Here is a 112,796-nt window from a genome sequence, read left to right as displayed (position 1 = left end):
CGAGTCGGGCGTCGATCGCGGTGAGGCGGTCCTCGAGCAAGGCGACCTTGGCAGCGAGCTCGTCCTTCTCCGCCCGCACCTGGTCGAGGGTGGTCTGGAGCGCCTGGTTGTGGCGGACAAGCAGTGCGGTGATCCGGTCGTAGTCCACGGACTCGGGGATCGGGCCGGCACCGTCGTCGTAGTCGCAGTAGGACACGAACTCCGGCGCGACCTCGGCCATCTCCTCGGCGATGAACCCGGTGTAGCGGCGGGGGTCCTGCTCCTCGCCGGGCTGCTTCTTGCTGACCCACGTGCGAGGCCGCAGACCCATCACCGCGAGCGGGTTTTGGCCATAGTCCTGGACGTACTTCTTGTACCGGCGCGAGGACGTAGACCGGTAGACGCGGCCGGCCGGGTTGGTCGCAATCAGCATGTTCGCCGCCGCCGACGTCGTCGGCGCGTTGCGCATCCACAGGTCAGCGTTGGCGTACAGGTTCGAGTTGACCTGCACGGACTTGGTGCTGTCGATCGCCGACATCGTCAGGTCCTGGCCGTACGGGGCGGCCAACGACTTCGCGTACAGGCCGACGAACGTCGCGAACCCGTTCGCCGGCAGCGTCCAGGCCTGGCCACCGAGGTCGAATCCGTCGTTGATGAACGTGTTGCCGTCGAAATAGATCGAGCCGTTCGGCGTGGTGCGCTTCTGCGGGCGGATGGTGATGTTCTGCGACGACGGATCCGTGAAGAGGGCCGCCTCCGTGCCGGCCGTCGACCCGGTGGGCGAGAACCACAACCCCGCACCACCGTCCGCGGTAGGGGTCAGGATCATGCCGGGCTTGCCGTCCGGGGCGGTCGAGAACCGGCCGACCACCTTGTTGTCCGACCCGTTCAGCCGGACCGTCTGCACGCCGTTCGCGTCATAGGCGTACATGCCCTGACTGGTGATCTTCACGCCGGTCGTGGTCTTGGCCGTCTGGATGGTGGCGCCCGTGATCGTCATGCCGTCGATCGCGGTCGCCGCGAGCTGCGTCGTCGTCACGCTGTTCGCGGCGAGCATGTCGGTGCTGATCTTCCGCGACTTCACGACGTCGGCGTAGAGCTGGTCGATCACCGCCTGCGCCATCGTGCCCGTGCCGGCCGTCAGATTCGCGACGTCAGCCTTCTGGAAGGTCGCTGTGGACGCGGCGATCTTCTGCGCCACCACGTCCACGATGACCGCGGTGCCGGCGGTGAGCTTGCCGACGTCCAGGTTGCTGATCGCCGACGAGGAGATCGCCGTCGCCTGCCACGCGCCGTCCTTCGTCCAGTACCACTCGGCGATCACGTTGCTCGAGGCATCGACCTGGCGCCACAGGTCACCGGTCGCGGTGCCGGACCCCGACGGGGCCGACGTCGAGTAGAACACCCGGCCCTTGGACCCGGCCATCGTCAGCGCGCTATCCGCCGTCGACTGGGCGCTGCCGGCCGCCGCCTGGGCCGCCGACGCGGCGGACCCGGCCGACGCGGCAGAGTCGAGTGCCACCTTCGCTTCCGTCACATCCACGACGAGCATGTCGTCGACGTGGAAGACGTTGCTCCCGGCCGCGACCCAGGGCGCGAAGCGGACCGCGACGACATCGGCCGTGGCCACCGAGGCCGTGGCCGTGAGCTTCGTCCACCCGGCCGTGCCGACCGCCATCGCTGCGACCTGCCCGACCACCGTATTGCTCGTCCCGCCAGCCGCGGTCTTCGCCTGGATGAGGAACCCCACCCCGGGCGAGACCGCCTCCGTGCCGGAGCGCTGCACCCACGCCTCGAGGTACCACGTCCGACCACTCGAGGCCGGCACCAGGTCCGAGACTGGGTAGACGTCGCCGCCCGGGTTCGGGCCGATCCGCAGCGAGCGGCCACCCGAGCGGGACACGCCAACCTCGACGGCGCTCGAGGCGCCGGCCTGCCACCCGTCCTGCCCGGCCTCGAAGTCACCGTTGCGCACCAGCGAGATCCCGCGTGCGATGACCTGCGCCACCTGGGCGTTCGCCGCTGCGAGCGCGGCGTCCGCCTTCGTCTGGGCGTCCGCCGCTGCGGCGGCGATCGCCGCCGACCGGGCGGCGTCGATGTCGCCCGGGATTGCGGCGACCTGACCGAACACGTCGTCCAGGCGAGCCTCGTCGTCGTCGAGCCGGGTGCTCGCGGCGGCGAGGTCCTCGGCTGCCTTCGCCAGCTGGGCGTCGACCTCGGCGACGTCGACGAGGTCCTGGACCTGCACCTGTATGGCGGGTGAGGCGGCCGACGCCTTCCCGGACTGGGAGCGGGCGACGAGCTTGACGTACCAGGTGCCGGGGGCGCGGAGCGTGGTCACGTCCGCGCCGCGCGGGGTCTCGATCGTGCCGAGGAGCGTGTCAGCGAACAGGGCGGTGAAGTCGGGTTCCTGCGATGCGTGCGCCTCGACGCGGGCGAAGTCGGAGGGGACGTAGACGAGCTCGTCCGGGTCGCCGGCGTCGTTGAGGAACAGTCCATCCCAGCGGGCCTTGATCGTGCCCTGACCGCCCGCGCACGTCGGCGCGGTGGGGCGGGGCGGGGTCGGGCCGTTGACCGACGCGACGGTGTGCGTGCCGTCTGGCTGGGTGCCGACCATGCCGCGCAGGGTGCCGGTCGTGTCGTAGTCCTCGATGCGGCCACCCTCGATCGAGGAGTACGCCAAGCCGGGCTTGTTGGCCAAGTTCGTGACCCGCTCGTCGAGGTCGCGCAGCTGTGTGGCGAGCGCGCGCGCCTGTGCCTGCACTCGATCCGTCACACCGCCTCCTCCACTTTCAGCTCGATGCTCCCGGCGTCGCAGTTGACGGTGAGCTCGGTGATCCGCATCCACAGGTCGAGGTCGCCCCAACCGGGGTCGCCCTGCACGCGGATCTGGTCGCCGGGCCCGAAGGACCCGGCCGGGGCCATGGGGTGATCGACGACGGTCAGGGAGTCGATCGTGGCCGCGCCGGAGACCTGGGCCAGGATCGGGCGGGCCGCGTCCGTCGCCGCCTTGCGCGAGGTGAAGGCCTTCTCGGTGGCCACATGCACCCGACGCAACCGGCCCGTCGACGCCGTCAGACGATCAGAGCGGATCTTCGTGCGCCCCTCACCGGACCCGTACAACAGCACCTCGGACGCGTACTCGCTGGCCGAGACCGCGGGGACCACGGTGACGTTGACCCCGATCTCGAAGAGCAACCCGTCGCGCCGCGCACCGATGCCCGGGTAGCCGAGCTCGAGGCGGTGGACGATGTCCTCCCCATCCCACGCTGACCGCTCCGCGTACCCGAACGGGGTGGAGGCGGCCAGGTCGGTGATCGTCTTGCCGACGTCGTCGGTCTGCCACCACGCCAACCGGAACGGGCCGGCGTCGAAGGAGACGTCCTCACCGGCGCTGGTCGTGAAGTTCACGTTCCGCTCCGGGGTGCCCACCCGCACCGGCGAGCGCAGGGAGTCGACGGTGACGCCGAGATCCCCGCCGGGGTAGGACTGCACCTCGTCCCAGACCATGCGGACGACGTCGAGGGGGTCGACGCCGATGCCGGCGTAGTCCGCGGCCAGCCAAGGGATTCCGGTCGGGTACATGGTGAACCCGCCGGCCTCGACCCGGACCTGCCCGCCGTCGAGGCTGACGTGGTCGACGATGCCGAACACGGGGGGCCGGCCCTCCTGCTCTGCGATCACCGCGCACCCCCACTCCCGGACGCTGGTGAGCGCGGGGTACCCGAGGGAGAGGGCACCGCTGATCGACGCCGGCGCGTTGACTGCCGTCGTGACCGTCCCGCCCATGAGGGGCAGGTCACGGTCCAGCCACCGGCCCGAGGGCATCTCCTGCAGGTGGAACCGCCACGGCGCGGCGTCGGTCACTGGGCGCCCTCGGAGAACTCCCAGTCGATGACGATGGACGACTGGGAGTCGGCGTACCAGTACCCGTTGCCGGCCGAGCGGGAGCCCTGCAGGTTGATGCGCTGGTCGGTGCCCCGCAGCGTGGCGTCGACCAGGTGGGTACCGATCACCGTGTAGTGGTACCGGCCGTCCGCGTCCTCCGCGTCCTGGACGAGGATCCCGTTCTGGCCCGGCGTCGTGTTCGCGAAGCCGGTGCGCACGCCGGCGACCGTGTCTGCCGGGGAGTTGCTGCGACGGTAGATGACCCCGGACAGGTGCGCGACGATGTCGAGGCGGGTCGCCCACTCCGGGACCGCGACCACGGGCCGCTGATCCGGGGTGATCGGCCAGGACGTGTACGCCCCCGTGGGCATCGCCTGCGCCGTCCCAGCCCGGAAGTTCCCGGTCGGGAACACCGTCACCATGGCTCGTTCCCGCCGCGGGTTCGCCACCCGCCGCAGGTCCGTGATCATGCCGGGAGTGATCGTGCCCGTCGACGCCGGGATGGTGATGCGCGCGAGGGCGACCGCCGGGTATCCGAGGCCGAGCTCCTTCGCGGTCTTCGTGCCGGCCGGCACGCCCTGGATGATCTGCAGGCGCGCGTAGGAGAACGTCACCGGGTTAGCCGGCGCGCTGCCCTCGTACTGGGGGTCGAGGACGCGGGCGATCACCAGGTCCGTCCGTCCGCCACCGGAGCCCGTCGCGACGACAGGGACGTCCGTGGACGTCGGGTTGCGCAGGACGTAGGTCTGCTGACCGCCGCCGGCGTACCGGTTCAGCAGGAGGCAGGAGCCCGGGCGCACCCTGACCGTCCCGTTCGGGATGGGCTGCGCCTCGACCATCAGATCACCGACACCGACGATGCCCTCTGACCCACGGGAGGTAGCGAACGCGAGCAGCCGGGCCACCTCGGGGGAGTGCTGAGCGCCGCCACCGACGAACCAGGGGGTCGAATCCAGCATGGTGCCTTCTCCTTCAGATCAGATCGAGTAGTGGGCGTTGCGCCACGAGAGGACCGCCCGCGCTGTCCCGGTCGGGTCAGTGCCGCCGAACGTGAGCTCGTTAACGCCCGGCGCGAGCTCGGTACCCGAGAGGCGAGTCGCCCGAGTCAGCATCCCCAGTGCCGGCGCCCCGTCCTGGCGGGTCACCGTGCCCGCCAGCGGGTCCACCGTCACTGCCTGGTCGTAGGCCAGGGACCCGGTCAGTCCAACCTCCCACCCGGCCGCTGCCCGCACCCACGGGTCCGTGACTGGCCCGTAGAACGTCACGCCCAGTGGCGACGGTGCGTCCCCGGTGTTGACCACCAGGCCAGCGCGCGGGGCCGAGGAGCGGACCGTCGACAACGGGGCCACCAGCGGTGCCTCGAGGCCACCGGTGGACGCCGGCACGATCGTCAGCGTCACCGAGGACAGGTCGTCGTCGAAGGACAGCGGGTTGGTCACCCGGAAGTCTGCTGTGACCGACCCTCCGCCCTGCAGCGCCCGCACGGTACCGGTCGGGCCCACGAACTTGCCTGGCCGCCCGTAGACGCGCCGCCACCGGCCATCCATCTCGTACGACAGCGGGACCGCCGCCAACGGCGACAGCCGGACCTTCCGGTCCTTCCACGCCGCCTCCAGTGCCGCGGCCGCCGCGAGCGCGGTACCCAGCGTCCTGGTGTTCGTGATGATGTCGAACGCCCACGTCGCTCCGCCGAGGTAGTCGCGGCCGGTGAGCACCCCGTCCCGTTGGGGTCGGGGTGCGTCACCGTCGCGGACATCCGCAGCGCCCGGGTCGAATCCGGTGACGAGCAGGGAGCTGAGGCCGCCGAAGTCGACCCCGCCGAAGCGGAACCTCATCGCCGTGCACCCCCTCTCGCCGCTACCCGCTGCTGGAAGCCGAGCGCGTCGACCAGGTCATCGACCGACGCCCGCTGCGGCAGCATCACCTGGTCGATGTGCACCCCGGCGGCCCTCTGCCGAGCACCCCGGGCGGCGAGCTGCTGCAGCGCCTCAGACTGGCCGGCCGTGAAGATGTGCTCCGGCTTCCGGGTCAGGTTCACCACCTGGGACAGGCCCGGAGACAGCACCCCGCCTTGGTCGTACTTGAACGGGGCATCCGCCAGCGACCCGCGCGGCTGTGCCGGGCGGGCCCGGGTGGCTCCGAGAAGGCTGCCGACGATGCCGCCGACGGCGTACCCGCCGGGCAGGTTCCACCCCGCCTGCAGCGACCCGTAGCGGGCCCGGGTGTAGTTGATGCTGGCGAGGATGTTGTCCACCGGGTCGAGCACGTTGCCGTGCCCGGGCTCCATGTACTGCCGGAAGGTGGCGCCGATGACCTGCATCAGGCCGCGGGACGGGTCGCCGTTCTTGGCGTTGACGTCCCAGCCGTTGACCGCGTTGGGGTTGCCTCCGGACTCCTTGAACGCCCGGTTGACGCCGGAGATCAGGTTGGCCGGGTTGAGCTCGCCCTTCTTGATGAGCGCCTCGGTCATCCAGGCGGTGACCTTCGCCCGGTCCACCGCGCCGGTGATGACCTGCTGTGCGCCACCGACGACGGACCCGAGCCGATCGCCAACCCAGTCCCGTGCGGTGTCGATCAGCTTCTTGCCCGTGCCGATCGCGACGTCGGCGAGCATCCCGCCGGCGGGGAAGGCCGCCCGGAATTTCGCCTCCATCAGGCTGGCCAGGGCCGTGAGCGGGTTGAACATGCCGCCAGCGTCGATGCCAACCTCGGACGCCGAGTACCGCTTCACGCCGTCTCCGGGGTTACCCCAGATGCTGCGCAGCGTCGAGTAGTCCCCGGGGTGCGGCCAGTTGCCGCCCCGCTGCATCGGGTTCATCACCGACGACGTGTCCGCGAGCGCCGTGTGCGCGAGGGAGAGGGCGTGCCCCATCTCGTGCACCAGCACACCGAGCTTGTCGCCGGACGACTTCGGGCCACCGGGCTGCATCCAGATGGTGTCGCCGGAGTAGTAGCCCCACCCGCCCGGGCCGCCGGGCACGTACTGCTTGATGCCCGGGTTGCCGTCGCCGACGCGGACGTCGAGAGCGGACTGGCCCATCCACGCCTTCGCGGCCTTCTCGGTGTCGACACCGAGGAAGGACCGCTTCGGGAAGTAGATGTGGCCGGCCGCGCTGGCCGCCTGCTGCAGCGCCGACCAGATGCCCCCGGACGGACCGCCCGGGGGACCTGCAGCGAACGCTCCATCTGCGTGTCCGTGTGAAGCGAAGGACTCGCGGGCGGCCGCAGCGGACCGGCCCTTCCGCGCTTCGGCGTTCATGTGCAGCAGGCGAGCCCGCTCGTACGGGTCTGCGAGCACCTCGGTCATGGTGATGCCCTCGCCGCGGCGAGCCTGGATGAGCTGGTCATCGCCCTGTCGCCACGTCGACCGTCCGGGCAGGATGCCGCCACGGGCGAACCCGTCGGGCAGCTTGACCCGGTCGAGCTTCTTCACGCCTGGCAGGAAGCCCGCCACGGTGTTGAAGGCGCCGATCAGTCCGTCGTTGATGACGGTATTGACCACGAAGCGGATGGGGGCCTTCGCGATGTCCTGCAGCCCGTCCCACCACTTCTTCACCGCGGCGACACCGGTCTGGAAGGCGTTCGGGATCGTCTTGGTGATGGCGTCGTGCAGGAGGTTGAAGGCGGGGGAGATGATGTGCTCCCACACCCACGAGATCGCGCCGCCGGCGCCACGGAAGCCGGGCTCGATGACGTTGTGCCACAGCCACCCGACCGCCGGGGCGATCACGTTGCGCATGAAGCCGACCAGGGCCGAGAACGCGGGCCGGATGATCGAGGTCCACACCCACGAGATCACTGCGCCGATGCCTCGGAAGGTTGGCTCGACGGCGTTGTGCCACAGCCAGCCCAGTGCCGGGGCGATGACGTTGCGGACGAAGCCGACCAGGGCCGAGAACGCGGGCCGGATGATCGAGGTCCACACCCACGAGATGACCGCGCCGATGCCCCGGAACACGGGCACCACGACGTTGTTCCAGAGCCACGTGTAGACCGGGGCCAGGATGTTGCGGACGTACCAGACCACGGCGGAGAACACCGGGGTGACGACGCTGCGCCACCACCACGAGATCACCGCGCCGATCCCACGGAACACCGGCTGGATGACGTTCTCGTTGAGCCAGGTGAACGCCCGGCCGAGGATCTGCAGGCCGACCTGCAGGACCGGCATCACCGTGGTCTGCCACCAGGACACGACCGCACCGATCGCGACCTGGATGCCCGCCCACGCGGCGGCCACGATGTTCCGGCCCCACTCCGTCTCGGTGAAGAACCACACCAGGGCACCGACGAGCAGCCCGACCGCGGTCACCACCAGGCCAACCGGGTTGTCCTTGAGCGCCTGGTTCAGGAGCTTCTGGGCCCCGGTGGCGAGGGTCGTCGCCACCGTCCAGGCGTTCATGATGCCGCCGACGACCTTCAGGCCGACCACCGTCGCGGACAGGGCAGCGACGGCACCGATCATCAGGCCGATGGCCACCGGGCTGCCCGCGATCAGCTTGAGGGTCGGCTGCAGCACCGTGAGGATCCCGCCGACCGCGGTGGCGATCCCGGTAAACACCTCGACCAGGGTCGGACCGAGCTGCGCTACGATCGGGCCGAGCACGGTCAGGATCCGGCCGAACGCGTCGGACAGGCCGGGCATCAGCGGGGCCACGGCCTCCGCGCCGTGCTGCAGGTCGACCATGAAGCCGGTCAGGCCTGCACCGAACGACGGGTCCGACAGGGCCGTGAAGACCCCGCCGACGAAGGTGCCGGCGATCTCCCCGCCGAGGCGGAGGAACTCGGCCATGGCCCGGGCTCCACGCTCGAACGCGGCGCCGATCGGACCGAGGGCCTTCAGGAGCCCGTCGGCGCCCTGCTGCGCGCCGGCGAAGATCGTGGACATCGTCGTCTGGAAGTCCGAGCCGCTCATCGCCGCGTCCAGATCCCGCATCCCGGCGGCCAGGCCACCGAGGGTGGCGACGGCGCCGCCGGTCGCGGCCGCCCGGGACAGGTCGTTGAAGATCCCGATCACGGAACCCGCGATCGACCACAGGTCCTGCAGCCCCTGGATCCCAGCGTCGATCCAGCCCACCAGCCGCCCATCGGCGGCCGTGTCCTGGATCCAGTTGTTGAAGCGGGCCGCGACGTCCGCCACCCACTGCGCCAGCAGCGGCATGTAGCGCATGCCGACCACGCCGAGGGTCACGAAGGACTGCACGATCGGGTCGATCGCCCGGTTCAGGATCGTGACGCTCGTGGCCACGCCCTGCAGCAGCTGGTTCAGGACCCCACCGCCGAGAGCGGAATCCACCGAGGTCAGCAGCTGCTTCGCGGACCCGTTGAAGGCCGTGGCGATCGCGCCGACCCCGGTCTTCAGCTGCGGCAGCAGCGTGGTCACCAGGTTCGTGGCCCCCGCGGAGAGCCCCGTGAAGAAGTTCTCCTGCGCGATACGGCGGACCCCGTCGAGGGTGTCTCGCAGGGTCAGGAGGGTGCGCACCGCTTCCTGTGCCGACGGGGTGAGCTTGTCCATCGCCTGCGCGGCCTTCGACCCGGCCTGAGCCGCCGAGTCGGCCTGCTGCAGCTGGACCCGCTCCAGGTTCCGGTACGCCTGATCCACCGCCCGGGCCGCGTCCATCTGCGACTGCTCGGCGTCCCGAGTCGCGTCGGTCACGGCCTGCTGGGCGTCAGCGACCCGGCGGGCGCCGTCGGTCCCGGCCTTGACCGCTTCGGCGCGGGCATCCCGCTCCGCCGCGACGGCATCGGTGACCGACTGCTGCGCGTCCGCGACCCGCCGGGCGCCGTCTTCGGCAGCCCTCACCGCGGCCGCCTGGGCGCCCCGCTGGGCGTCCACGGCGTCGGTGACGGACTGCTGCGCGTCGGCGACCCGGCGGGCGGACTGCTCCGCGCTGGTCCCCGCGTCGGTCTGCGCGGCCTTCTGCGCCTTCACCGCGTCGGCGACGGTCTCCTGGGCGGTGGCGACCTGGCGGGCGCCGTCGCGCTGCTGGCGGACGACCTTCTGCTGGGCGTCCTGCCGGTCCTGGACCGCGTTGGTCTGAGACTGCTGGGCGTCGGCGAGACGCTGCTCGGCATCGAGAACGGCGGCGCCGCCGGTCTTGGCGTCGGCGAGCGCCTTGGCCTGCTCCTTGCGCAGGTCCACGACGGACTGCTGGGCGCGGACGTTCGCGACCCGCGCCTTCTCGGCGTTGTTCTGCAGCTGGGCGAGCTGACCGGCTCCCGCGCCCGGGTCGAGCTGGGCGTTGTTGTACGCGGCCATGGCGCCCTGGTACGCGAGCGCCGAGTCCGTGGCCGCCAGGTTCGCGTCCTGCAAGCGCTGCTCGACGACGGAGACCTGCGCGGCCGCGGCCGCGCGGGCCTGCGTGAGCTCCGTCTGGGCCTTGGTGACGTCGCGGGCGGTGGACGCTTCCTGCTGTTCGGCGCGTTGCACCGCGCGGGCCGCGGCCTTCTGGGCGTCGGCGACGGACTCGATGGTGCTCTGCAGGTCGAGCTTCGCGTCGCGGACCCGGCGGGTCGCCTCGACGATCGCGTCGGAGGAGTCCTGCTCAGCACGTGCGGCGGCCTTCACTGCATCGGTCAGGTTGCGCTGGGCATCCTGGACCCGGCGGGCGGCCTGCTCCGACGCCTTCGCCGCGTCCTGCTGGGCGCGGGCTGCGGCGTCAACGGCGTCCTGCAGCGACTGCTGCGCTTCGCTCACCCGGCGCGCGGCCTGCTCCGACGTCTTCGCCGCGTCCTGCTCGGCCTGAGCGGCGCCGGCGATCGCATCCTGCAGGGACCGCTTCGCGTCGGAGACGCGGCGCGACGAGTCGACCTGGACGCGAGTGGCGTTCTGCTCGGCCACGGTGATCGCCTGGGTCGCGTCCTGCACGGCCATCGCTGCGATCCGCGGGTTGGCCACGAACACGGACTGCTGGTCGTTGACAGCCTTCAGTGCGTCACCGACGCCGAGGAACGCCGTCGCCAGCACCCCGGCCCCCGCGCCGACGGAGATCAGGCCGGCCGGGATCAGGGCGGCGACCCCGCCCAGGGACGTGAGGGACGACGCCAAGGTCAGCGCGTTGCCCGCTCCGGCGATCAGACCTGCGCCGGCGGCGCCGACGGCCGGACCCACGGCCGTGAGGCCAGCGGTCATCAGCCCGGCGGCCCGAGCCACAGCCTTCCCGCCGCCGTTGCCGAACAGGGACGCCTGCTGCGCCATCCGCGTCAGGTCGTTGCTGATGCGGTCCGAGTCGCGGTGCATGCTCGTCGACAGGCCGGAGAACGGGTTGAGCGCGGAGATCCGGGAGAGTGCCGCGCCGAGGCGGGTCACGTTCCGCTCCGTCGTCGCGGACTCGTTGCCGACGTTGCGCAGGTGCGTCTCGAGGTTCTGGGACGCCGCGGTGGAGCGCTTCTGCACCGAGTCCAGCTCGGCGTGAGCCTTCGTCAGTGCCCGCTCGGCGGTCTCCCGCTTCGACGTTGCAGCCGACACCCGGTCACGGGTCGTCTTCACCCGCTCCTCGGCCGTAGCGACCGCAGATGCCTTCGCCGAGGACGAGTCCCGCGCCTCCTGCAGTCGCAGCTCCGCCACCCGCAGATCACCGAGGGCCTTCGACTCCGCGGCCGACGCCGCCGTGAGCTTCGTCTTGCCCGCCGCGACCCGGTCCTGCGACTTCGTGACCGCGGTCTCCAGGCGAGCGACCTCGGCTTCGAAGCCCTTCGTCTCGTCCTTGAAGCCGTCGGCCAGGCCGGTGCCCATGCGGGCGCCGGCCGACCGGCCAGCGGTGGACGCCGAGCGGTCGATCTCCTTGGAGATCTTCGCCTGGGCGCCGGTGAACACGGGGGTGACCAGGACCTCGGCGAGACCGACAACAGGCATGGGCCACCCCCCGTCATGTGATTCAGTTGTGATCGCTGGTCAGAGGTCCGATTCGTCGAACCCGAACAGGGCGGCGAACTCGACCGCCCACTGGCGATCGAGCTCCTCCTTCAGCTTCAGCAGGAGCGGGTGCGGGCGAGCCGACGGCTCCGGCCGGTCCGGCTTCTCACCCGCTGCGGCGATGGTCGTGGCGGTGAGAACCTTCACGGCATCGAGGACATCCGTCAGGAGCTTGGCGGTCAGATCGAACTCTGCGACCCGCGGGGCCCACGGCTCAGTGGGCTCCGGCAACTTCGCCAACTCCGCGGCGATCTCCGGATCGTTGACGACCGCGTCGTTGTAGTGGGAGGCGGCAGGCAGCCTGTCGATCAGCTCGAGCAGACCAGCCCACCGCCTGCCCACGTACCACTCCGCGAGGTCAACACCGCACTTGGTGTGCAGGTCATACCGGAGATCGCCGCGGAACCGGCCGATCAGCGCGCGGAGCCGGGCCCTTCCCCCGCGTCAGCGAGGCCGCCCTCGTAGTAGCGGACGACGCTCTGCAGGAGGTGGCGCTGCTGCCGGTAGTTCAGCTTCTGCGCGCGGATCGCCTCGACGTCCTCGGCCGGCAGCCACTTGGCCAGCACGTAGCTGGGCTTCCGTGTCTGCAGCTCCTCAATGAAGATCTCGGCCTCGTCGGGATCCATCGCGAGGGGGTCCGGGAACGTGACGACCTTGCTGTCGGACAGCGAGATCTTGAACGGGTCCGGGTCACCCGCCTCGGCAGCGAGAGACTTCAGGGTCGCGGTGATGTTGCTCGGCTTGTCAGCCATGGTGTTTCCTCCGGGTGGTGGTGGAACGGATGGATGGAGTGGGTCAGCTGTCGCTGGTGCCCGACGACGTCGACGACGTGCGCGACGTACGCGAGGAGTCCGACGACGCGGAGGCGCCCGACGTCGACGGTGCGTTGGTCTTCGTGCCGGTGTCGACGGTGAAGCCGTTCGCCTTCAGCTCGGCGACCTCGCCGGGGATGGTGGTCTCGACGGTGACGTCGCCCTTGGACAGGCTGACCTTCGTCGGGCCGGCGTCCTGCTCGGTGGATTTCTTCGCCATGGGGGTTCCTCCCTCGGTGACCGGGCGGTGATGGGAACGGCACGCACAGCGGCGTGCCGGTGGGCCGCCTCCCCCCACCCGGAAAGGAAGACGGCCCACCAGTCGGTGACGCCGGCCGGTCAGGCGCCGGCGGCGGCGAGCTTGAAGCCGAGAGCGTCCTTCTGCTTCAGCGCACCGGTGCCGCCCAGGTAGTGGCGGGTCGGGGTGCCGGTCAGCTCGTCGTTGAAGATGTCCCAGGTGATGGCGTTCTGCAGGGGGTCGGACTTGCCCCACGAGACGTCGTCGGTGGAGGCGACCTTGGCCGCGCCGTAGCCGCGGCCGACCAGCCACTGGTTGTCGGCCGGGCCGTCGACGCCGAGGATGACGAGCTTGTACTCCTTGTCGACGGGCAGGTCCTGCTCGTCGAAGACGATCTCGCCGGTCACGGGATCCTGCTCGACATCGGACAGGTCCGTGCCCAAGGCGATCTCGAGCATGTGCCGGCGCCCGTGCTCGAGGAACGTCGAGGACACCGTGCGGGCCACCGCGGTGGTGTCCGAACGCACCGGGGACGCGTAGCCGAGGGCGTCGACGTCCTCCTTGGAGACGTCGCGGCCGAACGTCCAGCCGTCGGCGGTGACGATGCCGAGGGACTTGTAGTTGGCCTCCTTCAGGTCCACCAGCGAGGTGGCGGTCTCGAAGAGGGTCTCGGGCAGGACGGCGTCGTCGCCGCCGACGAAGGCCATCGCCTTCTTGATCTTGCGGATCAGCGAGCGGTTGTCGGCCGACTGCTGCAGCTCAGCGGGAGTGGGCATGGCGAAGTACCCCTTTCAAGGGTCTCGGGGAGGTGCTGGTGGTGGTGGTCCCGGGCGGGATCAGAGGGGCCGGACGGTGACCTCGTAGGTCGCCACGGCGTGGTTGAGCGTGTCGGAGGCGTACTGGCTGGGCGTATCCACCGGGGTGGAGAGCACGCCGACCTCGTCGAGGTAGGTGCCGTCCTCCGTCTCGATGCCGTCACCGACGATGACGCCGGTGATCGACTCCAGGGTGTTGACCGCGTCCTCGCCCGGCGCGTACACCTCGAGCGTGATCCGGTCGACGCGGTCGTAGTCGCCCTGGGTGCCGGGCAGGGCCGTGACCACAGCGAGCGGGTACGGGCCCTCCAGCTGGCCGTAGTCGTTGGTCGGCAGCCACCACACCGCGGTGACCTTCTCGCCGAGGTGGATCGTGCCGTTGATCAGGTCGGTGATCGCGGCGCGAGTGTTCGGGAAGACGAGGACGTCGGCGGGCACTACTTCCTCCTTGCCATCAGGTTGGTGACTTCGATCAGGCGCCTGTCGAGGGAGTCCTTGACGTGGTGCGTCTTCTCGCGCACCACGGCGCCGGCGCGGGCCTCGTTCTTCCAGCCGGTCCGGACCTTCTCCGCAGCGGCCTCGTACGTGGACCGGCCGGACTCGTTGGCCGAGCTCGCGATCTGCTTCGCGATGTCCAGGCACACGGCCTGCATCTGACTGGAGCGGGCGACACGGCTCAGGCCGGCATTGTCGGGACGGTAGGCCTTGGCCATCAGGTCGACCCCGCTTCCTTCTTCAGCGTGAGCTCGACCGAGTTCGGCCAGAGCTTCGGCGCCCCATCGACCGCCCAGACACCCGGCACGAGCGCGCTGTCCGGAATCTCGATCCGGTCCGTCGGCACGAACGCGAACGACGACGAGCGGCGCCGGTACAGCACCGCGGTGCCCGTGGACACGTCCGTCCGGTCGACCAGGTCGCCTGACCCCGTCCACCGCACCAGGCACCTGTCTACCGGGATCCGCTGCGCGGGCCGTGGGTTGCCGCGCGCGTCGCGGCCGCCGGAGCGGACCACGACGACGGACGTCAGCCACTTCGGTGGGAACCGCTCGATCAGCTCGAACTCGACGTGATCGAGCACGCCGGAGCCGAACACCGCCGGCGGGCCGTTGACCTCGTAGACGGTCCCGCGGTGCACGACCGTGGCTCCGTCGATCACGGCGTCCGTTGACGGCCCTGAGACGCGCACACGGGTCGCAGCGACCGACTCCACGCCGACCGCCGTTGCCCCGCCGGCGCTGACCTGCTGGACGTTGTAGCCGAACACCTCGCGGTCCGGTCCGCCGTCGCCGACGACCGTCAGGCCCTCGGTGTGCAGACCCCACCAGGTCACAGCCCGCCCTCCGGCCACTCACGAAAGATCCGCTCGTACCGGCCCGACGGCGGCATGGAGAACAGCGGCACCACCGGCGAGCGCGCCGGGTCGAGGATGTCGAGCATCCAGTCGACGATCTCCATCCGGTTCGGGTCGCCGCCGGCGGCGGCGAGGGTGACCTGCCGGGATTCGGTGCCGGAGCTGATCTGCCACGAGCGGGCGCCCATCACGGGGGTCAGCTCGATTGCCTGCAGGACCATGCCGACGACGACGTCGCGGACGTCCTCGCTGTCGAGGCGGCCGTCGGCGAGCCGGTCGTCGAGATCCCGCCAGCGCCGGCGCAGCTGCCGGGAGGCGAAGCCGGCCAGGTAGTCCGCGCGGGCCTGCTCGGCCGGGGTGAGGGGACGCCACGCGTTCGCGACGTTGTCGGCCGTGGCCAGTGCGGCGCGTTCCGCCATGACGCCCCCTCCCGTTACTTGCCGGCGGCCTTGGCGGCCGCGGCGTCGGCAGCCGCCTTCTCGGCCGCCACCTTCTCGGCCGCCACCTTGTCCGCCGCGGCCTGGTCGGCCTCCGCCTTCTCCGCGGCGAGGCGCGCCTTCCTCTCGGCGGCCGTCTCCGGGGCGTTCTGCCCGTCGGACGTGGTCGAGGGGTCGGATTCCTCGAGCACGGCGGTCACGATGTCGACCTCCTCGATCAGGCCGAGCTCCGTGAACCGCTTCAGGTCCGCGGCCTTCACGCCGTCGGGCAGGATCGCCCCACGGTAGAGGTACCGCTCGGACCCGCCGACCGGGACCACGGCGCACGCCGCCTTCACTCGATGCTGCTTCGTCGTCGCCACGATCAGACCCCCGTTCCGGTGATGCGGACACCCGCGCGGCCCTCGAGGACCACGGGCACGGTGACGCGGCGGGCGCGCAGCTTCCAGCCGTCGATGTCATCGTCGCGGATGGACTTGACCTCGACCCCGACCCCGCCGCGGGAGCGGGTGTAGCCCGGCGACTGCAGGTCCTCGTCGGCCATGCCGCCGAGCTGCATGTTGTCCACGAGCAGCGGGTCCGAGACCGGCGAGTGCGTGGTGGTCGTCCACGTCAGCCCGAGGTAGTTCGGGAACTGGCCGCTGTTGAGCGGGTTCGCCGCCTCGCGGGGCAGGAGGCCGTCGACGATCAGCTTCGCCATCACCTTGGCGTACTGGGTCGGCTTGAGGACGACCACGCTGAGGTCGAAGCCCTCACCGACGTTGTCCTCCTCGACCTTCGCCTTCGCGCCGAGCACGTCGTCGATGATCGCCTCCGCAGACGTCCAGCCCGACCCGGTGTAGGTCTGCGTGAGCTTGGAGGCGATGACGCCGAGCGCGACCGAGTCGACGTACCGGACGTTGCCGTTGGCCAGCTTCGTCAGTGCCCGCTCGACGGGGTTCATCTGCATCCGTGCGATCGACTCGTCGGACACCTCGGTGTCGCGGCCCCACTTGACGGTCTTCGCCGCGGCGAGCTCGCCGGCGGACATGACCGTCTTCGGGTAGTCGCCCAGCGGGGCGATCGCCTCGGGGTCGTCGTCGGGGAAGATCGACTCGCCCGTCTCGTACAGGATCGCTCCGCCGACGGCCTGGAAGCGGGCCGGCAGCAGGAAGTCCGCGATGTACTTCTGCGCGAGCAGGGTCTGCAGACGCCGGCTGATCAGCGTGGGCGTCCGCAGGAACTGGTGCGTCTCGACGGCGGTGCCACCCTGGGTGACGGTCGCCGGAGGCGCGGGGTAGGTGTATGCCACAGGATCCTCCTCAGCGGTCCATCTGGATGGGGGCGAGGGCACCGTCGGCGGCCGCGGCGAGCGCGGTGCCGATCTTGTTGGTGCCCGTGGTGGAGACCTTGCCGTCGGCCGCGGCGGCGACCCGGTCGCCGGCGGCGATCGCGCCGGATGCGGTCAGGCGCTGGACGCCGCCGCGGAACACGGCCACGCGCTCACCGAGCGGGGTATCGGCGCTGGCGACGCCGACGACCTTCGCCGAGTCGGCGGTCGCGGGGCCGACGACGCGGTCGCCGGTGACCTCGACCAGCTGGCCGCCGGTCACGGCGGCCGAGACGGCGTGCGTGGGGCTCTCCCCGGCACGGAACAGGGGCAGGTAGTCCGCCATGGCTCAGGCCTCCTTCTTGTCGTCGCCGTAGATCTTCGAGTACAGGCGGTCGTCGTCCGAGGACTCGTCCACGCCGCCGGTGTACCCGTGGGAGTTGAGCGGCAGCGCGCCGCCCTTCTCGAAGCTGCCGAGCACGTCGGCCGCGCCCGGATCTGCCTCGAGCTGGTTCCGCCAGTAGTCGGCCCGAGCCCGCGGGATCCGCCCGTCTCGGACGGCCTGGTCGACGATGGCGTTGCGCTGGTCGGCGGCCTGCTGCTGGCGGGCTTCGCGGCCCTCCTGGGCAGCGGCGCGCAGGTCGGCGTACTCGGCCTGGTCCACGAGGACGGCGCCCTCGGGGACCGTGGTGCGGGCGGTGGGCTGGTCTCCGGCCCGCTCGTCGAGGGCTTCGTCGACGGCGGCGAGCAGCTGCTCGTCCGTCAGGTCGGCGTCGGCCGAGATGCCGAGCCGATCGCGGAGCCCCTGGGTGATGTCCGGCATGGCACCGGTTCCTTCCTGGTTGGGGGTGGTGATGTCCGCCGGCTCGGCCGGAGGCGTGAGGGCTGCGCGCACGGAGGCGGGCAGCGGCGGCAAGATGCCGCCCTTGGCGTTCCCACTGGGCCGGTGGCGCGCCGCGATCCGCGGGGCGGGCGCGTCGGCGCGGCCGGCGTGGGCGAAGATCGACAGGTCGAAGCGGTTCGTCGGCGCCGGCTCGGTGCCGGCGGCAGCGTCATCGCCGGTGTCGACGCGGTCGGCGAGGCCGGCCGCGACGGCTTCTTCGGCGGTGAACCAGGTCTCGGCGAGCATGACGTCCCGCCAGTCCTTGATCTCGCCGCCGGCGCGCTCGGCGTAGATCGAGGCGATGTTGTCGGAGAGCTTGTCGAGGACGCCGGCCATCTGATGCATATCGCCGGCGTTGCCGATGACGAGACCCGAGGCGTCGTGGACCATCAGCTGCGTGTTGCGGCCCATGACGACCTCGTCCGCGCCGGCGGCGAGGAACGAGGCCGCGGAGGCCGCCAGGCCGTCGACGACGGCGACGACGCGCGCCGGGTGCGCACGGAGCTGGTTGAGCATGGTGACGGCCTCGAACACCTCGCCGCCGGGCGAGTTCAGGTGCAGGCGGATCTCGGTGGTGGTGTCCGGCAGGGCCGCGAGCGCCGCGGTGAACTCCTTCGCCGAGACGCCCCAGTCGCCGCCCCAGCTGTCGATCGGGTCGTAGATCGCCAGGGTTGCGGTGCCGTCCTCGTTTGGGGACGCGAGGATGGAGGCGCGCAGGCCGGCTGCGGGCCGGACGCCGCCGCGGAAGCGGTATCGGGGCTCAGTCATCGTTCCCTCCGTGGGGGCTCGTTCGTGCTCGGCGCTGGCGGGTTGCTGCTGGCCGGAGGCTCCCGACGCGTTTCCAGATCGGCGGCCGGCATGCCGAACGTCCCGCGCGACCACTGCTCGAGCTTCTCGTCGGGGGTGATCGCGCCGCAGTCGACGAGTGCCTTGATCGCCTCGGCGGTGGCGGGGTGCCGGGACCCGATCTCGTCGAATACGACACGCGGGGCCGGTTCCTGTTCGCCCCAGTTCTGGTCGACCAGGTCCTCGACGACGTGCTGCGTGGTGGTGTCCGCGATCTCCATGGCCACCGTCTGCAGCGACAGGGTGAAGAAGTCCGCGAACGTGGAACCCAGCGCCCAGGACCCGGTCTCGGTGCCGAGGTTCAGGAAGTGGGCGAGGACGGCGCGGGCGATCTGCTCGTCGTAGTAGCGGATCGGCTTCTCGGCGTCGGGCAGGTTGCCCTCGACGCCCTTCAGCGTCAGCTTCGCGCCGTTCGGGATGGCGGCGCCGGCGTTGTCCCCGGACCGGAAGCCCTGGGCCAGCCGCTTGCCCTCCCGCAGCTCGTCCTTCTGGCGCTCGATCTGCTTCTCCGGCTCAAGTTCCTTCGGCTGCTCGGCGGACTCGTAGACGGGCACGCCCATGCCGTTGCGGTCCACGGTCTGCGCCTGGATCCGCAACAGCCGGTCCTTCAGCAACCAGAACTTGTACGCCGGCCGCAGCAGGGATGCACCCAGCCAGTTGCCGCCCTCGCGGTCGTTGACGTGGGCGACGAGCCGGTCAACATCCATGCGAGCGTCGGCGCCGACGCCGACGCCGTGCTGCTCGATCGCGACCAGGCCGCCGTCGGCGGCGACGTCGACCTTGCTGATGGTCCGTGGTGGCCGCCATCCGAGCTTCCGCAGTCGCGCGTAGCCCTGCTCGTCGATGCGGTACACCTGCTCGAAGAACGAGTGCCCGAACGTGAGCTTGAGCAACGAGAGCCGCAGGTAGTCCGGCCACGAGAAGCGGTCCCGGGTGCGGAGCACCTGCTCCTCGCCCTGGCCCACGACCGGCAGCCCGAGGTCGTGCGCCACTAGAGCGACCACCTCGTCGCGAGCGCCGTTCGGGTCGATCCGCCACGCGGTGCGCCGGATCGGCAGGGTGACGGCCCGCATGACGGACATGACCTGGGCGTCCTGGCGGCGCATCCGGTCGTAGACCTCGACGTTGTGGGGCCACCGGAGTTCCGGGGTCTCCTCCTCGTCTGGGGCGGCCCACCATGCCGATGCACCCGAGGAGTAGCCCTTCTCCGAGGTCGAATCCGCCACGGCGCACCCCCGTCCGTCTGAGTCAGAAGCCCATGGTCATCAGGTCCGCGGTGCCGTACTCGTCGTCGTCGTCATCGGTGGTGACCGCCATGGGCGGGGCGGATGCGGGCGGTGGCGGGGGCTTGTACTTCAGGAGCAGCCACAGCGCGCCCTCGAACGCCACCAGCGGGGCGATGTCGGTCGGCGAGTGCTGCCGGTCCAGGGCCTTGCCGTCACCGAGCGCCTTGGTGACCGCGACCTTCGCCGCGGCGTCGAGCGGGCCCTGCGGGTTGTGCTTGACCTTCACGTCCCGGACGGCGTCGAACAGGTCGCCGAAGGCGCCCATGATGTCCGAGCCCGCCCACTCCCGGACCGGGATCGTGAAAGCGACGTCCTCGGCCATGTTCGACATCAGCGACGAGACCGGCGCGCCGCGGGTCTGGCCCGTGACGGCCTTGATGCGGCCGCGGCGCTTGTCGTCCATCAGCCAGGCCTTGACCCAGTCCTGGCCGTAGCGGCCGGCGACGACCTCGACCTGGGCGGCTCCGTCGGCGCGGCGGCCGGCGAACGCGATGTAGGTCTGCTCCCGGTCGTGCGCGGTGTCCACGCACGCCCATACGTCGCCGACGATGCGGTCCGCGTCGTTCTTCAGCACCAGCTTGTCGTCTGGGCCCTCGGTCGTCTCGTTGACGCCCTTCTCCCACGACCCCGGAGGGAACGGCCCGTCGACGACGCCGTCGGACCACTGGCACAGCACCTCGGTGCGGAACACCCACTCGGGGTCGATCCGGCAGTCTGAGGCGATCTTGCGCTCCTTGATGCGGTAGCCGAGCGCGGGGTTGCCCTGCGCCCAGCCGTCCCGGTCCCACTTGCTCAGGCCGGGAGCGGCGGACCACTCGAACACGGCCAGCGACTCGCCGTCCTGCGCCCAGTCGTCGGCGGAGTCGCCCTCGTCGCCGTCGTCCTCGAGGTCGAGCTGCGTCGGTCCGAGGTCGTCGTCGTCCTTGCAGATCCCGTCCGGGTCGCCGATCGCCTTGTGCGCCATCTTGCGCAGGTAGCGCAGCACCACGGACGTCAGGTCACCGGCGTTCGACAGGGCCAGGATCAGGGAGAACACCTGAGCCTGCGTGGTCTTCGTGATCGCGCCCCACGCGAGCCAGTTCTGGTGCTCGCGAAGCTCGTCGAGCAGCACGAGGTTGCCCGAGAACCCTCGGCCGGCGCGCCGGTTCGCGGCCTTCACCTTGTACCGGGTGCCGTTGGTCAGGATTAGCGACTTCTTGCCGTTGACCTTCACCACACGCGAGATGAGATCCGCGAGGGAATCATCGTCGTCGTCCTCGTCGTCGCTGTCCTCGAGGAGGCTGACCGCTCCCTCCCAGACCTCCTCGGCCGTCTCCAGGTCCTGCGCCGTCCCCAGCACCAGCGGCCAGCCGGCCACGAGCATGAACCACAGCGCGAGCACCTGGGAGAGCGTGCTCTTCCCGTTCTGCCGGGCCACGAGCACGACGACCGTCGCGAACCGGAGCCCGCCATCTGGCCGGAGCTCAAGCATGCGGATCAGCAGGGCCCGCTGCCACGGCATCAGCGTGACGCGCAGGATGTTCGTGGCGAACTCGATGACCGAGAACCCCATCGACGTCTCCGGCGTCAGCGGCCGCAGCGGCGGCGTGCTCAACCGCGGCTCGGCGCAGCCGTACCGTGTCCCGGTGTCGGTCAGCGCGACGTCGCCGTCGTGGACGGTCTCGTAGTACAGGGTGCCGGGGCCGGTATCCACGAGCATCGCCGTGGTCACCGGTCAGGCCCCCGTGCTCGCGCCGGCGACGCCGACCGCGCCGCCCTGCATCGCCTGCAGGTGGCCACGGCGGCCGCCGGTACCCCCGGACTTGGGCTTGCCCTTGCCGGTGGCTCCCACGGCGTCTGCGACGGACGCCGGCGTGATCTGCAGCTCGGCGCACACCTTCAGGTAGGAAGGCACGATGCCGGACGTCGAGGACGCCTTCATCAGCGCGTCCATGCTCGTCCGCTGCGCCTCGTCGATCAGCCACGCCAACGTCTTCGCCGCGGCGACCGCGCCGGCGAACTTCTTGCCCGACTCATCCTGCAGGTGCTTCGCCCCGGCGATCGCCGAGGCTGTGGCGTCGGCCATGTACCCGCGGCGGCGGACCGGCTTGACCAGGGGAGCGAACCGGTCGCCCCAGGCGCGGATCTGCTCCGCGGTCTGCCGCTCGACGAGCAGCGCCGGGTGCGGGACGGTCCGGCCGCGGGAGTCCTCGACGATGAGGCCCTCCTCGGCGACCCGGTCCCGTGCCTCGCGCATGCGGGCGACCAGGGTGGCGAACGCCTCGAGCGCGGCACGGTCCACCCGGCCGGCCAGGTCGTTCGACGCGACGATCTCCCGCCACACCCCGGCGACGTCGGCTGGCATCCCCTCGGGCGGCTCAACCGGCTGCGGTGGCTCCTGCACGCGCTTGGCCACAGCGAACCACCTTCCCTGCCTGCAGCGTCCCCACTGCGACCAGGCGGCCGCGGCGCAGCGACGACATCGGGCGAGCGCGCAGCGCCCGGCCCTCCGTGTACTCGGGGCGGATCCTCGCCACCAGCACGGCCAGCGCCCGGTAGGAGCGATCCCAGCCGATCAGGACGGCGACGTCCGACGTCTTCATGTGCGGGTAGTCGGCGAGGACGTCACGGACGCCAGGCTCGGCGTCCTCCGTCGCCGATGGCCGCCAGTACCGCTCCCGCGCGCCGGTGACGAGCGCCCGGCGCACCGCGTTGCGCGACGCCTCTCGAGTCCGCGCGATCCCGCGGATCGTGCCGCCCTCGGCGTGCTCGCTGCGGATCGCTCGACGGTCGTGCATGGCACCCCCGGGTCCGTTTTCGCGGCAACTCTGCATAGCTATGCAGCGTTTCGGCACGTCAGCGCCGGGGGGAGAGGTCGGTGGCGGCGCGGAGAGGCCGGCCGGTCGCCGAGCTGGATTTTTTCCGGCTAACACCTCGACGAGCACGGTCGCCCCTAATCTGTCAGATTAAGGATTTCCCAGCTTCCTCACAGGTTCGGGTCACCAGTCGTCCGACGTCACCCCGAGGCCGGCGGGCGCGACGTCGGATGCCTCACCCGCGCCGGCCGACTTGTTGCACGAAATGTGAGCCGGCGCCCAGTTGCTGCGGTCCCACGTCAGCGCAGGGAACAGGAACCGCGACTTGAGGTGCTGCACCGAGCACGACCACGGGTCCGGGTACTCCAGGCTGTAGTCGATGGGCTGGTCGCAGATGCAGCACGGCGCGTTGGTGCGCCGGCCGATCGCCTTGACCAGGCGCAACGCCTCGGCGCGGCGTCGTCCCGACCAGGCCGGGATCGTCAGACCGTTGTCCACGACGACCACCTCCGGAGCACCTACATCGCACTCGCCTCCTCGGCCTCTGGAGAGCAGCACACACAGCGAAGGCCGGGCGCATCAGCGTCCGGCCTTCCCTCGGGTGCACTACACCACCATCAGTCTCAGACCTTAGCGCACTGTCCCGTACTTCGCGAGCAGGTGTCGCTTGACGGCCTCTGTGCGGCGTGTCGCGGCCATCTCCTGGCCGAATGTGGCGACCACGTCGGCGGACGCGTACCGCACCGTCCGAGATCGCTCACGCCGCCACCCGTGCTTCGACGCCGCGAAGTACACCGCAGACACGGACCGGCCCGTCAGCTTCGCCACCTCAGCTGCCGTCAGCCACCCTGCCGAAGCGCTCACGCTGGCTTCCTCGTCGTCGTCGTGGGCAGCGGCGTCCTGTGGCCGGCGTCGCACCTCAGCTCCAGCTGCACGTCGTCGGCCTCGCACCCCGGGTGCACGAAGTACAGCGGGAGCCGGCAGTGCACGCGCGCACCGTCGCCGAGCTCATCGACGGTGGAGACGATCTCGGCGCACGGTCGGCCGACCCACTCGCGGCGTCGGCCAGTCGCCTCGGTCACCCGGCGCACCTGCGCGGCACGCTCCTGCACCTCTGTCGGCAGCGCCTCGGCCAGCGACGCCTCCGGGTGCGTCGCGACGTAGAGCACATGCCACCACGCGAACCACTGCGCCAGCGACCCGCCCGACCGGTCATCCGGCAGCTGCGCCTTCGGACGGTCCTCGAGCAGGTGGGCCGCCTGGTCCCGCATCCACTGCTCGACGTCGACCAGGACGTCGACGACGGACACGTCCAGCGGCGCCGGCGAACCGGTCACCGTCGCGCGGCCACCCTCCCGCTTCTCGCCGGTCCCGGTGAACACCAGCTCCTGCAGCTGAGGCCATGCGTCAGCGATCTCCCGGAACCACCCGCGCACCCGATCCGTGCACGTCGTGCACCACCACGTGCCCCGCTCGGCCTCGGGCGGCTCGCCGCGGTGCAGGCCCGACCGGCACGCGCCCCGCGGCACGAGCAGCGCCTTCTTCGCCAGGGTGTACGGCAGCCGCCGCACCCGCCCGTCGACGACGACGGTGTACAGCCGCTCGCCCGGCACTGGCTTCTTCTCCTCGACCATCACCTTGCCGCCTCCCGCAGCTCGTTCTGAATCCGTCCACTCACCCAGTCCCGCGGCCGCCACACCCCGACGTCGTACCCGCACGCCCGGAACTGCTCGATGATCACTGCCTGCTCGTCGGACAGTCGGCCCCGCTCGGTCTTCAACTCCCGGAACAGCCCGACTGGGTGCCGGCAGTTCGGGAACCACACGTGCAGGTCGGGGTAGCCCGGAACGCTGCGACGGCTGTCGTAGACGTGGAAGTACCGGCCCCGCAGCGCCTTGACCAGCGCGACCACGTTCGACTGCAACTCCGCCTCCGGCCAGGCCAGCACCGCCCGCTCGAGCGGGTTCGGCCCGCTCACGGGTCCACCCGGCAGCGCCGGCACGGCAGGTGCTCGCCGTGCTCGCCGCAGCGCGCATCGTCAGGGTCGTCGACCCGGCGGTGCTGCCCGTGGAACGGTGACCCGAACCGGCCGTCGACCGGGACGGGTGGGGCAGACCCAGCCCGGCCGGGTTCACGGGCTGGGCCCTGTTCCTGGCTCACCACCTGCTCACTCACCTGGCTGGACTCACCACGAGCACGACGGCGGCGACGACGCTTCCGACCAGACGATGAGGTGGGCTGGGTCGGGCTGACCTTGCCCGACCCAGCCGGTACCTCAACGGAACCTTCCCCTGCCCTGCCCTGCCCTGCCGCCCGCGTACGTGCGCCCGGGATAGCTCCCGAGGCGTGGTCCGGGGTGTGATCGGGGGTGGTTCCGGGTGTGATCGGGGGTGGTTCCCGGTCTGGTCCGGTGCGATCGCCGGCGTGCTCGGCAGCAGGAGACGGCTTCTCCGCCGCGCCCGACGGCTCGTGCGAACTCCTCTGCCGACCAGCAACGCTGAGCGGTGATCGAGGCGAGGGTTCAGCGGACGAGCCGCGGGGGGCAGGTAGCAGCGTCATCCCAGCTGCCTCCGGGGTCCGGTTGCCCTTCGCCCGGTTGCACGTGTGGCACGCGACCACGATGTTCGACGGCCCGCACACCACCAGGGGGTCCACGTGGTCCAGCTCGGGGCGGCTCTCACTGCGGCCGTCCTTCTGCTTCACCAGGGTCCCGCAGTACCGGCAGTGCGCCGACGTCGGGTTGGCGGCGTCCACGGCGTCTCTGGCCCACACCGCTGCGCGCACAGCAGGGTCCTTCAACTCCGCGGCCTTCCGCCGCTTCAGCTTCACCGCGGCGCCCTGGTCGTAGCCCATCGCATACCAGTCGTGGAACCGCCACGCCCCGTCGGGCACGACGTCACACCGGTCGCAGGAATGACCAGGCGCATGCCACAGGCCGGCGGCCACCAGCTTGCCCGCGAGCGCGAGGGCGACGTCGTGATTCAGGAGGATCGAGACGAGATCCTCGACTGTGACGACGCCGTCGGTGAGCTTCGCTTGGCAGAGGGAGCCGGCCATCGTCCACACTCCGAGGGCGGCGAGTCCGTCGATGCTCTTCATCATCGCTTCGCGTGCCAGGTGTTGCGCCTTGGCGTTCACCTGAAACTGGTCGTCGACTTGGAAGAACACGAGGTCTCTCCTCCTGGTTGGGTGCGGTAGCGCGATCAGGGGTCGGTGCGCGTGGGCGGGCCGCGCGGCTGGTGGTCATGGGTCTGGGCAGGCGTCGACGTCTCCGTGCTCGACGAGCGCCGCGTCCAGACCTCCTCTGGTTTGCATGCTGGGCAGCGGTCCGCGGCCCAGCCGATGGACCAGCCGTGGTTCCGTGCCTCAGCCGCGGCGGCGGACCGGTCGGCGGTGTGTGCCGCGTAGCGGCGGTCGCAGCCGTCGCACGTGAACACCAGCCGCGAGCTCACGACCGACCGCCCACGTGCGTCTTGTGGCAGCCGCACGGGCAGCCCTCGTACCGGTCCCGCGTCTCGTTCCATCCGCGGCCGTCGCAGCTGTCGTGCTTGTCGGCTCGGCACTCGGGATTGGTCAGGACGATGTCGCCGCCGACGCGGTCCCAGGCGTCCGTCTTCTCGTCATAGGTCTTGTCCACCTCGTGAGCCCGACGGGGCGGGTCGGCGAGCATCCGGTCCAGCGCCGTTGAGGGCTCGGGGTTCCGGTCCGCGAGCGCGGCACGGACGGACAGCACCATCGGCTGGCCGGCGAGCTGCTCCAGGGCCGCGGCGGCAAGCACGAACTCGGCGGCCCTCTGCTCACAGAACTCACGGTCAGCCGAAGACGTCGACGAAGCGGCCTCCCGCTCCGCGCGGACCGCGGCCGTCTGCAGGTGCAGCACGACGTTGCGGAGGTCAGCCACGGCCGGACCTCCGCTGCTCTTCCCATGCGGTTCGGATGGCGTCCCGTGCCTCCGGGCTGGGGCGGCGACCGGGTAGAACAAGTCGCTTCGTCAGCCGGTAGACGTCGCGCTCCGGGTTGCCGTCGTACTTGAGGAACAGCCCGCATACAGTGCAGGCGTGGCGACCCGGGGCGGGGTTCGGACTGGGTGTCCTACAGCTGCACATCTGGTGTGCATGCTGTGCGCTGCTGCACGCCGAGTGGTACAGCCCCCTCTCCGACTGCCACCAGTGCGCCGGCGAGTGGTCCTCGTCCCAGCCGTGGCCGGTGTTCACGGAATCCCCCTTCGATCCCGGCTCACTGCACCAGGAGCACACCGTGAACAGGCGTCTCTGCAGCCTGTGCGCCATCGGGTAGCGGAGCCGCCAGTGACCCGGGTGCTTCCAGTGATCCCGGTAACGGCACACCTCGCCGGCGTCACGGCCGCCCGGCTCGACGTGCCAGACGTCGATGAGGGCGTGACCGAAGTAGAGCTCGCGGCCGGCCACCCTCACGTAAGGCCAGGACCAGCCCTTGCGGCGCGAAGACCTCTGCAGCGAGGTCATCCGGCACACTCTCGACGGGATCGGCAGGCGCACGCTCCACACCATGGTCATCGGGTCATGCATCGTCGGCCTCCAACTGCAGCATGGGGCGGAGTCGGCCGGTGGCGATCGACGCCTGGACCGCCTCGCCGGCGTGCTGGAACACGGTCTCCCCGGTCGGGAGGACCAAGTGGGCGAGGAACTCCTCGTCGAAGGTGACGATGCCGGCGGCGACCGCTTCGAGCTTCGCCTTCACCACGAGGGCGAGCGCCCGCCACGCCTGCCGGACGGCCTGCTCGTACTCGTTCTCCGCGGCCGACGAGGAGCGGGGCTTGTCCGTCGTCGGGGTGTGCGTGAAGCGGCGCTCCTGCCGGTCCGGCATCGGCAGCACGAATCGCACCCGGCGGCCGTCGATCTCGAACTGGATCACGGCGCGGGTCGGCTCCCACCCGTACGCGAACGACGTCGCCCCGTACCTGGCCAGCGTCTTCTCGATCTCCTGCCGCGAGCGCCCTGAGTCGACGGACGTGCCCTCGGCGTACCGGCCGCCGGCCATCAGAACGCCCTCCCGCCGTGCTTGTGCGAGCGGGTGGCGTTGTACTCGAGCTTCTCGGTGATGGCGGCCTCGAGGTCGATGCCGTTCGCGCCGCAGAAGTCCATGACGCGGATCACGACGTCGGCCATCTCGGCCGGAACGCCCTCGGGTTTGCGGGGCTTGCCGGCGGAGTTGCGCTCCATGAGTTCCTCGGCGCGAGCGACACCCACCTCGGCGACGAGCGAGTCCGGGAGGCACGGCTTCGGATAGTAGATCTCGCTCGGAGCGTGGCCGCTGCGCAGCTCCTCGAGCGCCTCGGACAGCTCGGAGTGGATCAGTGCGATGCGCTGGCCGTTCAGCCAGGCGACCTCACGCGGGTCGGTCGGCTCGTCATCGTGGAAGCCCTTAGCTGCGGACTGCTCGTAGGCGAGCTGCTGTAACTCTCGGATGGTGCTCATGCTGCTGCTCCGTCCTTCTGGGGCTGGCGGAGGCCGCGGGCGGGACCGTCGAGGCGGTCCGGCCAAGCGTCCGCCCACGTGTCGTGCTCGGTCTGCTCGTAGTCGTCGAAGCGGGTCGGGGTGAGGAGGCCGAGGAAGCTCGCCCCGCAGCGGATCAGGATGCTCGTGGTCCGCCCCGTCGGCTCGATCACCAGCGGCTTGCCGTACGCGGCGGCCGCCGACGTGAACGCCTTCAGGAGCTTCCCGTTCGTCGGCACCCGGCCCGGGAGCGCCCGGGGCGCTGCGACGGCGCGGAGGAACGTCAGGGGCAGGTTGAGGACCGTCTCGTAGCTGTTCGTGCCCGGCAGCTTCAGCTCCTTGCCGGGCCACAGGCCCGACACGTCGAGGACGACGAGGTCCTCACCGGTGATCGTGAAGCGCAGCGCGCCGCCCATGTCGTTCTCGTCCCGCTGCGACGACGCGGGGAACAAGCCGAGCAGCTCCCGCGCCGTGCCCGGCATCAGGGTGAACGCGTCGGTCTCCGCGTCCGCGGTCAGCCCGTCCTGGTCGTACACCGACACGGTGGCCATGCCCGCGGACCACCCGTTCGTCGCGCACACCAGCATCTGGTCCGGTGCCGGCAGGAAGTACACCCGGTGGTGGTCCTGCACGTTCTCGTCGGTGCCCGCGTGCGGCAGCACCGCCGTCAGCGCCTGCCGCAGATCCCGGGTGTCCACGTCGATCGTGACGCTCATGCCCGCTCCCCTCTCGTTCCGTTCTCGTTGTTGCTCTGCTCGGCCTCGGCGGCGTGCCGGGCCTCGCACTCGTCCGCGATCGTCTGGATCGCCTTCTGCTCACCGCAGACCGGGCACACGCCCCGCCCGTCCTCCCGCCGCGGGACGCTCACGAGCACCCCGGGCACTCGCCCGTCGCCGGATTGATCGGCTTGCTGCACGACTCGCACAGCACCACCGGCCGGTCATGCCGTTCCCGCAGCGGCCGCGGCCGGCGCGTGCGCTCGTCGTCGCTCACAGGTCGGTCACCTCCCACAGGACGCCGTCGGGCAGCATCAGACGCTCCTCGCACCGCGGACATCCGATCGCAGCCAGGTGGTGCGCCAAGATCAGGTGCTCCATGACGCCCGCGAGCGAGTTCAGGTGGGGCCGGCAGGCGGTGACCAGGCTGCCGGCCGGGTCGCCGCAGCGGTGCAGCCGCACCGAGTAGCCCGGGCGGATCGCACAGGGCTCCGGCTGGCCGGCGCGCAGGGTGATCGCGTCCGCGATCGTGCACACCGGCTCGAGCTCGTCGACCAAAGCGCTCACGGCGTCGAGGCCCGGCATCTCGTCGGCCATCACGACGCCCGCTCCGTCTCGTCGGCGGCCCAGTGCGCCATGGCCTCGCGCTCGATGTCGGTCAGCTGGTAGCCGAGGATGTCGAGCGCCTTCAGCTGGCTATCCAGGACAGCGCAGGGCATCCACTCTCGGTGGTAGCGCAGGCTCGCGAGCTGCAGGTCGGCGATCGCCATCACCGCGAGCGCTCGGGCCGGCTCGGCTTCCGCGAGCGCGGCCAGGACGATGTCGTTGGTGGTGCTGTAGCCGGCATCGTCGGGCAGTGCGACGTCGAGGAGATGGGCCATGCCCCGCTTCTCGTGTGACGCGTAGTCACGCATCCACTCGTGCACCGCGGCGTGGTGGGCGATCTCGGTGGCGAGCTCTGATGTCGCCTTCTTGACGACGTCGAGGAGGAACACCTCGCGGGCTTCGCCTGCGATGGCGAGTCCGGCGTCCAGGTCGGCCTCGCGCTGCGCCCTCCGCTCTTCTTCTTCGCGGGCGCCGCGCTGCTCCTCGGTTTCTTCGTCGTCGACAGCGCCGACTCGGACGGCCCACCAGAGGCGGCCGCCCTTGGTGCGGACTATGAGGCGACCGTCCTTGACGCCCGCCTCGACCGCGGCGAGGTCGGTGCCGACGCTCTCGATGTCGGTCCAGCCGTTCGACCGCAGAGCCCACGCCTCGAGATCGAGGTCGGTGACGCCGGCGTCGAGCTTCACGAGCAGGGCCTCGACGAGGGCCTGGAGCGCGGCTTCCTCCTTCGCCGTCCGGGCACGGCGGATCTCGTATTCGAGGTCCGCCTTCCGGGCGTTGAGGATCCGCTCCTGCGTCTGCTCGTCGCCCTCGAACTCCAGGGACGCGAGCGCGTGCTCGATGGTGAGGGAGCCGGACGCGACGCGGTCCTGGGCGGTGTCGGGGAGCTTGCGGAGCTTGAGGCGGTCGCGGACGAGGGTCTGGGAGCGGCCGGCGGACTTGGCGACGCGCTTGACGTCCCAGTTGAAGTCGAGGAGGGCCTGGTAGCCGTCGGCCTCCTCCATGACGGTCAGGTCGGTGCGCTGCAGGTTCTCGACGAGCATCGCGCTGATCTGCTGGTCCTCGCCAGTGAGGTCACGGCGGATGATGACCGGGATCTCGGTCAGGCCCGCGACCCTGGCCGCGGTGAGGCGACGGTGCCCGGCGATCACGATCCACTCGCCTTCGACGCCGTCGGGGTGCGGGGCCACAGTCAAGGGCTGGAGCACGCCCTGGGAGCGGATCGACTCGGCGAGCTCGCGGACGTCGCCGACGTCGACGCGCACGTTCCGCGGGTGCGGGCGGATCGCCGCGGCCGGCACGTAGTCGAACACCGCCGCGTGCGCTGCGAGCGCGGGCGCGGCCTGGTCAGCCTTCTTGCTTCTCGTCGCCATCGCTGGCCACCTCCATTCGTCTGACGGGCGCCAGGCCGATGATCACGGTCTGCACGTCCTCGTAGTTCGGTTCCCGGATCCCGGGCTTCGGGTAGATCTGCGGGTCGCCGGCCAGCTCCAGGCCGTCGGCGGCGAGCACCAGGGGGAAGTCGGCGGCCGCCATGCCGAGCAGCTGCTTCCGGCCGACGTGCGGGTCCTGCACCTCCCACACGCACCGGTACAGCTGGTCGAGCACGGGGCGGTCAGGCACGGCCGGCCAGAGCTCGCCGTGCCATTCGTCCTTCACGAGGCCCTCCGGCTGTGCGCTTGGCGGGGGCCGCCGCGGAGGTCCTGGGCGTTCTTGAGCGCGGTCACCAGGTCACTCCGGCCCGCGCGGCTCAGGTTCTTCTCGAGCGCGTTCGCGCTCAGCCCCAGGCGTGACTGGACCGTTTCCCAGTTCTCGCCCGCCCGCAGCAGGTCCTCGGCGTCCTCGGCGACGTGGTGGTAACGGGCGGGCCGACCACCGAGCGCCCGGCCGGCGGTCGGAAGCACCGTCACCGACGGCGACGCCTCCGGGTCGTCGATCGCGTCGTCGTCCCACGCCATCGGGGGCAGCCACCCGCGTGCTGCCGCCGCGTTCCGGGTGCGGGTGACCGCGGCCTCCTGCCACCGGTTCTCGGACGGCGCCGGCGTGCACCACAGCTCGTTGTACAGGACGCGCACCTTCCGCTCGGTCCCGGCTGTGACGCCCCGCCGGCCGAACACGAGGTCGCCGAACTTGCTCCGCTGGGCCAGCCCGAGGCGGGCCGCAAGGACCTCCGTCGAGTAGCCCAGGCATGCGAGCGACTGCAGGCGGCGGGTGGTGCCCGTGCCGTCGACCTTCGCGCCGTCGGCGAGGGTGTCGCGGGTGGCCTGGACGGCGAGTACTGCGGTGGCGACGTGGGGCATGGTCCGCTGTTGCGCGCCGCGGCCGCTGCGTCGGTCTCCGTAGAGCATCCGGCCGAAAGTCGCATTCGAGATCCCGGACTGCTTGGAGATGGTTTTCAGCCCCATCCCGTGGGCCAGCAGCATGCGCAGGTGCGCGCGGACGGGCTCGGCGTCGACGTACGTCGTCGTCGGCCGCCCGTACGCCTCACTGCGGGCCCGCACAGCAGCGTCAGCGGCCTGCGCGTCCCGGCATGGCCGGCACCGGCACCGGTCCAGGACGTACGCCGTGCGGGTGCCGTGCTCATGGTGGGCAATCTTGTGCTGGCAGTCGCGGCGCACGCCCGAGCTCGTTCGCCGTGCGGCCGCGCGGGCCGCGGCATCCGCCAGAGCCCGGGTCCGCTCGCACGAGTGCCGGCGGATCCCGTACTCAGCGATCGGCAGGGTGCGCGCCGTCGTCGTGTGTCCGCACTCCTTGCAGGTGATCGAAGCCATCAGCACGGCACCTCCTCTTGCGCCCGCGCCCATGCGGTGATCGCCGTGTAGATCGCGGCGGCCGCTGCGGTGTGCTCGGCCGCGGACTCCCAGTCCCCGTCCTGCTGCGCCGTCAGGCCCAGCGCCAGGTGCAGCTCCGCGTCCGCTTCGAGGCGCGTCTTCTGCAGCTCGTCGACCGGCGCGTCGACGGCGTCGGCGTCGAGCAGGCCGCTCGTCGTGTTGCCCAGGTACTGCTGCTCGCTCACGATGTCGCCCATCAGCCCTGCCTTCCCTGCATGGTCTCGACGCGCTCGGCGGTGGCCTTCTCGATGAGCTCCTGCACGCGGGCGGCGGGCAGGGCGAAGGTGATGGCGAGGCCGTTGACGAGCACGGTGGTCCGGTTGGCCGGCTCCGACTGGTTCGGGTGGAAACCGTCGATCCGGTCGATGCGGGCGGCCGCGCCGCGCCCGTCGCGGATCCACTCGCAGCGCTGCTCCTTGGTCACGATGCTGCGCAGGCTCATCGGTCGCCGACCTTCCCGTCGTCGAGGACGGCGCCGATGCAGCCGACCAGGGCGACGCCGGCCCCGAGGAGCCACGCCCCGTTCGGGGCGAGCATCAGGGCCGACGGCGTCGCGAACAGGGCGACGACGGCGCCGAGCAAGCCGATCGGCAGCCAAAGGACCGTGCGGCGTCGACGGGCGGCGACGGTCGGGGTCGGGCGGATCATCGGGTGCTTCCTCTCTGCATGGTCTGGGTCGTGAAGTGGCCGACGATCTCCGCGGTGCGCGCGTCGGCGATCTGCCCGGTGTCCGGGTCGACGTGCACGTCGGTGCCGAAGTTGCGGCGGGCCGCGTTGCGGATCTGGTCGCGGCGCTCGGGTGCTGAGGTGTAGGAGACGGTGAAGTCCCGGAACGCCTTGCTGCGGCGGCCGGCCGCTGTCGACATCGACACCGTGTCCCAGCGGCGGGCGTGCTTACGCGGGTACGGCATCTCCGCTGCCCTCCTCGTGCTCGTGGGCGGCGTGCACCGTGTCGACGCCGAGGCGGCTGCACACCTGCTCGTGGTGCCGGTCTGCGGCCTCCGCCGCACGCCGGTACAGCAGGTCGTTGATCCGGACGAGCTGGTCCAGCTGCCCACGGATCCGTTCCAGGGACGGGGCGAGCACGCCGGCCCGGTCGTCGACGCCGAGGTCCTGCAACGCGTGCAGGACAGCGCGGGCCGTCTTCTCCGCCTGGATCGACAGCCGGTAACGCTCCGAGGAGAACGCCCGCTGCTTCTCACCCAGCGGGGTCTGCCGACGATCACGGGCGAACGTGTCCAGGTCGCGGGCCTCGAAGAACCAGGACGCCGGCAGATCCTCGGACGGGATCCGCGGGACCGGCACGGACGCGCGCTGATCGTGGGTATCGGTGCTCATTGGTATCCTTCGGTGGTAGGTGGAAGCGGGTCGCCGAGCTCTGACCGGAGAGGTGGCCCGCTTCTTCTGTGCCCGGGCTCAGCCCGGAAGATGCATGCCGCGTGCGGCCCTCCGCACGATCGCCTCGGCCTCAGCTACCGACAACGGCCCCCAGAACGCGACCGTCTCGGAGCGGGCCTTCTCAGCTGCGCGCTGCGCCTCCTGACGCGCTTGGTCGCGGCACTCCCGCCGCCACGCCACCCACACCCAGCCCGCGAGCGCGGCCCCGGCGAGGAAGCCGGCGGCGAGCACGCCGCCACCGACGATGGCCGCGGCGGCGAGGATCTGTCCGGCGCTCATCGGTACAGCGACCTCTGGTCGCCGTCTCTGCGCCACTGCTCCTCGATGGCGTTGACCAAGACCGCCTTATCGAAGTGCATGGACGCCGGGCCGAGCTGACCGGTCCAGTGGACGTGGACGCGGGGCGACGAGGTCTCGTCGCCGCCCCGCGACCCGTCCGACGCCGCGGATCCGGTGGGGGACCCGTCCGCGGCGCCGTCCGGCTGGGACACGGTTGGGGTCGTGCCCGCGCCGGCGTCCTCGCCCATAGGCTCAGGGGTGCTGAAACCCGCGCCGGCAGACGCCGGCGCACCACCCACAGGAGAGGAAGAACCATGGCCATTGGCCTGCACTACGGCGGCGAACTGCTCGGCTACCTGCCGGACGCCCTCGAGGAAGCGCTTCATCGCGAGATCACCGGAGCGATCGGAGCCGGCGGCCGATTCCTCCACGTCGAGTTGGTCGGCGTGGCCGTCGATCTGTGGGTTGCTCCGGGAGTTCCCCTCGCGCTGAGTAAGAAGAAGCCACTGCCTCACCAGTGACCGCTGCTCAGTCAGGATCGCTTCGAGCAGGCGCTCCTGACGGGGCCGGAGCTCGGCCGGCAGGATCGGGTCAACATCGACACCGCGCATCGGCGCGTCCGCCAAGAAGGGCTTCACGAGGCCGCCGCCCGTACGATCAGGGGCATGCAACCCTCCGATTGGATTGCGATCGCAGCCGCTCTGATCGCCCTCGCCGCCTTGTGGGTGTCGCTCAGGAAAGAACGCGATCGCCAGTACAGCTTTAGCGCCGTCATCTGGTCGCAAGAAGGCGCGACCGGCACCGAAACCGATCGCCTGTGGGTCGTCGAAGTGGACATGGTCGGAGACGGCACGCTGATCATCGACGACGCTTGGATCATCAGCGCCGACGCCCAGATCCGACTCGTGACGCAAGGTGCTGGAGCCCCGAAGTCGAAGCATTCCCGGACACGCTTCCAAGCCGACTGGCGTGCGGTCGGCTTCGAGGGGCAGACGGTAAGGCTTACTTGGCACCCCGTTCGCGGCGTCGGGCGGCTCTGGACGCGCACGACGGACGTCACAGCTCGACCCGACCCTGAGAGAGCAATCTGAACTCCCCGGCAACCCCTCACGAGGCGACCGCCTTTGACGCCGCGGTGTCGGCCTTCAGCTGGTCGACCGATTCGCGGCTGAACTTGTACTGGCCGCCAGGCGTCGTGACCGTCGGGGAGATCGTGCCAGCGCTTACCCAGCGACGAACGGTCGAAGGCAGTACCCCGAACTCGCCAGCCACATCAGATGTGGTGAGATACACGCTTTTTGTTGGCATGGACCAATGACACCATGCGCTGCATGTGGTGTCAAACACCATATGCAGCGCGACGTTGAAGGCCGTCCATCCGCGGGACGGGGGCTGGTCTCGTGACGGTCACCAGTGGCGTGACGTGGGGAAATGCCCCGCACGACACGCTAGGAACACTCTTGCGCGTTATGCGCGACTTGTGCGACTATGACGCGCATGAGTACACAGGTGGCCGAGATGTGGATACCAACGACGGAGACGTTCGCTGCGCGACTTGCCCTGATCCGCTGGCGGATGGGCTGGAACATGAAGGAGGCGGCCCTGGCGTGCGGGTTCCCGCAGCAGGTCTGGCGAGGGTGGGAGCTACACAACCGCAGCCCTCGACACTTCGCCGAGATCGCGCAGCAGATCAGCGAGCGCACCGGCGTTGACGACTACTGGATCATGACGGGCAAGCAGAATGCCCCCCGGCCCGATGGGCCGGAGGGCATTCATGATGGTGTGCGCCCGAAGGGATTCGAACCCCCAACCTTCTGATCCGTAGTCAGATGCTCTATCCGTTGAGCTACGGGCGCGTGGCCCGCCGTGCTGAGGCTCCGGAATCGGAGGTGACAACGGCGAACGGGCCGGATAGAACCATACACCGGGGCCGGGTTCACGCCCAAATCCGGGGGTGGCCGGCGATGGCCGCGGGGTGCGTGATCGGGCGTCACACGTCTATACCGGTCTACGTGACCTGGATCACGACCCACTACGCTCGCCCCAGCGGCGGCGTGTCGGTGGCCCGGTCTCGGTCCACCGACGCTCGTCCGTCGGGGGGAGCACGTGAAGCGTCCCCCTACGATGAGGTCACCCCAGATCCCAACGAAGGGAAACGCCATGGCCGGTACGGTTCAGGACACGAGCACGACGAGTCCGAACGGCGGGAACGCCGCCGTCAGGGACGCGCTCGAGAACGCGCCGACCACGCACGCCCGGCTGCTGGCCTGGGTCCGCGAGGTCGCCGACCTGACGGAGCCGGACGCGGTGGTGTGGGTCGACGGCAGTGAGGCCGAGTGGACCCGGCTGACCGACGGGATGGTCGAGTCCGGCACCTTCGTCCGGCTGGCCGAGGACAAGTTCCCCAACTCCTTCGCGGCGTTCTCCGATCCCGAGGATGTGGCCCGCGTCGAGGAGCAGACGTTCATCTGCTCGAAGGAGGAGCGCGGCTCCGGGCCGACCAACAACTGGATGGACCCCGAGGAGATGAAGGCCACCCTGCGCGGCCTCTACCGGGGCAGCATGCACGGGCGCACCATGTACGTCATCCCCTTCGTGATGGGCAGCCTCGACGCGACGGACCCCAAGTTCGGCGTCGAGCTCACCGACAGCCCCTACGTCGTCTGCTCGATGCGGATCATGGCGACGATCGGCTCCGCGGTCCTGGAGAAGATGACGGCGACGGACGCGTTCTTCGTCGAGGCGCTGCACTCGGTCGGCTTCCCGCTCGACGACGGGCAGACCGACGTCCCGTGGCCCTGCAACGAGACCAAGTACATCGTCCAGTTCCCCGAGGACCGGGCCATCTGGTCCTACGGGTCCGGCTACGGCGGCAACGCGCTGCTGGGCAAGAAGTGCTACGCGCTGCGCATCGCGTCGGCCATCGCGCACGACGAGGGCTGGCTCGCCGAGCACATGCTCGTCCTGAAGATCACCGACCCGCAGCAGCGCGCGCACTACGTGGCCGGCGCCTTCCCGTCCGCCTGCGGCAAGACGAACTTCGCCATGATCGAGCCGACCGTCGAGGGCTGGAAGGCCGAGATGGTGGGCGACGACATCGCCTGGATGCGGTTCGACGACGCCGGCACTCTGCGGGTGGTCAACCCCGAGGCCGGGCTGTTCGGCGTCGCGCCCGGCACCGGTTGGTCGACGAACCCGAACGCGATGCGCGCCGTCGCCAAGGGCAACACGATCTTCACCAACGTGGCTCTGACCGACGACGGCGGCGTCTGGTGGGAGGGCATGACCGACGAGGTGCCCGCACACCTGACCGACTGGCGCGGCCGGTCCTGGACGCCGGGGTCCAAGAACCCCGCGGCGCACCCGAACTCGCGCTTCTGCACGCCGATCAAGCAGGTCGACATCCTCGCGCCCGAGTACGACGACCCGGACGGCGTGCCCCTGTCGGCGATCATCTTCGGTGGCCGGCGCAAGACGACGGTGCCGCTGGTGCACGAGTCCTTCGACTGGGAGCACGGCGTCTTCGAGGGTGCGACGCTCTCCTCCGAGACGACGGCCGCGGCCTCCGGGGCCGTCGGTGTCGTGCGTCGCGACCCGATGGCGATGCTGCCGTTCATCGGCTACAACGCCGGCGACTACCTTGCGCACTGGGTGAAGCTCGGCAAGGCGCATCCGGGCAAGATGCCGAAGATCTTCTACGTCAACTGGTTCCGGCGGGACCGGGACGGGAAGTTCGCATGGCCCGGCTTCGGGGAGAACTCTCGGGTGCTCAAGTGGATCGTCGGCCGGCTCGAAGGAGAGGCCTCGGGTGAGCAGACGCCGATCGGCATCGTGCCCCGGCCCGAGGATCTGGACCTGACCGGCCTGGACATCTCGGAGCAGCAGCTCGGCGATGCGCTGAAGGTCGACGTCGACGAGTGGGTCCGGGAGCTGCCGGGCATCCACCAGTGGTTCAACGTGCTGCACGACACCCTGCCCCCGGAGATGATCCGGCAGTACCACCGCCTGGAGGTCCGCCTGGAGGTGTGACGCCTCACCGGCTCACCGCGGCGGCCTTCCCCTCGGGGAGGCCGCCGCTGTCGTGTCCGGCGTCATCCGCCCCCGTCCGGGGGGCGGCTGGTGCCGGCACGATCGAGGTCGGACGTCGTGCGGTCGCCGCCCATCCAGGATTCTCGGGGCAGCGCCAACGTGAGTCGTGTCGCCGCCGGGACTCCCGGGACGGCGCCGAAGCGACTCGTGTCGCCGCCATCGGGACCGTTGTTGCCGTCGGCGCGGCTTGTTCGCGGCTCAACGGTGACAACGGTCCCGACGGCGAGTGATTCGACGGCGGGTGCCCCGTTCAGCTGACCAGGCGGCGTGTCACGGCTCCCCGGTCCGTGTGCCCGCGGTTGTCCACAGGCTGAGCTGTCCTCTGTCCGCGTGCACTCGGGGACTGGGACAGTGGCGCCATGCGAGAACGCCGGCCGGTCCCTTCTGCGTCCGATCTCGGGCTGCGCTCGTCGAGGTCACTCGAACGGTCGGGCTACTCACCCGGACGAGTGGGGCGGTTGGTGGAGAGCGGGATCCTGCGCCGGGTGCGGCGGGGTTGGTACATCGCCGACGAGCGGTGGCAACGGCTGAGCCCCGAGCACCGCTATCTCGTCCGTGTCTATGCCGTCGGGCTGCCCCTGTCCGAGTCGACGGTGGTCAGCCACGAATCGGCCGCCGTCCTGTCTGGGCTCGACCTCCTGGCCATCCCTCCAGACGTCCATCTCCGGCCCGCAGCCGAACACGGAGGGCGCGGTCCGCGCCGTGGCGTCGTCCACCACCGGAACGCCGTCACGCTGAGTGACGATCGGACCATCCATGGCGTCCGGGTCGCCGGTCTGGAGGACGTGGTGCGCGACGTCGCCGGCACCCTCACCCACCGCGGCGCTCTCGTCATCGCCGACCAGGCGGCCGCGCAGGGCCTGGACACCGACGTCCTCCGGTCCTGGATCGCTGACAACCCGGGGCGGCACGGCGTGCGCCGTCTCGCTCTCGTCATCGATCGGCTGGACCCGGCCGCCGAGTCCGCAGGAGAGACCCTGACCCGGGTACTCCTGCACGAGTGGGCAGTGCCCCTCCCGGTCAGCCAGTGCTGGATCCCGACGGCCATCGGAGCCCACCGGGTGGACTTCGCGTGGCCGGGTCTCCGCGTCGTCCTCGAATTCGACGGGCGCGGGAAGTACTTCGACTACCGGCCGACCGCCAAGGCCCTCTACGAGGAGCGACGTCGGGAGAAGGCCCTGGTCAACGCCGGCTGGCGCGTCATCCGCATTGGCTGGTCGGACGTGACGCGCGACTGCGAAGCGCTGCGCCGGCTGCTGTTCAGCGCGCTGGCGGCTCCCGCGGCCTGACTCGGTCCGACGGCATGTCGCGCTGACGGTGATCGGGACCGATCTTGCTACTGCGCCGGGAACAACCTGCGCCAACGGCAACGACGGTCCCGATGGTGCCGGAGGGGGAGCGGAGGCGGTCGGCGCCTCGTCCGTTGTCGTGGCCGGATCCGTCTGACGACTCGGCTCGACGACGTGTCGCGCGAACGGTGATCGGGACCGCTCTTGCTACTGCGCCGGGAAGAATCTGCGCCAACGGCAACAACGGTCCCGATCACGCCCGAGGGACGGACCGGCACGACCCGCCGGAGGCGGCTACGCCCGGACGAGGGCGAGGACCCGGTCCCGGACCTGCTCCATCAGCGCCCGGTCCGCGGCCTCCCCGTTGTACCGCAGGAACGGCTCGGTGTTCGAGGGCCGCAGGTTGAACCACCAGGAGCCGTCGGCCGCGCTGAACGTGGTGCCGTCGAGCTCGTCGACGGTGACGTCGTCGCCGGCCAGGTCCGCCCGCACCCGGTCCACGGCGCCGGCCTTGTCCTCGACCGTCGAGTTGATCTCCCCGGAGGAGACGTACGGCTCGTACTCGGCGCCGAGCTCGGAGAGCGGCCGGTCCTGCTCGCCCAGCGCCGCCAGGACGTGCATCGCGGCGAGCATGCCGGTGTCGGCGTTGAAGAAGTCGCGGAAGTAGTAGTGCGCCGAGTGCTCACCGCCGAAGACGGCGCCCTCGGACGCCATCACCGCCTTGATGAACGAGTGCCCCACGCGGGTGCGCACCGGCCGGCCGCCCTCCCGCTCCACCAGTTCGGGCACCGCCCGGGAGGCGATGAGGTTGTGGATGATGACGGGGTGCTCCTCCCCGGCGGCCTGCGCGCGAGCGATCTCCCGCCTCGCCACCAGGCCCGTGACCGCGGACGGCGAGACGGGCGCGCCCGTCTCGTCGATCACGAAACAGCGGTCGGCGTCGCCGTCGAAGGCCAGGCCCAGGTCCGCGCCGTGGTCGACGACGGCGGCCTGCAGGTCGGCCAGGTTCTCCGGCTCGAGCGGGTTGGCCGGGTGGTTCGGGAAGCTGCCGTCCAGTTCGAAGTACAGCGGGACGAGCGTCAGGGGCAGGGCGGGGAGCATCGCGTCGCCGAGCACCGCCGGCGTCGTCATCCCGGCCATCCCGTTGCCCGCGTCGACCACGACCTTCAACGGCCGGATGCCGCTCAGGTCCACGAGGGAGCGCAGGTACGCCGCGTAGTCGGGGAGCACGTCGCTCAGGCCGATGACGCCGCGGCGCTCGACCGCCTCGACGGTACCCGCGACGAGGTACTGCTCGGCGGCCTGGCGGATCTCGGTCAGCCCCGACTCGGAGGAGACGGGGACGGCGCCCGCGCGGGACATCTTGATGCCGTTGTACTCGGCCGGGTTGTGCGAGGCGGTGAACGTGACGCCGGCGGCGTTCAGGGTGCCGGAGGCGAAGTAGAGCTCGTCCGTGGAGATCAGATCCAGCAGCTGCACGTCGGCGCCGCGGGTGGCCGCACCGTCCGCGAAGGCCTTCGCGAAGGCGGGGGAGGAGGGCCGCATGTCGCCGCCGACCAGGACCGTCTGCCCGGTCAGACCGAGGACGTCGACGAAGGCGGCACCCGTGGCGCGCACCGTCTCCTCCGTGATGGTCTCACCGACGATGCCGCGCACGTCGTAGGCCTTGAAGGACGCGGAGAGGTCGATCGTCTCGGGCGTCTGCTGGTTCACGGGAGTCTGCTGGTTCACGCGACAAGGGTAACGAACCGCCGGCGCGGCCGATGGCGCACCCGGTGGACGGGCCGACCCGCGCGTCGGGCTACCGTGGACCGGTGAGCGAGACCGATGACCGCTGAGTTCGCCGGGTACCTGCGGGGCACCCCGGGCTACCGACGCGTCATCGCGGCACTGGCCTGCGCGGGTGTCGTCACGTTCGCCCAGCTCTACTCCCCGCAGGGCGTGCTCCCGCTGATCGCCGCCGACCTGCACATCAGCGCCTCCGACGCCGGCCTGACCATCTCGGCCGCCACCGCCGGGCTCGCCCTCTCCGTCGTCGTCTGGTCCTTCGTGGCCGACCGGTTCGGCCGGGTGCAGACCATGCGCGCCGCCATCGTGCTCGCCACCGCGCTCGGTCTCGCCGTCGCCGTCACACCCGACTACGGGGTCCTGCTGACCCTGCGGGTGCTCGAGGGCGTGGCCCTCGGCGGGGTGCCGGCGCTCGCCGTCGCGTACCTGAACGAGGAGGTCCACCCGTTCCACGCGGCGCTCGCGGCCGGCACGTACGTCGCGGGGACGACGGTCGGCGGCCTGCTCGGGCGGATCGTCGCCGGGCCGGTCGGGGAATGGCTGGGCTGGCGGGCCGGCATGCTGACCGTCTCCGTGCTCGCCGCGATCGCCGCCGTCGGCTTCGTGCTGCTCGCGCCCCGGCCGCGCGGCTTCGTCGCCGTCCGCCGGCGGGACCGGACCGACGGGGTGCTCGCGCTGCTGCTGATGCACCTGCGCAACCCGCGGATGCTCACCGTCTTCGCCCAGGGCATGCTCCTGATGGGCGGATTCGTGGCCATCTACAACTACCTCGGGTTCCGGCTCGAGGGGCCGCCGTGGCTCCTGCCGCACGCGGTGATCAGCGCGATCTTCGTGGCGTATCTCGCGGGCACGATCTCCTCGCCGGCGGCCGGCCGGCTCGCGGCCCGGTTCGGCCGGCGCACCGTGCTGCTCGCCTCGACGGCGGTGATGATCGCAGGCGTGCTGATGACGACGACGCCGTGGCTGCCGGTGATCCTCGCGGGCGTCCTCGTGCTCACGGCCGGCTTCTTCGGGGCGCACTCGATCGCCTCGGGCTGGGCCGGCTTCCAGGCGACGACCGGCCGGGCCCAGGCCACCTCCCTCTACAACCTCGCGTACTACCTGGGGTCCAGCGTCTTCGGCTGGGTGGGCGGCGTCCTGTTCGGCTGGTGGGGCTGGCTCGGGACCGCCGGCCTCGTCGTCGTCCTCGCCGGCCTCGCCGCCGTCCTGGCCGTCGTGGTGCTGCCGAGGGCGGAGGGTCCGGCCCCGGTCACCGCCTGACCACGGATGTCCGGTGTGACGTGGGTGTCGACTCCCCGCTGAGGTCTAAGCTGCCGCTCAGGACGCGAATGCAAGGGAGCACATCGATGGCGCAGCAGTTGCAGACGATCGAGACCCGGATCCCGGGCCGGCTGGACCGGCTGCCGTGGGCGGGCTGGCACTGGATGATCGTCGTCGGGCTGGGGACCGTGTGGATCCTCGATGGCCTCGAGGTCACGATCATCGGCTCGATCAGTGACCGGCTGACCGAGGGCGCCTCCGGGCTCGGCCTGACGCCGGCGGACATCGGACTCGCGGCGGCGATCTACGTGGCCGGAGCCTGTGTGGGCTCGCTCGTGTTCGGGTACCTGACCGACCGCTGGGGCCGGAAGCGCCTGTTCATGATCACGCTGCTGCTCTACCTGGCGGCCACGGTCGCCACCGCGTTCTCGTTCAACCCGATCTTCTTCTTCATCTGCCGCTTCTTCACCGGCGCCGGCATCGGCGGCGAGTACGCCGCGATCAACTCCGCGATCGACGAGCTGATCCCGGCCCGGCACCGCGGCATCGTCGATCTGGCCATCAACGGGTCCTACTGGCTCGGTGCGGCGGCCGGCGCTGTGCTCTCGGTCGTCCTGCTCAATACCCACCTCTTCGCGGCCGACATCGGCTGGCGGCTCGCGTTCGGGCTCGGCGCGGTGCTCGGCCTGGTCATCCTGCTGGTGCGGCGGCACGTGCCCGAGTCGCCCCGGTGGATGTTCATCCACGGCCATGACCGGGACGCCGAGACGCTGGTCGACGACATCGAGCACCGGGTCGAGGGCGAGACCGGGAAGACGCTCGAGCCGGTGCAGCAGTCCCTGACGATCCAGCAGCGGAAGTCGACCGGCTTCGGCACCATCATCAAGGTCGCCTTCGGCCAGTACCCGAAGCGCTCCGTCCTCGGGCTGAGCCTGTTCGTCGGCCAGGCGTTCCTCTACAACGCGGTCTTCTTCACCTACGCGCTCGTGCTCACCAAGCTGCTCGGGGTCTCGGGCGGCGCCGCCCCGTGGTTCCTCGTACCGATCGCCCTGGGCAACTTCGCCGGCCCGCTCGTCCTCGGCCGGCTCTTCGACACCCTGGGCCGCCGCCCCATGATCGCGGGCAGCTACATCGGCTCCGGCGTGCTGCTGGTGGTGACCGCGCTGCTGTTCCAGGCGCAGGTGCTCGACGCCGTCGCCCTGACCGTGTGCTGGTGCATCGTCTTCTTCTTCGCCTCCGCCGGCGCGAGCTCCGCCTACCTGACGGTCAGTGAGATCTTCCCGATGGAGACGCGCGCGATGGCGATCGCCTTCTTCTACGCGGTGGGCACCGGCCTCGGCGGCATCATCGGCCCGCTGCTGTTCGGGAAGTTCGTCGAGCAGGGGATCGGCGCGGTGGCCGTCGGGTACTTCATCGGCGCGGGCCTGATGATCGCCGCGGGCGTGGTGGAGATCTTCCTCGGCGTCGACGCGGCGCGGAAGTCGCTCGAGGACATCGCGGCGCCGGTCTCCTCCCAGCAGCCCGCGGTCCAGGGCCGCTGACGGGCCGCCGCTCGCGCCCCACGACACGACGAAGCCCCGGCACCCCTCAGGGTGCCGGGGCTTCGTCATGCCCGGGTGTGTGACGTCCGGAACGGACGGGCGTCAGTTGAAGTCGGGCCAGGCGCTGCCGCCGGTGCGCAGCGTGCTGTGGTCGCTGTGCGTGGTGCGGAACGCCTCCACCTGCTGCAGGTAGCGCTCGCGGCGGGCGACCGTCCGGCCGGTGGTGGCCGGCTTCAGCAGCCGCGTGAGCAGCGTGGCGCGGGTGCTCGGGGTGGTGGGGCGAACGGTCATGAGGGCGCTGGTGTCGAGGACGCTCATCGGTCTTCTCCTTCGGAGGTAGTGGGGGTGGGGATGACGGGGGGATCGAGAAGGGGGAACACGTTGAGCTGGACCTGGACGGCGCGGGCGTCCTCGGCCGGCTCCCGGTTCCGGTAGGGGGCGATGATCGCCTCCACGGCACGGGTGACCCGGTGGCTGATGCGATCCAGCTCCTCGGCGGTGACCCGGACGTTGGCCGCCTCCAGGACGCTCGCCTCGAACCAGGGGCGCGGGAGTTCCTGCTCCCCGCGCTCCTCGAAGGCGGCGAGCAGGGCGGCGCGATTGCGGCCCCACTCCCGCAGGATCACGTGGGCGGCCTCGACGCCGGCCGGGTTGTCGGCGACGGCGAGCGGGTTGACGTTGATGGACCCGGGCGTGCGCTCCCACCAGCGGTCGCGGGCGTTGCCCCGGTCCGGGACGTCCCGGATGAAGTCGTGCCGCGCCAGCTGGCGCAGGTGGTAGCTGAATGATCCGCTGGTGCCGCCGAGTCGCTCGGCGAGCGAGCTGGCGGTCTGCGGACCGAACTGGCTGAGCGTGTTGAGGATCTGGACCCGGAGCGGGTGGCCGAGGGCCTTGAGGGATTCGACGCCGACGTCCCGCACCGGACCGGCCAGCACGGGCAGGGCGTCGGTGGGAGGGATCTCGGACATGACTCCATCCTAGCTATGCAAAGACTTGTTTGCAAAGATAAGTTTGTGATTTGCGACACCCGGCCCCGGTTCGGTGTTTTGTGCAGGCTGACCGGTTCTGGTTACCCTAGGGAGGCTGGTGACAGCGCTGGAGACGTGCCAGAGCGGCCGAATGGACTTCACTGCTAATGAAGGGTCGGGCTTAAAACTCGACCGGGGGTTCAAATCCCCCCGTCTCCGCGAACGATGTCCGTCAGGACGTCGGTTGCAGCACCGGGAACGGCCCGGACCCCTCGTGGTCCGGGCCGTTCGTCGTTTCCGGGCCCTCGTGTGGATCCGGACTCCTCCTTGGTGCCCGCCCTCGCCGCTCTCTCGCCGTGCCGACGGGGTACTCCGTCGTGCCGACGGGGTACTCCGTCGTGCCGATGGTTGAATCGACAGGGCCGCAACGGCGGCGATCGGATCGAACGGGGGACGCCGATGGCGTGGGTGCGGATCGACGGTGTCGACTGGCAGGTGCTCGACGGTGAGGCCACGGACACGACGGTCGGCTGGACGGTGGCCCACGGACTCCTCGACGAGTCCGCCGAGGACCTGGGTGCCCTGCGGTACGCGGCGGGGCTGCTCCGGCGGGAGCTGGGCCGCCCGGTCGAGATCGCGCCGGGCGACGTCGCCGTGCCCGAGGTCCTCGCACAGGTCGCGGAGACCACGCTGACGGTGACCGTGCGCGGGCGGCGGGACGCGGTCCTGGCCGCCTGGGAGCGGTTGCCCGGGGTGGTCGACGCGCCGGCCGGTCCGACGCCCGCGTCGCCGCCCCTGGAGGACGACGTCGATCCCGTGCCGGTGCGGGTGTCCGTCTGGGGCACCGACGTGGCGGCACGATGCGGCGTCAACGGGCTTGCCCTGACCTGGCTCGGCGTCACGGTGCCCGACGCGCTGAACCGGGGACGGGCGCTGCTGCGCCGGCTCTCGCCATTCGCCGGTGAGGTGCCCGGTGCCTTCTTCACCGACGACGCGGAGCTGCCCGCCCTCCTGGCCGGCAGATTCACCCGCCCGGTCCGGTCCGCGCTGCCGGCCCGCCGGGGCGACGGCGACGCCGTCGCCCGCCCGGGCTCGCTCGAGGCCCCCGAGGGACCCGTCCTGTTCTCCGTCGTCGTGCCACGGGGCCTCGCCGGCCTGGCCGCGGCGGACGTGCTGACGCGTCGCCTGGACGAGACGGTCGAGGAGCTGGTCGGGCCACAGATCCGGGTCGGAACCCAGGTCACCGCGCTGCGGGAGCACCTCATCCTGACGCTGCAGGTGGGCCAGACCCTGACGGCGGACCAGCGGGACCGGGCGATCGGCCGGCTGGTCGTCTCCCCGCTGCCGGTCCCGGACCGCGTCATCGACGAGGCCGTCGTCGCGCGGGCCGAGGCGCCGTCGCCGACGTGGGTGCGCGAGCGGCGCGTGCTCGGTCTGCCGGAGGAGCGGTCGCTCACCGCGAGCGACGTGCGGGCCGCGCTCGGCGTGGCGCTGCGGTCGGTTCACCTGGCCCGGCCCCGCGCGGCCGAGCCGATGCCGGGCTTCGAGCCGCTGACGGCCGAGCTGCCGCAGGAACGTCACCGCACGTTCAGCACCTGGATCGCCCGGCAGCGCGACCCCGGCGTCGCGGACCCCCCGGCGAAGCTGCTGATCGGTGGAACCACGCTCCGCGCCGCCTACCACGGGGAGGTCGGTCCCGGGACCGCCACGGGGGTCAGCCTGGCCGATGCGGTGTTCGTCGTCGAGGACGAGGCCTCCGGCGTGACGGTCGTCGACGCGGCGATGCGCCGGGTGTCCTTCGTCGTGGACACGTTCCAGCGCCGTCGGGCGCTCCGTTCCCTGCTCGACCGCCGGCTGGCGGGGGTGCCGCGAGCGAAGGCGGCGGACGCCGCCCGCGCCGCGGCGATCCGCACCGTGGCGTTCCGTTCGCGTCGCTGGCTGCGCCCTCTGCTCGTCTTCGGGATCCTGATGCTCGCCTTCGTCGGCATCATGGCGATCACGCAGGCGACCGGTGCCTCCGGTCCCGTGCAGTCCCGGGTCTCGGTGGGGGAGAAGGTCACCCTCGGCAACGGGTCCACCGTCACCGTGCGCGACGTCGACAGCGTGCGTGCCGCCGCCCACCGCACGCGCACGACCTTCACCGTGGAGTTCTGCGCGGGCGAGGACAGCCGGGGCAAGGACGTCAGCCCGAGCGTGCAGCAGCGCGTGGGGCCCGGCGACTTCGCCCTCTGGAGCGCCGGGGCCTCCCGGGGCACGAGGGTGCCGGTCGGCTCGGGCGAACTCGGGACGATGACGCTGGCCCGCGGCCAGTGCACGCAGGGGAAGCTGACGTACGACCTCGACGGCGACCTCGGCCAGGCCCGCGTCGCCTACGCCAACGGGTTCAAGGACGACGTGGTCTGGTACCTGCCCTGACGTCGTCGGTCCCGAACACCTCGTCGCGTTCGACGATGTCGACGGTCGGCGCCCTCATCGCGCTCACCGCACGACGACGGCGACCGGCGCCTCCGCGGTGAGGGCACGGCCGCGCCGGTGCACCGCCTCGACCTGCAGCGCCAGCGCCTCGACGTCGCGGGCGTGCCGGTCCGTCGCCTGCGCGATGCGCGGCCGGGCCGTCAGCTCCTCGTGGCGGCGGAAGGCGAGCAGGGTGGTGCGGGCGAGCCGCTCCCGCTCGCTCAGGGCGTGCCGGTCCCGGGTCTGCGCGACCAGCGCGTCGAGGGTGAGGGCGTCCTCCGCGGTGTAGAGCGCGCGGATCCGCCGGCCGACCGCGGCCAGCCGCCGCCTCGTCGACCGCCGGGAACGGATCGCCGCACGCCGCTCGGCGCCGACGGCGTGCGGCAGCACGAGGGCGACGCCGAACGTGGTCGGGATGGACAGGAAGGCCCAGTCGCGGGAGAGCAGCAGCGACCAGACGAGGCCCGAGCCGAGGAGGACGGCGAGCAGGAGCAGCGTCACCCCGACGCTGATGCCCACGGAGGCGAGGGCGTCGCCGTTCACGCTGTTCCGACGATGCCGGGATCGGAGCGCCCCGCGGGAGCGGTCGCGCAGCAGCACGCCGGTCCACCAGTCGGAGAGCGCCCCGACGGTGAGCACCTCGTCGGCCGTCTCACCGTCCCGGTCGAGCAGCACCGCGGTGACCGGGGGCAGCCGCGCCGCGGACCGCGTTGCCGTCACCAGGTGGCGGCGTTCCTGCCGGCCCCGGTAGGTCGGATCGGAGCGCCGGTGCCGGGGGCTGAACCGCGTGACCAGCAGCGCGTCGACGGCCTCGTCCAGGACGTCGGCCACCGCCGCCGTGGCCGTCGCGACGGTGCGCAGGGCGGAGGCCGGGGTGAGGCTGCCCGCACGGACCTCGGCATCGACGGCGAGCAGGGCGCGACGGTGCTCGTCCAGCCGGGCGATGACGGGAGCGGCGGCGGCGCCGACCACCCCGGCCCTCGCGGCCAGGGCGGCGAACTCCTCCGGCGCGCTCAGCACCGGAGCGACGTGCTCGTCCCAGATGCGCTCCCACCCCGGCGCGCGGGTCTGCAGGGAGGCGACGGCGAGCACGGCGAGGCACTCCTGGCGGATGGCCGAAGCCCGGCGGGCGAACTCGGCGGCCGGGGCGCGCAGGGCGGTGGTCCGGGTCGACCGGTCCTCCAGCCGTCCCCGCAGCACCGTCTCCCGCCGGGCGAGGACACGGAGCCGCCGGTCCACCCGCCGGGCGAGGGCGACGACGTCGAGCGGTGTCGGCTCTCGCCCCGCGACGGCCTCGTCACCGGCGGCCTCGTCACCGGCGGCCCGGTCACCGGCGTCGTCCCCGACCGCCCGATCGGCGTGGTCACCGACCGCGTGGCCACCCGTCGCGCCGGTGACCGTGGCGACTGCGAGGTCGAGCTCGTCCAGGTCCAGGGTGATCGCGACGACGTCGCTCGCCCCGGAGGCGAGGGCATGCCGGACCCGGCGCCGGTCCGCGAACGTCAGGCGGCGGGGCGACTGCCTCAGTCGGCGAGGTGCGTCCACAGGAACTGGCTGCTCAGGGCCGCCATCTGCGCCGCCTGCCGGTTGTCCGACGCCGCCGCGTGCCCACCCTCGAGGGCCTCGTAGAACCACACGTCGTCCACGCCCATCGCCTCCATGCGGGCGGCCATCTTCCGGGCCTGCACCGGGCCCACCCGGTCGTCGGACGTGGCGGTGTAGATGAGCGTCGCCGGGTAGTCGGTCCCGGGAACGAGGTTGTGGTACGGCGAGAAGGTGCGGATGAACGCCCACTGCTCGGGATCGTCCGGGTCGCCGTACTCGGCGATCCACGAGTAGCCCGCGGAGAGCTTCGTGTAGCGGCGCATGTCCAGCAGCGGCACCCCACACGAGATGGCGCCGAACAACTGCGGGTAGGTGGTGAGCATGTTGCCGACCAGCAGCCCGCCGTTGGACCCGCCCGAGCAGCCCAGGTGCTCCCGGGTGGTGACGCCCCGGTCGATCAGGTCCTGCGCGACGGCCGCGAAGTCCTCGTAGGCGCGCGGCCGATTCGCCTGGAGGGCGGCGCGGTGCCACGCGGGCCCGTACTCGCCGCCGCCGCGGATGTTCGCGACCACGTAGACCCCGGAACGGCCCGACGTCGTGCGCCTGGTCAGCCAGCTCCGTCCGATCGCGCCGCTGTACGCGGGGGTGCGGGAGATCTCGAAGCCGCCGTACCCGTTGAGCAGTGTCGGGTTGGCACCGTCCAGGACGAGGTCCTTCGGCCCGATCTGGAAGTAGGGCACGCGGGTGCCGTCCGCCGAGACGACGAAGTGCTGCTCGACCTGCAGATCCTCGGCGGCGAAGAACGACGGCGAGGTCTTGACGGTGCGGGCGGGCACGCCCTCGCCGCCGGTGCCGGCACCGGCCAGCCGGCCGCGCTGCAGCGTGGTCGGGGTGAGGAAGCCCGAGACGGTCAGCCAGTAGTCGTCGCCCTCCTCGGGGTCCTCGTCGTCGACCGCCGACGCGCTCACGGTGCTCAGAGCCGGGGCGTCCGGCAGCTCCGTGCCGGTGAAGCCGGCGGCCGGATCGAGGACGACCACCCGGGAGGCGACGTCGGTGAGCAGGGTCAGGATCAGGTGGTTCGCCGTCCAGCTCCAGCCCTGAAGCGACGTGCGCTCGTCCGGGGCGAAGACGACGGTCAGGTCGCGCTGCCCCGCGAGGAAGTCCTCCAGGGGGGCGACGGCCAAGGTGCCGGCCGGGACGGTGGTGCCGTCGTGATTCCAGTCGGTCTGCGGACGGAACAGCAGCCACTGCCGGTGCAGGTCGACGTTGACGTCGTCGGGCACGTCGACGTGCCGCCAGGCGACGGCGGAGCCGTTGTTCGCGTCGCCGTCAGTGTCGTTGTGACCGTCGCTGCTAACGTCGCCGGCGACATGCGTGCGGCTGCGGAAGAAGTCGATGACGTCGACGGCGATGTCCCGCTCGAAGCCGGGCGTGCGGTCGTGGGCGAGGACGGCCATCAGATGTTCCTCGGGCACCTCCCACAGCACGGGCGCCTCGGCGAGGTCCTGCCCGCGGGTGAGCCGCCGGCCGGTGCGCGGGTAGGACGACGTCGTCATCGACCCCGGCCCCACCTCGGTGCCCACGAAGATCGTGTCCGCATCCACCCAGCTGACCTGCGTCTTCGCGGTCGGCAGGTCGAAGCCCTCGGCGACGAACGCCTTGTCCTCGACGTCGAACTCGCGAACCCGCACCGCGTCGCCGCCGTCGGGGGAGAGCTTGACCAGGCCGCGCCGCCAGGGCTCACCCGGCTCGGGCCGGAGCAGGCTCGCGCCGGCGAAGACCCACGGGGTGCCGTCGGCCGCGGCGAGGGCGTCGATGTCGAGCAGCACCTCCCACTCCGGCTGCTCCTGCTGATAGGACGCCCAGGTGGTACGCCGCCACAGGCCGCGCGGGTTCGTCTCGTCCCGCCAGAAGTTGTAGTAGAACGGGCCGCGCTTGGTGACGTCCGGAATCTTCGCGGTGTCGTCCAGGACGGCGAGGATCTGCTCGCGCAACCGGCGGTACGCGTCGGCGTCCAGCGCGGCCTCGGTGCGGGCGTTCTGCTGCTCGGCCCAGGCCAGCGGCTCGGTACCGTGGATGTCCTCGAGCCAGAGGAACTCGTCGGCCGGCTCGACGTCGCCGGCGGTGGGGGAGCCGGTGAGGGTGCTGGTGGGTGCGCTGGTGACGATGCTGGTGGCGCTGGGGGACGGGGTGCTGCCGGCCTGGGGTTCGCTCATGGAGCCATCGTAGGGCGGCCCCCCGACGGCCCGGCCCCGGACCGCGCGGCCGTCCGGCGGCGTCACCTCCGACCGTTCTGTCCTCCGACCATTCTGCCCTCCGTCCCGGCCTCCGACGTCCTGTTCTCCGACGTCCCGACGCCGGCGCGGGGACGACCGATACTGCCCGATAGGCTGATCGGATGGGTCGGTCACGGAAGGTCACGGTCGCCGTCGTCGGCGCCGGGCCCCGTGGTACCTCGGTCCTCGAGCGCCTCCTCGCCCACGCGCGGGCCACCACCGACGTGCGACTGGACGTCCATCTGATCGACCCCTTCCCGCCCGGACCGGGCCGCGTGTGGCGCGCCGAGCAGTCCCGGCTGCCGCTGATGAACACGCCGTCCCTGTTCCCGACCGTGGTGCCCGACGGCGTCCTCGAGGTGCCCGGCGTCGCCGGCACGACCTTCGACGGATGGCGCGAACGGCTGACCGGTCGCGACGGCGGTCGTCCGGGTGCCGATGCCACGGGCGACGGGCGCGTCGGTCCGGCGCAGGATCTGGACTCCGGCGAGTGGGACGAGCTGTGCGCGCTCACCGCCAGCGCCTTCCCCACCCGGCGCCTCTACGGGCGCTATCTCGCCGCGACCCTGGCCGATCTGCGGGCCGCGGCGCCGCCGAACGTGACGGTCACCGAGCACCGGGCCACCGTCACCGCGCTTCGCCGCCACCGCAGCGGCACCGGCACCGGCGCCGGCCTATCGGAGGAGGCCGGGCCGCGCCGGTTCTCCCTCACGCTGAACGCTGGGGACGCGGAGGACGGTGCGACCCGGGAGACCCTCGACGCGGATGCCGTCGTGCTCGCCGTCGGGCACCAGGAGAGCCGGCTCCGGCCGGACCAGGCGCTGCTGCGGGACGCCGCCGCCCCGCACGAGCTGCGCTACCAGCCGCCCGCCATCCCCGCCGACGTCGACCTGACCGACGTGCGGGCCGGGGAACCGGTGCTCGTGCGCGGCTTGGGACTGAACTTCTTCGACCTGATGGCCGAACTGACCGAGGGCCGCGGCGGCGTCTTCGAGCCGTGGCAGGACGGACCGCGGACGCGGTACACGTACCGGCCGTCCGGCCGCGAGCCCGTGCTCCACGCCGCCTCGCGCCGCGGGGTGCCGTACCGGGCCAAGGCGGTGCTGCAGACGTACGTGCCGCGGCGGGTCCGGCTGCGGTTCTTCACCGACGAGGCCGCCCGGTCGCTGCGCCGGGAGGGCGCCACCCTGACGTTCCGGCACGACCTGTGGCCGCTCATGCGGCGTGACGCGCTGTGGGCGTACTACGCGACGATGGCGGAGACGACCCCCACCGATCTGACCGGGGACGGCCCCCGTTTCCTGGCCGAACTCGACGCCCTGCTCACCGAGCCGGCCCGCGGCGACGACCCGGCGTGGGACGAGCGGCTGGGCGAGCTGACCGGCCGCTACGTGCTGGAACACGCCCGGATCAACCCGGACAAGCTGGCCCAGCCCCTCGGACGACGCTCGTGGGAGAGCGCGGACGCGTTCGACGCCGCGGTCCTCGACTACCTGCATGGCGACGCGGCCGGTTCCGCACGCGGCGAGGACGACCCGCTGAAGGTCGCGATCGGCGCGCTGAACGCGGGCCGGTACCTGCTCAAGACGGTGGTCGCCGACGGCGGGATCACCGACGAGTCCTGGCTGCGCGAGCTGCGCGGCTGGTTCGAGCCGTTCGTCGAGGGCCTGGCCAGTGGGCCGCCCGTGCAGCGGATCGAGCAGCTGATCGCCCTCGCCGAGGCCGGCGTCGTGCACTTCCTCGGCCCTGACCCGCAGTTCGGGGTCCAGGAGTCCGGGGACGCCTTCGTCGCGTCCTCGCCGTGGGTGGCCCAGCCGCCGGTGACGGCACGCGTGCTGATCGAGGCGACGGCCCCCGCGAACGCGATCGCCCGCGCCGAGTCGCCGCTGCTGGCCGGGATGCTCACCGACGGGCTGATCCGGCCACGGTCCATGATGGGCGTGACCGGTACCCCGGAGGTGACCTCGGGGATGGACGTGACCCTGCCGCCGTACCGGGCGATCGACGCCGCCGGCCGCACGGTCGACGGACTGTACGTGATCGGGCTGCCGCTCTCCTCGGTGCAGCTGGGAACGGCGATCGCCGCGGAGGCGCACAGTTCCGCCCGGTCCGGCGGCCGCACCCTGTGGGACGCCGACCGGATCGCCGCCGACATCGTCGACGCCGGCGCCCGGCGTTCCTGACAGCGCCACCCCGGAACGGCCCCGCCCCGGAACGCCACGGCACCGTCCTGGAACGCCGCGGCCCACCCTGGAACGACACAGGGGCACCCCGGCGTGAACCGGGATGCCCCTGTGGCGTCGTCAGCGCCGTCGCTCAGTGTCGGCGATCAGCGCTTCCCCGCGACTTTCGCGAATCAGCCGCGGACTCGGCAGATGCCGTAGCGGATCAGATCGGCAAGGTACTTCAGCCAGGCCGTGATCCCGCCCGACGTCGGCGGCGTCGGCGGCACGCACTGCGGCCCGGGCGGCGGGGTGGCCGCCTGGACGGTGACCGGCACCGCGACCGTCGTCGAGGTGGGCGCGGTGACCAGGCGGAGCGTGCCCGCCCCGGCCGCCGCCTTCGCCGGGACCGTCACCGTGACCGTGGCGGAGCCGCCCGTCACCGGGGTGGTGCCGAGCGGCGTCGACGCGCCCTTCGCGTCCGTGAAGGTGGCCGTCACGGCGGTGTTCGCGGGGCTGCCGAGCGACGTCAGGTCCAACGCGGAGAGCGCCACGCTGACGGACGAACCCGCCGTCACCGGCCCGATCGGCAGGCCGGTGGCCTGGACGCCGCGCCGGGCGAAGTCCGGCGAGAGCGGGCTGTTCGCCTTGAGGTAGGCGATCCAGGCGTCCCGGTCGATCAGCCCCGAGTCCCGGGTGTTCGTGCCCTTCGTGAAGGCGGTGAAGTTGTCGCCGCCCTGCGCGAGGAAGCTGAACGTGCCCACCCGGTAGGACCGGGCCGGATCGAGCGGCGCCCCGTTGATCCGCACCGAGGTGACGCGCGAGCCGGCCGGCTGGGCCGGGTCCACCGTGAACGCCACGTTCTTCGAGACGCTCAGCGCCAGGAACGGCCGTGAGTTGCCCGCCGGCTGCCACTGCTGCTCGAGGAGTTCCTTGACCTGGGCGCCGGTGAGTGACGTGGTCCAGAGGTTGTTGACGAACGGCAGCACCGCGTTGGCCTCGGCGTAGGTGATGGTGCCGTCCTGGTTGCCGTCGGCCGACGCGTAGTACAGCTCGTTGCGCAGGCCGCCGGGATTGACGACGCTGATCTCCGCGCCACCGACCGTCGGATCCTTGAGCCGATCCAGCAGGGCGTCCGCGACCAGGTGGCCGAGGGTCGACTCGTTGGCCCGGTCGTCACGCTGGCCGGGGCTGGTCGCGGTTCCGCCGGTGAACGCGGTGGTGATGTCCGCCGTCACCTTGCCGACCGGCTGGCTGCCCACCTCGGTGGCCTTCGCCAGCGCGGCGTCGGTGATCTGCTTGACCTTCGCAACCGCCGGGTAGGTGGCCACCAGCTGGTCCGCCGGCGTCGTCGTGCGCGGCACGTTCCGCACGGTGTACCTGCTGACCGCGGAGGCGGCCGGATCCCACGTCAGCACGATCTGGCCGATGTTCTCCCCGTAGCTGCCGGTCTGCAGGATCGGGCGGGTCTTCCCGGCCTGGCCGGGCACGGGCCCGTCCCACGCGTACTGCTTGTGCGTGTGGCCGGTGAAGATGGCGTTCACCCACGGGCTGGTGTCGGTGACGATCGTCGCGAAGGCGCCGCCGGCGGCGATCTCCTGCTCGAGGGTCGCCTTCTCCGGCGTACCGGCGCCCGCGCCCTCGTGGTACTCGGCCACGATGACGTCGGCGAGCTTCTGCTCGTGCAGCCGGGTGGCAACGCGGTTGACCGCCTCGACCGGGTCCCCGAAGTCGAGGTCGGCGATGCCGCCCGGGCTCACGAGGCTCGGCGTCTCCTGCGTGACGGCGGCGATCACGGCCACCTTCACGCCCTTGACGTCGACGATCCGGTACTCGTCCAGCACCGGGTTCTTCGTGCCCTTGGCGTAGACGTTGGCGCCGAGGTAGGTGAAGTCCGCTGCCGTGCGCACCCGGTCCCGCAGGTCCGCCCAGCCCTGGTCGAACTCGTGGTTGCCGACCGCGGAGGTCTTCAGCCCGAGCGCGTTCAGGACGTCGATGGTCGGCTTGTCCTGCGCCAGCGAGGACGCGAACAGGGAGGCCCCGATGTTGTCACCGGCCGAGAGGAACACGCTCTGACCCGCGGGTGCGGCCGCCTTCAGCTGTTCCACGGTGCCGGCGAAGGCGACGGTATTGCTGTCGATCCGTCCGTGGAAGTCGTTGATGTTCAGGAGGTTGATGTCGGTGGTGGCCGGCGCCGGCGGAGCCGGGTTCAGGCCCACGACGATGGGGTCGTGGTCGCTGGACCGGAAGGCGTCGGGCCGGTAGAAGTTCGTCGCGTTGTAGTTCCACCGGCTGTACTCCAGGGCCACCGACTCGTCCGCGTTGATGTCCCACACGTCGGCGCCGGTCACCGTGGCGTCGGCCGTCGGGGAGGCGAACACGTGGTCGAGGGAGCCGACGGCCCCGCCGAACGCGTAGGTGTGCTTGCCGGTCTTCGCCTCCTGGCTCACGTAACCCGCGCCGAGGATGTGCTGCACCGGGTCCTCCCGGGCGTAGGAGTTGAAGTCGCCGACGAGGAACAGCTTGTCGACACCGGTGTCCTTCTTCCGCGCGTCCGCGAAGGCGAGCAGCGCGTCGGCCTGCTTCGTGCGGGCGGCGTTGTACGCCCCCTGACCGTCGCCGGAGTCGACGTCCGCCCCGGTGGCACCCGAGGCGCCCTTGGACTTGAAGTGGTTGCCGATCACCATGAACCGGCTCGCATCCGGGGCGCCGACCGGCTTGAACACCTGCGAGAGCGGCTCGCGGGCGTTGCTGAACGCGGCCGAGCCGATCAGCATGACCGAGTCGCCGACCGGCTGCACGACGGCCTTCTTGTAGATGAAGGCGGACCGGATGACGTCCTCGTCCGCGATCGGCGGCACGGCGGCGGGCGAGGGCACGAAGGCCCAGGTGTCCGCCCCGGTGCCGGCGTTGAGCGCGGCGACGAGGTTCTTCAGCGCGTCGTCGCGGTCCTTGCCGAACTTGGCCGAGTTCTCGATCTCCTCGAGTGCGACGACGTCGGCCGTCAGCCCGTTGATGGCGGCGATGTGCTTGTCCTGCTGCCGCTTCAAGTTCGCCGCGTCCCACGCGCCGCGGGCGTCGCAGCCGCTGCTGACGGTGACGGGGTTGCCGTCCCGGTCGGTGTACGGCTTGCATCCGGCGAGCGTGTCACCCGTGGTGGTGAAGTAGTTGAGCACGTTGAAGGTCGCGATCTTGACCCCGCCGCCGACGTTCTTCGGGGCGGCCTGCCGCGTGTTGCTGAACGTGGCCGGCTGCACGGTGGCGGCGTTCCCGGCCGTCAGTGCGGTCAGCGGCTGGAACTTCCAGGCGCTGTTCCGGTAGTCGAGGACGACGTCGGTGGTGAAGGTGGCCTTCGCCCCGACCCGGATCGGCTTCTCCGGCGTCAGGTAGGGGAGCGGGATGGCCTTGCTCGCCGCGGCGCCGAGGAAGTTCGTCGTCGCGCCGTCGTCCAGCTTGACGGTCGTCGCCGCGTTGTCGGCGGCGGCGGCCTGCGCGGGAGCTCCGGGGGCGACGGCCGCGGTCGGGTTCAGCAGCGGGGTGGCCCCCGGGGTCAGGCCGATCTCGCCGTACTGGTTGAGGCTGAAGTTGTCCGTGACGGTGAAGTCGCCGGTCGGGGCGATGAGCATGCCCTCGAGGGCTTCCTTCTGCGCCTCATCGGCCGGCAGGCCCACGGCCGCGGCCTTGACCTCGGGGGCGGCCTCGGTCAGCGCGGTGAGGCCGCCGGCCGGGACGGAGAGCTGGGTGAGCCCGAAGTACTCACCGACGGTGCCGGTGACCTCGACGTAGTCGCCGACCTTGACGTCGCCGACGGTCGCGGGGGAGTACACGAAGATCGCGTCCGAGGCCCGGTGTGTGGCGAGGTCGACGTCACCGCCGGTGCCCGCGGTCTGGATGTAGTAGCCGTTGAAGCCGCCCGTCGGGTAGGCCGCGGTGACGCGGCCGCGCGTGGTGACGGTCTGGTTGATCATCCCGCTCGTGGTGCCGGTGCCCTGGATCTGCGCGATCGGGGTGACCTCGGCCGGCTCAGTGGGGCTGCTGGTGGGGCTGGCGGTGGCCGTGGGGCTCGCCGTGGCGGTCGGGCTCGCGGTGGGCGACGCGGTGGCCGTCGGCGATGCGGTCGGGCTCGGCGTCGGGTTCCCGGTCGAGGACCCGGTGTTCTGCGGCGTCACGTCGGCGGACAGGGCGAAGTCGGCGCTGTTGTCGTCGGTGTCCGTTCCGGTGCGGGTCACGGACTTCGGGTCGGTGTTGGCGGCCGGTGCGGCGGACGCCTTCGTCTCGAAGGTGTTCGAGGTGCCGTAGCCGAGGAGATCGACGACGCCGGGCACCTGCTGGGCGCCCGTGACCGAGCCGGTGGGCAGCCCGGTGACCGCGGTCGCCTGGTTGGCCAGGACGAGGGTGCCGGCGGTGCCGGCGAACGAGGTGCCGCCGGTGGCGTCTGCGGTGGGCAGTGCGGCGCCCGTGGTGCCGTTCGAGGAGGTGGCGACGAGGTAGTGGCCCTTCGCCGGGATGCTGCCGCTGAGCGGGATGACGCCGGTCGGGGCGGCGGTGCTGCCGGCCGCGCGGTACTGGACGGACCAGCCGTCCACGCTGACCGCGGTGTCCGCGCCGTTGTACAGCTCGACGAACTTGTTCCGGAACGGGGCGTTGGCGCTGCCGCCGTTGGTGTAGGCCTCACTGATCACGACGCCGGGCGTGCCGGGCGCGGCGGGCGCGTCCACCGCGGACGCGGGGAGGGCGAGCAGCGGAGAGGCGATCAGGGCGGTGGCGAGGGCGGCGCCGACCGCCCCCCGCCGGAGGTTTCGGAGGGCTGGTGGGCTCTGGGTGGGCTTTCTCATGGGTCTCCCGTTCCGGGCCCGGCCGCGGATGAGACGGCCGGGGCGAGTGATGGTGGTGCGATGTGTCCGGACGCTACCGGTGACCTCCGACACAACGGACCGCGACCATCACATCAGGCCCGGGTGAACGGGAGATTGCCCCCGGTGACCGCTGGGTGACGAGGGACGGTGCTCGGCCGGACGAGGCGCTGGCGCGCCCGGCGAGTCCGGGTGATGATGAGGCGGCAGAAGGGGGAATCGTGGAGCTATCGTGGCTGGGCGTCGTCGGCGGACCGCTGCTGGTCTTCCTGGCCGTCGTCACGTACCGGCACCGGGTGCCGATCGTGAGAGTCATGGCCGCGCTCAACAGGCGCCTGGGGTTCCGCGCCAATCAGAGGATGTGGGACCAGGACCTGGACGGTAGCCAGCTCGTGCCGGGGATCTTCGGAGCGATGGCCATGGGATTCGCGGTCACCGTCTCCGGTGTCGTCGGGCTGATCACGTCGTCGGGCTGACCGCCTGACCCGGGCCGGGTCTCTGAGCCCGACCCGATGAGCGGAAGGTGAGGGATTCGAACCCTCGGTACGGGGTCACCGCACACTGGTTTTCAAGACCAGCTCCATCGGCCGCTCGGACAACCTTCCTCGGCGTGCCAGTCTGTCACGGGCACCTGTGCGGCAACAAAGCCGCAGCGCCGGAGCGGGCACAATGGGGCAGATGAAGGCCATCCACCTGCCCACGTTCGGCGGCCCCGAGTCGCTCGTCCTCACCGACCTGCCGGATCCGCAGCCCGCGCCGGGGGACGTCGTCATCGACGTCGCCGCCGCCGGCATCAACCGGGCCGACGTCAACCAGCGCAAGGGCCACTACCCGCCCCCGCCCGGGGAGTCCGAGCTGCCGGGCCTGGAGGTCTCCGGGACCATCAGCGCGATCGGCGACGGCGTGGACGGCTTCGCGGTCGGCGACGAGGTGTGCGCGCTGCTCGCCGGCGGTGGCTACGCCGAGAAGGTGGCCGTGCCCGCCGGTCAGGTGCTGCCGGTCCCCGCCGGGATCGACCTCGTCGACGCGGCCGGCCTGCCCGAGACCGTCGCCACCGTCCACGCCAACCTCTCCCTGCACGCACGACTGCAGCCCGGGGAGACCCTGCTGGTGCACGGCGGCGCCGGCGGCATCGGCACGACGGCGATCCAGCTCGCCACCGCGATGGGCGCGCACGTCTACGTGACCGCGTCCTCGCAGCAGAAGATCGACGCCTCGACGGAGCTCGGCGCCGTCGCCGGGATCGACTACACGACCGAGGACTTCGTCGAGCGCATCGGTGAGCTGACCGACGGGAAGGGCGTCGACGTCATCCTCGACGTCGTCGGCGGCGCGTACCTGGACCGGAACCTGCAGGCGATCGCCTCGAACGGCCGACTCGTCATCATCGCCACCCAGCAGGGCAGTCGCGCCGAGCTGAACATCGGACGCCTGATGGGCAAGCGCGCCTCGGTGATCGGCACGACCCTGCGCGCCCGTCCCCGGCCGGAGAAGGCGCAGATCATCGCCGCCGTCCGGGACGAGGTGTGGCCCCTGATCGAGGCCGGGCGCCTGCGCCCGCTGATCGACCGGCGCTTCCCGCTGGCCGAGGCCGCGGCCGCGCACGAGTACTTCGACTCGGGCAGCCACATCGGCAAGGTCCTGCTCACCACCTGATCCGGGCCTCGTCCTCGTGACGGCCGCCACGTACGGTCGGCGGCCGGGGGTAACCTCGATGAAGGAGCGACGCCGCAGGCCGGGCAGCCTGCGGCGTCTCGCGCTCGCCCATCATCACGCGACACCATCACGAGGACACCGAGGAGAAGGTCATGGGTTCACACCGCAGTGACGCCGACCGCCCCAACGAGGGAGAACGCGCCGACGGCCTCGGCACGCACGGCGACGACCATCAGCTGGACGCGAGCCCCGCGGGCCGGACGGCCACGCTGCAGGCCGACGCCGACCTGCCGCCCGCGGCGGTCGACGCCGAGGTGCTGGAGGCCGAGCACCGGAAGTGGACGCCGGCCAAGATCGCCCTGTGGGTGGCCATCGCCCTGCTCGGCGGTGTCGCCTGGGTGATGCTCGCCCTCGTGCGCGGCGAGACGGTCAACGCGATCTGGTTCGTGTTCGCCGCCGTGGCGACGTACCTGATCGCCTACCGCTTCTACTCCCGGTACATCGAGCGCTGGCTCACGAGGCCGGACGACCGGCGGGCCACCCCGGCCGAGTACAAGGCCAACGGCCGTGACTACATGCCGACGGACCGCCGGGTGCTCTACGGCCACCACTTCGCTGCGATCGCCGGCGCCGGCCCGCTCGTCGGGCCCGTCCTGGCCGCGCAGATGGGCTACCTGCCCGGCACCATCTGGATCGTCGTCGGCGTCGTCCTCGCCGGCGCCGTGCAGGACTACCTGGTCCTCTTCTTCTCCATGCGCCGCGGCGGCCGGTCCCTCGGTCAGATGGCCCGGGATGAGCTCGGTGTGGTCGGCGGCATCGCCGCCCAGGTGGCGACGCTCGTCATCATGGTCATCATCGTGGCGATCCTCGCCCTCGTCGTCGTCAACGCCCTCGGCGAGAGCACGTGGGGCGTCTTCTCCGTCGGCATGACCATCCCGATCGCCCTCTTCATGGGCGTCTATCTGCGCTACCTGCGGCCCGGCCGGGTCACCGAGGTCTCGATCATCGGCTTCGTCCTGCTCATCCTCGCGATCGTCGCCGGCCGCTGGGTCGGCGCGAGCGAGTGGGGCAACGCCCTCTTCCACCTGGACAAGGTGACGCTGGCCTGGATGATCATCATCTACGGCTTCATCGCGGCCGTGCTGCCCGTGTGGCTGCTGCTCGCCCCGCGCGACTACCTCTCGACCTTCATGAAGATCGGCACCATCGCGCTGCTGGCCATCGCGATCATCGTCGTCCGGCCCGAGATCACGGTCCCGGCGTTCAGCGAGTTCGCGAGCAAGGAGAACGGGCCCGTGGTGCCGGGCTCCCTGTTCCCGTTCCTCTTCGTCACGATCGCCTGCGGGGCGCTCTCCGGGTTCCACGCCCTGATCGCCTCCGGCACGACGCCGAAGCTGATCGAGAAGGAGCGCCAGACCCGTCTCATCGGCTACGGCGGCATGCTGATGGAGTCCTTCGTGGCGATCATGGCGCTGGTCGCCGCGATCTCCATCGACCGCGGCATCTACTTCGCGATGAACTCCTCGCCGGCCGCGACCCAGGGCACCGTCGAGGGTGCCGTGGCGTTCGTCAACAGCCTCGGCCTGCAGAACGTCCACCTCACCCCGGACATGCTCACGCAGACCGCCAGTGACGTCGGCGAGCAGAGCATCATCTCCCGCACCGGCGGCGCCCCGACCCTGGCGGTCGGCATGGCCCACATCATGCAGCAGTGGTTCGGCGGCGGCGGGATGATGAGCTTCTGGTACCACTTCGCCATCATGTTCGAGGCGCTGTTCATCCTCACGGCGGTCGACGCCGGCACCCGGGTGGCCCGGTTCATGCTGCAGGACTCCCTGGGCAACGTGATCCCGCGGTTCCGGGACGCCTCCTGGACCGTGGGCTCGTGGATCGCGACGGCGGTCATGGTCGCCGCCTGGGGCGCCATCCTGATCATGGGCGTCACCGACCCGCTCGGCGGCATCAACACCCTGTTCCCGCTGTTCGGCATCGCCAACCAGCTGCTCGCCGCGATCGCCCTGGCGGTGTGCATGGCGATCATCGCCCGGCGCGGCGTCGTCGGGAAACTGTGGGTCGTGGTCGTGCCCCTGACCTTCGCCGCCGTCGTGACGATCACCGCGTCGATGTTCAAGATCTTCTCCCCGGTACCCGCGGTGGGCTACTGGGCGCAGCACGCCGCGTTCCGCGACGCGCTGGCCGCCGGGAAGACGAGCTTCGGCACCGCGAAGACGACCGAGGCGATGGAGGCCGTCGTCCGCAACACCTTCATCCAGGGCACGCTGTCGATCATCTTCGTGACCCTCTCCATCATCGTGATCCTCGCCGCGATCGTGACGACGGTGCGGGCGCTGCGGCACCGCGGTGGCCCGAACACCGAGGACGAGCCGGTCGCCTCCCGCATCTACGCGCCGGCCGGGTTCATCACGACGCCCGCGGAGAAGGCGCTGGAGCAGCGGTGGGCCTCGGTGCCGGCGGAGGCGCAGCCGAAGCGAGTGGGGCACTGATGGCCGGGTCGTCCACCGGCGCCGGCGGCGCTGCCACGGGCGGGCCCGTGGGGTCCGCCCGCCGGCCGCGCGGCTGGTGGGCGACTCTGCGCTGGTACGTCCGCGGCGTGCTGGGCGAGGACGCGTACGACGCCTACGTGGCGCACCGCGGTGCCACCCATCCCGGTGAGACGGTGATGAGTGAACGGGAGTACTGGCGAGCGCGCACCGACTGGCAGGAGAAGAACCCGCAGGGGCGCTGCTGCTGACCATGGCCGGTTTCTTCTCCGGGGCACGCGCCGCCCGTCGCGACGACGCCCGGCTCGGTCGCGGCGTCTGGCGCCGCGCCCACGACCGGTTCCGGCGTGGCCTCGACCGGTATCACCAGGTCATCGAGGAGGTGGCCGACACCAGCACCGCCAACGCCCTCATCCTGGCCGGCGACGAGCTCGCGGATCTGCTGCCCCGGATCCGCGCCGTGTGCGAGGCCGCCCACACGGCTGCCCCGAGCGAGGGCAGCGACATCCCGGCGTCGGCGCACGGCTGGATCTCCGACGTGCACCGGGCGCTGACCCGCAGTGGGAACGCGCTGGCCGCCACCGCCGAGGCGGCGGCCATGGTCCGGCTCGGGGCGGGCAGCATCGATGCCGTGCATCGGCGGGCGGCGAACGTCGTCGAGTTCGTGCAGGCGGCCGAGGAGGCGGTCGCGGCCGGTCCCGGTCGGCTCGAGTGAGCGGCCCGGCCCGGTCGCAACGGACGATCGGGCCGCCTCAGCGGGCGAGCGGCGCCTGCAGCGGATAGTCCTGGTCGTTGAGGATCACCTGTGCGCCCGTGCCCGTCCGCTCGTTGACGACGACGGGGGCGAGCAGGTTGACGGTGGTCCGGTCCGCCCCGGGCGTGGCGACGACGAGCACGCGAGCAGCCTCGCCGGAGGCCAGACCGAGGCCCTCGGCGGCGTCGGTCAGGTCCGGTGCGTACTGCGGCACGTAGACGGACGCGTCCAGCAGGAAGAGGCGCAGGTCGGCGTTCTCCGCGGGCCGCAGGCTGAACAGGCCCGGCGCCCCGGTCACCGCCTCGAGCGTGTAGTCGGTCCAGGGGTCCAGGCCCGGCATCGGCTCCGTGAGGGTGAGCGCGCTCATCGTCCTTCGTCCGTCGTCATCGCAGGAAAGGTCATCGCAGGAAGTCCATCAGGGTCGGCTGCAGGGTCTTGGCGGTCACGGCGAGCGCGGCCTGGTAGCTGGTCTGCTGCACCTGCAGGTCCAGGACGGCGGTGCCGAGGTCGACGTCCTCGAGGGCGGCACGGTCCGATTCCAGGGCGACCTTCGCCGCCTGGTTGGCGTCCTTCGCGGCCTCCAGGGTGGTCAGCCGGGCGCCGGCGTCCGCCCGTGCGGTCCGCAGGGTCGCGCGGGCGGAGTCCAGGTCGTCCAGCCGGGACGCCGTGATGCCGCCGGCTCGCAGTTCCGCGGAGATGGCGTCGAGCGTCGCGAACACCGAGGTCGGGCCGGTGCCGAAGATCGCGGCCCCGTCGGCGTCCACCCGCACGCTCTGGTTCTCCCCGAACCGCCGATGCACCGCGTCGCCGGCGACGCCCGTGAAGGTCGGGGGATTGCCGTCCACGAACGCGGGCTGGTCCGAGGTGCCGGCGAAAAGACTCCGGCCGAGATAGGTGGCGTTCGCCCTGCCGAGCAGGTCCGCCCGGAGCCCGTCGATAACGTCGGCGAGGGCGATCCGGTCGGCCGGGGTACGCGCGGCGTTGAGGCCCTGCTGCACCGCGTCCCGGGCGGAGTCGAGGAACCGGGTCGCGTCCCCGAGAGCGGCGTCGACGCCGGTCAGCCACGCGGTGCCGTTGTCGATGTTGCGTCCGTACTGGGCGTTCGCGGCCACCTCGGCCCGCACCCGCATCGCCTGCGCGGCGCCGGCCGGATCGTCGGAGGGACGGGTGATCCGGCGCAGGGAGGTGGCCGTGTCCTGGGCGTCGGCGAGCCTGGCCTGGGCGGCGGCGAGCTGCCGGGTCGCGGAGGCGGCCATGGTCTGGGTGGTGATGCGGAGGGTCATCGCAGTCCTACGGTACCGGTGCGGTTGATCAGGATGTCGAGCATGTCGTCGATGGTCGTCAGCACTCGCGCCGCCGCCTGATAGGCGTGCTGCGCGGCGAGCAGGGAGACGTTCTCCTCGTCGAGGCTGACGGAGCCCGACGCGGTCTGGGCGGCGCGCGCGGCGCCGGCGGCCGCGGCGGTGATGGTCTGCTGCCCGGTCGCGGAGCGGGCAGCGGTCCCGAGCGTCGCGACGGCGGCGGCCCAGCGGCGGTCGGGGGAGTCCGCGCCGGTGCCCACCCGGGCCACGGCGGCGGCCGCCGACCCGTCCAGCGCACCGGAACCGGGCGCGGCCGTCGCCAGCGCGGACGGGTCCGCGGGCACGACGCTCAGTCCCGCGGCCGCGGGGCGTCCGGGGTCGAGAGCGAAGAAGGCGCCGGCCGGAGAGCCGGCGCGGGTGGTGCCCGCCGCGTGGGCGGTGTTCACGGCGTCGGCCAGTCCGGTGGCGATGCCGTCGAGGGCGGCCGCGGCCTGGGCGATCGCACCGCCGGTGCCGCTGCCGTCGGCGGGGGCGAGCACGCTCAGGGTGCCGGCGAGGCGGCCTCCGGTCAGGGGCACCGGGGTGCCGGGAGCGTCCTGCCAGGCGACGCCCACGGCGGCGGGGCCGGCCATACCGGTGGCCGCGTCGGCGGGTCCGGTGACGACCAGCGTGCGCGCCGCCGTGCCGCTGACCAGCCAGGTCCCGTTCAGGCGGACGGTCATGCCGCCGTCGGCCTCGACCCGCGCGGTCGCCCCCGCGCTCGACGCGAGCTCCTCGGCCAGCCGGGCCCGCTCGTCGATCAGTTCGTTGGCGGCCCCACCGGCACCGGTGGCCGTGCTGATCGCCCGGTTGAGGTCGGCGAGCCGGGACGCGGTCGCGTTGACCTGGGCGACCTGGGAGTCCACACCGGCCCGGCGGTCGGACCACTGGGTGGTGACGGCCGTGCGCGCGGTCTCCAGGCCGGCGGCGACGTCCCGTCCGGCCTGGAGCACGGCGACTCCGGCCCCGGGCTCGTCCGTGTTGGTCGCCAGGACGTCCCACGCGGACCAGAACGCGGTCAGCTTCTGCGAGAGGGCGGTGGGTCCGGGCTCGCCCCAGGCGTCCTCGAGGGAGGTGTACGCGGCCGCGCGGACATCGGCGTACCCGGCGGCGGCGGCGCTGGTGCGCACGCCGGTGTCGAGCAGGACGTCGCCGAGCCGGCTGATGCCGGTCACGGTGACGCCGGCGCCCACGGGGGAGCCGGTGCTGCCGAAGGTGGCGGTGGCCGGCGCGAGGGAGGCCTGCTCCACCCGCTGCCGGGTGTACCCGGGCGTCGCGACGTTGATGATGTTCTGGCCCGTGACCAGCATCGCCTGCTGGGCGGCGTTCAGGCCGCGCTGGGCGAGCTGGAGTCCCGCGAAGCTGCTCATGGTACCTCCCCGGCGGTCAGAGGGTCTGGTCGAGGAACCGGGACAGCGACGACGGCGCCGCGGAACCGGTCGAGTCGTAGGTCCGGGAGGACGGCGCGATGGTGGCCATCGTCTCCTCGGTGGCCCGGGACGCGGCGCGCAGGAACTGCTCGTTGGCGTCGCGCAGCGACCGGATCGCGGCGGTCTGCTCGACCATGGCGGACAGGTGGGAGACGAGGATGTCCTGCCAGGCGCCGTCGGGCGCGACCTCGGCCAGTTCCCGCAGCGTGGATTCCAGGGGAGCGCCCCACTCGGCGGCCAGTGCGGCCACGATCACGGTTCGTTCCAGTCCTGCGACGGCGAGCTGGTCGACGACCTGCTCCACCTCGGCGGTGGCCTGGGGCAGGCGCCGGGTCCGTCCGGCGGTCAGCAGCAGCTGTTCCACCTCCAGGCGGAAGGTCAGCGTGTCCAGCAGCTCGCGTTCCCGCCACAGCTGCGCCGACAGGTCGGTGAACGACATGCCCGGGCGTCTCCTTCGTTCATCGCATCCGGGGGCGTCCGCGGGAACGTCCCGCGTGCGGTCCACCGGCAGGGTGGGGCCGTCGCCGTCTTCGGCTCCGGTACCCATCACTATCGGCGTGGTGGGCCGTGCGGTAAGGCCGGCGGCAGTCGGTTCCGGGCCCGGTGAGGACCTGAAGAGTGAGCCCGGTATTGCCGAAGGCGCCCCCTCACCGTGCACATCATCGGGCGGGCCTATCGTGCGCCCGCTCGTCCAGTCGCCACGCGGTTGTGAGCAGCTTCGCTCGGTGTCGTCCTTTTCGCTTCGCTCGGTGTCGTCAGGCGGCGGGTGGGTTCGCTCCGCCGCGCTGGATCGCTCGGTACACGGTTGAGCGGGCGACACCGAAGAGCTCGGCGATTTCGCTCGTGGTGTGCGTGCCGGCACGGTGCAGCGCGACCAGGTGCTTCTCCTGTGAGACGGAGAGCTTGGGCTTCTTTCCGCGGAGCTTGCCCGCGGCCTTAGCGATCGCCATCCCCTCGCGCGTGCGGGCACGGATGAGGTCGGTTTCGAACTCCGCGACCATCCCGAGGACGTTGAACAGCAGTCGCCCAACGGGATCGGTTGGGTTGTAGACGGAACCTCCGAGGATCAACGTCACGCCCTTGCGCGTCAGCTCGTCGGCGATATCACGAGCGTCGGGGAGTGATCTTGCAAGGCGATCGAGCTTGGTGACGACCAGGACGTCACCTTTGCGGACCGCGGCAAGCGCTTCGCGGAGCCCCGGGCGTTCACGGTTCGTTCCGGTCATGCCGTGGTCGACGTGCACGTTCTCGGGATCGACGCCGAGCGAGTGGAGGCCGTCCCGCTGCGCGGCGAGGTCCTGCCCAGAGGCTGAGACGCGGGCGTATCCGACAAGCATGCGACGACTGTAGCGTTTAGGGCACCTCCACCGGGCATTTTTGCGGGACAGTCTTACGGGAATCTGTGAGCAGCTTCGCTCGGTGGCGTCCTTGCCTTCGCGTCGTGTCGTCTGTCTGCAGTGCGTCACCGACGCCAAGACCAGCGCGACCCGAGGGGCACGGGAGGGGGCACCAGGTCGTGTGGGGTCGGTCGCGGTCGTGGTCGCCGTGATCACGGTCCGATGCTCGCGCCTCTGGTGCTCCGGGGGGGGGATGCCCTGACGGGGCGCCTCTCGGTGTTCGTCAGATATCGAGCTGTATAGCTGACCTGGGCGTGCTTCTCGCTAGGTGACCTCTGCGTCACGCGTGAGAAGGACGTTGGTGGGCTTCGCGGCGATGCGGCTGGCGAGCGAAGTTCACAGCCGCCGCGGGCGGGGCTAGCGGAGGACGCCGAGGGTTCTGGCTTCGGATACTGCTGCGGTGCGCGAGTTCACGCCGAGTCTGGAGAACACGTGCGCGAGGTGTGACTTGACGGTGGCGTCGCTGATGTGGAGTTGTGCTGCCACGTCGATGTTTGACGCGCCTTCGGCGACGAGTCGGAGGACCTCGATCTCGCGGGCGGACAGGCTGACTTGTGGAGCACGCATGCGCGCCATGAGGCGGCCAGCCACCGCGGGTGCGAGGGCGCTTTCGCCAGCGGCGGCGGCGCGTACTGCGGTGAGGAGTTCGTCTGGTGGTGCGTCTTTGAGGAGGTATCCGCTGGCGCCCGCTTCGACGGCGCTGAGGATGTCACCGTCGCTGTCGTAGTTGGTGAGGACGAGGACGTAGGGTGTGGCGTCCTCTGCTCGGATCTGCCGGGTGGCGTCCGCGCCTGTGCGCCCCTGGCCGAACTGCAGGTCCATAAGGACGAGGTCGGGGTTCAGGGTCGCGGCGAGGGCGACCGCTTCCGAGCCATGTCCCCGAGAATCATCCCCGGGGCCGTAGACGCGATCCTCGAAGCCCCTGCCGGCACTTTCAGCCAGACGGTAGTGGGCGCCACCGTAGAACGAAGGAGCACCGATGAGTGATGACCTGATCGGCCCAGCCGCCCCGGAGTACGAACTGAAAGTAGCCGAGGCGTTCCAGCGCACGGACAATGGGGCTCACGAGGGCGACGACCTCCCGGTGCAGATCACCGTGCGCCAGGCCCAGAAGATCGCCGCGATCATGGGAGCAGTCGCCCGCGGCCATTCCGGCTACACCGACGCGCTGCGCGAGGCCTCATGGTTCCTCGACGCCGTGGTGGCCGAAGGCCGGCCGCACACGGTTGTGTCGCGCTCGGCGTCCGAGCTGTGGGCCGTCGTCGACGCCTGGCCCTGGCCCCGACCTGGCAAACCGAAGGACAACGCCGAGTAGACCACCCGGCAGCGTCCGATGTTCCCGCGACGATGAACCCGTGAGAACGAACAAGCGCTACCCCCACCTGCCTGCGCAGAGGGGTGAAGAGCGGGAGCTACGCGCGGCGCGCAAGCGTGGACCGCTGCGCACCCTCGACTCGCTCCAGCTGCGACTACACGCGCAGCCCCTCACGATCGTTCCCGAGCAGGTGACGATATGGGGTCACGCCTGGCTCCAGTTCGGGGATACGAACGTGCGGTGCGTCGTCCGTGTGAAGCGATGGACGGCCGACGCCGTGGGCGTCCAGGTGACGATCGACGGCGACGAGCTGCGGTGCTGGATATGGCAGGGCGCATGCCAGCGAATCTCGGACCCGACCGACGTCTGGTAGCCCTGCCGCAAACGATCGTCTACGGCGGAGCCGCCTCGTGATCGCCGAAGAAGTCGGCGCATCGTTCCGCTACCCACGACGCGCTATCCACGGGACGATCGGCCGTATGAGTACCCCGATCATCGCCATCGTCTGCGCCCTCGGAGTCATTGTTTCACTGGCGCTCGGGCTTCCTGCCAGGCCAGCGCAAGCGGCGCGCAACTCGCCGCTGATTCGCACAGCCGCGTTGGTTGGCACAGGGCCGCGCTGACGACCGCGGTCGTGACGCTTACCCCTTTGCGGTACCGGCTCATCATCAGAACCGCTGTCAACGTCACGATGATAACGAGCACAAGGACGAATGGTGCGACCACCGCAAGCGTGTACAGAGCGTATGCCCTGGGATCGAGCAGCGGACACCCTACCGGCTCGATCGCTACCCATCAACTCAAGGCGAGCCCCTTGACTCGTGGTTCCTGGGGGCGTTCGCTGTGTAGTGATGGGGCCGGCATCGGAGAGCCCTTGCCAGAAACACATCGAGCAACACAATCGGATCGGATTAGACATGAAAGCAGTAGTGTACGAGGGACCCCGTCAGGTCAGCACGAAGGAGGTCCCGGACGCGAAGATCGAGCGACCCACCGATGTCCTGGTCAGGGTAACGACGACGAACATCTGCGGCTCGGACCTCCACATGTACGAGGGGCGGACCTCCTTCGAAGTAGGCCGGACGTTCGGTCACGAGAACATGGGGGAGGTCATCGAAGTCGGTAGTGGCGTGGAGAAGGTCAGGGTCGGAGACCGGGTTGTGCTCCCGTTCAACATCTCGTGCGGATTCTGTAAGAACTGCGAACGCGGCCTGACCAACTACTGCCTCACCACCCAGCCCGAACCATCATTCGCCGGAGCGGCCTATGGGTTCGCCGACATGGGTCCCTATGGCGGTGGCCAAGCGGAGCTGCTCCGCGTGCCTTTCGGTGACCACAACGCGCTGCGTTTGGGCGAGGATGCGGAGGAGAAGGAGAACGACTACGTCATGCTCTCTGACATCTTCCCTACCGGCTACCACGCCACCGAGATGGCCGGCGTGATACCCGGCGACAGCGTTGTGATCGCTGGGGCGGGTCCGGTCGGATTGATGGCCGCCCTGTCCGCGATGATCAAGGGCGCAGCAAAGGTGATGGTGGTCGATCGCCACCCTGACCGGCTCGCGCTGGCCGAGCAGATCGGTGCGATTGCCATCGACGACTCCAAGGTCGACCCCGTGCAGGCTGTGCTGGACGAGACGATGGGGCTCGGAGCTGACCGTGGTTGCGAATGCGTGGGCTACCAGGCCCACGATCCCCAGGGCAACGAGGACACCGCCGCCACGCTGAACATGCTCATCAACTCGGTCCGCTTCACCGGAGGAATCGGCACCGTTGGCGTGTTCATCCCCCAGGACCCGGGGGCCAAGGACGAATTGGCCAAGCAGGGCAAGGCAGCCATCGACTTCGGCACACATTGGCTCAAGGGGCAGACCATGGGAAACGGTCAAGCCCCGATCAAGCGGTACAACCGCCGGCTGCGAGACTTGATCGCGGCCGGCAAGGCGACCCCTTCCTGGATCGTCTCCCACGAAATCTCGCTGGACCAAGCCGCCGATGCCTACAAGAACTTCGACGCCCGGTCCAAAGGCTGGACCAAGGTCCTCATCAAGCCCGGGATGTCGAACGGAAAGAAGGCGAACTGATATGGCCGAGACGCTGCAGGGCAAGAGAGTCGCCATCCTCGCCGCCGACGGGGTCGAGCGAGTCGAGCTCGAGAAGCCCCGTGAGGCGCTGGAGCAGGCCGGTGCACAGACCGAGGTCCTCTCGATCCATGACGGTGAGATTCAGGCCCGTGAGAACGATCTGGATGCAGCAGGCACGTTCACCGTCGACGGGTTGGTCGCCGACGCCTCGGCGGGCGACTACGACGCCCTGCTTCTCCCGGGCGGCACGGTGAACCCCGACCAGCTCCGGGTTGACCCCGACGCCGTCTCCTTCGTCCGCGAGTTCGTCGAGAGCGGCAAGCCCGTTGCGGCGATCTGTCACGGGCCGTGGACGCTGATCGAGGCAGGTGTTGTCGGAGGTCGCACCTTGACGTCCTTCCCGAGCATCCGCACTGACCTGCGGAATGCCGGTGCTGACGTCGTCGACCAGGACGTCGTGGTGGACGGGAATCTGATCACCAGCCGCTCGCCCGATGACCTGCCTGCGTTCTGCGATACGGTCGTGGTGAAATTTGCGAGCAATTCGACCCAGGAAGAGGTGATGCCATGAGCGTGACGAAGGGACTGCTTGTCAGGCTGGAGGCCCTGCCCGGCAAGGAAGACGAGGTCCAGGAATTCCTCGGCATCGGGCGAGGACTCGTCGAGGAGGAACCGGCCACCGTCGCGTGGTTCGCGATCCGTCTCGGCCCGTCCTCCTTCGGGATCTTCGACGTGTTCCCCGATGACGCCGGCCGCGACGCGCACCTGTCTGGCGCGGTTGCGACCGCTCTCGGCGAGCAGACCGGCAAACTGTTCAGCGAGCCGACGATCGAGAAGTTGGACGTCCTGGCCTCGAAGCTCCCCGCCTGAGACCACAGACCGGGAGTACTGGCACAGAAAGGAGGGGTCGCTGCGCGCGGTGACTTCGGGCTTACACAGCCCGCTGACGTCGTGGCAGCGGTCCCTTTTTTTGCGCCCTATCGCTAATCACCAACAGATCGGGGAACCGCGATGACAGGAACTGACGACGGCGTTGCCACGACGCGTGCCCCCGAGGTAGCAGTGATCGGGGGCGGGATCGTCGGTCTGTCGACGGCGTACGCGCTGCGGGAGCAGGGCGTGCCGGTGCGCTTGTATGAGGCTGGTCTGCCCGGGGCGGGTCAGTCCGCAGGCGAGTCGCGGATCTTCCGGCACGCTCACGACGACCCGCGACTCGTCGCTTTCGCGCGCGAAAGCCGTAGGGTGTGGGATGAGTGGGCCGAACACTTCGACGTCGAGCTGGTCTCATCAGACGGTGTCCTGGCGATCGGAGACAGCGCCCTGGCGCGGCTGCGGGTGCTCGACCAGGTCGGCGGCGTGGAAGCGCACGAGATCGACGCGGCCGAGGTCGCCCAGCGGATGCCGCTGCTCGCTGGGTATTCGGGGCCAGCGGTGCTCGACGAGTCGGGCGGCGCGATCCGCACCCGCGCCGCAATCACGGCACTCACGGGTGCCCTCGCAGATGCGGTCACCACCGGTGAGGTCATCTCCATCGATCCCCGCGCCGACGGGACGGTCGAGGTGCGCAGCGTCACCGACCGGGCTGTCTACTCCAAGGTGGTCGTTTGCGCCGGCCGCGAAACCGCCCGTCTGGCACGCAGCGTCGGCCTGTCGCTGCCGGTTCGCCTTGCCGCACACGTCCGGCTGACCTTCGACGTGATAGCCGCCGCCCCGGCACGAGTCGCGTGCCTGCAGGACAGTAGCGGCGTCTTCGGCGAGGTCGGCGTCTACGCGACGCCGCTACCGGGTAACAGCAGCTATTCGGTCGGACTCAGCGACACCGTCGGCGTCCGCGACGACGGAACTTTCATCGACCCGGCGGCGATTCGATCGCTGGACGGACGCGCACGCGAATACGTGACACGGGCGCTGCCCGGTCTCCACCCAGAGCCGCGCGACTTCCTTCACTGCTGGGTGACCGACCTCCCGTGGAGTGAGGACGGCGTGGCCGTGTGGGAGGCAGGCTCTGTCCTTTTTTTGGCTGGTCACAATTTGTTCAAGCAGGCACCTGCGCTGGGTCGCGCTCTTGCCCAGGCTGCGACCGGCGGCGGTCTCCGCACCGAGCTCACGCCCGAAGCGCGCCTCGGCGAGGCCCAGAGCTAGGGCGTGTCTCCCAATCGCGGGGGACCCGCGATTCTGGCCGGCAAACTGTTCAGCGAGCCTACGATCGAGAAATTGGACGTCCTGGCCTCTAAGCTCCCCGCCTGAGACCACGACCTCGTCGAGCGTGCCGCGGTCCGATTCTCACATCGCACAGCGGCACGCTCGTCACATTGGGGCCGCGGTGTTGGCTGCCTGCAGTGCGGCGGTGAGGTAGCCCGCGGAAGCACCGACGCCCTTGTCCGCGACGTGGGCGGGCGTACCAGCTGCAACCACGGTCCCGCTGGCGTCGCCCGCGCCGGGTTCAAGATCGATCACGTGATCGGCCACCGCGATAACGCGCGTGTCCAGCTCCGCGGCGACGGCCGTGTTGCCCGCATCGAGCAGGGATTCGTCCTGGTTAGGGTTCCTCGCAGCGGCGGTCGAACAACGACCACCCACACTTCAATCGTCGGTACGACGCTAGGAACGGTTCCGCGACGTGCTCCAGACTTCCTGGAGCTTTTCCCTCGCCCACACCCGTGCGTCGCTCAGCCGGTACGAAGTTTGTCCGCTGGAAGAGCGACCAACCAAGAACGTGAGCGTCAGCGCTCATCTCACGCCACAACCGCCGGGCGGCGTCGCGCGACGTCCGGTCCAGGAACGCGTGGTCAGCTGCGGCGCCGATGATCTCAGTGAGGTTGAGCGTCGCCGTTGTAGTTCGGATTGAGGTCACATCACCACGGCGTTCGGTCAGCCACCGTCGCTGATCGACGAGGCTTGCACGGTCCGCGGCGTTGAGTGGCGTGCTCTCGAGAAAGCCGTAGTACTTGTCCATCTGTGCGTACATCTCTGTGAGGACGGTCAGACCTCGCTCGCGCAGTCCCGTACGATCCGGTCATGACTTCGTCTGATCCTTCACCCGTCGCCGACGCGCAGGTTCGGGTCTCGGGTGCCCGGGAGCACAACCTGCGGGATGTGGACCTCTCCGTTCCGCGGGACTCGTTAGTGGTGTTCACGGGTGTGTCGGGTTCCGGGAAGTCATCGTTGGCGTTTGGGACGCTGTACGCGGAGTCGCAGCGACGGTATCTGGAGTCGGTGGCGCCGTACGCTCGCCGTCTGATCGACCAGGCGGGCGTTCCCGATGTTGACTCCATCACCGGGATGCCGCCGGCCGTGGCGTTGCAGCAGCAACGTGGAGGACGCAGTGCCCGGTCCACGGTGGGAAGCATCACCACGGTGTCCAGTCTCGTGCGGATGCTGTACTCCCGCGCCGGGGACTATCCGGATGGGCAGCCGATGCTCTACGCGGAGGATTTTTCTGCTAACACGGTGCAGGGGGCCTGCCCGGAGTGTCACGGCATTGGTCGTGTCTACGCGGTGCCCGAGGAGCGGATGGTGCCGGATCCGTCGCTCACGATCCGGGAGCGCGCGATCGCGTCCTGGCCGACGGCATGGCACGGACACCAGCTCCGCGACGTGTTGGTGGCCCTCGGCTATGACGTTGACGTGCCATGGAAAGATCTGCCACGAAAAGACCGGGACTGGATCCTTTACACGGATGAGACCCCGTTCGTTCCGGTCCACTCCCGGTTGACGCTTGCTGAGGCTCGCGCCGCGACCAAGGCCGGGGTCGAGCCGAGCTACTCGGGCACCTTCGTCGGAGCCCGCCGGTATGTGTTGGACACATTCGCGAACTCGAAGAGCGCGTCGATGAAGCGCCGCGTCGCGCAGTACCTCGACGCTGCCCTATGCCCGGTCTGTCACGGGAAGCGGCTGAAGCCTGAAGCGCTCTCGGTCACGTTCGAGGGCCTGGACATCGCGGAGTTCTCGCAGTTGCCGCTTCGAGCGCTTGCTGACATGCTCTCCGACGTGGTTGCGGGAGCGCAACAGGCCGAGACCGTTCCGAATGGTGCTGTGCTGCATGCCAATTCCCGCCGCGCAGCCACGGAGCAGCGCATCGCCGCCGGAGGGTCCGCGCACGCCGCCGCACCCGATGTGCGCCGCACCGCAAACCGTTCGCCGGAGAAGCGCGCCGCTGCGTCCCGGCTCGCTTCCGGGCTGATCGAGCGACTCCGCCCACTGACCGATCTTGGCCTCGGGTATCTGTCGTTAAGTCGAACCACTCCGACCCTGTCGGGTGGCGAGTTGCAACGAATCAGGCTCGCCACACAGCTCAGCTCCGACCTGTTCGGCGTCGTCTATGTCCTCGATGAACCATCCGCAGGCCTTCACCCACAAGACGTGACAGCGCTCCTGAAGATCCTCGACGGGCTCAAGAGAAGCGGAAACAGCCTGTTCGTCGTCGAACACTCCGTCGATGTCATGCGGCACGCGGACTGGCTCGTGGACATCGGCCCCGGCGCGGGCGAGCATGGCGGCCGCGTTCTCTACAGCGGCCCTACCGATGGGCTTGCCGACGTCAAGGACTCAGTGACACGCGGCTACCTCTTCGGTGGCAGTGGACTGCCCCCGCACACCCCTCGCGACCCGCGCGGGTGGCTCCACTTGAAGGACGTGACTCGTAACAACCTGCACGGCGTCTCCATCGACATTCCCCTGGGTGTTTTCACCGCGGTCACCGGAGTCTCGGGTTCCGGCAAGTCGAGCTTGGTCAGCCAGGCGCTCCCGGCTCTCGTCGGCGACCGCCTCGGTGACAGCATTCCGGCGGAGGACGAATCGACCGGCGACGAGCTGCTCCTTGCCGATACCCCAGAGCGGCTCGACGGTGTCCTCGACGGCTCTCTCGAGGGGGTCCGGCGGGTTGTCAACATCGATCAACGACCCATTGGCCGGACCCCCCGATCGAACGTTGCAACATATACGGGCTTGTTCGACCACGTCCGTCGACGCTTCGCTGAGACGCCCGAGGCTCGCTCGCGTGGGTACAAGCCCGGCCGGTTCTCCTTCAATGTCTCCGGCGGCCGCTGCCCCACCTGTGAGGGCGAAGGGTCCGTGATGGTCGAGCTACTCTTCCTCCCATCCGTGTACACCGAATGCCCCGACTGTCACGGGACCCGGTACAAAGCCTCGACCCTCGAGATCACTTGGCGGGAGCGCACCATCGCTGACGTGCTCGCGATGAGCGTTGAGGAAGCCCACCCGTTCTTTGACGGTGAAGACGACATCACCCGCTCACTAGCTGCACTGTCAGACGTGGGTCTCGGATACTTGCGACTCGGACAACCGGCAACCGAGCTCTCTGGAGGTGAGGCACAACGCGTGAAGCTCGCAAGCGAGCTACAGCGCGCACAACGAGGGGACACCTTGTATGTTCTCGACGAACCAACGTCGGGCCTGCACTGCGCTGACGCTGACCGGCTCGTGACGCATCTGCAAACCCTCGTCGACGCAGGAAACACCGTCGTCGCGGTGGAACTTGACATGCGGGTGGTGGCAGCAGCCGACTACGTCATCGACCTCGGACCCGGCGCCGGCGATGATGGCGGCGCAGTCGTCGCCGCTGGAACTCCTGCACAAGTTGCCGAGAACGGCGTCGGCGCGTCCGCGGAATACCTTGCCGCGGCGATCAAACTGATCGTTGCGGCTACCTGAGGGGACTGGTGCACCGATAGGTGACACCTCGTCTGTGGCGTCGTGTGGCGTTGCAGGGAAGGATGTGCACCATGCCCGCTCCCTATCCCCAGGAGTTCCGCGACGATGTGGTTCGTGTCGCGCGGAGCCGTGAGCCCGGTCAGAAGCTCGCCGAGATCGCCAAGGACTTCGGGATCTCCGAGTCCTGTCTGACGAACTGGATGCGTCAGGCCGATGTCGAGGACGGTGCCCGGCCCGGGAAGACCCGCGAGGAGTCGACCGAGCTGCGTGAGCTTCGCCGCCGTAACCGGCTGCTCGAGCAGGAGAACGAGGTGCTGCGCCGGGCTGCGGCGTACCTGTCCCAGGCGAACCTGCCGGGAAAAGGTTCTACCCGCTCGTGACCGAGCTCGCCGCTGACCGGATCCCGGTCGCGGTGTCCTTGCGGGTCCTCAAGCTCACCCGAGCCCCGTACTACCGGTGGCTCAAACAGCAGATCACCGACACCGATCTCGCCGCGGCGTACCGGGCGAACGCCCTGGTCGACGCCCACCGGGACGACCCCGAGTTCGGATACCGGTTCCTCGCCGCAGAAGCCGCCACCGCCGGCCAGGTGATGTGTGAACGGACGGCGTGGCGGATCTGCTCGGACAACGCCTGGTGGTCCGCGTTCGGCAAGAAACGCGGCAAGAACGGCAAGCGGCCGGGCCTGCCGGTCCACGATGACCTCGTCCAACGCGAATTCACCGCCGAGCGACCGAATCAGCTGTGGCTGACCGACATCACCGAGCACGCCACCGCGGAGGGCAAGCTGTACCTCTGTGCTATCAAGGACGCGTGCTCGGGCCGGATCGTGGGCTACTCCATCGACGAGCGGATGCAGTCCCGGCTCGCCGTCCGGGCCCTGCAGAACGCGGTCGCCCGCCGAGGGGATGTCACCGGCTGCATCGTGCACTCAGACCGCGGGTCTCAATTCCGATCGCGCCGTTTCGTGCACGCCCTGAACCACCACGGCCTGGTCGGATCCATGGGCCGCGTCGGGGCCGCCGGGGACAACGCCGCCATGGAATCCTTCTTCGCCCTGCTGCAGAAGAACGTCCTCAACCGAGGCCGCTGGGCCACCCGGCAGCAGCTCCGGATCACGATCGTGACCTGGATCGAAGCCACCTACCACCGGCGCCGCCGACAAGCCCGCCTCGGCCGATTGACACCCCTCGAATACGAGACCATCATCAACACCGCTGCCACCCCCGCAGCATGAAACCCCCACTGTCACCTATCGGTGCAGCAGTCCCGAGCAGAAGAGCCGACGCTTGACAACCGATGACCCGGTACGCAGTCACAAGAGCACTGAGCAGCCAAACTTGCCACAGGCGAATCAAGTGTGTACACACCTCAGGGATCGGCTACCGGTCGTCTGCGCCGATGAACGCCCAAGGTCAGTGGAGGGCGGCTTTCCACGCCTCGAGCCAGGGGATGACGTCGCGCAGGTCCTTCGTGTCAACGGCAGCGGGCGCGGCCGCCCGAGCCGCGGCGCCGGCGATCAGAGCGAGTGATGTCGGCACGGCGGCGAACAGCGGAAGGTCGGACCGACTATCACCGATCGCACAGCAGTGATCGATCGAGACGCCGTGCTCCGCCGCGAACTGGAGGGCGCGATCTCGCTTGTCGTACTCGTGAAGTGCTCCGCCACGGTGCCGTCGTAGTCGCTCCCGACGACACGCACTCGGGGCCCGCCGTTCGCGGTGAGTCCGTGACGTTTCAGTTGAGTCCCGCATAGTGGTGTAGCGCGGTGGGCCGTGACGTCGTTGCGGACGTGGGCGCGGCCACCGTGTGATCCTTCGAGTTCACCTTCCACAGCTCTCTCGAATGGAGTCATCACGATGACCCCTGCCCATATTGTCGACCCTGCCGGCCTGCTCGGCGAAGCCCTGTCCGAAGCGTCCCCGAACCGGATGCGCCACCTGCTGCAGACCATGATCACCGCCCTGCTCTCCGCCGACGCGGACGCGGTGGTCGGAGCCGAGTGGGGTCGGCCGTCCCCTGAGCGGACCGCTCAGCGCAACGGGTACCGGCACCGGGACCTGGACACCCGGGTCGGGACCATCGACGTGGCCGTGCCGAAGCTGCGCTCCGGGACGTACTTCCCGGGGTGGCTGCTGGAGCGGCGCAAGCGGGCCGAGACCGCGCTGATCACCGTCGTGGCGGACTGCTACCTCGCCGGGGTTTCGACACGGCGGATGCCTCCCCCGCTGCGCGCTTCGCGCTGATCGCAGCGGGAGGCACTCCCAAGCTCGTCAAGACCCTCGGCCTCAACGCCCTGTCCAAGTCGCGGGTCTCCCGGATGGCCACCGAGCTGGACGAGCACGTCGACCAGTTCCGCCACCGACCCCTGGGCGAGGCCGGCCCGTTCACGTTCGTGGCCGCCGACGCATTGACCAGGAAAGTCCGCGAAGGCTGAACCGCCCCGGGTTTAGTGGAGGGCGGGTTCTCCCAGCGCCGGGTGGTGCTGGGGATTGTTCTGACGGTAGTAGTCGTTCTCCGCCTCGATGGGCGTGCGGTAGCCGATCGATGAGTGCAGCCGGTTCTCGTTGAACCAGTGCACCCAGAACAGCGTGGCGAGTTCGAGGTGGTCGGCGGTGCGGAACGGGCCGTCGATCTTGACACACTCGGTCTTGTAGAGCCCGATCGTCGACTCGGCCAGGGCGTTGTCGTACGAGTCGTCGACGGTCCCGATCGAGGCGACAGCGCCGACGTCTGCGAGCCGCTCGGCGTAGCGCAGCGCCGTGTACTGCGACCCGGCATCGGAGTGCTGGACCAGCCCGGTGACGTCCTGACCGGCCCGGTCCCGCACCCAGAGCGCCATCTCCAGGGCATCCAGGGGCAGGTCGGTGGGCATCCGGTCCATGGTCCGCCATCCCACGATCCGACGGGAGTGCACGTCAGTGACGAACGCGGTGAACGCCATCCCCCACCACGTCGGCACGTAGGTGAAGTCGACCACCCAGAGCCGGTTCGGCCGGTCCGCGGTGAAGTCCCGCTGCACATGGTCCGGAGGCCGCGGGGATGACGCGTCCGGGCGGGTGGTGACGAACTGCTTGCCCCGGCGGGCACCGCGAAACGCCTGCTGGCGCATGAGCCGTTCGACCGTGCACCGGGCCACGGTGATCCCCTCCCGGGCCAGCAGCCGCCACACCGCGCGGGCACCGCTGACCCCACGCCCCAGGCTGCGGTCCCAGAACACTCGTTCGATCTGGACGACCAGCTCAGTGTCGGCGATCGCCCGTGCGGAGACGGGACGTGTCTTGAGGGCGTAGAACCCGGACGGGGCGATCGGCACGCCGTGCTCGGTGAGCACCCGGCAGATCGGCTCGACCGGCGAACCGGGCCCGGTGCTCGTCGATGAACTGGACTACCACGGCAGTCGCGGGTCGAGCTCCCGCGCGGAGAACGAGGAGGCCGCCAACAAGATCTCGTTCGCGCGTTTGAGCTCACGCACTTCCGCCTCCATCGACTTGATCCGGACCGGGTCGCTGGTGGTCGTGCCCGGGCGTTCACCCGCTTCGATCGCGGCCTGCTTGGACCAGCCCCGCAACGTGTCCGGATTCACCCCGGTACGCTGACCGACCCGGATCACCGCCGCGTTCAGCGACAGCTCCGGGTCTTCCCTACGGGCCTCGACCACGAGCCGCATGGCTCGTTCCCGCAACTCCTGCGGATACTTCCTCGGTGCCGGCATGATCGTCATCCTCTCGGGGAATCAGACCCTCCACCAGACCCGGGGCGGTTCACCTATTGACGTACTCACCTTTCGGCCCTTTCCTTGGCGCCGCACCGCAGGTGCCCATATCGGACCGCGGATCGCTTGCTCGGGACCGCCGCGTGGCGTCCCGAGCAAGCGCCCGATGGTGCGGGAGGGGTCTAGGCGGGTGCGCCTTCGAGGCCGGAGGCCTCGGCGTCGGAGGCCTCCGGGATGCGCATCTCGAAGGTCTCGGTGATCGAGGTGTAGTCGTAGTAACCCATCCGGGCGAGGGGCCTGATACGGGGGATGTCCAGCTTCCCATCCGCGGTGATCACCTCGTCGTTGATGTGGATCCGTTCGACCTGGGCGAAGACGATGTCGATGGTGCCCACGTTGGAGTTGCCGGACATGCGGTGGGTGGAGAGGTAGCGACACTCGAAGTGGACGGGGCTTTCGGCCACCATCGGGGTCGGGGAGAGCTCGGCGTAGGAGCGGGTGACGCCGGCGCGATCGAATTCGCTCACCTCCGGGGGTAGGGCCATGGCGCTGATGTTGACCGCCTCGCGGAGGTCGTAGGTAGCCATGTTCCACACGAACCAGCCGGTCTGTTCGGCGTTGAGCACGCTATCCTTGCGCCGCCCGTCCGGGTACTGGTTGGCCGAGAACATCACCATCGGGGGGTCGAAGGTGAGGTTCTGCCATTGGCTGTAGGGGGCCAGGTTCTCCACGCCGTCCGGGCTGACGCTGGAGATCCAGCCGATCGGGCGGGGCACGGTGCAGCTCTTGAAGGGCGAGTAGGGCAGTGGGCTGCGGTCGGTGGAGGGGTCGTACTTCACGGGGTCTCCTTGGTGGTGTTGGTGCGGACGTCCGCCGGGGTGGCTCCTTGGCCAGTGGACGTGCTGGTGGGGGTGATGGATGCGCCGGCGGTGGCGAGGGTGCGGGCGTGGTCCACGTCGTGTGTCATTGATCGGCGGACACGCCCGGAGAGCGCCCAGTACACGCCGCCGGCGACGATGATGCCGATGATCCAGGCGATCTCAGCGCCGCCGAAGAGCTGGGCCACGGGCCCGACGTACAGGCTGCTGTTCATGAAGGGGATCTGGATGAGCACGCCCAGGATGTAGGCGAGGAAGGCGCCGCCGTTGATCCGTCCGTACTCGCCGTCGCGGTCGAACAGGGCGGTGATGCTGTATCGCTCCTTGCGGACCAGGTAGTAGTCGACCAGGTTGATCGCCGACCACGGGGTCATGAAGTACAGGAGGAACAGCAGGAAGTCGGTGAACGCGCTGAGGAAGTTATCGGTCGCGGCTAGCGCGATCGCCAGCGAGATGACCGAGATGATCAGGACGTAGACGGTGCGCGCCCGGGGTCCGACCCGGTTCTGCCCGACGAGGCTGGTGATGATGGTCGCCACTGACATGTACCCGCCGTAGGAGCTCAGGGTGTTACCCGTGAGCTTGCCGCAGATCACCGCCAGCAGAACGATCGGCCACAGCGCACCGCCCAGGCCGGCAAGATAGCCGACCTGATCGTGGCCGAATGCGGCCCCACCCAGGGCCGCGGCCAGGGCTCCGAGGGTCATCGCCAGCGACCCGCCGATCACGCTGCCGGCGAAGGTCCACCCGATCGTCGACCGCTTCGGCGTGTCGGCGGGCAGGTACCGCGAGTAGTCGGCGATGTAGGGGCCGAAGGTCAGCTGCCACGACGCCGACAGGGAGATGCCGAGGACGAAGGTCGCGACGTCGAACGCGGGCTCCCCAGCCACCTGGCCGATGCGCCCGTCGGACAAGATTCGGATCAGCAGCCCGACGAAGACCACGAAGCTCAGCGCGGCAGCGAAATGGGAGAAGCGGTGAATGTAGCGGTAGCCGACCACGGCCAGCACCGTGGACAGCACAGCGAACACCGCCGACCCGAGTTGGTGAGGGATCCCCACCAGCGTGCCGATCGCCTGACCCCCCAGCACCAGGCCGGTGGCGTAGAAGCCGATGTAGATCATCAGCGCGAGGATCAGCGGGAGGATCGCCCCGTAGTAGCCGAACTGCGCCCGGCTCTGGATCATCTGCGGCACCCCCAGCCGCGGCCCCTGCGCCGAGTGCAGCGCGGTCACGAACCCGCCCACCGCGTTGCCGATGATGATCGCCGGAATCGACCAGAGGGCGCTGTTGCCAAGGATCACGAACAACGCACCGGTCACCACGGCGGTGATGGAGGTGTTGGCCGCAAACCACACGAACAGCAAGCTGCGCGGGTGACCGTACCGTTCGTCCGCCGGGATGAAATCGATGGAGCGTTGCTCCAGGGCGGCTGCCTTCGCCATGATGACCTCGATCGAGTGAGTGGCCAGGATCACACCAGTATGCAGCCGGTATATCGGTTGCGCAAGGGTTCGCAGCTAGGGTGATGGCATGCCACCGCAACGCCGAACTCCTCTGACCACGATCCCCGACCGTGGCACAGCCATTCCGCTCGGCTTCCCGGGCGGCCTCTGATGCTGCAGGGAAAAGCCGCGCTGGCGTATGAGCAGATCGAGCGGCTCATCGTCGTGGAAGACGTCGCCCCCGGAGCCCTGGTGTCGGAATCGGTGCTGATGGAAAAGACTGGCCTCGGACGGACCCCGGTGCGAGAAGCACTGCAACAGCTAGCGCGCAACCGCATGGTGGAAGTGCACCCGAACAAGGGCGTCCTCGTCCCACCCGCGTCGGTCGAGGCCCAGTTGCGCATGCTCGAACTGCGGCGCGCTCTGGAAGCACTGACCGTCCGACTCGCCTGCAAGAGAGCAACTCCGGCGGATCATGACCGGATGACGGCCATGATCGAAAGACTGGACTCCGAGACCTTCACCCTGAGCACTTACCTCGACACCGTTACCACCACCCACCACCTACTGGTCGCGGCCTGCCACAACGAATACGTGGAGGACGCGATGGCCCCTCTGCAGGGACTGTCCCGCCGCTTCTGGCACGCGCACGTCCGCGACGTGCAGGCCGAGATCCAACGAGGGTCGTTACTGCACGCAGACATTCTCCGCGCCGTCACCGCCCGCGATCCGGATGGAGCGGAACAGGCGTCACACGCGCTCATCGACTATCTCGTCGCCTTCTCGTTCGCCACGATCAATCAGGAAACTGGCTCGCGCTGATACGCCGGGGCATCTCTGGTGCCGTTGTCCCAGTAGCTACGCCTGACGTGGGTGGCTGGTGGCGGTGGCGTGGTGATCGCTGGGCGTCCGGCGGGACGGTGGTCCGGCACTTTCTGTCGGTGCCAGACAATCGTCCGTTTCTGGCACCGCCGGGCGCGGGCACTCGTCAACAGGCGGGCTTGGAGTGACGGGGGCCGATCACAGACGCTCCGACGGTTTGGATCGCAGCAGCGCGCAGTCGCCTTTGAGGGGTGGGGAAGTGTCCGATAGGCGTTCGCCTATCGTGCACGATTGACTGCCACCGACCCGGCGGCGCTGTCCGTGTCGTGAGGCGTCGATCTTGAGAAGAACGATCGCCACTGCATGACTAGAAGGGAAGGCGTCCGTGTTTCGGGGGGACCATCAGAATCCCGATCACCTTCAGGTCTTCGGTCACGGCGACGCGTCCCTCGAGGGAACCTTCCTCGCACCGGAAGGCGGTCGCTCCGACGACGGTGCCGGAAAGGTAGGCAGATTCATCAACCGTCGTCCCCCCGGGGAGCTCGACGTGGGAGGCGCTCAGCCGCTCCAGCGCCCCCAGATCGGACTGGATCACCCGCCACGCGCTGGCGAGAAAGATTCGCGGATCTTCATCAGCCGTGACGGCGTGCATCACGGCCCCGAGCCGGTCGAACTCCCCGGCAGCGCTCCAGGCGAACACCTGCTCGGTAAGGTGGACCACCTGCCGATGGGTACGACGAGAGAGATACCCGTCGTCCACATCAACGGGGCAGCGGACTGCCGGGAAGAGGGCCGGCTAACCACGCCAAGTTCTCCCGCCGTGGCGAGGCCTGCGGTCGGAGGGGCGGTAACCCGGCGAGAGCGATAGCAAGAAAACCGTCGCTTGGCCAGAGTCTTCGTCAGATCGATCGGAAGATCCCAGGTAGGGGGTCGTCCTGGTGTTTCGAAACCTCACCTGACGATCAACACGTCGAGGTGGCGAGGCCCGTGAACTCCCTCGACGCGCTCCAACTCGATGTCGCTCGTCGCCGAAGGCCCGGAGATCATCGTCGTCGGCCGGACCGGATCGAGACGGCCGACGGCCTCCGGCACCAGTCCGACGATCGACTCCACAGGAACCAGGCAGATGTGGTGATCCGGCACCAGGGAGATGGCGCGTCGGCCCTGGTCGGGGGATCCGTCGAGGAAAATCGTGCCGGTCTGGGCGACCGAGACTGCACTGCTGGTGACCACCGCACCCACGTGGTCGAGCATGTGCACGTCCAACGGGGCATCGGCGGAGTCGACGAGGCGGCGCGCCTCCGTCTCCAGATTGGCCAGGGGGTGGCCCGGTTCGTCCAGTGCCGGTGGGACCACGTACGACGAGGCGCCGGCCAAGCGCCGCGCGACCGCGGTCGGCAGATCGGCGGTATCGATCACGTCGACGTCGGCCCGGTAGTCCACGAGGCGGTCCACCAGCAGCTCGACGAGTTCGTCAGGGCTGAGCGACGATGAGTGCCGGTAGTCCCGGGGGATGTCCGCCGGTGTCCGTGCCGCCTCCCGAGCGTCGTCGCCGGTAACGGCGCCGTCGTCGGCGAGGGCGCCGCGGATTCGTGCCAGCACCGTTTCCCGCGCCGAGACTGGCACGTCGTTGGACTGCTCGCTCATGCCTGTTCCTTCCGAGTCCCGCGATCGCCGTCGTTCTTCTCTCGTTTCTTCCACCAGGTGTGGAAGGACTCGGCGGGAGGGGCGGGGATGTCCCGGCTCGATGTCCATGCCCCGGCGATGCCGGGCAGCGTCGAGAACTTCCGGTCGCGTCCGGCGAAGAGGGACGCCAGCGGGAGGACCCGTTCGGCCGCGGCCATCCGCCGCCCGTCGCTCATCATCCACTGGGCGCCCTTCAACGCCGTGTCCAGCTGACCTTTCAGGGTTCCGGCCTCCTTCCGCGCCTCGACGTCCTTGCCGCGCAGGTGCACGAGGATCTCGGGGATGTTGATCTTGACCGGGCACACGTCGTAGCACGCCCCGCACAGCGAGGAGGCGTAGGGCAGGGACCCGTTCTCTCCCTGCTCCACCCCGGTGAGCAGCGGGGACAGGATCGCGCCGATCGGCCCGGGATAGGTGGACCCGTAGGCATGGCCGCCGGTCCGCGAGTACACGGGGCAGACGTTCAGGCACGCTGAGCAGCGGATGCAGTTCAGCGCGGAGCGGCCGTCTTCATCCGCCAGGGCAGCGGTGCGGCCGTTGTCCAGCAGGATGACGTGCACGTTCTGCGGCCCGTCGCCCGGGGTGACACCGGTCCACATCGACGTGTACGGGTTCATCCGCTCACCGGTGGAGGAGCGGGGGAGCAGCTGGAGGAACACCTCGAGGTCGGTGAAGGTGGGCAGGAGCTTCTCGATGCCCATCACGGTGATCAGCGTCTCCGGCAGCGTCAGGCACATCCGGCCGTTGCCCTCGGACTCGACGACGGTCAGGGTACCGGTGTCGGCGATGCCGAAGTTGGCGCCCGAGACGGCGACCTTCGCGGCGAGGAACTTGCGGCGCAGGTGGGTCCGGGCGGCGGCCGCGAGCAGCTTCGGGTCGTCGGAGAGCTGCGGGTCCACGTCGGGCATCTCCGCCAGGAAGATCTCCCGGATCTCCCGGCGGTTGCGGTGGATGGCCGGCACGAGGATGTGGCTGGGGGTGTCGTGGCCGAGTTGGACGATCAGCTCCGCGAGGTCCGTCTCGAACGCGTCGATGCCCACGCCTTCGAGGTACTCGTTCATGCCCATCTCCTGGGTGGCCATGGACTTGACCTTGACCACCTCGCGGCGCCCGTTCGGCAGCACCGGGGCGTACCGGGTGGCCAGCTCCTCGACGATGCGGTTCGCCTCGTCCGCGTCGCGTGCCCAGTGCACGACGCCGCCGCGCGCCGTCACGTTCGCCTCGAACTGCTCGAGCAGGGCCGGCAGGTTTGCCATCGTCGCGGCCTTGATCGCCGAGCCGGCGTCCCGCAGGGCCTCCCAGTCGTCGAGCTCCCCGACGACGGCGGCACGCTTGGCGCGGATCGTCGAGGTTGCCCGGCCCAGGTTCGCGCGAAGCTGCTCGTTGCCGAGCTCTCGCTCGGCGTACTGCGGGAAGGGTTCGCGTTCGATGATGTTCCCGACGCCGTGAGCGGGGCGAACCCGCGGCATCCCGAGATCCGTGCTCATCGCAGCGCACCTCCCTGCAGCTGGGCCGCGCCGTCGAAGACGAGCGGGTCCTCCCGGGTGCTGGCGAGCACCTGCGCCAGGTGCACCGTGCCGACGCCGGTGTGCTGGCGGGACATGCCGCCGCCCATATGCATCAGGCAGGACGCATCGCCGCCGGCACACAAGGGGGCTCCGGTCGCGACCACGTTGGCTACCTTGTCGTCCAGCATCGCGGTGGACACGGCGGCGTTCTTCACCGAGAACGTGCCGCCGAACCCGCAGCACTCCTCCGCGTGGGGCAGGTCCCGCAACTCGAGGCCCTCGACGGTGCGCAGCAGATCGCGCTGCCGGTCACCGAGACGGAGCAGTCGCATCCCGTGGCAGGACGGGTGATAGGTGATCCGGTGAGGGAACCACGAACCAAGCTGCGCGGCCGCGTCGGTGACACCGAGGACATCGGTGAGCAGAGCCGACAGCTCGAAGGTGCCACGACCGATCGCCTCCGCCCGCGCCGCCAGGTCCGCGTCGCCTACGCGGCGGGCCATCTGCGCATGCTGGTGCTTGACGGAGGCGACGCAGGAGCCCGACGGGGCGACGGCGACGTCCCACTCCTCCGCCTCGAACGCCCGCACGTGATTGCGGATGACCGGCACGGACGCGTCCGCGTAGCCGGAGTTGACGTGCATCTGGCCGCAGCAGGCCTGCCCGGCGGGGAACACGACCTCGTGGCCGAGCCGCTCCAGGATATTCACGGTCGCGACGGCGACCTGGGGGTACATGGCATCCACGATGCACGTGGCGAACAGGGCGATTCTCATCGACGGCCTCCCAGCAAATGGATCCCGTTCATGTGGTCAGACCATGCTACGTGGGGTACTTCACAGTGGCAAGAGTGTGAGCTAGAGTACATGGTCAGACCACATTGGTCAGACCATTTTTGGGCAGACCGCCGTCTTGACCGGGGCGGCTCCTGACGGAAAGGCATATCCATGTTCACTCCCGTGACCGACCCAGTCGCGAACAGCGTGCCGCTGTCCGCGCTGATCGCGTTGATCCCCCTGGTGGTTTTCTTCATCCTCCTTGCCGTGGTCAAGGTCAGGGCGCACGTCGCCGGGCTCGCGGCCCTGGTCACCGCTCTGATCGTGGCGGTCGCGGCATTCGGGATGCCGATCGACCTGGCGCTGCTGGCCGGGGCGGAAGGCGCAGTGTTCGGTGCCCACCCGGTGCTGTGGATCGTGATCATGGCCATCTGGCTGTACCAGGTCACGGTCCTCTCGGGACGGTTCGATGACCTGCGGCGGGTGTTCGACATGATCGGTGGCGGTGACGTGCGGGTGCAGGCCATCCTCATCGCCTTCTGCTTCGGCGGCATGCTGGAAGCCCTCGCCGGCTTCGGCGCCCCGGTTGCGATCACGGCGACGATGCTGGTCGCCCTCGGCATCTCCCCGCTCAAGGCTGCATGCGCGGTCCTGTTGGCCAACACCGCCCCGGTCGCCTTCGGTGCGGTCGCCATCCCGATCACGACCGCGGGTAGCCTCACCGGGCTGGACCCCGCCCACATCGGCGCCATCGTCGGCCGGCAGGCACCCCTGCTGGCGGTCATCGTCCCGGTGATCCTGCTCTTCATCCTCGACGGGCGCCGCGGCGTGAAAGACGCCTGGCCGATCGCACTGGGCACCGGTGTCGCGTTCGGCCTCGCGCAGTTCCTGTGCTCGAACTTCTTCTCCTACGAGCTGACCGACATCGTCGCCTCCCTCGTCGGGCTCGCCGCCGCCGTCCTGATCCTGCGTGTCTACACCCCGCGCGGCCGCGACCAGGCGCGTGAACGGCTCGGCATCGCCACCGTCACGACGGGCGGGTCGCTCTCCTCCGGCCGGATCGGCATGGCCCTGTTCCCGTACCTGCTCGTCATCGCGGTCTTCGGGATCGCCAAGCTGTGGAAGCTCGGCGTGAACATTCCGGCCGCTCTCGCGGCGACGGACGTCAAGATTCCGTGGCCGGGCCTGTCCGAGCGCCTGGTCGACGCCGCCGGCAAGCCGCTCAGCTCCACCACCTACACCTTCACCTGGCTCTCGAGCCCGGGCACGCTGCTGCTGATCACGGGTCTCATCGTTGCCGTGGTGTACTCCCTGAACGACGACGGCGGTCGCTTCCGGCTGCCCTTCGGCACCGCGATCCGCGAGATCGGAGTCACGGTCTATCGGATGCGCTGGGCCGCGGCGACCATCCTCCTCGTCCTCGCCCTGGCCTACGTGATGAACCTGTCCGGGCAGACGGTCACCATCGGCGTGTGGCTGGCGGGGACGGGCGGCTTCTTCGCCTTGCTCTCCCCGATCCTCGGTTGGCTGGGCACCGCCGTGACGGGGTCGGACACTTCCGCGAACGCCTTGTTCGCCAAGCTGCAGCAGACCGCCGGCGTCAACGCCGGCATTGACCCGAACCTGTTGGTGGCGGCCAACACCACCGGCGGTGTCGTCGGCAAGCTGATCAGCCCGCAGAACCTGGCCATCGCCGCCACGTCGGTTCAGCTGGACGGGCAGGAGGGCACCATCTTGCGCAAGGTGGTCGGGTGGTCCGTCGGCCTGCTGCTCGTGCTGTGTGTCCTGGTCTTCTTGCAGTCCACTCCGGTCCTGGGCTGGATGCTTCCTTGAGATGACCTCGCGTCCCCGCCTCGGCCAAGACCGGGAAACATCGCCGCTGAGGCGGGGATAATGAGACCAGTCCATTGATCAGGAGGAAGCCGCGTGCCGTCGGATCGTTCATACCAGGTCGTGCTCGACGGCGTGGAGGCGGACTTGCGCAGTGGCGTACTCTCTCCCGGTGACCGGTTGCCGGGGGAGCGCGCCCTCGCCGCCAAGTACGGGATCTCCCGGGCCTCTGTCCGTGAGGCGTTGCGGGTCCTGGACACCATCGGACTGGTCCAGTCCGCCGTCGGATCCGGTCCGGGGTCGGGGGCCATCGTGATCTCTGATCCCGCTGGCGGGATGGCGCGAGCGATGCGCCTGCACATGGCGGCACGTACTCTGCCTCTGGACGACATCGTGCAGTCCAGAATGCTCCTGGAGGGCTGGGCGGCACGGGCCGCCGCCGACCGGGTCGCCGCGGACGAGAAGCAATTTCCGGAGATCGAAGAAGCCTCTGCCCTGCTGGAACGGATGAGCGCCGACGACGTCGATCGCGCGCGGTTTCACATCCTCGACTCTCAGTTTCACCTTGCCGTCTCGGCGTTGGCCGGCAGCGCGGTGATCAGCACCGTCATGGATTCCCTGCGTGAGACGATCCGACGCTACGTGATCGAGGCATTCACCGAACTGGACGACTGGGCCGGTGTAGCCGCGGAACTACGCCGCCAACACCACGGGATTCTCGATGCCGTGGTGGCCGGCGACGGGGACGCGGCAGAACGGCTCGCTCGCGACCACATCGCCTGGTTCGTGGACCGAGCCGGCGTCACCACTGAGCCTGCCGCGTCGGCGCGCTCGGGAGAACGGCGGCTGGCTTAGCCGTAATTCCCCGGAACGTTGTGAACGGCTGAGGTAGGCGAAGGCCTCCGGGCAGGATGTGGGTTACCACACTCACGTCCGAACCACGGAGGCCTTCGTGACCCACGCTGACGCGCCCTTGTCACCAGAGGGGCGCCGTCGTCTTGCTGTCCTGATCGTCCACGAGAAGTGGTCACTGCGCCGTGCTGCGGAACGGTTCCAATGTTCGCCTGCGACGGCGAAGAAGTGGGCTGACCGTTACCGGGCGGGAAGGCCGCTGACCGATCTCGGCTCCACGCCGCATCGATCGCCGAACCGGCTACCTCGCCGAAGCGAGCGAAGAATCCTCGCGCTCCGGTTCACCCGCCGCTGGGGACCGCACCGGATCGCCTACCACCTTCACTTGCATCGCTCCACCGTCGGTCGTGTGCTGACGCGGTACCAGATGCCGCGGCTGAGCACCATCGATCAGTGAACCGTCCCAGGTTCTCTGCCGCTACTTTGCGGGTTGGGGCTCTCGGGTGGGGGCCTGGTAGTGGAGCGTTTCGAACTCTATCGGGGTGAGCATCTCCAGCGTGCCGTGGATGCGCCGGTTGTTGTACCAGTCGACCCAGCCGGCGGTCGCGTATTCGACGTCGGCGAGGGTGCGGTAGGGGCCGGCGTGGAAGACGGTGGTGCGGATGCACTTGGCCTTGAAGAGCCCGTTGACGGTCTCCATCAGTGCGTTGTCGTAAGCGTCGCCGACGGTGCCGATCGACGGGGAGATGCCCTCGAGGGCAAGATGCTCGGTCAAGCGAATCACGGTGTACTGGGACCCGGCATCGCTGTGGTGGATCAGGTGTCCGGGTGAGACGGGGTGGCCTTCCCGCTCGCGCTGCCACAGGGCTATCCGCAGCGGGGTCAGGACCAGGTCGACCTTCTTGCTCGAACTGGCGTGCCAGCCCACGATCCGCTGGGCGAACACGTCCAGGACGAACGCGACGTAGACGAAGCCCGCCCAGGTCCGCACGTAGGTGAAGTCGGTGACCCACACCCGGTTCGGGGCCAGTGCGGTGAAATCCCGGTTCAGCAGGTCACCGGCGCGCTTCCCATCCGGGCCGGGGATCGTCGTGCGTAGCTTCCTCGCCCGGACGACGCCCTCGAGCCCGAGGGCGTGCATGGCCCGGTCCACCGCGCCCCGTGAGGTGCCGGCCAGGCCGTCCTGGCGGCGGAGCAAGGCGACCCATTTCCGTCGCCCGTACAAGCCCTCGGGCGTCATCCTCCGTCGTCCCGTGGCCTCGTCCACGGTCCAGGCGAGCTCGCGGATCTTGTCCTGGACCCGAGCGTCGGTGACGGTGCGGGCCGCGATCAGGGTCGGGCTCTTCCAGGCCCGGTAGGTCCGCGCAGCGATCCCCAGACCCTGCTGGTGCAGGACCCGGAGGATCGACTCGACTGCGTGGCCCTCGGCTCTCAACTGGTCGATGAACGCGACGATCAACGGGCGCGGGGGTCGAGTTCCCCCGCGAAGAAAATCGAGGCCCGGCGCAGGATCTCGTTGTCCTCCCGCAACCGCCGGTTCTCGGCCTTCAACCGTTTGACCTCCGCCGATTCCTCGCTCGTCACACCGGGGCGGGTCCCGTCATCAACATCAGCCTGCGCCAGCCAACGCCGCACCGACTCCCGCGAGACGCCTTCCTGGCGGGCGACCGCGGTCACCGCCGCAGTCTGCGTGGGCTACTCCTGCTGGTGCTCACGCACCAACCGCACGCACTCGCGCGCAGCTGAGCTTCGATCTTCTTCGGCATGCTGTCCATCCTTCCGGACTCAAACAGCAGCAGCATCAAACCTGGGACGGTTCACCCCGCGGCCGAGGGGGTGCCGGACGTCGACGCGTAAAGGACTATCGCCAGCTGGTGTACTGCCAGGTCGAGCACGTAGGAGCGCACACCCGGTATTGCAGGCGCCAGGTTGCAACGTCGGGGGTTGCGGCACTGGCGTAAACGGACTTCGTCGTCCCGGTGCTGTCGATCACCTTTACTTTCGATGTCTGCACCATGCCTGACTTGAGGATCCACTGGTACCGGACTTGCAACTCCACCGGCCGACCGTTGCCGGCCGTGTCAGTGAGCCTTCCGGAGATCGACCATGAGTCGTTTCCGTAGTAGTACTCCTTGTGGTAGATGGTTCCACGGAAATAGCCGCCGTCTGTGGTCGCGCTGGCGGTCGTAGCTGCCTGGGCTGGGGTCGCGCCCATGGCGGTGATTCCGAGGCCGAGGATGAGTGTTGCCGCTACGGCGCGTAGGCGCCGACCTGTCAGAGTGATCATGCTCACGAAGATACCTAACTGGGTGCTGCCGATGTCGGGTTTGCCGCCACCACGCGTGGAATCGGTCGCTCGGCCAGGCCCACCACCAGGGCGTCCCTGCCCCGGCGAAGGGCACGCCGGGGCAGGTGGCCCGGTCCTCGCGGGCTCGGACCGGGAAGCGGTCGTCGCTGCGCTCGGGCTGATGAGTCACCGCCGCCGGCCTGTCGCAAGCTCCGGCACGTCGTCGGTGCCCCCTTGTTTTTCCGGCTGTCCTTCGGATTTTCGCGGCCGCTCCAAGCGGTTCAAGCCCCTCCTTCATCGGGGCCGGCTCCACCGAGATTCTGCCGACGCGCTCCTGCGTCGCTCACATCGCCGGCAGATTCTCTCCTCCGCCGCCCTACGGGTTGACCCGCTTTCCGTCGGCCGCAGCTCCCATGCTCGCCAGCCGGAAAACAAATGGGGGAGAGGGACGCCGCTGGTTCCGTCCCAGCCCCCACTCGACAAAGGAGCACGACATGAACGAGAACCCGACGCTGCGCAACGACGTGGACGTGCTGGCGCTGATGGAGCTGACCCTCGGCAAGCGGCCCGCCGAGTCGAATCCGATGGGCACTGCATGACCCAGACGATCGGATCGACCGGACCGCTCAGGCGCGCCGAGCCGAGAGCGCGAACGCAGAGGGCATCGACCTGTTCCGCTTGTGATCCAGTGCGTCCGCACGACGGGTACGCCGGAGAAAACATCCACCCCCTGCCTAACCACCGTCTCGACCGTGCCGATAGATCAGATTGCGAGCCCACGGATGGGCTCAGGCACCACCCGAACACCAATCACGGAGGATGAATCACCATGGGCATGACCATCAACACCAACCTGGCCGCGAACAACGCCTACCTGAACCTGTCCAAGACGCAGACGGACATGTCCAAGTCGATGGCGAAGCTCTCCAGCGGCCTGCGCATCAACACCGCTTCCGACGACGCGGCCGGCCTCGCGATCTCCGAGGGCCTGCGCTCGCAGGTCAACGGCAACAACATCGCCGCCCGCAACGCCCAGGACGGCGTGAACGTGCTGCAGACCGCGGAAGGCGCGCTCACCGAGGTGCACTCCATCCTGCAGCGTGTCCGCGACCTCGCGGTCCAGGCCGGCAACGACTCGAACAACACGGACTCCCGCAAGGCCATCACCACCGAGGTCACCGGCCTCGTGGACGAGCTGAGCCGCCTGGCGGAGAACACCAACTTCAACGGGATCAACCTGCTGCAGGGCGCCACCTCGGGCCCCGCCGGTGACGGCAAGCTCACCTTCCAGGTGGGTGCCGGCTCGACCGCGAACGACCAGATCACCGTCGACCTCGGCGGGACCACCGGTGCCGACATCAAGACCCTGGCGACCACCCTGAAGGCCTCCATCGTCACGACCGACGGGTTCGCCAGCTCGGCCACCGCGCTGACCACGCTCGCCACCGTCGACACCGCGATCAAGGACGTCTCCACCGCGCGCTCGTCCCTCGGCGCCGTCTCCAACCGGTTCCAGCACGCGATCAACTCGCTGAACGTGACCGCGCAGAACCTGTCGGCCGCGCAGTCGCACATCACGGACACCGACATGGCGCAGGAGATGGTGACCTACACCAAGGACTCGATCATCGCGCAGGCCGGTACCGCGATCCTGGCCCAGGCGAACCAGTCCGGCCAGGGCGTCCTGAAGCTCCTCGGCTGATAGCCGGGCCGCCCGCAGGGGCGGCCCCGGTGACCCGGGACGGTGGTGGCCGGCACGAGAGTGCGCCGGCCACCGCCGACCCCGGGCCACGCCGGCCCCGCTGAGCGGGGACGGTCCGACCCCTCGGCAACGGAGGAGCCATGGCCTCGATCGACGGTCTCGCCAGCGGACTGGACACCACCTCGCTGATCAACTCCCTGATGAAGGTCGAGCAGCTGCCGCAGCAGCAGCTCCAGCTGCGCCAGCAGACCGGCCAGTCCCTCATCTCGGCGCTGCAGGCGCTGAACACGAAGGTCGCCGCGCTCGCGGACACCGGGCGCGCGCTCGGCGGCAGCACCGCCGTCTCCGCGCTCGCGGCCACGACGTCGGCCACGTCCGTGACGGCGACCGCCGCCAAGGGGGCCCCGGCCGGCACGTTCGCCCTGACCATCGACCGGCTCGCCCAGAGCCAGGTCGACGTGACCGGGACGATGTCCGCCTGGCCGACCAACGCGGACGGCTCCGTGGCCACGCTGACCCTGACCGACGCCACCGGCAAGACCACCGAGATCACCCCGGCCTCGACCTCCCTGCAGGACGTCGTCGACGCGGTCAACGCGTCCGGCGGCCCGGCCACCGCGGTGCGGGTCAAGGCGGGGACGGCGGCGGACGGCACGGCCCAGTACCGGCTCCAGTTCAGCGCGACCGACTCCGGCGCCGCCGGCGGCTACACCGTCCACCGCGGTACCGCGGCCGACGTCGCGGCCGGCACCGCGACCGATCTGATGACCGAGACCGGCGCCGCCGTCGTCACCACCGCGCAGGACGCGTCCGCGCGGCTCTACGCCGGGACCGCGGCCGAGCAGGTGGTCACGTCCTCGACCAACACGTTCACCGGGGTGCTGCCCGGGGTCGACGTGACCGCGACGACCGTGCCGGACAGCCCGGTCACGGTCACCGTGGCCCTGGACAAGGACGGGGTGGCGAAGCGGACGTCCGCCCTGGTGGACGCCGTCAACGGCGTGCTCGCCTCGATCAAGTCCCAGCGCAGCGTCACCACGACCACCACGAGCGGGTCCAGCAGCGTCAAGTCGGGCATCTTCACCGCCAACTCCACGGTGACGATGGTCAGCGACCGCATCGCCGCCGCCGCGTACCAGCCGATCAACGGCAGGTCGCCGGCGACGTGGGGTGTCGAGCTGAATCGGGACGGCACCTTCACGTTCAACGAGGACACGCTGCGCTCCGCCCTGGCGACGGACCCGGCCGGGACGCAGCAGGCGCTCGCCGCCCTCGCCGTCCGGGTGACCGCTGCCGCCAACGACGCCTCGGCGCCGGCCTCGGGGTCCCTGTCCACCATGATCCAGGGGCGGCAGGCGGAGGCGTCCGACCTGTCCGACCAGATCAGCAGCTGGGACACCCGCCTGGCCGCCCGCCGCGCCACCCTGCAGTCCCTGTACAACGCCATGGAGGGCTCCCTCGGGGCCCTCAAGAGCCAGCAGTCCTGGCTCACCAGCCAGATCTCCAGCCTCCCGACCACGAGCTCCAGCTCCAACTAAGGACAGTGACGTCGATGACCACGCTCATCCAGGCCCGGCAGCGGGCGCAGTACACCCGCGACGCCGTGCTCTCGGCGAGCCCCGCCCGCCTGCTGACGATGCTCTACGACCGCCTCCTGCTGGACCTGCGCCGCGCCGAGGCCGCCCAGCTCGAGCAGCGCTGGGCCGCGGCGTCCACCGAACTGCTCCACGCCCAGGACATCATCACCGAGCTCTCCGCGAGCCTGCGCTCCGACCTGTGGGACGGGGCGGAGAGCCTGCGCGGCATCTACACCTACGTGCACACCGCGTTGATCACGGCGAACGTGCGCCGCGACGTCGAACGGACGCGGGAGGCCATCGTCCTGCTGGTCCCGCTCCAGGAGAGCTGGCACGCCGCGGCCGACGCCGTTCCCGCCCCGGCCGTCCCGGCCCCGGCACCGGGAGGCTGGAGCATTGGCTGAACCGCTTCCTGATCTTCTGGGCTCCTTCGGAGAGCTCAACACCGTCCGCTGGCTCGCGGTCCTGGACGCGCTCGAGCTCGCGCTCGACGAGGCGGACCGACTGCTCGCGGATCCGTCGGCCGCCGGCATGGGGGGAACCGGGTCACCGGTGGCCACACGGGGGGGTCCGGTCGGGGGACCGGCACCCACCGGCGCGTCGGCACCGGTGACCACCGGTGCCGACGCGTCCGGGCTGGCTCTGCGACGGGATCCCTGGGTCCCGCCGCCGGGACTCGGCCCGGTGCCCGAGTACCTCAGCGGCCGGGTCCAGCGCCTGATCACCCGGCAGCGGGCCACGGCCGCGCTGCTCGAGGCGGCCAAGGGCGCCACCGCGCGTCACCTGGCCGCGGTGCACGCCGTCCGCGGCGGCACCGGTCTGCCCGGACCGACGTACATCGACGTCGTCGGCTGAGGCCGGCGTCATCACCCGCCGCACGGGTGCGGAAAAACCCGTCTGACCACGGCTAACGCCTCTGCGACGACGGCCGATAGTGGCCGGTGAGCACGGATCGCTCACCTCCCGGCCACGGATCGGCCGTCGTTGCTGCAGGACAGGCAGGACAGTCGTGCTCGATTCCGTGACGAACACCGCGCTCACCAGCGCCCTCGACGGGCTGGCGGCACGGCAGCGTGCCATTGCGGACAACATCGCCAACGTCAACACCCCCGGCTACCGGGCCCAGCGGGTGTCCTTCGAGAACGCCCTCGCCGCGTCCGTCCGCAGCGGCAGCGGCCAGACGACGCCCACGACGTCCCTCTCGCTCGAGCCCACGCAGCTGAACGGCAACAACGTCAACCTGGAGACGGAGACCCTCTCCAACGTCGACACCGTGCTGCGCTACCAGTTCGCGTCCTCCGCGATCGGCAACCAGAGCGCCGCGCTGCGCGCCGCCCTGAGGACCGCGTCATGACGTTCGACGCGATCGGCATCGCCGGCACCGCCCTGACCGTGCACCGGAAGTGGCTGGACGCGATCTCCGACAACATCGCCAACGCCAACACCGTCTCCCGCACCAGCGACTCCGCGTTCCGCGCCCGGTACATCGAGGCGCAGGCCGGTGACGGCACCAGCGGCGTCTACATCCGCAGTACGCCCGAGGGCGACGCCACCGGCCGCATCGTGCACCAGCCGGACCACCCGCTCGCCGACGCGAACGGCAACGTCAAGTACCCCGAGGTCGACCTCAACGAGCAGATGACGTCCCTGATCATGGCCCAGCGCGGCTACCAGGCGAGCGCCGCGGTCGTGGACCGCGCCAAGGAGACCTACCAGGCCGCCCTGCAGATCGGGAAGAACGCATGAGCGAGATGGCGATCGGCGCCCTCGGCGGCGTCACCGGCACCGGGTACATCGGCCGGGCGGCGGGTGCCGGCGGCACCACCGGCGCGGGCGGTACCGCCGGAAGCAGCTTCGCCGGCACCCTCTCCGGCATCCTCGGCGACGTGCAGCAGCAGCAGACGACCTCGAACACCCTCGCCGTGCAGGCCGTCACCGGCGACCTCACCGACATCCACCGGGCCACCATCGCGGCCTCCCGGGCCCAGACCACCATGGAGCTCGTCGCCAGTGTCCGCAACCAGGCGATCAGCGGCTTCAACGAGATGATGAGGATGCAGGCCTGATGCCTCCCGCCCTGAGCAACCTCGCCCGCCGTTTCACCGTGACCGTGGGCCGGTTCACCGTCGCCCAGCGCACCATCGCCCTGATCGGCATCGCCGTGCTCGTGCTCGGCGGTATCGCCCTGACCAGCTGGCTCGCACGCCCCACCTACAGCCCCCTGTTCTCCGGCATGAAGGACGCCGACGCGAGCGCCGTCGTCGAGCAGCTGCGCAAGGACGGGGTGGCCTACCAGCTCGCCGACGGCGGCTCGACCGTGCTCGTGCCCGAGGACAAGGTCTACGACGAGCGGCTCAAGGCGGCCGCCGCCGGCCTGCCCGCGGCCCCCGCCACCGGCTACTCGCTGCTCGACAAGATGGGCGTGACCTCCTCCGAGTTCCAGCAGAAGGTCACCTACAAGCGCGCCATCGAGGGCGAGCTCGCCGCGACCATCGGCCACCTCGACGGCGTCGAGACCGCCTCGGTGCAGCTGGCCATCCCGGACAAGACGGTGTTCACCGCCCAGGCCGCCGACCCCACCGCGTCCGTCTTCATCAAGACCCGCCCCGGCCAGGAGGTCAGCACCGAGCAGGTGCAGGCGATCGTCCACCTGACCAGCGCGTCCGTGGAGAAGCTGACCCCGAAGAACGTCTCCGTGGTCGACAGCACCGGCACCGTGCTCTCCGCCGTCGGCACCGGGACCACCGGCACCACCGGTGCGCAGGCCTCCGACTACCAGAAGCAGACCCAGGCGTCCGTGCAGGCGGTGCTGGACCGCGTCGTCGGCCCCGGCAACGCGACCGTCGCCGTCACCCCGGAGATCGAGACCCAGTCCGCGGACCGGACCACCGAGTCGTTCACCACCACCAAGGGCACCGAGCCGCTGAGCGAGACCACCACCACCGAGGCCTACAAGGGCACCGGTTCCGGGGGGTCCACCGGGGTGCTCGGGCCGGACAACATCGCCGTCCCCGGCGCCTCCGCCTCCGGCGGCGCGAGCGCAGCGGCCAACGGCAACGGCAACTACACCTCGAGCTCGACGACGAGGAACAACGCCGTCGACAAGGTCACCGAGCAGCGCTCCGTGCCGGCCGGCTCCCTCAAGCGCCAGTCCGTCTCCGTGGCCGTCAACCAGACGGCGGCCGGCGGGGTCAACGTCGCCTCGCTCAACCAGCTGGTCTCCGCGGCCGCCGGCATCGACGCCCAGCGCGGGGACACCCTGTCCCTGCAGGTCGTCCCGTTCAGCACGAGCGCCGCCCAGCAGGCCGACGCGGCGCTGAAGGCCGCGCAGGCCGAGGCTGACGCCCGCGCCAACCAGCAGATGTGGACCAACATCTTCCTCGGCATCGGCGGCCTGTTCCTGCTGCTGATCATCGTCGGCATCCTCTGGCTGCGCTCCCGCCGCACCGCCCGCCAGCCCCTCGAGCTCGGCGGGTCCCCGCTGACGCTGCAGGAGATGGTGGACGGCCCGGTGGCCGTCGAGGGTCCCGCGGTCGAGGCGATCGGCGCGGCCCCGATGACCTCCGCGATCCCGCTGGCGGCGCCGCTGGAGGCGATCGGCCCGATCGACTCCGACGTCGAGCTTCGCCGCTCCCAGGTCGACGCCCTGGGTGCCGCGGACCCGAAGATCGCGGCGGACTACCTGCGCGGCATGATGGATGATCGGGCCCGGGTGTGAACCAGCCCCTCGCGTTGCCGCGCGTCCTCAACGGCACCCAGAAGGCCGCCGTCGTGCTGATGCAGATGAGCGCCGAGAACGCCGCCCGCGTCCTCGCCCAGTTCAGCGAGGCCGAGGCGGAGGAGATCGCCGGGGAGATCGTGCGGCTGAATCGGGTCGACTCGGAGACCGCCGAGTCGGTCATCGCCGAGTTCCACGACATCGCCCTCTCGGGCCGGCGCACCCCGCTCGGGGGCCGTGGCGTGGCCGCGGACCTGCTCGAGGCGTCGTTCGGCGCCGAGCGGGCCGCCGGCGTGATGGACCGGGTGACCTCGGCCGCCGCGGGCCGGTCCTTCGAGTTCCTCGAGGACATCGAGCCGGGCGACCTGGTGAACCTGCTCGACGGGGAGCTGCCGGAGACGGCCGCGCTCGTGCTCGCGCACCTGGACCCGCAGCAGGCCTCGGCCGTGCTCGCCGGCCTGGACCGGTCCCGTTCCGTCGAGATCGCCCGCGCCATCGCGGTGATGGGCACCGCGACCCCCGAGGCCATCGGCGTCGTCGCCGAGACCCTCCGCGCCCGCGTGGGCACCTCCGGCGTGCCGCGGCGGGCCGCCACCGTGGGCGGCCTGCAGCCGCTGCTGAACATCATCAACCGCGCCGACGTCGCGACCGAACGGGCCGTCCTGGACGGTCTGGACGAGCGGGACCCCGCGCTCGCCGAGGAGGTCCGGGCCCGGATGCTCACCTTCGAGGACCTCGTCACGTTCGAACGCCGCGACGTGCAGCGCATCCTGCGCGGCCTCGACCCGGCCCTGCTCGCCCGCGCCATGAAGGGCGCCCCGGCACCCGTCGTCGAGGTCGTCCTCGGCAACGTCTCCGACCGCAACCGGGAGATCCTGCAGGCGGAGGTGGCGTCCACCGGACCGGTGCGCGCCTCCGAGGTCGAGCAGGCCCGCGCCGAGGTCGTGCGCAGCATCCGCGCGCTCGAGGCCGACGGCGAGATCACCCTGCGCCGCGGGGAGGACGACTATGTCGACTGAGACCACCGCGCGCCGCGCCCAGCCCGTGCCCGTCGTCTTCCCGCGCGTCTCCGCGCCCGGTGCCGAGCAGGGGCAGACCGAGGGCTTCACCCGCGGGCACGCCGCCGGCTACGCGGCCGGCCTGCGCAGCGCCGAGGTGGCCGCCCGGCTGAGCCAGGACCGGCACGAGGCCGAGCAGCGCGCCAGGGCCGAGGCGGCCCGCGCCCGGCTCGAGGCCGCCACGACCGCCCTGCAGACCGCCGCCGGTGCGCTGCGCGCCCGGACCGCCCCCGTGCTCGCCGAGTGGGACGCCCGGTTCGTGGACGCCGTCGTCGACCTGGCCGAGGCGATGCTCGGCGATCACACGCGCCGCGACCCGTTCGCCGCGGCCCGCGCCGCCCTGACCCGGGCGGTGGCCGCGGACGACGCCGAGGACGTCGTGCGCGTGCGGCTCAACCCCGCCGACGTGGCGCTCGTGCAGGAGGCCGGCCTGGCCACCGACCTGATGCCCTCCGGCGCCACCCTCGTCGCCGACCCGTCGGTCGCCGCCGGGGACGCGCTCGCCGACTACTCCGCCGGCAGCCTCGACGCCCGGCTCACCGCCGCCGTCGCGCGGGTCCGTGCCGTGCTCACCGCGCCTGTCTCCGCTCCGCTGCACGAGGACGCCGCATGAGCATCGTGACCCTGCCCGTCCTGGACGCGCTCGACGCCGCCCCCGCGAACCGGCGCACCCCCGTGCCGGCGCGCCTCGCGGCCGCCCTGCGCGCCGCCGCCCCCGAGCGGCGCGGCGCCGTCACCGCCGTGCGCGGCCTCAGCCTGACCGTCGCCGGGCTGCCCGGCTCGGTCGGCGACGTGCTGGCCGTGGGCGAGGGCAACGGCGTCGAGGTCGAGGTCGTCGCCGCGGCGGACACCCTGACCTGCATGCCGCTCGGGGCCCTCGACGGCATCCGCGTGGACGACCCGGTCCGCCGCCGTCCCGGCGGCTCGACCGTCCCCGTCGGCCGGGGCCTGCTCGGCCGCGTCATCGACGGCCTGGGCCGGCCCATCGACGGGCGCGGGCCGCTGACCGGCGTGCACACCGTCCCGTGGGGCAACACGGCGCCGTCCGCGATGGACCGCGCCCGCATCGTCACCCCCATCGCCACCGGCGTGCGCGTCCTGGACACGCTGACCACGGTCGGCCGCGGCCAGCGGCTCGGCCTGTTCGCCGGCTCCGGCGTCGGCAAGTCCTCGCTGCTGTCCATGGTCGCCCGCGGCACCGCCGCCGACGTCGCCGTGATCGCCCTCGTCGGCGAGCGTGGCCGCGAGGTGCGGGAGTTCCTCGAGGACGACCTCGGCACGGAGGGACTCGCCCGCTCCGTCGTCGTCGTCGCGACCGGCGACGAGCCGGCCCTGATGCGGCTGCGCGCCGCCGGCACCGCCACCCGTATCGCGGAGGCGCTGCGCGACGAGGGCGCCGACGTGCTGCTGATGATGGACTCCCTGACCCGCGTGGCCATGGCCCAGCGCGAGATCGGCCTCTCCGCGGGCGAGCCGCCCGCCACCCGCGGCTACCCGCCGTCGACCTTCGCCGTCCTCGCGCGGCTGCTCGAGCGCGCCGGCACCGCGGCCACCGGCTCCATCACCGGCATCTACACCGTCCTCGTCGACGGGGACGACCACAACGACCCCGTCGCGGACTCCGCCCGGTCGATCCTCGACGGCCACGTGGTCCTCGATCGCGCGCTCGCCGTGAGCGGCCACTTCCCGTCCGTGGACGCGCTCGGCTCGGTCTCCCGGCTCGCGTCCAAGGTCACCGACCCGCGGCAGAAGGCCCTGGCCACGGGGCTGCGCCGCGTGCTCGCCGCCCGCCGGTCCGCCCAGGACCTGCTCGACGTCGGCGCCTACCAGCCCGGCAGCAACCCGCTCGTCGACGCCGCCGTCGCCCACCGCGACGCGATCGAGAACTTCCTGCGTCAGCCGATCGAGGAGAGCACGGCCCCGGACGACGCGTGGCGCCGGCTCGGCGACCTGTGCGCCACGCTGGGGGTGGCGGCATGAGCGCCCCCTTCCGGCTCGCCGGTCTGCTCCGGCTGCGCCGCCTGAACGAGGACGCCGCGGCGGCCCGCTGGGGTTCCGCCGCCGCCGAGCAGCGGGCCACCCGCGCTCGCCGGGACGGGATGCACGACCGCGCCGTCGCGGGGGACTCCGTCCCCGACAGCGTGATCAGCCTGCGCGCGATCGCCGCGGCCCGCTCCTCCACGGTGGCGCTGCTCGCCGAGCTGGACGCGGCCACCGCGACCGCCGAGGACGCCGAGCGCATGATGCGGGAGGCGTGGACCGCCGCCCGGACAGAGACCGCGGGCCTGGAGAAGCTCGAGGAACGGCACGACGAGCGGGTGGCCCGGGCCGAGCTCGCCGCCGACCAGGCGGCGCTGGACGAGCTGGCCGTCACCCGGCACGGGCGGGGGCAGACGCCATGACCATGACCGACGCCCTCGGCCGGATGGCGCAGATCCACGCCACGCTCGCCTCCCTCGCGCCCGCCCGCACCACGGCCGGCACGGCCACGACCGGAACCGGGTCGAGCGCGAGCACGTCCGGCTTCGCCTCGTCGAACTCGCCGGCCTTCCAGGCGGCCCTGGCCAAGGCGCTCGCCGCGGGTGCACCGTCGTCCGGCACCGATGCCTCGACCGCCGCGTCCTCCTACGCCTCCGGTCTCTCCTCCTTCAGCGGGTTGTCCTCCGTCACGGACCCGGCGTCCGCCGCCCTCTCCGCGCTGTCGGGGGCCTCGGCCGCCGATGCCGCCGCCGTCGGTACCACCGCGGGCGGGGTCACCGGGACCGACGTCGTCAACGCCGCGAAGAAGTACGTCGGCGTGCCCTACGTGTGGGGCGGCACCGACCCGGCGGTCGGCATGGACTGCTCCGGCTTCGTCCAGCGGGTGTTCAAGGACGTCGGCGTCGACCTGCCGCGCCTGGTCCGCGACCAGATGACCCACGGCACGCCCGTCGCCTCGCTCAAGGACGCGAAGCCGGGGGACCTGCTGATCAGCTTCGGCGGCGACCACATCGCCATCTACGTCGGCGACGGCAAGGCGATCGACGCGCCCGTGCCCGGCAAGACCATCCAGGTGCGCGACGCGTGGGAGAAGTACAGCAACCTCACCGCGATCCGCCGCATCGTCCCGGACAGCACCGCGACCCCGAGCCCGGCCGCCTCCGCCCTCACCGGCCCGACGGGCCCCACGGGGACCGCGCTGACCGGCACCAGTTCGTCGGTCGGCGTCGCCGCGGCGTCCGCGCCCGTGACCGTGGGCGCCACCTCGGTGCCGCTGACGGCGTCGCAGAAGCAGTACGCGCAGCAGATCGTCAACCGGGTCAAGGAGCGGGGCCTGCCGCAGCGCGCCGCCGAGATCGCGCTCGCCACCGCCATGCAGGAGTCGAACCTGCGGATGTACTGGAACCCCAAGGTGCCGGGCTCGCAGGGGCTGGCTCCCGACCAGTCCGCGCGGGGCGTGGACGGCTACTCGGTCGGCCTGTTCCAGCAGCAGGTCAACGGCTCGATGTTCTCGTGGGGCACGGTCTCCGACGCGATGAACCCGACGCGTTCGACCGACATGTTCCTCAACCGGCTGCAGACCATCCCGGGCTGGCAGCAGCTGCCCCTGACCGTGGCCGCCCAGCGCGTCCAGGTCTCCGCGTTCCCGGACGCGTATGCCAAGTGGGAGGGCCAGGCACGACAGCTGGCCCGCGATCTGAGTGTGGTGGCGAAATGACGAGTGTTCCGACGACGACGACGGCGGCGGCTTCCGCGAGCCGGACGGCCGACACCCGTCCGCGCACGACGGGCGACGCCGCCTCCGGGCAGCGGTTCGCCGACCGGCTGCAGGACCTCCTCGGCGGCTCCGACGCAGCTGCGGCCCCGGTGTCCCGCGCGGCCGGCGCACGGGACGAGTCCCGCCGCGCCTCGACCACCGCGTCGAGCACCTCGTCGAGCACCGCCCAGGCGCAGCGGCCCGAGGCGCCGCGTGCCGGCGAGCGCCGTCCCGAGTCGACGCGTCCCGACGCACGCCGTCCTGACGCGCACCGCACCGAGCGGTCCGGTACCGATCAGTCCAGCACCGACCAGTCCCGTACCGACCAGTCGCGTACCGAGCCGCACCGGGTCGGCGCCGCGCGCGCTCAGACCCGCCACGGTGAGCCCGCGCGGTCGGCGTCCGACGGCGGGTCGCGGTCCGAGGCAGCGGCCGAGCCGACCCACCCCACGACGGCGGGCGCGGCGTCGGCGGACACGGGTCTCCCGTCGGACCGGACGGACGTCGCCGACGCGGCCTCCGCCGCCACCGACACCACCGACACCGCGACCAACGCCACCCCGGCGATCGTCGCCGCCGGCCTGCCGACCGCGTCGGCGACGGGGACGGCCACGGCCGGCGCCGTCGCGACCGGCGTCGCCTCCACGGGTGCCGCTGCCGTCTCCGCCGCGGCCGAGGCCGCGGGCCGCGTCACCGGTGAGCCCCGAGCGGTCGGATCCGCGGGACCGCGGGCCGGTGTGCACCGTGCGCTGCCGGTCGTCACGCCCCTGGCCGGTACCGCTGAGGCGAGCGGTCCGGCCGGAGCAGCCGACACGGCGGCGGACGGGGGAGCGGGAAGCACCACGGGCACCAGCGCTGCCGGAAGCAGCGCGGCCGGTGGCACCGGTTCGGCCACGACCACCGCGGATGGCGCCGTCACGGTCGCCCCCGGAACCCTCGGTGCGGCGACCGGAAGCGCGACCGGCACCGCCCTGACCAGCACTGCCCTGACCAGCACTGCCCTGACCAGCACTGCCCTGACCGGCACCGCGACCGGTACCCCGGCGAACCCGACCGGGTCCGCCGACACCAGCACCGGCACCGTCCCGGCCGGCACCGTCCCGGCCGGCACCGCCTCGACGGACGTCGCCCCGACCAGCACGGCCCCGACCAGCACGGCACCCACCAGCGCGGCACCGACCAGCACGGCACCGGCCGGCACCGGCACGGCCGCCACCGCGCAGCCGACCACGGACGGGGCCGGGACGTCGCCGACGCCGGTCGGCCCGGACGCGCTCGCGACCGTCGGTACTCCGGTTCCCGCCGGCACGAGCGGTGACGCGCGCGACGACGGGACCGCCGGCACGCCGGCCGCCGCGGCCGGAACCGGCACGGCAGCAACCGGGACGGCACAGCCCGGCACGGCACCGTCCGCGGCAGCACCGTCCTCAGCAGCACAGCCCGGTACCGCCACGGCCGGAACAGCGCAGACCGGGACGGCGCAGCCCGGGACGGCGGTTCCCGCCTTGGCCACGCCGCCCGCGTCCCTCACCGCCGCCACCGGCGTCCTCACGGATGCTTCCCTGTCCGCCGGCCGGGAGTCCGTGGCCGGCGCGGCCCGGACCGGCGCCACGGAGGCGACGGGGGCCGCGTCCACCCAGGCAGCGAACGCGTTCGCGGCGCTCACCCCGAGCAGCGCGACCGGCTCGCTCTCGGGGACCGCCGCGCCCGCGTCCACCGCGGCGCCCCTGCCGCCGGGCCACCCCCAGCTGCACGCCCAGCTCGGCCGCGCGCTGGCCGGACTGCGCACCGCGGGGGAGGGGCGGCACGAGCTGACCATCGCCGTCCACCCCGACGACATCGGGCCCATCACCGTGCAGGCCCTGATCGAGCGGGGCACGGTGCGGATCGAGCTGTTCGCCCCCACGGACGCCGGGCGCGACGCCGTCCGCTCGGCGCTCGCGGACCTGCGTCGCACCCTCGCCGAGACCGGGCTCACCGCCGACCTCGACCTCTCCGACCGCTCCGCCCCGCAGACGGGCGGCCAGCCCGGCAACGCGTCCGGCAATCCTGACGGCCGCGGCCGCCCAGGGTCCCGGGGGGAGGGCGGCACGCGCGCCGGAGCACTCGGGGCGGTGACCCGGGCCGGCGTCCTGCCGCTCGGGACGATCTCCGCGGCCGGCTCCCTCGGCCGGCTCGACGTCCTCGCCTGACCCGCACGCCAGCACCAGACCGCCAGCACCAGACCAGCCACCAGCACCACCGACCTGCAGAGAAGGAGCACCATGCCGATCGATTTCGTCACCGGCGTCAGCGGCGCCACCGGCACCGGCACCACGACAACGGCCACGCGCACCCCGGTGCAGACCATGGGCTCGGAGGTGTTCATGTCCCTGCTCGTCACCCAGCTGAAGAACCAGGACCCGAGCTCCCCGATGGACACCGGTCAGATGATCTCCCAGACCACGCAGCTGTCGATGATGGAGAAGCTCACGCAGCTGGCCGAGGACTCGACGACCGCGCGTGACACGCAGGTGCGGGCCGCCTCCGCCGCCCTGGTGGGCAAGACCGTCTCCTACCGGGGCGCCGACGGCAACACGACCACCGGGACCGTGGACGGCGTCACCTACGCCGGGTCCGACACCCAGAAGGGTTCCGATCCCACGCTGTCCATCGGCGGCACCCGCGTGCACTACGCCGACGTGCTCGGCGTCGGCGCCTGACCCGCACCGCTGACCTGTACCCCTGACCTGTACCCCTGCCTGCACCCCTGACCTGTACCCCTGACTGCACCATTCGAACCTGCACCACTCGAACCACACCGCAGCGAACCGAACCACACCGCAGCGAACCGAACGCGTACCCCGACCCGTACTCCTCCACCACTCCCGGCGACCGGCCGGCACCGACCGGCCCCTGAACCGAAAGGCGGCATCATGCTCCGCTCCCTCTACTCCGGCATCTCCGGCCTGCGCGCGCACCAGACCATGCTCGACGTCACCGGCAACAACATCGCCAACGCCAACTCGACCGGCTTCAAGGCCTCGACGACGCAGTTCCAGGACACGCTCTCGCAGATGACGAAGAACGCCGGCGGCCCGCAGGCCGAGACCGGTGGCACCAACCCGGCCCAGATCGGGCTCGGCGTGCAGGTCGCCGCCGTGACCAACGACTTCACCCAGGGCGCCGCGCAGTCCACCGGCCGGGCGACCGACATGATGATCTCCGGCGACGGCTTCTTCGTCACCAACAAGGCCGGCAGCACCGCCTACACCCGGGCCGGGGCCTTCGACTTCGACGGCATGGGCCGCCTGGTCAGCCCCGACGGGGCGATCCTGCAGGGCTGGATGGCCGACGCGCAGGGCAAGGTCACCACCGGCGCCCAGCCGACCGACCTGTCCGTGCCGCGGACCCTGACGATGCCTGCCAGCGAGACGACGCAGGTCAAGCTCGAGGGCAACCTGCCCGGCGACATCGCGACCGGAGCCAGCACGACGAAGGACGTGCGCGTGTTCGACCAGCTCGGCGCCGCCAAGACCCTGAGCCTGACGATGACCCGCACCGCCGGTGGCTGGGACATCACCGGCACCGACGGCAACGGTGCGACCGGCACCACCAGCCTCACCCTGACGGGCGGCCGCCTGACGCCGGCCGGGCCGCTCGTGGTCGGCGGGGTCGCCGTGGACATGGGCGATCTGACCGGCTACGCGGGGGTCAACACCGTGACCGGCAGCGCGACCAACGGGTCCGCGGCGGGCACGCTGGAGTCGTTCAGCCTCGGCGCGGACGGCACGCTCACCGGCTCGTTCAGCAACGGCGGCAAGTTCGTCATCGGCCAGGTGGCCCTCGCCCGCTTCACCAATCCGGCGGGCCTGGAGAAGATCGGCAACACCGCCTTCCAGCCCTCCGCGAACTCCGGCGTCCCGCAGCTCGGCACCGCCGGCAACGGCGGCTTCGGCTCGCTGTCCGGCGGGCAGCTCGAGATGTCCAACGTCGACCTCTCGCAGCAGTTCACCAACCTGATCGTCGCGCAGCGCGGCTTCCAGGCGAACGCGCGCATCGTCACCACCTCCGACCAGGTGCTGCAGGAGCTCGTCGAGCTCAAGCGCTGACCTCACGGCTGGGCGGCCCGACGTCCTGCACGTCCGACGGCCCGGATCCGGCACTGCCGGGTCCGGGCCGTCGTCGTCTCTGCCGCGCCGTCCGGAGCTCCGCTCGCGGCCGTCGCCGGGTGGCCACAGGGTCGTCGCGGGGTCGTCGCGGGGTCGCCGCGGGGCCGCCGCAACGCCGTCGAACGGTCGCCGATCACGTCTGCGGTGAGTCCTCGACGGGTCCGCGAGCAGGGCGGCCGGGGCCTTACGGGAAGGCCCTGCGGTGCCGACAGTGACCGGTGACGCGTCCGACCGGACGCCCCCCTTCGGACGGACCAGGAACCGCACCCATGATCGTCGTCACCCGGCTGAACGGGACCCGCTTCGCGGTCAATCCCGATCTGATCGAGCGGGTCCACGCCAGCCCCGACACCTACCTGGTGATGGTCGACGGCACCACCTACGTGGTCTCCGAGTCGATGGACACGGTGATCGACCTGATCGCCCGGTACCGCGCCCGCGTGGTCGCCACGGCCCGCTCCCTCAGCGACGAGAGCATCCCGCGCCTGAGCGTCGTCCCGGACCCGGGCCCGAGGGAGTCGTTCGGCTCGGGCCTCGTCACGGAGCTGACGACGGCCGCGGTGCCGACCGTCCTGCACCCTGCCCCCTGACCGCCGGCCCGAGACCGCTGACCGCGTCCTGACCGACCCACCCTCCGACTTCCCGAGACACCCCCGGACAGCCGACCCCAACGGCCGCCCGGGCTCGCCGTTCCCAGCGGCCCCCGACGTGAGACCACCCGTCACCCGCACCAGCCCGACCCGCACCAGCTTGAACACCACCAGCCCGACCCGCACCAGCACGAGGAGCACCCCTTGGATCCCGCCACACTGATCGGCCTGGTGCTCGCGTTCGGCTCCGTGTTCGCGATGGTCACCCTCGAGGGTGCCTCGGTCATGTCCCTGCTGCTGCCGCCACCGATGATCCTCGTGTTCGGGGCCACCATCGCCGTCGGCTTCGCCGGCCACACCCTCAAGGACGGCATCCACGCGTTCTCCTCCATCCCGAAGGCCCTGATGGGGAAGACGACGCCGCCGCAGCAGAGCATCGACACGATCATCGGCCTGGCCGAGAAGGCCCGGGCCGACGGCCTGCTCGCGCTCGAGTCCGAGGCCGCCGGGACGAAGGATCCCTTCCTGGCCGGCGCGCTGCAGAACATCGCCGACGGCACGGATCCGGAGGAACTGCGCATCCTGCTCGAGGACGAGATGGCGACCCGCTCGAAGTCGGACAAGGCCGCAGCGAAGTTCTTCTCGGTCCTCGGCGGGTACGCGCCGACCATCGGCATCGTCGGCACCGTCGTGTCCCTGACCCACGTGCTCGAGAACCTCTCCAAGCCGGAGGAGCTCGGCCACATGATCGCCAGCGCCTTCGTCGCCACCCTGTGGGGCCTGCTCTCCGCCAACTTCATGTGGCTCCCGCTCTCGGGCCGGTTGGGCCGTCTCGCCGAGCTGGAGAGCGAGCGCATGCTCCTGCTGATGGAGGGCGTGCTCGCCGTCCAGTCCGGCACCCAGCCGCTGCTCCTCGCGGAGCGGCTCAAGGCCATGGTGCCGGTCACGCAGCGCAAGGACGGCAAGGCCAAGGCCGGCAAGGCGAAGTCGGGGGCCGGCGCCACCGCCGACTCCCTCACCCTGGACGCGGCGTGAGTGCGTCCCGCCGGCGCCGCCGCCGCTCGGACCACGGCGGGGAGGAGCATCACGTCGACGAACGCTGGATGGCGTCCTACATGGACATGGTCACCGTGCTCATGTGCCTGTTCATCGTCCTGTACGCGATGTCCACGGTCGACTCCGCGAAGTTCGAGAAGCTGCGCAACTCCCTGGCCACGGGCTTCGGCACCACCGTCTCCACGAGCGTCGACACCGCCGAGGGCACGGTCGTGCACGCGCAGGACGTGGGGAAGGACGCCGAGGGGTTCAGCGGCAACCAGGCTCTCGCGGTCGCCGAGGCGAAGAACCTCACCGGCCTGCAGAAGAAGATGCAGAAGGCGCTCGACGCCGCGGGACTGGCCGGCAACGTCACGATGACCGTCGACACCCGCGGCCTGACCGTGCGTCTGGTCGGCACCCAGACGTTCTTCCAGCCGGACAGCGCCGAGCTGAACAGCCACGCCGACCGGGTCCTCGACACCATCGCCTCGACCATGACCGCCTCGAAGAAGCAGATCTCCATCGAGGGGCATACCGCGGACCTGCTCACCGTCTACCCGTCCGTGTGGGAGCTGTCCACCGCCCGGGCCACCACCGTGCTGCGCCGCCTGGTGGAGCACGACGGCGTACCCGCGACCGTCATCCGCGCGACCGGCTTCGGCTCCTCCCGGCCGCTGACGACGGGCCGCACCCCCGCCGATCACGAGCGCAACCGCCGCGTCGACATCGTGCTGCTCTCCGACCAGCCCGAAGCGGTCCGCAAGCTCCTGCCTGCCGCAGCCGCGACGACGGGCAAGGCGGCCACGGGCACGGCGACCACGGGCAAGGCGGCGACCGGCACGACCGCGGAGAAGGCGTCCACGGAGTCCTCCTCGTCGCACTGAGACCTCGTCACCGGGGGATCCACCGGTCAATCCGAGAGACACGCCGACAACACGCCGACGACCGGCGACGAGCCGTCCCGACGCCTTACCCGGGTCGGGGCCGCGCCGATAGTCAGAGGCGTGAGCGTGCAGGAAGCGGAGTCCGCAGTCGAGGACCGGCAGGTGGCGGTGTACGACTTCCGTCGTCCCACCACGCTGGCCCGCCGGCACAGCCGGATCCTCGAGCTCGGCTTCGAGACCTTCGCCCGCCAGTGGGGCACCCAGCTGACCGCCCGGGTGCGCGTCACCTCGACGGTGGGCCTGCAGTCCCTGATCATGCAGACCTACGACGAGTACGCGGCGAGCCTGCCCGCGACCACGGCGATGGTCCTCTGCGTCCCGATGGACAGCGAGGACACGATCATCGTCCAGTTCCCGACGGCCGCGGCCCTGGGCTGGATCGCCCGGATGCTCGGCGGCACGGGGGAGCGGCAGGACGCCGACCGCATCTTCACCCCGGTCGAGAAGGAACTCGTGCAGCGCCTCATCAACGAGGCGCTCGAGGACCTGCACTACTCGCTGGGGCACCTGCTGCCCGGCTCCTCCCGGGTCGAGTCCATCCAGCACCACCCCCAGTTCGCGCAGGCCGCTGCCCCCGGTGACGTGATGATCGTCGCGACCTTCATCGTCCGGGTGGCCCACACCGCCGCCCCCGCCACCGTCGTGCTGCCCGCGTCCGTGCTGCTGCCGCGGCTCGGCGCGGTCAACCCGACCATCGCCGCGGCGGACGCCCCGGGCCAGGTCCGCGCCCAGCTGGCCGAGGTGCCGGTGGACGTGGCCGTGACCCTCACCCCGCGACGGGTGACCAGCCACGAGGTGCTCCGCCTCGCGGTCGGTGACACCGTCATGCTCCCGCACGGGACCCACCAGCCCTTCCGGGTGACCGTCGACGGCGTCCCCCTCGCCGGCGCGACCGCCACCCGCACGGGTGCCCGCACCGGCGCCCTGATCATCAGCACCGAGGAGAACCCGCGTTGACCGTCACCACCACCGGCGCCCAGTCCGCCGACCTGCTGGCCGCCTACCTCCCGCACCCCGGCCTGGCCGTGACCGGCCGCGCCGACGCCACCGCCGCGATCGCCTTCGCCTCCCGGGCCGTGACCGCCGGCCACGTCGGCGCCAGCGCCGTCGACGTCGCCGTCCTGCTGCGCGACACCGCGTTCCTGGCCGCGGCGGCCGGTGCCGGTGCCGGCGACCTGGTCCAGGCCACCGACGTGCTCCGGCCGGCCGTCGAGCACGCCGTCGAGCCGTTCGCCCCCGGCGCCCTCTCCGACCTCGCCGAGTCCGACGCCACCGACCTGCTGCTCGACCCCGACACCGAGATCTACGAGCTCTCCGACGGGCTGGCCGTCTTCGGCTGGTTCGCCATCCGCGTCCGCGCCGCCGTGGCCGGCGTCACCGGCCCCGCCGGGGTGCTCGACTCCTCCTTCGCGGACCGGCTCGGCCGGATCAACGACGTCGAGATGAACCTGACGGTGGAGATCGGCCGCGCCCGGATGCGGATCATCGACGCCCTCGCCCTCGAGCCCGGTCACGTGATCGAGCTCGACCGCTCCGCCGGTGCGCCCGCGGACATCATGCTCAACGGACGACGCATCGCCCTCGGGGAGGTGGTGGTCGTCGACCAGGACTACGGCGTGCGCATCACCCGCATCCTCGACGTGGCCGAGGCGCCGAACTGATGGATTCGTTCGTTCTCGGCCTGCGGGTCCTCGTCTCCCTGGGTGCCGTCCTCGGACTGATCTGGGTGCTGCAGCGACGGGTCAAGCGGCGCGGCGGTCTCGTGCGCGCCGCCGGTCCGGCGATCAGCGTGCTCAGCCGGCAGGGCATCGGGCACAAGGCCTCCGTGGTGCTGCTCGACGCCGACGGGCAGCGTCTGCTGCTCGGCGTCACCGAGCACGGCGTCTCCGTGCTGCGCAGCACCGAGGCCACCGCGGCCACGGAGCCGGCCGCGGCGGCCGCCCCGGTCACCCCGGTCACGGCTCCGGTCGCCGCGCCCGCGGGCAGCTTCGCGTCCAGCCTCTCGGCGGCCACCGCGTCGTTCGACGACGCCGCCACGACGGTCCCCTTCGGCCCGGGCCGGTTCCCGTCCCGTGGCGGTCGCCGGACCGCAGCGGCGTTCCCGGCCGCCGTGCCGACGCCGGCCCTCGACCTGCCCGCCGGCACCGCCGCGGTCACCACCTCCTTCAGCGGGCCGGACCACGGCAGCATCCTGCTCGCCGCCACGGCCCCGGCCATCGTCCCGGCACCGGTCGCGCCGGTTCCCGCGCC

The 112,796-nt window shown here is 70.8% G+C and carries 109 protein-coding genes, 3 tRNA genes and 5 pseudogenes (1 of these 117 running past the window's edge); 49 read left to right on the top strand and 68 right to left on the bottom strand.

The features are described 5' to 3' along the window. From BGP79_RS15925 to BGP79_RS15715, 42 genes are all read right to left on the bottom strand, one after another. A protein-coding gene (locus tag BGP79_RS15925) for a tail fiber domain-containing protein (RefSeq protein ID WP_076697475.1) crosses the window boundary here: on the bottom strand, positions 1-2,755 show its 5' portion. The gene continues 20 nt to the left of window position 1, outside the view; only the first 2,755 of its 2,775 coding nucleotides appear in the window; its start codon is at positions 2,753-2,755; its stop codon lies beyond the left edge, outside the window. After that, complete coding sequence (locus BGP79_RS15920) at positions 2,752-3,846, bottom strand: hypothetical protein (RefSeq protein ID WP_076697472.1); 1,095 nt, start codon at positions 3,844-3,846, stop codon at positions 2,752-2,754. The genes BGP79_RS15925 and BGP79_RS15920 overlap by 4 nt, the downstream gene beginning before the upstream one ends. Next, positions 3,843-4,826: a hypothetical protein gene (locus BGP79_RS15915; protein WP_076697469.1), complete on the bottom strand. Its 984-nt coding sequence runs from the start codon at positions 4,824-4,826 to the stop codon at positions 3,843-3,845. Before BGP79_RS15915 ends, BGP79_RS15920 begins: the two co-directional genes overlap by 4 nt. Positions 4,827-4,844: 18 nt before the next feature. Beyond that, positions 4,845-5,702, bottom strand: a complete 858-nt coding sequence (locus BGP79_RS15910; protein ID WP_076697467.1) for a hypothetical protein — start codon at positions 5,700-5,702, stop codon at positions 4,845-4,847. Then, on the bottom strand, positions 5,699-11,722 hold the full coding sequence (locus BGP79_RS15905) for a transglycosylase SLT domain-containing protein (RefSeq protein WP_076697464.1): 6,024 nt from the start codon (positions 11,720-11,722) through the stop codon (positions 5,699-5,701). The genes BGP79_RS15910 and BGP79_RS15905 overlap by 4 nt, the downstream gene beginning before the upstream one ends. 39 nt (positions 11,723-11,761) lie before the next feature. Continuing rightward, entirely contained in the window at positions 11,762-12,124 is a 363-nt protein-coding gene (locus BGP79_RS15900) for a hypothetical protein (RefSeq protein ID WP_076697461.1), read from the bottom strand. A 71-nt stretch (positions 12,125-12,195) separates the two neighbouring features. Next, positions 12,196-12,534, bottom strand: a complete 339-nt coding sequence (locus BGP79_RS15895) for a hypothetical protein (RefSeq protein WP_076697458.1) — start codon at positions 12,532-12,534, stop codon at positions 12,196-12,198. Between the two features lie 43 nt (positions 12,535-12,577). Then, entirely contained in the window at positions 12,578-12,814 is a 237-nt protein-coding gene (locus BGP79_RS15890) for a hypothetical protein (RefSeq protein WP_076697455.1), read from the bottom strand. 119 nt (positions 12,815-12,933) lie between these two features. After that, entirely contained in the window at positions 12,934-13,608 is a 675-nt protein-coding gene (locus BGP79_RS15885) for a hypothetical protein (protein WP_076697452.1), read from the bottom strand. 60 nt (positions 13,609-13,668) lie between these two features. Then, positions 13,669-14,085 (bottom strand): hypothetical protein, encoded by a 417-nt coding sequence (locus BGP79_RS15880; RefSeq protein ID WP_076697449.1) that lies wholly within the window; start codon positions 14,083-14,085, stop codon positions 13,669-13,671. Next, positions 14,085-14,360, bottom strand: a complete 276-nt coding sequence (locus tag BGP79_RS15875) for a hypothetical protein (RefSeq protein ID WP_076697447.1) — start codon at positions 14,358-14,360, stop codon at positions 14,085-14,087. The genes BGP79_RS15880 and BGP79_RS15875 overlap by 1 nt, the downstream gene beginning before the upstream one ends. Continuing rightward, on the bottom strand, positions 14,360-14,977 hold the full coding sequence (locus tag BGP79_RS15870) for a hypothetical protein (RefSeq protein ID WP_076697444.1): 618 nt from the start codon (positions 14,975-14,977) through the stop codon (positions 14,360-14,362). The genes BGP79_RS15875 and BGP79_RS15870 overlap by 1 nt, the downstream gene beginning before the upstream one ends. Then, positions 14,974-15,417, bottom strand: a complete 444-nt coding sequence (locus BGP79_RS15865; RefSeq protein WP_076697441.1) for a Gp19/Gp15/Gp42 family protein — start codon at positions 15,415-15,417, stop codon at positions 14,974-14,976. Before BGP79_RS15865 ends, BGP79_RS15870 begins: the two co-directional genes overlap by 4 nt. 14 nt (positions 15,418-15,431) lie before the next feature. Then, entirely contained in the window at positions 15,432-15,797 is a 366-nt protein-coding gene (locus BGP79_RS15860) for a hypothetical protein (protein WP_143588475.1), read from the bottom strand. A gap of 2 nt (positions 15,798-15,799) precedes the next feature. Next, the gene (locus BGP79_RS15855) at positions 15,800-16,726 is read right to left on the bottom strand and encodes a hypothetical protein (RefSeq protein WP_076697435.1); all 927 of its coding nucleotides are present in this window, start codon (positions 16,724-16,726) and stop codon (positions 15,800-15,802) included. Positions 16,727-16,736: 10 nt separating this feature from the next. Then, positions 16,737-17,090 carry a capsid cement protein gene (locus tag BGP79_RS15850; protein WP_076697432.1) on the bottom strand — a complete coding sequence of 118 codons (354 nt, stop codon included), beginning with the start codon at positions 17,088-17,090 and terminating at the stop codon, positions 16,737-16,739. A gap of 3 nt (positions 17,091-17,093) precedes the next feature. Further along, positions 17,094-18,395: a head maturation protease, ClpP-related gene (locus BGP79_RS15845; RefSeq protein WP_076697429.1), complete on the bottom strand. Its 1,302-nt coding sequence runs from the start codon at positions 18,393-18,395 to the stop codon at positions 17,094-17,096. After that, complete coding sequence (locus BGP79_RS15840) at positions 18,392-19,699, bottom strand: DUF935 family protein (RefSeq protein ID WP_076697426.1); 1,308 nt, start codon at positions 19,697-19,699, stop codon at positions 18,392-18,394. Before BGP79_RS15840 ends, BGP79_RS15845 begins: the two co-directional genes overlap by 4 nt. A gap of 22 nt (positions 19,700-19,721) precedes the next feature. Further along, a complete protein-coding gene (locus BGP79_RS15835) occupies positions 19,722-21,458 on the bottom strand; it encodes a terminase (protein WP_143588474.1) in 1,737 nt (578 codons plus the stop codon). A 15-nt stretch (positions 21,459-21,473) separates the two neighbouring features. Next, positions 21,474-22,103 carry a P27 family phage terminase small subunit gene (locus tag BGP79_RS15830; RefSeq protein WP_076697420.1) on the bottom strand — a complete coding sequence of 210 codons (630 nt, stop codon included), beginning with the start codon at positions 22,101-22,103 and terminating at the stop codon, positions 21,474-21,476. 13 nt (positions 22,104-22,116) lie between these two features. Further along, on the bottom strand, positions 22,117-22,536 hold the full coding sequence (locus tag BGP79_RS15825; RefSeq protein WP_076697417.1) for a hypothetical protein: 420 nt from the start codon (positions 22,534-22,536) through the stop codon (positions 22,117-22,119). A 201-nt stretch (positions 22,537-22,737) separates the two neighbouring features. After that, positions 22,738-23,052: a hypothetical protein gene (locus tag BGP79_RS15820; protein WP_143588473.1), complete on the bottom strand. Its 315-nt coding sequence runs from the start codon at positions 23,050-23,052 to the stop codon at positions 22,738-22,740. 132 nt (positions 23,053-23,184) lie between these two features. Beyond that, entirely contained in the window at positions 23,185-23,418 is a 234-nt protein-coding gene (locus BGP79_RS15815) for a hypothetical protein (RefSeq protein WP_076697411.1), read from the bottom strand. Further along, positions 23,415-24,188 (bottom strand): hypothetical protein, encoded by a 774-nt coding sequence (locus BGP79_RS15810; RefSeq protein ID WP_076697408.1) that lies wholly within the window; start codon positions 24,186-24,188, stop codon positions 23,415-23,417. Before BGP79_RS15810 ends, BGP79_RS15815 begins: the two co-directional genes overlap by 4 nt. Next, the gene (locus BGP79_RS15805; RefSeq protein ID WP_158067208.1) at positions 24,188-24,532 is read right to left on the bottom strand and encodes a VRR-NUC domain-containing protein; all 345 of its coding nucleotides are present in this window, start codon (positions 24,530-24,532) and stop codon (positions 24,188-24,190) included. Before BGP79_RS15805 ends, BGP79_RS15810 begins: the two co-directional genes overlap by 1 nt. Continuing rightward, positions 24,529-25,722 (bottom strand): HNH endonuclease, encoded by a 1,194-nt coding sequence (locus tag BGP79_RS15800; RefSeq protein WP_076697405.1) that lies wholly within the window; start codon positions 25,720-25,722, stop codon positions 24,529-24,531. The genes BGP79_RS15805 and BGP79_RS15800 overlap by 4 nt, the downstream gene beginning before the upstream one ends. Before the next feature lie 280 nt (positions 25,723-26,002). After that, the gene (locus BGP79_RS15795) at positions 26,003-26,455 is read right to left on the bottom strand and encodes a hypothetical protein (RefSeq protein WP_076697402.1); all 453 of its coding nucleotides are present in this window, start codon (positions 26,453-26,455) and stop codon (positions 26,003-26,005) included. Between the two features lie 638 nt (positions 26,456-27,093). Continuing rightward, positions 27,094-27,573 (bottom strand): hypothetical protein, encoded by a 480-nt coding sequence (locus tag BGP79_RS15785; protein WP_076697396.1) that lies wholly within the window; start codon positions 27,571-27,573, stop codon positions 27,094-27,096. Continuing rightward, positions 27,573-28,010, bottom strand: coding sequence for a hypothetical protein (locus BGP79_RS15780; protein WP_076697393.1), 438 nt, complete (start codon positions 28,008-28,010; stop codon positions 27,573-27,575). Before BGP79_RS15780 ends, BGP79_RS15785 begins: the two co-directional genes overlap by 1 nt. Further along, a complete protein-coding gene (locus tag BGP79_RS15775) occupies positions 28,007-28,744 on the bottom strand; it encodes a hypothetical protein (RefSeq protein ID WP_076697390.1) in 738 nt (245 codons plus the stop codon). The genes BGP79_RS15780 and BGP79_RS15775 overlap by 4 nt, the downstream gene beginning before the upstream one ends. Beyond that, positions 28,741-28,896, bottom strand: coding sequence for a hypothetical protein (locus BGP79_RS16670; RefSeq protein ID WP_158067206.1), 156 nt, complete (start codon positions 28,894-28,896; stop codon positions 28,741-28,743). The genes BGP79_RS15775 and BGP79_RS16670 overlap by 4 nt, the downstream gene beginning before the upstream one ends. A 121-nt stretch (positions 28,897-29,017) precedes the next feature. Beyond that, positions 29,018-29,344 (bottom strand): hypothetical protein, encoded by a 327-nt coding sequence (locus BGP79_RS15765; RefSeq protein WP_143588471.1) that lies wholly within the window; start codon positions 29,342-29,344, stop codon positions 29,018-29,020. Beyond that, complete coding sequence (locus BGP79_RS15760; protein ID WP_076697383.1) at positions 29,341-30,723, bottom strand: ParB/RepB/Spo0J family partition protein; 1,383 nt, start codon at positions 30,721-30,723, stop codon at positions 29,341-29,343. The genes BGP79_RS15765 and BGP79_RS15760 overlap by 4 nt, the downstream gene beginning before the upstream one ends. After that, positions 30,698-31,009, bottom strand: a complete 312-nt coding sequence (locus BGP79_RS15755; RefSeq protein WP_076697380.1) for a hypothetical protein — start codon at positions 31,007-31,009, stop codon at positions 30,698-30,700. Before BGP79_RS15755 ends, BGP79_RS15760 begins: the two co-directional genes overlap by 26 nt. After that, positions 31,006-32,121 (bottom strand): hypothetical protein, encoded by a 1,116-nt coding sequence (locus tag BGP79_RS15750; RefSeq protein WP_143588470.1) that lies wholly within the window; start codon positions 32,119-32,121, stop codon positions 31,006-31,008. The genes BGP79_RS15755 and BGP79_RS15750 overlap by 4 nt, the downstream gene beginning before the upstream one ends. Continuing rightward, a complete protein-coding gene (locus BGP79_RS15745) occupies positions 32,121-32,378 on the bottom strand; it encodes a hypothetical protein (protein WP_076697376.1) in 258 nt (85 codons plus the stop codon). Before BGP79_RS15745 ends, BGP79_RS15750 begins: the two co-directional genes overlap by 1 nt. Then, complete coding sequence (locus tag BGP79_RS15740; RefSeq protein WP_076697374.1) at positions 32,378-32,623, bottom strand: hypothetical protein; 246 nt, start codon at positions 32,621-32,623, stop codon at positions 32,378-32,380. The genes BGP79_RS15745 and BGP79_RS15740 overlap by 1 nt, the downstream gene beginning before the upstream one ends. Further along, positions 32,620-32,829: a hypothetical protein gene (locus BGP79_RS15735; protein WP_076697372.1), complete on the bottom strand. Its 210-nt coding sequence runs from the start codon at positions 32,827-32,829 to the stop codon at positions 32,620-32,622. Before BGP79_RS15735 ends, BGP79_RS15740 begins: the two co-directional genes overlap by 4 nt. Further along, positions 32,826-33,092 carry a hypothetical protein gene (locus BGP79_RS15730; RefSeq protein ID WP_076697369.1) on the bottom strand — a complete coding sequence of 89 codons (267 nt, stop codon included), beginning with the start codon at positions 33,090-33,092 and terminating at the stop codon, positions 32,826-32,828. The genes BGP79_RS15735 and BGP79_RS15730 overlap by 4 nt, the downstream gene beginning before the upstream one ends. After that, complete coding sequence (locus tag BGP79_RS15725) at positions 33,076-33,519, bottom strand: hypothetical protein (protein ID WP_076697367.1); 444 nt, start codon at positions 33,517-33,519, stop codon at positions 33,076-33,078. The genes BGP79_RS15730 and BGP79_RS15725 overlap by 17 nt, the downstream gene beginning before the upstream one ends. A 78-nt stretch (positions 33,520-33,597) precedes the next feature. Beyond that, positions 33,598-33,858, bottom strand: a complete 261-nt coding sequence (locus tag BGP79_RS15720; protein ID WP_076697364.1) for a hypothetical protein — start codon at positions 33,856-33,858, stop codon at positions 33,598-33,600. Continuing rightward, a complete protein-coding gene (locus BGP79_RS15715; protein WP_076697362.1) occupies positions 33,855-34,496 on the bottom strand; it encodes a hypothetical protein in 642 nt (213 codons plus the stop codon). Before BGP79_RS15715 ends, BGP79_RS15720 begins: the two co-directional genes overlap by 4 nt. Positions 34,497-34,523: 27 nt before the next feature. On the opposite strand from BGP79_RS15715, the gene BGP79_RS15710 reads away from it, so the two are divergent. Beyond that, positions 34,524-34,949 carry a hypothetical protein gene (locus tag BGP79_RS15710; protein WP_076697359.1) on the top strand — a complete coding sequence of 142 codons (426 nt, stop codon included), beginning with the start codon at positions 34,524-34,526 and terminating at the stop codon, positions 34,947-34,949. A 16-nt stretch (positions 34,950-34,965) separates the two neighbouring features. Here BGP79_RS15710 and BGP79_RS15705 read toward each other — a convergent pair whose 3' ends face one another. Beyond that, positions 34,966-35,151 (bottom strand): helix-turn-helix domain-containing protein, encoded by a 186-nt coding sequence (locus tag BGP79_RS15705; protein WP_076697357.1) that lies wholly within the window; start codon positions 35,149-35,151, stop codon positions 34,966-34,968. A gap of 204 nt (positions 35,152-35,355) precedes the next feature. Here BGP79_RS15705 and BGP79_RS15700 point away from each other — a divergent pair, with 204 nt between their 5' ends. Beyond that, entirely contained in the window at positions 35,356-35,676 is a 321-nt protein-coding gene (locus BGP79_RS15700; protein WP_143588469.1) for a helix-turn-helix domain-containing protein, read from the top strand. Here BGP79_RS15700 and BGP79_RS15695 read toward each other — a convergent pair. Continuing rightward, positions 35,642-35,714: transfer RNA gene (locus BGP79_RS15695), tRNA-Arg, on the bottom strand. The genes BGP79_RS15700 and BGP79_RS15695 overlap by 35 nt on opposite strands. Before the next feature lie 304 nt (positions 35,715-36,018). On the opposite strand from BGP79_RS15695, the gene BGP79_RS15690 reads away from it, so the two are divergent. Together BGP79_RS15690 and BGP79_RS16535 are read left to right on the top strand one after the other, a co-directional pair. Continuing rightward, positions 36,019-37,887 (top strand): phosphoenolpyruvate carboxykinase (GTP), encoded by a 1,869-nt coding sequence (locus tag BGP79_RS15690; RefSeq protein ID WP_076697352.1) that lies wholly within the window; start codon positions 36,019-36,021, stop codon positions 37,885-37,887. Positions 37,888-38,408: 521 nt separating this feature from the next. Further along, the gene (locus BGP79_RS16535; protein WP_143588468.1) at positions 38,409-39,236 is read left to right on the top strand and encodes an endonuclease domain-containing protein; all 828 of its coding nucleotides are present in this window, start codon (positions 38,409-38,411) and stop codon (positions 39,234-39,236) included. 294 nt (positions 39,237-39,530) lie between these two features. Here BGP79_RS16535 and BGP79_RS15675 read toward each other — a convergent pair whose 3' ends face one another. Then, a complete protein-coding gene (locus tag BGP79_RS15675; protein ID WP_233121671.1) occupies positions 39,531-40,967 on the bottom strand; it encodes a phosphomannomutase/phosphoglucomutase in 1,437 nt (478 codons plus the stop codon). Positions 40,968-41,063: 96 nt separating this feature from the next. Between BGP79_RS15675 and BGP79_RS15670 the strand changes: the two genes are divergently transcribed. Then, positions 41,064-42,284: an MFS transporter gene (locus BGP79_RS15670; protein ID WP_076697344.1), complete on the top strand. Its 1,221-nt coding sequence runs from the start codon at positions 41,064-41,066 to the stop codon at positions 42,282-42,284. Positions 42,285-42,370: 86 nt separating this feature from the next. Next, the gene (locus BGP79_RS15665) at positions 42,371-43,825 is read left to right on the top strand and encodes an MFS transporter (RefSeq protein WP_233121669.1); all 1,455 of its coding nucleotides are present in this window, start codon (positions 42,371-42,373) and stop codon (positions 43,823-43,825) included. A gap of 102 nt (positions 43,826-43,927) precedes the next feature. Here BGP79_RS15665 and BGP79_RS15660 read toward each other — a convergent pair whose 3' ends face one another. Both BGP79_RS15660 and BGP79_RS15655 read right to left on the bottom strand, forming a co-directional pair. Then, positions 43,928-44,143, bottom strand: coding sequence for a hypothetical protein (locus tag BGP79_RS15660; RefSeq protein ID WP_076697342.1), 216 nt, complete (start codon positions 44,141-44,143; stop codon positions 43,928-43,930). Further along, the gene (locus tag BGP79_RS15655) at positions 44,140-44,793 is read right to left on the bottom strand and encodes a transcriptional regulator (protein WP_076697339.1); all 654 of its coding nucleotides are present in this window, start codon (positions 44,791-44,793) and stop codon (positions 44,140-44,142) included. The genes BGP79_RS15660 and BGP79_RS15655 overlap by 4 nt, the downstream gene beginning before the upstream one ends. A 129-nt stretch (positions 44,794-44,922) precedes the next feature. Between BGP79_RS15655 and BGP79_RS15650 the strand changes: the two genes are divergently transcribed. Both BGP79_RS15650 and BGP79_RS15645 read left to right on the top strand, forming a co-directional pair. Then, positions 44,923-45,012 (top strand) — tRNA-Ser (locus BGP79_RS15650). A gap of 240 nt (positions 45,013-45,252) precedes the next feature. Then, positions 45,253-47,208, top strand: coding sequence for a hypothetical protein (locus BGP79_RS15645; RefSeq protein ID WP_076697337.1), 1,956 nt, complete (start codon positions 45,253-45,255; stop codon positions 47,206-47,208). Between the two features lie 63 nt (positions 47,209-47,271). Here the strand turns inward: BGP79_RS15645 and BGP79_RS15640 are convergent, their stop codons facing one another. Then, the gene (locus BGP79_RS15640) at positions 47,272-48,792 is read right to left on the bottom strand and encodes a hypothetical protein (RefSeq protein ID WP_076697334.1); all 1,521 of its coding nucleotides are present in this window, start codon (positions 48,790-48,792) and stop codon (positions 47,272-47,274) included. After that, positions 48,771-51,008 (bottom strand): prolyl oligopeptidase family protein, encoded by a 2,238-nt coding sequence (locus tag BGP79_RS15635; RefSeq protein WP_076697558.1) that lies wholly within the window; start codon positions 51,006-51,008, stop codon positions 48,771-48,773. Before BGP79_RS15635 ends, BGP79_RS15640 begins: the two co-directional genes overlap by 22 nt. Positions 51,009-51,190: 182 nt before the next feature. Here BGP79_RS15635 and BGP79_RS15630 point away from each other — a divergent pair, with 182 nt between their 5' ends. Continuing rightward, positions 51,191-53,251, top strand: coding sequence for an FAD/NAD(P)-binding domain-containing protein (locus BGP79_RS15630; RefSeq protein WP_076697332.1), 2,061 nt, complete (start codon positions 51,191-51,193; stop codon positions 53,249-53,251). A gap of 173 nt (positions 53,252-53,424) precedes the next feature. On the opposite strand, the gene BGP79_RS15625 is transcribed toward BGP79_RS15630, so the two are convergent. Continuing rightward, a complete protein-coding gene (locus BGP79_RS15625; RefSeq protein ID WP_083702025.1) occupies positions 53,425-58,065 on the bottom strand; it encodes an ExeM/NucH family extracellular endonuclease in 4,641 nt (1,546 codons plus the stop codon). Positions 58,066-58,304: 239 nt separating this feature from the next. Here BGP79_RS15625 and BGP79_RS15620 point away from each other — a divergent pair, with 239 nt between their 5' ends. Beyond that, positions 58,305-58,559: a hypothetical protein gene (locus BGP79_RS15620; RefSeq protein WP_076697329.1), complete on the top strand. Its 255-nt coding sequence runs from the start codon at positions 58,305-58,307 to the stop codon at positions 58,557-58,559. Positions 58,560-58,600: 41 nt separating this feature from the next. On the opposite strand, the gene BGP79_RS15615 is transcribed toward BGP79_RS15620, so the two are convergent. Beyond that, a tRNA-Ser gene (locus tag BGP79_RS15615) sits at positions 58,601-58,688 on the bottom strand. A gap of 73 nt (positions 58,689-58,761) precedes the next feature. Here BGP79_RS15615 and BGP79_RS15610 point away from each other — a divergent pair. The 4 genes from BGP79_RS15610 (at position 58,762) to BGP79_RS15595 (ending at position 62,955) form a co-directional block, all read left to right on the top strand. Continuing rightward, positions 58,762-59,739, top strand: coding sequence for an NAD(P)H-quinone oxidoreductase (locus BGP79_RS15610; protein ID WP_076697554.1), 978 nt, complete (start codon positions 58,762-58,764; stop codon positions 59,737-59,739). Between the two features lie 152 nt (positions 59,740-59,891). Next, the gene (locus tag BGP79_RS15605; RefSeq protein ID WP_083702024.1) at positions 59,892-62,243 is read left to right on the top strand and encodes a carbon starvation CstA family protein; all 2,352 of its coding nucleotides are present in this window, start codon (positions 59,892-59,894) and stop codon (positions 62,241-62,243) included. Continuing rightward, on the top strand, positions 62,243-62,491 hold the full coding sequence (locus tag BGP79_RS15600) for a YbdD/YjiX family protein (protein WP_076697327.1): 249 nt from the start codon (positions 62,243-62,245) through the stop codon (positions 62,489-62,491). Before BGP79_RS15605 ends, BGP79_RS15600 begins: the two co-directional genes overlap by 1 nt. Before the next feature lie 2 nt (positions 62,492-62,493). After that, positions 62,494-62,955: a hypothetical protein gene (locus BGP79_RS15595; RefSeq protein WP_076697324.1), complete on the top strand. Its 462-nt coding sequence runs from the start codon at positions 62,494-62,496 to the stop codon at positions 62,953-62,955. Between the two features lie 37 nt (positions 62,956-62,992). Here the strand turns inward: BGP79_RS15595 and BGP79_RS15590 are convergent, their stop codons facing one another. From BGP79_RS15590 to BGP79_RS15565, 6 genes and pseudogenes are all read right to left on the bottom strand, one after another. After that, positions 62,993-63,361, bottom strand: a complete 369-nt coding sequence (locus tag BGP79_RS15590) for a flagellar assembly protein FliW (RefSeq protein WP_076697322.1) — start codon at positions 63,359-63,361, stop codon at positions 62,993-62,995. A gap of 31 nt (positions 63,362-63,392) precedes the next feature. Continuing rightward, a complete protein-coding gene (locus tag BGP79_RS15585; protein ID WP_076697319.1) occupies positions 63,393-64,277 on the bottom strand; it encodes a flagellin in 885 nt (294 codons plus the stop codon). Further along, positions 64,274-65,704, bottom strand: coding sequence for a flagellar hook-associated protein FlgK (gene flgK, locus BGP79_RS15580; RefSeq protein WP_076697317.1), 1,431 nt, complete (start codon positions 65,702-65,704; stop codon positions 64,274-64,276). Before flgK ends, BGP79_RS15585 begins: the two co-directional genes overlap by 4 nt. Before the next feature lie 16 nt (positions 65,705-65,720). Continuing rightward, complete coding sequence (locus BGP79_RS15575; RefSeq protein WP_076697314.1) at positions 65,721-66,203, bottom strand: flagellar protein FlgN; 483 nt, start codon at positions 66,201-66,203, stop codon at positions 65,721-65,723. A gap of 316 nt (positions 66,204-66,519) precedes the next feature. Beyond that, on the bottom strand, positions 66,520-67,101 hold the full coding sequence (locus tag BGP79_RS15570) for a recombinase family protein (RefSeq protein ID WP_076697311.1): 582 nt from the start codon (positions 67,099-67,101) through the stop codon (positions 66,520-66,522). Positions 67,102-67,518: 417 nt separating this feature from the next. Further along, a pseudogene (locus BGP79_RS15565) lies at positions 67,519-68,028 on the bottom strand (LuxR C-terminal-related transcriptional regulator); the annotation flags it as partial. 112 nt (positions 68,029-68,140) lie between these two features. On the opposite strand from BGP79_RS15565, the gene BGP79_RS15560 reads away from it, so the two are divergent. The 6 genes from BGP79_RS15560 (at position 68,141) to BGP79_RS15535 (ending at position 72,702) form a co-directional block, all read left to right on the top strand. Continuing rightward, positions 68,141-68,476: a hypothetical protein gene (locus BGP79_RS15560; RefSeq protein ID WP_076697309.1), complete on the top strand. Its 336-nt coding sequence runs from the start codon at positions 68,141-68,143 to the stop codon at positions 68,474-68,476. Positions 68,477-68,516: 40 nt separating this feature from the next. Beyond that, a complete protein-coding gene (locus tag BGP79_RS15555) occupies positions 68,517-68,849 on the top strand; it encodes a hypothetical protein (protein ID WP_076697306.1) in 333 nt (110 codons plus the stop codon). 544 nt (positions 68,850-69,393) lie between these two features. Next, the gene (locus tag BGP79_RS15550) at positions 69,394-70,560 is read left to right on the top strand and encodes a glutathione-independent formaldehyde dehydrogenase (RefSeq protein ID WP_076697304.1); all 1,167 of its coding nucleotides are present in this window, start codon (positions 69,394-69,396) and stop codon (positions 70,558-70,560) included. A gap of 1 nt (position 70,561) precedes the next feature. Next, entirely contained in the window at positions 70,562-71,131 is a 570-nt protein-coding gene (locus BGP79_RS15545) for a type 1 glutamine amidotransferase domain-containing protein (protein ID WP_076697301.1), read from the top strand. Then, on the top strand, positions 71,128-71,430 hold the full coding sequence (locus BGP79_RS15540; protein ID WP_076697299.1) for a putative quinol monooxygenase: 303 nt from the start codon (positions 71,128-71,130) through the stop codon (positions 71,428-71,430). Before BGP79_RS15545 ends, BGP79_RS15540 begins: the two co-directional genes overlap by 4 nt. A 141-nt stretch (positions 71,431-71,571) precedes the next feature. Then, positions 71,572-72,702, top strand: a complete 1,131-nt coding sequence (locus BGP79_RS15535; RefSeq protein WP_198928496.1) for an FAD-binding oxidoreductase — start codon at positions 71,572-71,574, stop codon at positions 72,700-72,702. A gap of 165 nt (positions 72,703-72,867) precedes the next feature. Here the strand turns inward: BGP79_RS15535 and BGP79_RS15530 are convergent, their stop codons facing one another. Then, positions 72,868-73,140 carry a hypothetical protein gene (locus tag BGP79_RS15530; protein WP_369800244.1) on the bottom strand — a complete coding sequence of 91 codons (273 nt, stop codon included), beginning with the start codon at positions 73,138-73,140 and terminating at the stop codon, positions 72,868-72,870. Between the two features lie 438 nt (positions 73,141-73,578). On the opposite strand from BGP79_RS15530, the gene BGP79_RS15525 reads away from it, so the two are divergent. Both BGP79_RS15525 and BGP79_RS15515 read left to right on the top strand, forming a co-directional pair. Beyond that, positions 73,579-76,233 carry an excinuclease ABC subunit UvrA gene (locus BGP79_RS15525; RefSeq protein WP_076697294.1) on the top strand — a complete coding sequence of 885 codons (2,655 nt, stop codon included), beginning with the start codon at positions 73,579-73,581 and terminating at the stop codon, positions 76,231-76,233. 71 nt (positions 76,234-76,304) lie between these two features. Continuing rightward, a protein-coding gene (locus BGP79_RS15515; protein ID WP_143588466.1) for an IS3 family transposase occupies positions 76,305-77,470 on the top strand; the annotation gives its coding sequence in 2 pieces (ribosomal slippage) (positions 76,305-76,589 and positions 76,592-77,470; 1,164 coding nt in all). A gap of 178 nt (positions 77,471-77,648) precedes the next feature. Here BGP79_RS15515 and BGP79_RS17055 read toward each other — a convergent pair. Continuing rightward, positions 77,649-77,774 carry a hypothetical protein gene (locus BGP79_RS17055; protein ID WP_255363103.1) on the bottom strand — a complete coding sequence of 42 codons (126 nt, stop codon included), beginning with the start codon at positions 77,772-77,774 and terminating at the stop codon, positions 77,649-77,651. A gap of 318 nt (positions 77,775-78,092) precedes the next feature. Between BGP79_RS17055 and BGP79_RS15510 the strand changes: the two are divergent. Continuing rightward, positions 78,093-78,667 (top strand): annotated as a pseudogene (locus tag BGP79_RS15510) (transposase); the annotation flags it as partial. A gap of 15 nt (positions 78,668-78,682) precedes the next feature. Here BGP79_RS15510 and BGP79_RS15505 read toward each other — a convergent pair. The 3 genes and pseudogenes from BGP79_RS15505 to BGP79_RS15490 all read right to left on the bottom strand — a co-directional run bounded on the left by BGP79_RS15505 (position 78,683) and on the right by BGP79_RS15490 (position 82,304). Next, positions 78,683-79,948, bottom strand: a pseudogene (locus tag BGP79_RS15505) (IS3 family transposase). Between the two features lie 182 nt (positions 79,949-80,130). Next, on the bottom strand, positions 80,131-80,787 hold the full coding sequence (locus tag BGP79_RS15495) for a flavin reductase family protein (protein ID WP_076697281.1): 657 nt from the start codon (positions 80,785-80,787) through the stop codon (positions 80,131-80,133). Continuing rightward, on the bottom strand, positions 80,784-82,304 hold the full coding sequence (locus tag BGP79_RS15490; protein WP_233121666.1) for a cytosine permease: 1,521 nt from the start codon (positions 82,302-82,304) through the stop codon (positions 80,784-80,786). Before BGP79_RS15490 ends, BGP79_RS15495 begins: the two co-directional genes overlap by 4 nt. Positions 82,305-82,442: 138 nt before the next feature. On the opposite strand from BGP79_RS15490, the gene BGP79_RS15485 reads away from it, so the two are divergent. Further along, positions 82,443-83,093 carry a GntR family transcriptional regulator gene (locus tag BGP79_RS15485; protein WP_076697278.1) on the top strand — a complete coding sequence of 217 codons (651 nt, stop codon included), beginning with the start codon at positions 82,443-82,445 and terminating at the stop codon, positions 83,091-83,093. 367 nt (positions 83,094-83,460) lie between these two features. On the opposite strand, the gene BGP79_RS15480 is transcribed toward BGP79_RS15485, so the two are convergent. The 4 genes from BGP79_RS15480 to BGP79_RS15465 all read right to left on the bottom strand — a co-directional run bounded on the left by BGP79_RS15480 (position 83,461) and on the right by BGP79_RS15465 (position 87,063). Further along, positions 83,461-83,814 (bottom strand): hypothetical protein, encoded by a 354-nt coding sequence (locus tag BGP79_RS15480; RefSeq protein ID WP_076697275.1) that lies wholly within the window; start codon positions 83,812-83,814, stop codon positions 83,461-83,463. Positions 83,815-84,044: 230 nt separating this feature from the next. Next, positions 84,045-84,740 carry an LUD domain-containing protein gene (locus BGP79_RS15475; protein WP_076697273.1) on the bottom strand — a complete coding sequence of 232 codons (696 nt, stop codon included), beginning with the start codon at positions 84,738-84,740 and terminating at the stop codon, positions 84,045-84,047. Continuing rightward, complete coding sequence (locus tag BGP79_RS15470) at positions 84,737-86,266, bottom strand: lactate utilization protein B (protein ID WP_076697270.1); 1,530 nt, start codon at positions 86,264-86,266, stop codon at positions 84,737-84,739. Before BGP79_RS15470 ends, BGP79_RS15475 begins: the two co-directional genes overlap by 4 nt. Next, positions 86,263-87,063 (bottom strand): (Fe-S)-binding protein, encoded by an 801-nt coding sequence (locus BGP79_RS15465; RefSeq protein ID WP_076697268.1) that lies wholly within the window; start codon positions 87,061-87,063, stop codon positions 86,263-86,265. Before BGP79_RS15465 ends, BGP79_RS15470 begins: the two co-directional genes overlap by 4 nt. A gap of 165 nt (positions 87,064-87,228) precedes the next feature. Here BGP79_RS15465 and BGP79_RS15460 point away from each other — a divergent pair, with 165 nt between their 5' ends. The 3 genes and pseudogenes from BGP79_RS15460 to BGP79_RS15450 all read left to right on the top strand — a co-directional run. Beyond that, entirely contained in the window at positions 87,229-88,896 is a 1,668-nt protein-coding gene (locus BGP79_RS15460) for an L-lactate permease (protein ID WP_369800246.1), read from the top strand. A gap of 93 nt (positions 88,897-88,989) precedes the next feature. Then, positions 88,990-89,748 carry a FadR/GntR family transcriptional regulator gene (locus BGP79_RS15455; protein ID WP_076697263.1) on the top strand — a complete coding sequence of 253 codons (759 nt, stop codon included), beginning with the start codon at positions 88,990-88,992 and terminating at the stop codon, positions 89,746-89,748. 97 nt (positions 89,749-89,845) lie between these two features. Next, positions 89,846-90,199: pseudogene (locus tag BGP79_RS15450) on the top strand (helix-turn-helix domain-containing protein); the annotation flags it as partial. A gap of 24 nt (positions 90,200-90,223) precedes the next feature. On the opposite strand, the pseudogene BGP79_RS15445 reads toward BGP79_RS15450, so the two are convergent. Both BGP79_RS15445 and BGP79_RS16525 read right to left on the bottom strand, forming a co-directional pair. Further along, positions 90,224-91,511, bottom strand: a pseudogene (locus BGP79_RS15445) (IS3 family transposase). A gap of 95 nt (positions 91,512-91,606) precedes the next feature. Further along, positions 91,607-92,032: a hypothetical protein gene (locus tag BGP79_RS16525; protein ID WP_233121663.1), complete on the bottom strand. Its 426-nt coding sequence runs from the start codon at positions 92,030-92,032 to the stop codon at positions 91,607-91,609. An 829-nt stretch (positions 92,033-92,861) separates the two neighbouring features. Between BGP79_RS16525 and BGP79_RS15435 the strand changes: the two genes are divergently transcribed. From BGP79_RS15435 to BGP79_RS16520, 22 genes are all read left to right on the top strand, one after another. Further along, positions 92,862-93,734, top strand: a complete 873-nt coding sequence (locus BGP79_RS15435; protein ID WP_076697258.1) for a flagellin — start codon at positions 92,862-92,864, stop codon at positions 93,732-93,734. A gap of 140 nt (positions 93,735-93,874) precedes the next feature. Then, positions 93,875-95,272 carry a flagellar filament capping protein FliD gene (fliD, locus tag BGP79_RS15430; RefSeq protein WP_076697255.1) on the top strand — a complete coding sequence of 466 codons (1,398 nt, stop codon included), beginning with the start codon at positions 93,875-93,877 and terminating at the stop codon, positions 95,270-95,272. 14 nt (positions 95,273-95,286) lie between these two features. Then, on the top strand, positions 95,287-95,715 hold the full coding sequence (gene fliS, locus BGP79_RS15425) for a flagellar export chaperone FliS (protein ID WP_076697252.1): 429 nt from the start codon (positions 95,287-95,289) through the stop codon (positions 95,713-95,715). Beyond that, complete coding sequence (locus BGP79_RS15420) at positions 95,708-96,166, top strand: hypothetical protein (protein ID WP_076697250.1); 459 nt, start codon at positions 95,708-95,710, stop codon at positions 96,164-96,166. The genes fliS and BGP79_RS15420 overlap by 8 nt, the downstream gene beginning before the upstream one ends. 154 nt (positions 96,167-96,320) lie before the next feature. After that, entirely contained in the window at positions 96,321-96,665 is a 345-nt protein-coding gene (locus BGP79_RS15415; RefSeq protein WP_076697247.1) for a flagellar basal body protein, read from the top strand. Continuing rightward, positions 96,662-97,057 (top strand): flagellar basal body rod protein FlgC, encoded by a 396-nt coding sequence (locus BGP79_RS15410; protein ID WP_076697245.1) that lies wholly within the window; start codon positions 96,662-96,664, stop codon positions 97,055-97,057. The genes BGP79_RS15415 and BGP79_RS15410 overlap by 4 nt, the downstream gene beginning before the upstream one ends. Then, positions 97,054-97,377, top strand: coding sequence for a flagellar hook-basal body complex protein FliE (fliE, locus tag BGP79_RS15405; protein WP_076697240.1), 324 nt, complete (start codon positions 97,054-97,056; stop codon positions 97,375-97,377). Before BGP79_RS15410 ends, fliE begins: the two co-directional genes overlap by 4 nt. After that, positions 97,377-99,029 carry a flagellar basal-body MS-ring/collar protein FliF gene (gene fliF / locus BGP79_RS15400; protein WP_076697237.1) on the top strand — a complete coding sequence of 551 codons (1,653 nt, stop codon included), beginning with the start codon at positions 97,377-97,379 and terminating at the stop codon, positions 99,027-99,029. Before fliE ends, fliF begins: the two co-directional genes overlap by 1 nt. Further along, positions 99,026-100,048: a flagellar motor switch protein FliG gene (fliG, locus tag BGP79_RS15395; RefSeq protein WP_076697235.1), complete on the top strand. Its 1,023-nt coding sequence runs from the start codon at positions 99,026-99,028 to the stop codon at positions 100,046-100,048. The genes fliF and fliG overlap by 4 nt, the downstream gene beginning before the upstream one ends. After that, positions 100,038-100,700, top strand: a complete 663-nt coding sequence (locus tag BGP79_RS15390; protein WP_076697232.1) for a FliH/SctL family protein — start codon at positions 100,038-100,040, stop codon at positions 100,698-100,700. The genes fliG and BGP79_RS15390 overlap by 11 nt, the downstream gene beginning before the upstream one ends. Beyond that, positions 100,697-102,067: a FliI/YscN family ATPase gene (locus BGP79_RS15385; protein WP_083702021.1), complete on the top strand. Its 1,371-nt coding sequence runs from the start codon at positions 100,697-100,699 to the stop codon at positions 102,065-102,067. The genes BGP79_RS15390 and BGP79_RS15385 overlap by 4 nt, the downstream gene beginning before the upstream one ends. Further along, positions 102,064-102,489, top strand: coding sequence for a flagellar FliJ family protein (locus BGP79_RS15380; protein ID WP_143588464.1), 426 nt, complete (start codon positions 102,064-102,066; stop codon positions 102,487-102,489). The genes BGP79_RS15385 and BGP79_RS15380 overlap by 4 nt, the downstream gene beginning before the upstream one ends. Beyond that, complete coding sequence (locus BGP79_RS15375) at positions 102,486-103,784, top strand: C40 family peptidase (protein ID WP_083702020.1); 1,299 nt, start codon at positions 102,486-102,488, stop codon at positions 103,782-103,784. The genes BGP79_RS15380 and BGP79_RS15375 overlap by 4 nt, the downstream gene beginning before the upstream one ends. Then, positions 103,781-106,015 (top strand): flagellar hook-length control protein FliK, encoded by a 2,235-nt coding sequence (locus BGP79_RS15370; RefSeq protein ID WP_076697225.1) that lies wholly within the window; start codon positions 103,781-103,783, stop codon positions 106,013-106,015. Before BGP79_RS15375 ends, BGP79_RS15370 begins: the two co-directional genes overlap by 4 nt. 72 nt (positions 106,016-106,087) lie before the next feature. After that, positions 106,088-106,525 (top strand): flagellar hook assembly protein FlgD, encoded by a 438-nt coding sequence (locus BGP79_RS15365; RefSeq protein WP_076697222.1) that lies wholly within the window; start codon positions 106,088-106,090, stop codon positions 106,523-106,525. Positions 106,526-106,738: 213 nt separating this feature from the next. Continuing rightward, positions 106,739-107,914 (top strand): flagellar hook protein FlgE, encoded by a 1,176-nt coding sequence (locus BGP79_RS15360; protein WP_076697220.1) that lies wholly within the window; start codon positions 106,739-106,741, stop codon positions 107,912-107,914. A 329-nt stretch (positions 107,915-108,243) separates the two neighbouring features. Continuing rightward, positions 108,244-108,564, top strand: coding sequence for a flagellar FlbD family protein (locus BGP79_RS15355; RefSeq protein ID WP_076697217.1), 321 nt, complete (start codon positions 108,244-108,246; stop codon positions 108,562-108,564). Between the two features lie 204 nt (positions 108,565-108,768). After that, the gene (locus BGP79_RS15350) at positions 108,769-109,599 is read left to right on the top strand and encodes a motility protein A (protein ID WP_076697214.1); all 831 of its coding nucleotides are present in this window, start codon (positions 108,769-108,771) and stop codon (positions 109,597-109,599) included. Continuing rightward, complete coding sequence (locus BGP79_RS15345; RefSeq protein WP_076697212.1) at positions 109,596-110,486, top strand: flagellar motor protein MotB; 891 nt, start codon at positions 109,596-109,598, stop codon at positions 110,484-110,486. Before BGP79_RS15350 ends, BGP79_RS15345 begins: the two co-directional genes overlap by 4 nt. Before the next feature lie 120 nt (positions 110,487-110,606). Beyond that, positions 110,607-111,503, top strand: a complete 897-nt coding sequence (locus BGP79_RS15340; RefSeq protein WP_076697209.1) for a flagellar motor switch protein FliM — start codon at positions 110,607-110,609, stop codon at positions 111,501-111,503. Then, positions 111,500-112,207, top strand: coding sequence for a flagellar motor switch protein FliN (gene fliN / locus BGP79_RS15335; RefSeq protein ID WP_076697207.1), 708 nt, complete (start codon positions 111,500-111,502; stop codon positions 112,205-112,207). The genes BGP79_RS15340 and fliN overlap by 4 nt, the downstream gene beginning before the upstream one ends. Continuing rightward, positions 112,207-112,796 (top strand): flagellar biosynthetic protein FliO (locus BGP79_RS16520; protein WP_143588463.1); only part of this gene is annotated, 590 nt, incomplete at its 3' end. The genes fliN and BGP79_RS16520, both read left to right, overlap by 1 nt.

The sequence above is a fragment of the Tersicoccus sp. Bi-70 genome (assembly GCF_001968825.1).
GTDB lineage: Bacteria > Actinomycetota > Actinomycetes > Actinomycetales > Micrococcaceae > Tersicoccus.
The sequence above is the reverse complement of the archived record's forward strand: the minus strand, read 5'-3'. Positions and strand labels throughout refer to the sequence as shown.

Excerpts from the sequence above, each read along its gene's own strand:
- BGP79_RS15410 (WP_076697245.1), top strand. The coding sequence starts at position 96,662 with ATGACGTTCGACGCGATCGGCATCGCCGGCACCGCCCTGACCGTGCAC.
- BGP79_RS15575 (WP_076697314.1), bottom strand. The coding sequence starts at position 66,203 with ATGTCGTTCACCGACCTGTCGGCGCAGCTGTGGCGGGAACGCGAGCTG.
- BGP79_RS15380 (WP_143588464.1), top strand. The coding sequence starts at position 102,064 with ATGAGCGCCCCCTTCCGGCTCGCCGGTCTGCTCCGGCTGCGCCGCCTG.
- BGP79_RS15370 (WP_076697225.1), top strand. The coding sequence starts at position 103,781 with ATGACGAGTGTTCCGACGACGACGACGGCGGCGGCTTCCGCGAGCCGG.
- BGP79_RS15485 (WP_076697278.1), top strand. The coding sequence starts at position 82,443 with ATGCTGCAGGGAAAAGCCGCGCTGGCGTATGAGCAGATCGAGCGGCTC.
- BGP79_RS15700 (WP_143588469.1), top strand. The coding sequence starts at position 35,356 with ATGAGTACACAGGTGGCCGAGATGTGGATACCAACGACGGAGACGTTC.
- fliD (WP_076697255.1), top strand. The coding sequence starts at position 93,875 with ATGGCCTCGATCGACGGTCTCGCCAGCGGACTGGACACCACCTCGCTG.
- BGP79_RS15540 (WP_076697299.1), top strand. The coding sequence starts at position 71,128 with ATGAGCGTGACGAAGGGACTGCTTGTCAGGCTGGAGGCCCTGCCCGGC.
- BGP79_RS15545 (WP_076697301.1), top strand. The coding sequence starts at position 70,562 with ATGGCCGAGACGCTGCAGGGCAAGAGAGTCGCCATCCTCGCCGCCGAC.
- BGP79_RS15560 (WP_076697309.1), top strand. The coding sequence starts at position 68,141 with ATGAGTGATGACCTGATCGGCCCAGCCGCCCCGGAGTACGAACTGAAA.
- BGP79_RS15730 (WP_076697369.1), bottom strand. The coding sequence starts at position 33,092 with ATGCCGTACCCGCGTAAGCACGCCCGCCGCTGGGACACGGTGTCGATG.
- BGP79_RS15585 (WP_076697319.1), bottom strand. The coding sequence starts at position 64,277 with ATGACCCTCCGCATCACCACCCAGACCATGGCCGCCTCCGCGACCCGG.
- BGP79_RS15750 (WP_143588470.1), bottom strand. The coding sequence starts at position 32,121 with ATGGCTTCGATCACCTGCAAGGAGTGCGGACACACGACGACGGCGCGC.
- BGP79_RS15835 (WP_143588474.1), bottom strand. The coding sequence starts at position 21,458 with ATGCTCGTGGATACCGGCCCCGGCACCCTGTACTACGAGACCGTCCAC.
- BGP79_RS15690 (WP_076697352.1), top strand. The coding sequence starts at position 36,019 with ATGGCCGGTACGGTTCAGGACACGAGCACGACGAGTCCGAACGGCGGG.
- BGP79_RS15570 (WP_076697311.1), bottom strand. The coding sequence starts at position 67,101 with ATGCTTGTCGGATACGCCCGCGTCTCAGCCTCTGGGCAGGACCTCGCC.
- BGP79_RS15910 (WP_076697467.1), bottom strand. The coding sequence starts at position 5,702 with ATGAGGTTCCGCTTCGGCGGGGTCGACTTCGGCGGCCTCAGCTCCCTG.
- fliS (WP_076697252.1), top strand. The coding sequence starts at position 95,287 with ATGACCACGCTCATCCAGGCCCGGCAGCGGGCGCAGTACACCCGCGAC.
- BGP79_RS15655 (WP_076697339.1), bottom strand. The coding sequence starts at position 44,793 with ATGTCCGAGATCCCTCCCACCGACGCCCTGCCCGTGCTGGCCGGTCCG.
- BGP79_RS15850 (WP_076697432.1), bottom strand. The coding sequence starts at position 17,090 with ATGGCGGACTACCTGCCCCTGTTCCGTGCCGGGGAGAGCCCCACGCAC.
- BGP79_RS15665 (WP_233121669.1), top strand. The coding sequence starts at position 42,371 with ATGGCGCAGCAGTTGCAGACGATCGAGACCCGGATCCCGGGCCGGCTG.
- BGP79_RS15785 (WP_076697396.1), bottom strand. The coding sequence starts at position 27,573 with ATGGCCGGCGGCCGGTACGCCGAGGGCACGTCCGTCGACTCAGGGCGC.
- BGP79_RS15525 (WP_076697294.1), top strand. The coding sequence starts at position 73,579 with ATGACTTCGTCTGATCCTTCACCCGTCGCCGACGCGCAGGTTCGGGTC.
- fliE (WP_076697240.1), top strand. The coding sequence starts at position 97,054 with ATGAGCGAGATGGCGATCGGCGCCCTCGGCGGCGTCACCGGCACCGGG.
- BGP79_RS15365 (WP_076697222.1), top strand. The coding sequence starts at position 106,088 with ATGCCGATCGATTTCGTCACCGGCGTCAGCGGCGCCACCGGCACCGGC.
- BGP79_RS15830 (WP_076697420.1), bottom strand. The coding sequence starts at position 22,103 with ATGCCAGCCGACGTCGCCGGGGTGTGGCGGGAGATCGTCGCGTCGAAC.
- BGP79_RS15895 (WP_076697458.1), bottom strand. The coding sequence starts at position 12,534 with ATGGCTGACAAGCCGAGCAACATCACCGCGACCCTGAAGTCTCTCGCT.
- BGP79_RS15810 (WP_076697408.1), bottom strand. The coding sequence starts at position 24,188 with ATGGTCGAGGAGAAGAAGCCAGTGCCGGGCGAGCGGCTGTACACCGTC.
- BGP79_RS15885 (WP_076697452.1), bottom strand. The coding sequence starts at position 13,608 with ATGCCCACTCCCGCTGAGCTGCAGCAGTCGGCCGACAACCGCTCGCTG.
- BGP79_RS15645 (WP_076697337.1), top strand. The coding sequence starts at position 45,253 with ATGGCGTGGGTGCGGATCGACGGTGTCGACTGGCAGGTGCTCGACGGT.
- BGP79_RS15600 (WP_076697327.1), top strand. The coding sequence starts at position 62,243 with ATGGCCGGGTCGTCCACCGGCGCCGGCGGCGCTGCCACGGGCGGGCCC.
- BGP79_RS15710 (WP_076697359.1), top strand. The coding sequence starts at position 34,524 with ATGCAACCCTCCGATTGGATTGCGATCGCAGCCGCTCTGATCGCCCTC.
- BGP79_RS15745 (WP_076697376.1), bottom strand. The coding sequence starts at position 32,378 with ATGGGCGACATCGTGAGCGAGCAGCAGTACCTGGGCAACACGACGAGC.
- BGP79_RS15660 (WP_076697342.1), bottom strand. The coding sequence starts at position 44,143 with ATGAGCGTCCTCGACACCAGCGCCCTCATGACCGTTCGCCCCACCACC.
- BGP79_RS15595 (WP_076697324.1), top strand. The coding sequence starts at position 62,494 with ATGGCCGGTTTCTTCTCCGGGGCACGCGCCGCCCGTCGCGACGACGCC.
- BGP79_RS15905 (WP_076697464.1), bottom strand. The coding sequence starts at position 11,722 with ATGCCTGTTGTCGGTCTCGCCGAGGTCCTGGTCACCCCCGTGTTCACC.
- BGP79_RS16525 (WP_233121663.1), bottom strand. The coding sequence starts at position 92,032 with ATGATCACTCTGACAGGTCGGCGCCTACGCGCCGTAGCGGCAACACTC.
- BGP79_RS15780 (WP_076697393.1), bottom strand. The coding sequence starts at position 28,010 with ATGAGCACCATCCGAGAGTTACAGCAGCTCGCCTACGAGCAGTCCGCA.
- BGP79_RS15385 (WP_083702021.1), top strand. The coding sequence starts at position 100,697 with ATGAGCATCGTGACCCTGCCCGTCCTGGACGCGCTCGACGCCGCCCCC.
- BGP79_RS15550 (WP_076697304.1), top strand. The coding sequence starts at position 69,394 with ATGAAAGCAGTAGTGTACGAGGGACCCCGTCAGGTCAGCACGAAGGAG.
- BGP79_RS15875 (WP_076697447.1), bottom strand. The coding sequence starts at position 14,360 with ATGGCCAAGGCCTACCGTCCCGACAATGCCGGCCTGAGCCGTGTCGCC.
- BGP79_RS15360 (WP_076697220.1), top strand. The coding sequence starts at position 106,739 with ATGCTCCGCTCCCTCTACTCCGGCATCTCCGGCCTGCGCGCGCACCAG.
- BGP79_RS15670 (WP_076697344.1), top strand. The coding sequence starts at position 41,064 with ATGACCGCTGAGTTCGCCGGGTACCTGCGGGGCACCCCGGGCTACCGA.
- BGP79_RS15535 (WP_198928496.1), top strand. The coding sequence starts at position 71,572 with ATGACAGGAACTGACGACGGCGTTGCCACGACGCGTGCCCCCGAGGTA.
- BGP79_RS15610 (WP_076697554.1), top strand. The coding sequence starts at position 58,762 with ATGAAGGCCATCCACCTGCCCACGTTCGGCGGCCCCGAGTCGCTCGTC.
- BGP79_RS15625 (WP_083702025.1), bottom strand. The coding sequence starts at position 58,065 with ATGAGAAAGCCCACCCAGAGCCCACCAGCCCTCCGAAACCTCCGGCGG.
- BGP79_RS15760 (WP_076697383.1), bottom strand. The coding sequence starts at position 30,723 with ATGGCGACGAGAAGCAAGAAGGCTGACCAGGCCGCGCCCGCGCTCGCA.
- BGP79_RS15915 (WP_076697469.1), bottom strand. The coding sequence starts at position 4,826 with ATGCTGGATTCGACCCCCTGGTTCGTCGGTGGCGGCGCTCAGCACTCC.
- BGP79_RS15890 (WP_076697455.1), bottom strand. The coding sequence starts at position 12,814 with ATGGCGAAGAAATCCACCGAGCAGGACGCCGGCCCGACGAAGGTCAGC.
- BGP79_RS15865 (WP_076697441.1), bottom strand. The coding sequence starts at position 15,417 with ATGGCGGAACGCGCCGCACTGGCCACGGCCGACAACGTCGCGAACGCG.
- BGP79_RS15720 (WP_076697364.1), bottom strand. The coding sequence starts at position 33,858 with ATGAGCGCCGGACAGATCCTCGCCGCCGCGGCCATCGTCGGTGGCGGC.
- BGP79_RS15735 (WP_076697372.1), bottom strand. The coding sequence starts at position 32,829 with ATGATCCGCCCGACCCCGACCGTCGCCGCCCGTCGACGCCGCACGGTC.
- BGP79_RS15390 (WP_076697232.1), top strand. The coding sequence starts at position 100,038 with ATGTCGACTGAGACCACCGCGCGCCGCGCCCAGCCCGTGCCCGTCGTC.
- BGP79_RS15375 (WP_083702020.1), top strand. The coding sequence starts at position 102,486 with ATGACCATGACCGACGCCCTCGGCCGGATGGCGCAGATCCACGCCACG.
- BGP79_RS15635 (WP_076697558.1), bottom strand. The coding sequence starts at position 51,008 with ATGAGCGAACCCCAGGCCGGCAGCACCCCGTCCCCCAGCGCCACCAGC.
- BGP79_RS15470 (WP_076697270.1), bottom strand. The coding sequence starts at position 86,266 with ATGAGCACGGATCTCGGGATGCCGCGGGTTCGCCCCGCTCACGGCGTC.
- BGP79_RS15740 (WP_076697374.1), bottom strand. The coding sequence starts at position 32,623 with ATGAGCCTGCGCAGCATCGTGACCAAGGAGCAGCGCTGCGAGTGGATC.
- flgK (WP_076697317.1), bottom strand. The coding sequence starts at position 65,704 with ATGAGCAGCTTCGCGGGACTCCAGCTCGCCCAGCGCGGCCTGAACGCC.
- BGP79_RS15465 (WP_076697268.1), bottom strand. The coding sequence starts at position 87,063 with ATGAGAATCGCCCTGTTCGCCACGTGCATCGTGGATGCCATGTACCCC.
- BGP79_RS15355 (WP_076697217.1), top strand. The coding sequence starts at position 108,244 with ATGATCGTCGTCACCCGGCTGAACGGGACCCGCTTCGCGGTCAATCCC.
- BGP79_RS15605 (WP_083702024.1), top strand. The coding sequence starts at position 59,892 with ATGGGTTCACACCGCAGTGACGCCGACCGCCCCAACGAGGGAGAACGC.
- BGP79_RS15630 (WP_076697332.1), top strand. The coding sequence starts at position 51,191 with ATGGGTCGGTCACGGAAGGTCACGGTCGCCGTCGTCGGCGCCGGGCCC.
- BGP79_RS15825 (WP_076697417.1), bottom strand. The coding sequence starts at position 22,536 with ATGCACGACCGTCGAGCGATCCGCAGCGAGCACGCCGAGGGCGGCACG.
- BGP79_RS15435 (WP_076697258.1), top strand. The coding sequence starts at position 92,862 with ATGGGCATGACCATCAACACCAACCTGGCCGCGAACAACGCCTACCTG.
- fliF (WP_076697237.1), top strand. The coding sequence starts at position 97,377 with ATGCCTCCCGCCCTGAGCAACCTCGCCCGCCGTTTCACCGTGACCGTG.
- BGP79_RS15775 (WP_076697390.1), bottom strand. The coding sequence starts at position 28,744 with ATGAGCGTCACGATCGACGTGGACACCCGGGATCTGCGGCAGGCGCTG.
- BGP79_RS15590 (WP_076697322.1), bottom strand. The coding sequence starts at position 63,361 with ATGAGCGCGCTCACCCTCACGGAGCCGATGCCGGGCCTGGACCCCTGG.
- BGP79_RS15475 (WP_076697273.1), bottom strand. The coding sequence starts at position 84,740 with ATGAGCGAGCAGTCCAACGACGTGCCAGTCTCGGCGCGGGAAACGGTG.
- BGP79_RS15725 (WP_076697367.1), bottom strand. The coding sequence starts at position 33,519 with ATGAGCACCGATACCCACGATCAGCGCGCGTCCGTGCCGGTCCCGCGG.
- BGP79_RS15845 (WP_076697429.1), bottom strand. The coding sequence starts at position 18,395 with ATGACTGAGCCCCGATACCGCTTCCGCGGCGGCGTCCGGCCCGCAGCC.